The organism is Paracoccus methylovorus, assembly GCF_016919705.1.
GTDB lineage: Bacteria > Pseudomonadota > Alphaproteobacteria > Rhodobacterales > Rhodobacteraceae > Paracoccus > Paracoccus methylovorus.
Genome location: NZ_CP070368.1, coordinates 113,628 through 226,322 on the forward strand (window position 1 = coordinate 113,628; position 112,695 = coordinate 226,322).

A 112,695-nucleotide genomic window follows, 5' to 3' on the forward strand; every position below is an offset into this window, starting at 1 on the left:
GCGGCCTTCCGCTGCGCAGCCGCAAGGACCAGGAATGACGGACAGGCCCTCGCCCGAGCGCAGCAATGCCCCCATGCAACCCGCTGAACCCACCCGCAAACCCGCCGCCCGTGCGGTGCGGGCCGGGTTGCCGCTGATCTGGCTGGTGCCCATCGCGGCGCTGATCGTTACGCTGGGCGTGGGCTGGAATGCCATCACCAGCCGGGGCACGCTGATCTCGGTCGCTTTCAACGACGCCACCGGCATCACGCCCGGCGAAACGGCGCTGAAGTTTCGCGAGATCACCGTCGGCAAGGTCGAATCCGTCCGCTTTACCGAGAATCTGCAGCAAGTGCTGGTGAACATGCGGGTGGACAAGGATCTGGCACCCTATATCGACAGCCAGGCGCAGTTCTGGATCGTGCGCCCGCAGGTGTCGGCGCAAGGCATTTCGCGTCTGGATACGGTCCTGACCGGCGCATTCATCGAAGGGTATTGGGACGACAGCCCTGACGAACCACAGACCCGCTTTCAAGGTCTCGACAAGCCGCCTCTGACCAGTTTCGGCGAAAAGGGCACCTGGATCATGCTTTCGACCGAACGCTCGCGCGGGATGACCGAGGGCGCGCCGGTAATGTTCCGCGGCCTGCCGGTCGGGCGGATGCAGAACCTGCGCCTGTCCGATGATAACGAAAGCGTTCTGGCCGATGTCTTTATCGCCGCGCCTCATGACGGGCGGCTGACCACCAGCACGGTGTTCTGGGACACCTCGGGCTTTTCCGTTTCGTTGGGGGCGCAGGGCCTGTCGCTGAACGTGAATTCGCTGGCCTCGGTGCTGCAGGGCGGGGCAGAGTTCGCCACGCTGACCTCGGGTGGCGCGCCGGTCAGGGACGGGCATGTCTTTGCCTTGCAGCCGGATGAGGCGACGGCGCGGACCAACCTGTTTACCGACGAATCCGAAACCCTGCGGCTGACCATGCGCATCGGTGAATCGGTCAAGGGTCTGGAGACGGGCGCGAACGTCCAGTTCATGGGCCTGACCGTGGGCCGCGTCACCGACCTTGCCGCCCGCATCGTTACCGATGACGAGGGCCACGACCATGTCGAGCAAGAGGTGACATTGGCCCTGACCCCCGCCCGTCTTGGCCTTGCGGGGGACGCCACCTCCGAAGCGGCGCTGGACTTCCTTGAGGGTCAGGTCGATGCCGGATTGCGCGCGCGCGTCGCCAGTGCGGGCTTCTTTGGCACCTCGCTTCAGGTCGAACTGGTCGAAATGCCCAATGCCGAGCCGGCCGAACTGGACCGGACGGGCGAGCCCTATCCGGTGATCCCCTCGGTGCCGGGCGATATTTCCGATTTCAGCGAAACCGCGCAGGGTTTCCTGACCCGCGTCGGCAACCTGCCGATCGAAGAGGCGCTGAAATCCGCCACCGACATGATGAACAGCGTGACCGCCATCGCCAGCAGCGAAGACACCCGCGCCATCCCCGGCGCCCTGCGTGGCACGCTGGAGGATGCGCAGGCCGCCGCCGGTGAAATCCGGCAGGTTACCACCGAATTGCGCGAATCCGGCGCGATGGGGCAGGTGCGGCACATGGTGGACGAGGCTGCAGCCGCCGCCGAGGCGGTCAAGCTGGCCGCCGCCGACGTGCCCGCGATGGTCGATCAGATCGACGCCGCCGCCGCCAAGATCGAAGCGGTGGATTTCGCCGCCATCGGCACCGAGGCCGAAGGTATCCTGCGGGATGTTCGCGCGCTTTTGGGCAGCGAAGATGCCGAGCAATTGCCAAAGAACCTGTCCGACACGCTGAAATCCGCCTCGGGTCTGCTGAATGACCTGCGCGACGGCAATGCGGCGGGCAGTCTGAACCAGGCGCTTGCTTCCGCCAGCACTGCGGCGCAGGACGTCTCGGATGCGGCAAAACGCCTGCCGCAGCTTTCGGCGCGGCTCGAGGCGCTTGCATCGCGGGCTGAAACGGTCATCGCCGCCTATGGCGAGCGGTCCAGCTTCAACAATGAAACCATCAACCTGATGCGCGAGATGCGCCGCGCTGCCAATGCCTTTGGCAGTTTGGCGCGCACCATCGAACGTAATCCGCAAGCCTTCATCCTGGGACGATAAGATGCGCCTGATCCTTGTTTCCGCCGCCTCTCTTGCCCTGCTCGCAGGCTGTTCGAATGGCGAAAAGACTGCCCGCTACCTGATCGACCCGCCCACGTCGGGCGAGCGCGTGGCCAACCGGCTGGGCACGGCCGAGCTGAGGGATGTGTCGCTGCCCGAATACGCCTCGGGCGACGAGGTCAGTTGGCAGAGCGCGGATGGCGCGGTGCGCTCGAACACCCGGCAGCTTTGGGCGGACAATCCCCAGCGCGCCTTTACGCTGACGCTGGCGCGGGCGATTTCGGATCTTTCGGGGGCGACGGTGATCGCCGAGCCCTGGCCGCTGGCGGAACCGCCCCGTCGCCGGGTGGAGGTGCGGGTGGAAAAGGCGCTGGCGCTGGCCGACGGTAACTATCGGCTGACCGGGCGCTATTATGTCTCTGACGAAGGGGCGGGCGGTGCCAATCAGGCGCGGGGCTTTGACATTTCCGTGCCGCTTGCCGATCAGGACCCCGCCACCATCGCGCGGGCGCAATCGCAGGCGATTTCCCAGCTTGCCCGCCAGATCGCCACGCTAAGCGGGCCGGGGCAGTCGATCCGCACATCCTCGACTCCGATGCCGCGCATCGACGACATCTTCTCGCAACCGCTGCCGCCGTTGGAGGATAGCTGAGCGCGGCTGCGACAGTTTGGCGGCTTTGCGGGGCACCGTTCCTGCCTGGACTTCGCGCGTTTCCCACAGCCGAGGCGCGATGCAATGGATCACAGCAAAACGGCGCCGTTGCTGGCACCGCCTGAGCAGTTGGATTTCCTCGACCGCCAGACGGTCCTGTTGCCCGCCCCGATCACGGTGCTTGAAGCCTGGAATCGGATCCGCAGCCAGCCCTTGCCGCTGCTCGATCTGGCCTTCCGTATCCGCGATGCGGTTTCGGCGCGTTTCGGGGTGCGGCGTATCGGCGGTCTTGGCACGGCACCCAGCGACGGCGTGCGCGTGGGCGAACGGCTGGATTTCTTTCTGGTCGAACACGTGGCCCCGGACCTTCTCGTGCTGACCGAGCGTGACCGGCATCTGGACGTGATGACCTGCATTTCGACCCAAGGGGCCGAGTTGACGATTACCTCGTCGGTGGTGACGCATAACCTTTTCGGGCGGGCCTATATGGTGGTCGTGGGGCCGGCGCATCGGCTGATCGTGCGCGCCATGCTGCGCCGGCTGGCTGCCTAACCCGCGGCGGGCGCGAATTGCCCGAAACGGCCTGCGGCAAAGACCAGCGGATGATCGCCGGGACCGGCCACGGTGACGCGCGTCACGCGACCGATCAATACCGAATGGTCGCCCGCCTCGTGCACGGCATGGGCGGTGCAGTCAAAGCGTGCGGCGACGCCGGGAATGACGGGCACGCCCTCGGGGGTGATGACCGGCTCCAACCCCTCGAACTGGCGGCCGCCCTTGGTAAATCGCAGGCAGGTATCAAGCTGTTCAGAGCCCAGGATATGCACCGACCATACCGGGGCCTCGGCGAAAACCGCGTGGCGGGTCGAGGCACGGGCGGGACACCACAGCACCAGCGGCGGCTCCAGCGAGACGCTGGAAAAGCTGTTAACCGTCATGCCCACCGGACCCAGTGATCCGGCGGTGGTCACGACCGTCACGCCGGTGGCGAAACGCCCCAGCGCCTCTCGCAGCAGGCGGGCCTCGGCCGTGGCGGGGTGAAAGGTGATCGCGTCGGCCAGCCGGTCGCGGGTCGCGGGGGGAAGACGGTTCATGTTCGCGCCCTGTCGTCTGCGGGACAAGACCAGAACGGTTCCGGCCTTTTCCCCTTCTTAGCCGCCGCGTGGCGGGCCATCAAGCTGGCTGCCCGGCATGGCCATATGCGGGGTCATGGCGGCAAGCATCTGATCGTGCAGCGCCGGAGGCGCCACCAACAGCCCGTCGATCAGCGGACGCGGCGCGTTGAAACGCATCGGCGCGCCCGAAAGGTCGTGGGCCAGACAGCCGGCGCGGGCGGCAATCAGGCAACCCGCCGCCACGTCCCATTCCCACGCCGGGCGGGTCGAAAGCGCGGCGTCGAACTGCCCGTCCGCGACCAGACACAGCCGCCACGCCAGCGAGGGGCGGAAGCCGCGTTTGATCGGCGGCGTCACGCCGCGCCAATGCACGGGGTCGAGACTGGGCTTGCCGGTCAGCACATGCGCGCCTTCGAAAGCATGGGCCGAGGGGGCGATGGGCCGGCCGTCGCGTAACGCCGGCCCTTCTGCCGAAGCGGTGTAGGTTGTCTGTTGCGCCGGCAGATGCACCACCGCGGCAACCACCTGATTGCCGCGCGTGATGGCCAGAGAATGGGAAAATCCGACCTGCCCATCGATATAGGCGCGGGTGCCGTCGATCGGATCTATGATAAAGCAGTGCTCGGCGTGAAGCCGTGCGGGATCGTCGGGACTTTCCTCGCTGAGCCAGCCGTAATCGGGGCGCGCGCCGCGCAGCAGTTGTTCCAGATGCGCGTTGACGGCCAGATCGGCCTCGGTCACCGGACCGGCGCCATCGCCCTTGTCCCAGACCTGCGGATTGCGGCGCCAATAACGCAACGCGATCTCGCCGGCCTCCTGCGCGGCCTGTTCCAGAAGCGCAAGGTCACTCACCGGCAACGGTCATCCCTTCGACCAGCAGGCTGGGCACACGCATCGCCCGCCAATCCGGCAGGTCATTCGCAGCGGTCATCCGCAGCAGCATGTCGCGCAGGTTGCCGGCAATGGTGCATTCGTTGACCGGAAAGGCGATCTCGCCGTTCTCGACCCAGAAACCGCCTGCGCCGCGCGAATAATCCCCGGTCGTGCTGTTGATCGACGCGCCCAGCATCGAGGTTACGACCAGTCCGCGCCCCATCCCGCGGATCAGCTCGTCCCGGGTCTTGTCGCCGGGCGTCAGTTCCAGATTGGTCACGCCGGGCGAAGGCGGGCTGCCCGCGCCGCGCATGGCGCTGGCGGTCGAGGTCATGCCCAGTTTGCGCGCGGTGGCCAGATCCAGCGTCCAGCCCTGAAGGACGCCATCGGCAACGATCATGCGCGGCGCCGTTGCCAGCCCCTCGCCGTCGAAGAGGCGCGACGACCCATAGCGTGGCCGATGCGGGTCCTCGCGCAGGTCGAAGCCCGTGGGCAGCACCTGTTCCCCCAGCGCGTCCCGCAGCCAGCTTGCGCCGCGTGCAACCGCGACACCGTTCACCGCAGAGACCAGATGACCGATCAATCCCGAGGCGACGCGTTCGTCATAAAGGATGGGAAATGCGCCGGTGGGTGGTTTGCGCGCGCCGCGCCGGGCCACCGTGCGTTCTGCGGCAAGCCGGCCGATTTCCTCGGGCGAAGGCATGTCGTCGGCGTGGGTGCGGCCTTCGCCGGCCCAGTCGCGCTCCATCCCCAAGCCTTCGCCGGTAATGGCAACGGTCGAAAGGCTGTGACCGCTGCGCCCATAGCCCGCGGAAAAACCGTTTGTCGCTGCCAGCCACATGCGCCGCTGCGAATGGCTGGCGCTGGCGGCTTCGACCTGCGAGACGCCCTCGACCGCCAAGGCCGCCGCTTCGGCGCGCAGCGCCAGGTCCTGCAAATGGTCGGGGGTCGGTTCGGGGCCGTGGTCGTAAAGATCAAGGCTGCCGCTGTCGGTGTCGAGGGCCAGTTGTCCCGGCTCGGCCAGTCCCAAGGTGTCGTCAACAGGTGCTTCGCGGGCCATGGCGACGGCGCGGGCGGCCATCTCGTCAATGGTGCGGGTCGAACGGTCCGAGGCCGAAACACAGGCCTGCCGTCCGCCGATCAACACACGCAGCCCGATCTCGACCCCTTCGGCGCGTTCGGCATGTTCCAGATGGCCCGCGCGCACATCGACCGAGACGGCGGCAGCCTCCAGCGCCACGGCATCGGCCTGATCGGCGCCCGCCTTGCGGGCGGCAGTCAGAAGCTGTTGCGTCAGAGCCTCGAGTCGATGGAATTCGGACATGAAGTTCACCTTGAATAAAGCTCGGGGGCCGTGACGCAACGCCCGGCCCCCGCAATGCGATCCGTCAGGGCGCGCACCGGGTGCTGCGCCGGATGTGATTACTTGATCTGCTGGCCGTTGGCAAAGATCGAGCCGTCTTCCTTGAATTCAAGCCGGGTTTCCAGCTTGTCCTCGCCCTCGGTGACGGGTTTGGCGAACATGGCCATCATCATGCGCACGCCCATGATCTGATCCTCGGGGATCAGGCCCATGGCGCCCAGTTTGTCGACCAGCGCGTTCACGCCCTCATAGGTGGCGTGGATTTCGCCGACCGGGGTGGTCATGTCGCCACTCGGGGCCTGCAGCGCGCCTTCGGCATTCACCCGCGCGCCAAGAGCGTTCAGGGCGAACTGGTTGATGGCGATTTCGACCGGCTCGAAGGGCTGGGGCGCAGCTTCGGCCGCATCCATGTCCCCGTCTTCGCCCGTCATGTCCTCATCCGAGGGGGGCGTCATATTGGCCGGATCGAAGATATCCTTGGTCACCTTCATCTGCCCGGTCACGTCCAAATCCAGCGAGGCAGGATCGCGCGGCAACTGGCCTTGCGGGTCGAACAGGTTCCAGATCGCATCGCCCAGCGTCAGGCCGGCCAGCGAATAGGCGAATTTGAAGGGCTGCGCCTCGTCCGACTGCATCACCGGCAACTGCATGTCGAAGCTGCCGCTTTCGATCGCATAGTTGATCGGGAAGGGCATGTCGCTGGTGGTCAGCTCAAAGCTGCCGGCGTCCGAACCCGCCTGATAGCCCATGCCATCCTGCGACAGCGTATAGCTGACATCGAAGCCCTTGCCATCGTATTTGCCGGCGCCGCTGGTCGGCTCGCCGCTTTCATCCGTGCCGGCAAAGTCGAAACTGGCGACCAAAGCGCCCGATTTCAGCGCGCCGCTCATGGCAAGGCCCGCCTTCAGCGCGGCGTTCATGTCCTCGTTGATCTTGGCGGTGCCGGGGACGGTCATGTCGCCGGTGGTTTCCAGATCGCTGAGGCTGCCCTCGAACTTGACCTTGTCGCCTTCCGGGCTGTCGATATCGCCCGAGAAAGCGATCTTGCCCGATTTCATCGCATAGTCGTATTTCGCAGGCGTGCCGCTGACGATGTGGAAGGTGCCGGTCGAATCAGCAACGCCGATCTTGATCGGCAGCGGGGTTTCCTTGTCGCCGCTGGCGATGCTGGTCAGGGTGAAATCCATCACCGGATAGTCGAAATCATGCGTCATGTCCGCGGGCGCGCCCGAGGTGATGATGACATTGCCCGGCAAATCGACCGTCATGGGCAGGCTGAAGGTTTCGCCCTCGGGGTCGGTCCCCTGCACTTCGCCGGTCATCTGGTCGGCAAACACCGTCTCGACCTTGCCGTCACCGGTATCGCGCAGCGTGACCTGAGGGACATTGAAGGTGACTTGGCTGTCCGGCATGTCGACGGCGATGACGACATCGGAAAGCGTCAGCGTGTCACCGGCCTTTGCACGGTTGCCCTCGGTCACGGTATAGCCGAGCGACTGGTAATAATCGACCCAGGACTGCCACACCTGTTCAGAGGTCACGTCGGCAAAGGCCGGGCAGGTCATTGCGGCCAGCGCCAGGGCCGAGCTTGTCAGTCGCAAGTTCATCTCATAACACCTTTCCGGCGAGAATTGGAAAAGAAACACCAATCCGGGTTTTGCCACAGCCCGTGCGCGGGTCCAAGGAGGGAATGATGATCGCAAGGGAATTTGCAGCCGGAATCGGCCGCATCACCATCTCGCGTCCGGCCAGGGCGAATTCGCTGACCGGCGCCATGCTGGCCGATCTGACTGCCGGATTTGACGCCCTTGCAGCCCAGCCCGATCTGCGTGCCGTTATCCTGACCGGCGAGGGTGCGGTGTTTTCCGCCGGCGCCGATCTGGACGAGGCCCGCGCCGGTCTGGCCCTGTCCCCGGAGTGGGAGCGGCTGTCGGCGCGCGTGGCCTCGATGCCCTGCCTGACAATTGCCGCGCTGAACGGGACGGTGGCGGGGGGTGCGCTTGGCATGGTGCTGGCCTGCGACCTGCGGCTGGCTGTCCCCGGGGCGAAATTCTTCTATCCCGTCATGCGCTTGGGCTTTCTGCCGCAGCCCAGCGACCCCCAGCGCATGCGCGCGTTGATCGGGCCTTCGCGGGCGAAAATGATCCTGATGGCCGGCCAGAAGATCACTGCCGACGAGGCGCTGGCCTGGGGCCTTGTGGATCGGCTGGTCGCGCCCGAGGCGCTGCTGGACGAGGCCGCGATGCTGGCCGCTGACGCCTGTGCTGCCAGTGCCGCGCACGCCGAAGCGATCAAGCGGATGCTTGACTGACCGATCCCGCCGCGCACCCGACGGTGCGGGCGAGGTTCAACCCGGGATTGCGGCATTTCGTGACGTTGCGTCACTCAAGGTCAGGCATAGGCCGACTGTTTACCGAAATGCGTGCAGAGCATGTAGTAGACCACCGGGCGGTATTTGTTCCGGTTCGAGCTGCCGTATTTCGCCACCACCTCGTCGATGGCGGATGAAAGCTCGGGTCCGTCGGGCAGGCCCAGCTTTTTCATCAGGTAGTTGGTCTTGATACGCTCCAGCTCGGTCTTGTCCGAGCCGGCCACGGTTTCTGCGTCTGCGTTATAAATCGAGGGTCCGCAGCCGATGACCACCTTGGTCAACAGATCCATGTCGGGCGTGATGCCCAGCTTTTCCTTCATGTCGGCGGCGTATTTGGTGATCAGGTCGTCGCGTTTGCTCATCCTCTGTCCCCTTCGGATGGTTCATCCAAGGGAAAGCCTAGCGCCGGGTTAATAAATATCAACCAAAACCCTGCCGGCAGAGGATCAGCCGGTAAAGGCCCCAGACAGCGTGCCGGCGATCTGCGCACCCTCATCGGTGGGCAGTTGCGGCGGGGCCGAGAAGCCGCCGGTGCCGTCCTGGAGATAGGCCTGGGACGAGACGTCATGCACGTGATGCATCGGCACGACATGCGCATGTGCGTGGGCGACATGGATGCCGGTGTAAAACAGCGCGACCCGTTCGACCGGGTAAAGGGTCTTCATATGCCGGGCAAGGCGCTGCGCGCAGCCGGTGATACGGGTGGCAAGGTCCTCAGGCAGGTCCTCGAACCAAGTATAATGTTGCTTTGGGATGATCAGACAGTGGCCGGGGCGGATGGGATGCAGGTCCAGAAAGGCAAGGATATGCTCATCCTCATACACGCGATGCGCCGGCAATTCGCCACGCGCGATGCGGCAAAACAGGCAGTCGTCGGACATTTGGCAACCCCTCCCGCGGCTTGTGCCCCGATGTGTGGACGCAGCCCGGCAGGCGGGCTGCGTCAATGGCTCAATAGCGGTAGTGTTCGGACTTGAACGGGCCTTCCGGGGTGACGCCGATATATTCGGCCTGCTCGCGCGACAGCTTGGTCAGCTTGACGCCGATCTTGTCCAGATGCAGCCGGGCGACCTTTTCGTCCAGCGCCTTGGGCAGGATATAGACGCCGGGCGCGTATTCGCCGGTCTTGGTCCACAGCTCGATCTGCGCCAGTACCTGATTGGTAAAGCTGGCCGACATCACGAAGCTGGGGTGGCCTGTGGCGTTGCCAAGGTTCAGCAGCCGCCCTTCGGACAGCAGGATGATGCGATTGCCCGAGGGCATCTCGATCATGTCCACCTGCTCTTTGACGTTGGTCCACTTGTGGTTGCGCAGCGCCGCGACCTGGATCTCGTTGTCGAAATGGCCGATGTTGCCGACGATGGCCATGTCCTTCATCTCGCGCATGTGCTCGATGCGGATCACGTCCTTGTTGCCTGTGGTCGAGATGAAGATGTCGGCGCTTGAGACCACGTCCTCCAGCACCACGACCTCGAACCCGTCCATCGCGGCCTGCAGCGCGCAGATTGGATCGACCTCGGTCACCTTCACCCGCGCGCCCGCACCTTGCAGGCTGGCGGCGCAGCCCTTGCCCACGTCGCCATAGCCGCAGACCACGGCGACCTTACCAGCCATCATCACGTCGGTAGCGCGACGGATGCCGTCGACCAGCGATTCCTTGCAGCCGTATTTGTTGTCGAATTTCGACTTGGTGACGCTGTCGTTGACGTTGATCGCCGGAAAGGGCAGCAGCCCTTTCTTGTGCAGGTCGTAAAGGCGATGCACGCCGGTGGTGGTTTCCTCGGACACGCCCCGGATCGCTTCGCGCTGTTTGGTGAACCAGCCCGGCGAGGTCTCCAGCCGCTTGCGGATCTGCGCAAACAGCGCCTCTTCCTCTTCGCTGGTCGGCACGGCGATCAGGTCGGTCTCGCCCGCCTCGACCCGCGCGCCCATCAGCACGTACATGGTCGCGTCGCCGCCATCGTCCAGAATCATGTTCGCCGTGCCCTCGGCAAACTGAAAGATCTGGTCGGTATAGGACCAGTATTCGGGCAGCGTCTCGCCCTTGATGGCAAAAACCGGGACGCCGGTCCGGGCGATCGCCGCCGCCGCGTGGTCCTGGGTCGAGAAGATGTTGCACGATGCCCAGCGGACCTCGGCCCCCAAGGCCACCAGCGTTTCGATCAGCACGGCCGTTTGCACCGTCATGTGCAGGCTGCCGGCGATGCGCGCGCCCTTCAGCGGCTGGGCCTGACCGTATTCGGCACGCAAGGCCATCAGGCCGGGCATCTCGGTTTCGGCGATGTCGAGTTCCTTGCGGCCGTAATCGGCCAGGGCGATGTCTCGGATGATGTAATCGGTCATGGGGCCCTCGCGCCTTTGCTTTGGGCGCGGCCTTACCATTCCCTGTGGCTGGCTGCAAACCGAAGGCATGCAGGGCGGGGCTTTGTGAAAACGCAGGCTGCCGGGGATGGTGGCGCTAGCGGGCCTGTCCCGAATGGCCTAGAACGGCCGGAACCAGATTGCGCGAAGGGAAGGGGAACCATGGCGATCCTGTTGGCGGATGTCGGCGGCACCAATGCCCGCATGGCGCTGGCGCGGCATGATGCGCTGGTGCCCGGGACGATCACCCGTTTTCGCGGCGACGATCACGCCACCTTCGACGAGGTCGTGGCGAAATTCCTGGCCCAGCAGGGCAGCCCGCAGATCGAGGCGGTCTGCGTCGCCGTCGCCGGCCCGGTCTGGGGGGCCGAGGCACGGCTTACCAACCGCGACTGGACCTTTTCCGAGGCGCGGCTGCGTGCGCTGTCGGGGGCATCGCGTGCCCGGCTGATCAACGATCTGATCGCGCTGGGCTATGCCACGCCGGCACTGGATGGCGAGGCGGCGGGCTTTTTGCGTGCGTCGCCCGAGGGCGCGCTGTCGAACGGCCAGCGGCTGGTGGTGAATGCCGGAACCGGCTTCAACGTCTGTGCGGTCAGGGTGCTGCCCGAGGGGGGCATCGCCTGTCTTGAATCCGAGGAAGGCCACACCCGCCTGCCGCTTTCCGTGGCCGCCCCGCTGGCCGAGGCCTTGGGTCAGCCCGGCCGCGCCATTGATTCGGTCGAAGAGCTTTTCGCAGGCCGCGGCCTTGCCCGGCTGCATGCCCTGCGCAGCGGCAAGCCGCAGGACCGCGCCGAAACCGTGGTCGCCGCCGCCGCGCAGGGCGATAGCGAGGCCGAAGAAACCCTGCGCCTCTATGCCCGGCTGCTTGGGTTGTTCTGCCGCGAACTTGCCTTGCGTTTCATGCCGATGGACGGGATGTTTCTGGCCGGAAGCGTGGCGCGTTCCTGCATCGACCGGTTCGGGATCTTTGAGCGCGCCTTCCTGTCCGACCCCTTGATGGCGCGGATTCCGCAGGCTGTGCCGATCGGGGTGATCCGCGACGATATGGCGGCCTTGCATGGCTGTCTGGCCGCAATCCGCTGAAAATCGCCTAAAAATAGCCAGCCGCGCTGGATTTTGTTGACGCGGCCTGCAATGCTTCCTGCAAAACGGCCAGAAGCAGGGCAGTCAGGCAATGAAAAGCTGGATCAAGGCAGGGACCGCTGCCGTAATCGTGCTGGGAAGCGGTGCGGGCATGGTCTGGGCGCAGTCTTCGGGCTCTGGCTCGTCGTCTTCGTCGCCGTTTTCGGGTTGGTTCGGCCGCTCGGGCGGAAACGACACCTCGCCCGTCGATCTGGATTTCCAGATTCTTGGCGGTGAGGACAACTTGCTGCCCGCGATCCGGCGGACCTCGCTTCTCGTCAGCGCGCAGGATGAGGGGCGGGTGACCGGGCAAGACATTCTGGCCGCCGCGCGGGGCGATTACGCCCGCATCCTGGGTCTGCTTTACGATCAGGGCTATTACTCGGTTATCATCAATATCACCCTGGACGGGGTCGAGGCTGCCCAGATTGCGCCGCTGGATGCGCCCCGGGTGGTGCGCAAGGTGGTGGTCGCAGTCCAGCCGGGGCCGCTTTTCCATTATGAACGGGCCGATATCGCGCCCGTGGCGCCGGGAACCGACCTGCCGCGCGACTATCGCCGGGGCGAAATCGCCCGCACCGGGGACATGAAAAGGGCGGCGACCTCGGGGGTCGAGGGTTGGCGCAACGTCGGATACGCCAAGGCCGAGGTGGCCGACACGCAGATCATCGCCGATCATGCCACCAATCTGGTGGACAGTCGTATCCAGCTTGCACCCGGTCCGGCGCTGCGTTTCGGCCAACTGACCATCCGCGGCTATGAGCGCATGGACCCTCGCCGCTTGCGCAAGATCGCGGGCTTTCCCGAGGGGGAACGCTTCGACCCCGAAAAACTGGACGATGTGCGCAAGCGCCTGCGCCGCTCGGGCGTGTTCTCGGCCATTACCCTGACCGAGGCGGATTACGTCAGCCCCGGCAATACGCTGGACGTTGACCTGTTGGTGGCCGAGCAAAAGCTGCGGCGGCTGGGCGCAGGGTTCGAATATTCCAACACCGACGGGTTGTCGCTGACCGGCTATTGGATCAACCGCAACCTGTTTCGGGGTGGTGAGCGGCTGCGCGTCGACGCCGCTATCTCGGATATCGGCGGCGACACGGGGCGCGACTATAGCCTGGGCATGCGCATCGACCGCCCCGCCACCATCACGGCTGATACCACCGGCTATGTGCTGGCCAAGGTCGAAAGCCTTCAGGAAGAGGACTACGATCTTAAATCGGGCACCTTTGGTCTGGGCTTTACCTGGCTTCCCAGCGACGAATTGACCGCCGATATCTCGTTGCAATACCGCGCGCTGCGCGTCGAGGACGACAGCGGCCGCACCGATTTCCGGCTGTTTGCCCTGCCGACGCTGGTGACCTGGGACAAGCGGGACGAACCGACCGACGCCAAGCGCGGTTATTGGCTGTCGGGCGGGATCACGCCTTTCGTGGGATTGCAGGACGAAACCGGCTCGGGCGCGCAAATCCTGGCAGAGGGGCGGGCTTACTACAGTTTCGGCACCGACGACCGCTATACGCTGGCCGGCCGGGCGCGGCTGGGCACGGTTGTCGGCCCCGAGATCGAGGAAACGCCGCGCGACTATCTGTTCTGGTCCGGCGGCGGCGGCACGGTGCGCGGCCATTCCTTTGAATCGCTGGGCGTCGAGGTGATCCCCGGACCCGAAGGCCCGATCAGGACCGGCGGCATGTCCATCGTCACCCTGACTGCCGAAACCCGCATTCAGATCCGCGAGAAAATCGGGCTGGCGCTTTTCGCCGATGCCGGCCGGGTGTGGGAGGACAGCGCGTTTTCGGGGGCCAGCGGGTGGCAGGCGGGTGCGGGTGCGGGCATCCGCTATGCAACCCCCGTGGGGCCGTTGCGTTTCGACATAGCCACTCCGATCGGGGGCGGCGATGGCGATGACGGCGGCGTGCAGGTCTATATCGGTCTGGGGCAGGCGTTCTGATGCGTGATCTGGCTTATCGTATCCTCTTTGCGCTTACTCTGGCGCTGACCGCACCACTGGCTGCGCTGGCGCAGGACAGCGCCGCCGAGATCTCGCAACAGGTCGAGGACGACCGCGGCTTTATCACCCGCTTTCTGGAGGAAAAGCTGTCCGACTCGGGGCGGCAGGTGGTGATCGAGGGGTTCCGCGGCGCGCTGTCATCGCGCGCCACCTTCGACCGCATGACCATCGCCGATGATGACGGGGTGTGGATCACGCTGGAAAATGGCGCGATGCAATGGAGCCGAGCGGCGCTGCTGGCGCGCCGGATCGAGATAAACGAGCTATCGGCCGAGCGTATCATCCTGCCGCGCCTGCCGGGCGGCGCCGACGAAACCGGCCCGCAGGCCGAGGCGCGCGAATTCTCATTGCCGCAATTGCCGGTGGGGGTGAACATCGCCCGTATCAACGTGGGCCGGGTGGAGCTGGGCGAGGCGATCATCGGGCAAGAGGCGGTGCTGTCCATCGACGGTTCGATGAACCTGTCGGGCGGCGAGGGCGAGACCCGGCTGACCATTGACCGGGTCGATGGGCCGCGCGGGCAGTTCGCGCTGGATGCCGGCTTTTCCAATGAAACCCGGGTGCTGCGGCTGGATCTCGAGCTCGACGAGGATCGCGACGGGCTTTTCGTGAATATCGTCAACCTGTACGACCGTCCTGCAGTCCGGGCCGAGATCACAGGCGAAGGGCCGCTTTCCGATTTCACCGGCAATATCCAGTTGGCCACCGACGGCCAGCCGCGTGTGACCGGCACCGTCTCGATCGATGCGGCCGAGCAGGGCGGGGTCGCCGGCACCGCCTTTCGGGCCGAGCTTGGCGGCGACGTGGCGGCCCTTGTCCCGCCCCAGCACCGCGCGTTTTTCGGCACGCAGTCGCAGCTTTTGGCCGAGGGCTGGCGTGGACAGGACGGCCGGCTGGTCATTCCGTCGCTGCATCTGTCGACCGAGGCATTGCAGCTGGAGGGCAACCTGACCACCACCAACCGGGGTGCGCCGGAAAGCGCGCATCTGACGCTGCTTCTGGGCGAAGATGCGGGGGCCACGCAGCTTCCCGTGCTGCTGCCTTGGGCCGACCGGCCGACCACCGTGCGCTCTGGCAACCTGCGGCTGGATTACGATGCGGCAGAGGGGGCGGGTTGGGTTCTCAAGGGCGTGGTGGGCGACATCGTCCGCGACGACATCGCCCTGTCGGAACTGCGCATGGACGGCCGCGGCCGCGTCACGCTGACCCCCGAGCAGGCGCTGGAAGAGATCCGCGGCTGGATCGCCTTTGGCATGGACGACCTTGAGCCGGCGGATCCGGGTCTGGCGCAGGCTTTGGGCCGGACGCTGAACGGCGGGCTTAACTTTGCCTTTACCCCCGGCAATGCGCTGCGGCTTTGGGGGATGAACATCAACGGTGACGATTTCGGCTTCAAGGGCGACATGACCGTTTCGGGCCTGCGCTCGGGCATCACGCTTTCGGGCGATATCACCGCGCAGCACCGTGATGTCGGGCGTTTCTCGACGCTGGCCGGGCGCGAGCTTGGCGGCTCTGCCGATGCCCATATCAAGGGCCACTATGCGCTGCTTGGCAAAGGGTTCGATGTCGAGGCGCAGGTTCTGGGCAATGACATTCGCATCGGCCAGGACCATGCCGACCGCATGCTGGCGGGGCAGTCGCGGATCGAACTCAGCGCCCGGCGCGATACCGCGGGCATCAACCTTCGCAGGCTGACGGTAAATGCCCAGAACCTGACGGCCGAGGCGCAGGGCAGGCTGGACAGTTACTCCAGCACGCTGACCGCGACCATCCAGATGCCGGACCTGTCGGTCGCCGACCCGAATATGTCGGGCAGCGTCAGCACCGAGGCCAGCGTCACCGGCGCCGAAGGGGCGCGCCATATCACCCTGAACGGCACCGCGCAGGATCTGGTCACCGGCATTGCCGAGCTTGACGGCGCGCTGCAGGGCGAAACCGATCTGCTGGTCGAGGCCGTCGAGAAGCAGGGCAATTTCGAGGTGCAGAAATTCCAACTGGTCAACCCGCAGCTTGACGCTCAGGGCAGGGGCAATTTCGCCCAAGGCGCGATGGATGCAGTGCTGAAACTGTCGATGCCGGATCTTGCGGTGTTGGGTCGCGGCCTTTCGGGGGGGCTGACCGCCGAGGCGACGGCGGTGGAACAGGATGGCGCGCGGCGGATCGAACTGACCGGGCGCGGCACCGAACTGCGCTTTGGCCAGCAGGACGTCGATGGCGCGCTGACCGGCGTGACCGACCTGCGGCTTTCGGCCGAGCAGCGCGGCGATGAGATCACGGTGCACGATTTCAACCTGACGAACCAGCAAATGCTGGCCACCGCGCAGGGCCGTATCGCGCCCAGCGGCACCGACATGTCCGGTCGGGTCGAGGTGCGGTCGCTGTCAAGCTTTGGCCGTGGCTGGCGCGGTGCGCTGAACGCACAGGGCAGTTTCAAGGACGACGGCAGCGGCGCGCGGCTTCTGGACGTGACTGGCACCGGGACCGACCTGTCCTTTGGCCAGGCGCAGGTCGACGGCGCGCTGGCGGGGGAAACCCGGCTGGCCCTGCGCGGGGTCGAGCGTGACGGCGTGTTTTCGATCGAAACCGCGACAGTCGATAACCCGCGCCTGAATGTCGGCGCGACGGGCCAGGTCGGTCAGGGCGCGACAGATGTGACAGCGACGTTGCGCGCCGACGATCTGCGCTTTCTTGGCGGAGGATTCCGCGGTGCGCTGAACGCCTCGGGTCAGGTGGTGGATCAGGCGGGCGGTGGACGGCAGATCACCGCCAACGGTTCGGCGCGGGGGCTGGGCATCGGCAACCCGCAGGCAGACGCCGTGCTGGCCGGTGAAACCAGTTTCGATCTGGCGGCCGCGCAACGCCCTGATGGCAGCGTGACCGTCAGCCGGCTGCGCGCGGGCAACGGCCAGTTCAGCATTACCGGCGACGGCAGCCCGACCGAGGGGCTGAACGTGGATGCCCGGCTGAACGATCTGGGGATCGTGGTGCCGGGCTTTCCCGGCCCGGCCACGGTGGCTGGCACCATCCGCAACGCCGGCAGCAACTATGACGTGAACCTGACCGCAACCGGCCCCGGCAATACCCAGGCACGGGTCACCGGCACGGCGGCGACGAATTTCTCGACCGCGAATATCCAGATCAACGGCAGCAGCAATGCGGCCGTGGCCAACCCCTTCCTGCGCACCCGCTCGATCGAGGGGCCGCTGAGTTTCGACATGCGGCTGAACGGTCCGCTGTCGCTGGAATCGCTGTCTGGCCGTGTGGCGCTAAGCAATGGTCGGCTGGCCGAGCCGCGCTTTGGTCTGGCGGTGGGCAACCTGAACGCCAATGCCGATTTCAACTCCGGCCGGATCGCCGTCGATGTTCGCGGCGGGGTCGAGGCCGGCGGCACCATCACCGTGACCGGCCCGGTCAATCTGGTGGGCGACCGGCAGATGAATCTGGACGTGCGACTGTCGGATGTGGTGCTGCGTGACCCCAACCTCTACGAGACGCTGGTGAACGGTGCGATCACCGTCGCCGGCACGGTGGGGCAGGGGCCGCTGGTCTCCGGCCGTATCGATGTCGGCACCACCGAATTGCGCATCCCCTCGACCGGGCTTGGCGGGGCGACGCCGATCCCGGACATCATCCATCTTTCGGAACGCCCACCGCAGCGCCAGACGCGGGCCAAGGCCGGGCTGCTGGAGTTTCCCAGCGATGCCTCGCGCGCGGCCGGGATGGCCGCCCCGCCCGCGACGCCTCCGGCCAATCCGGCCCGTTTCGACCTGCTGATCTCGGCACCGCACGGGGTCTTTGTCCGTGGTCGCGGGGTCGATGCGGAACTGGGCGGCCAATTGCGCCTGACCGGCAATGCCCGCCAGCCTATCCCTGTCGGTCAGCTTGAGCTGATCCGCGGCCGGGTCGATCTGCTTGGCAAGCGCTTCGACATGACCGAGGGGTTGATCGAACTGCAGGGCAGCCTGATCCCCGTCATCCGACTGGTGGCCGAGACGGTGCAGGACGGCGTCACCACCCGCATCATCATCGACGGCGAAGCGCGCGACCCCGATATCACTTTCGAATCCTCGCCCGAGATGCCGCAGGAAGAGGTGCTTTCGCAATTGCTCTTTGGTCGTGGTCTGGACAACATCAGCGCCCTGCAGGCCGCGCAGCTTGCCAGCGCGATAGCGACGCTGGCCGGCCGGGGCGGCGAAGGGATCGTCGGGCGCCTGCGTGCCTCGACCGGGCTGGATGATCTGGATCTGACCACGGACGATCAGGGCCGCGTCTCGGTCCGGGCGGGCAGATACCTGACCGAGAACGTCTATACCGATGTGCAGGTCGGCGGCGATGGCAGGACCAAGCTGAACCTGAACCTTGATATTTCCCAGTCTCTGACCGCGCGCGGCTCGGTGGATAGCGAGGGCGGCAGCACCATCGGCCTGTTCTATGAACGCGACTACTGATCCGGATCACGGGTGACTGTATTGCGACCCCGCCCGCAGACGCGCGGCGGGGTCTTGAATACCTGCGACATGGTTGTTAGCTTGCTAATGAATTTGCGAAGCAGCCGGAAATCATGCCAGACCGTCCCTATACGATCGTGGAAACGCTGATCGAACTGACCCGCGCGTTACGCGCCACCTTTGAGCAGCGTGTCGAGCGATATGGGCTGACCTATGCCCGCGCGCGGTTGCTGACCACCATTGGCCGCCACGAAGGCGCAAGTCAGGCAGAACTGGCCGCCATCCTTGGCATCGAGACCCCCACGCTCAAGCGTTTGCTGGATGCGCTGGAAGAACAGGGTCTGGCCGAGCGCCGCCCCATCCCCGAGGACGGCCGCAAGCATGCCATCCATCTGACCGAATCCGCCCGCATCGAGCCGCTGCTGGGCTTTCGTGCCGAGGTCGATACGGCGCTGGCCCAGGGCATCGCGCCCGAGGAGTTGGCGGTGACGCGGCGAACGCTGGCACGGATGGCACAGAACATCGAGAAACTGAGGCAGGAATGAGCCAGCCCGAGGCCGCCCCGGAGGCTGCACCTTCGGCTGCGGCGCCAGCGCCCTTTGTGCCGATGTCCTGGCTGGCGACGCTGGGCTATATCGGTGCCTCTGTCGTCATCGGATTGACGCAGGGGTTGGCGCAGGGATTCGTCAGCACCAATCTCCCGCAGATCGCGGGCGATCTGGGCGTCACGACCACGCAGGCCAGTTGGTTGATGGCGGCCTTCATGATCCCGCGCGCCTCTATGCCGCTGCTGCTTATCAAGATCCGCACGCAATTCGGCCTGCGCCGCTTTGCCGAGGTGGCGATTCTGATCTATCTGGCGGTCTCTCTGGCGGAATTCGCCATCTCGGATCTGCGCTCGGCGGTGATGGTGCAATTCATCGCCGGCATGACCTCGGCCCCGCTTTCGACGCTGGCTTTCATGTATATGCTCGAGCCGCTGCCACCCAAGTGGAAGATGCGGCTGGGCCTGCCCATGGTGATGGCGACGGTTGCCGCCGGGCCGATGCTGGCGCGGGTGATCTCGCCGGCGCTGATGGGGGATCACGGCTGGGACGGGCTGCATTTCATGGCGCTGGGTCTGGCGGCGATCTCGCTGGGGTTGGTCTATGCCTTGCCGCTGACCTCTGCGCCGCGAGTCAAGGTGATCGCGGTCATGGATCTGGTCAGTTGGCTGCTGATCGCCATCGGGTTCGGCGGACTGACCGTCGGCTTTATCATGGGGTCGATCTATTGGTGGACCGATGTTGCGTGGCTGGGCTGGGTGCTGGCGCTGGCCATCGTGGCGCTGACGCTGGCCGCGGTGATCGAATTGCACCGCAAGACGCCGTTGCTGGATATCCGCTGGCTTGCCAGCCCGGCCATGGTCCATCTGACGATAACGCTGCTAATCTTTCGTCTGGTCCTGTCCGAGCAAAGCTCGGGCGCGCCGCGCATGTTTCAGGTGCTGGGCGTGACGCAAGATCAACTGGTGCCGCTTTTCGCGGTGATCACGGTTGCGACGGTGCTGGGCGGGCTTGCGCTGATCCCCTTTATGAAACCCGAGCGCGTGCCGCTGTTCCACCTGATTGCATTGGCGCTGATCGCCACCGGTGCCTTCATGGACAGCCACTCCACCATCGACACGCGTCCGGCGCAGATGATGCTGAGCCAGGCGCTGATCGCCTTTGCCGGCTCGTTCTTTCTGGCGCCGGCAATGATGCGCGGCCTGATTTCGGCGTTGGCGCGTGGGCCGAATTATATCCTGTCTTTCGTCATCGTGTTTCTGTCCACCCAATCGCTGGGCGGCGCCATGGGATCGGGCCTGTTCTCGACCCTGATCAACCATCGGCAGGCCCTACATCTTCAAGTGCTGAGCGAGGACCTGACCGCTGCCGACCCGCTGACCGTGGCGTCGATCGCGCAGCGCAGTCTGGCGCTGGCGCCGCAGGTCGCCGATGCCGCGCTGCTTCGCGCACAAGCGGTGGCGCTGATCGCCCAGGATGCCAGCGCGCAGGCCTATGTCATGGCTTATAACGACGCCTATTTCCTGACCTTTCTGGTGGCGCTGGCGGCGCTGTGCGCGCTGATCCTGCACCTGTTCCGCGACTGGCTGATGGCGCGCTTTTGGCCGCTGCCCGCCAGTATCCCGACCAATTCCGAGCCTGCGAAATGACCAAAAACCACCTTATCCCGACTCTGATCGCCCTGGCAGCCGGCCTGACCGGGTTGTTGATCGTGCTTTACGCCTGGCACCTGCCGCCCTTTCACGCGGCGCATCCGCAGACCGAGAACGCTTATATCCGCGGTCAGGTGACCACCGTTGCACCGCAGCTTTCGGGCTATGTCGCGGCGGTCGAGGTGCAGGACTTTCAGTCGGTGACCCAGGGCCAGATCATTGCCCGCATCGACGACCGGCAATATCGCCAGAAACTCGCCCAGGCCCAGGCCATGCTGCAAGGGGCCGAGGCGGCGCTGAAGATCCAGCAGCAAAGCGTCCATTCCGCTCAGGCCAGCTTGCAATCGGCCGAGGCCGCGCATTTTGCCGCCAAGGCCGCACAGGATACGGCGAATTCGACCTGGGACCGTGCCAGCGCCCTGCAATCGCGCGGAGTGACGGCGCAAAGCTCGACCGACCAGTCCGAACTGGCACTGCGTCAGGCCGAAGCCGCCGTCACACAGGCCGAAAGCGCCATTGCCGTCGCGCGCGAGAACGTCAACGGTGCCGAGGTGGGGCTGGCCGCGAAACGCGCCGAGATCGCTTCGGCCCGTGCCACGGTGGAACTGGCGCAGATCGACCTTGATAACACTGTGATCCGGGCGCCCTCGGATGGGCGGCTGGGGCAGGTGGGGGTGCGTGTGGGGCAATATGTCACCGCCGGCACCGCGCTTGTCAGCCATGTCGGCCCCGACGTCTGGGTCATCGCCAATTTCCGCGAGACGGAGCTGCACGGCATGCGTATCGGTGACCGGGCCAAGTTTACCGTGGATGCGATGCAGCACCGCACATTCACCGGCCGGGTCGAGGCGTTTTCGCCGGCCACCGCTTCGGAATTCAGCCTGCTGTCATCGTCCAACGCCACCGGCAATTTCACCAAGGTTGCGCAGCGTCTGCCCGTGCGCATCTCGATAGATCCGGGGCAGGAGATGGCCGAGTATCTGCGGCCGGGGCTGTCTGTCGTTGTGACGGTGGACGAAGGCTCGGGCACCAGCGACAAATCCGCCGGTAGCGGGCCGCCGGTCATGCAGCCCGCCGGCTGATCGTGCCGACTGCGGGGTTGCGTGTCCGGGTGTTGGCCGTTACCCCGACGCCTGCAAGGGCCAGCCCGATTTCCGCCAGCCCGCGGATGACCGGAGGCGACCATGCACCACCCCCTTTCACGCCGCAGCGTTCTGGCTGCTTCGCTGATCGCCGTGGCGGGCGGCATGGCCCGGGCACAGGATCGCAGGCCGCGCGGCATGGAACCTGCCGAGCGGATCATACATCCGCGTGCCAGCCATTTCGATCTTGGCCCGGCCGAAGCGCCATGGCGGATCTTCGTCGGTTTGCCGCAGGTTCCGGCCCCATCGGGCGGATATTCTGCCATTCTGGCGCTGGATGGCAATGCGACCTTTCCGATCCTGTGGCACTTGCGCGAACAGTTGGCCCCGCAGGCGCCGGTGGCGCTGATCGGCATCGGCTATCCCGTCGAAACCCGGTTTGAGCCTACCCGGCGCTGGTTCGATCTGACCTCTCCGGGGAAAGAGCCGGTTCCACCGCAACCCGGATTGCGGGGTCCCGGCAGCAATCCGACCGGCGGGCAAGAGGCGTTTCTTGCGGTGATCGCCGACCGGCTGTTGCCTGAACTGTCCCGCCGGTTTCCGCTGGATGCGGGCGATCTGACCTTGTTCGGCCATTCGCTGGGCGGGCTGTTCGTGCTGAACGCGCTGTTCACCCGGCCCGGCCTTTTTGCGCGCTATGCCGCTGCCGATCCGTCGGTCTGGTGGAACGCGGGCGAACCCCTGCGAGAAGCGCGCGCCTTTCGCGGCGGCATCCGGGCGGCGGGGGGTGAACTGAAGCCAGCCGTGTCGCTGCTGATTTCCACCTCTGGGGGCGGGGCGACCACGGCCAAGCCACCGCCGATCCTGGGGCCGCTGTCAGGCATTCCGGGGCTGGAGCTGACCCACCACCCGCATCCCGATGAAAACCACGGTTCGCTTATCCGCCCCGCCGCCCGCGAGGCGCTGGAACTGCATCTGGGTCAGCGCGCCGGCTAAGGGTGCGCGGGCGTTTCGCCCCGCCCCGCATGCAACGAAAAAGGCCGGGCGCGACGGCCCGGCCCTAATCCCCTGTTTTGCGCCGATCAGACCTCTGGCACCAGCACTTCGCGCTTGCCGACGTGGTTTGCCGAAGTGACGATACCCTGCTCTTCCATCTGCTCGACCAGTCGCGCGGCCTTGTTATAGCCGATGGCCAGCTTGCGCTGGATATAGCTGGTCGAGCATTTGCGGTCCTTGGCCACGATCGCCACCGCCAGATCGTAAAGCTCGGCATCGCCGCCCTCGCCGGTGGACAGGCCCAGCACCTGATCGATGCTGTCGGCGCGCTCTTCGTCCGGGCCCTCGACCACGCCGGACATATAGGTCGGCGGGCCAAAGGATTTCAGGTGGTTGACGACCTCTTCGACCTCTTCGTCGGAAACGAAAGGCCCGTGGACGCGGGTGATGCGGGAACCGCCGGCCATGTAGAGCATGTCCCCCTGACCCAAAAGCTGCTCGGCCCCCTGTTCGCCCAGAATGGTGCGCGAATCGATCTTGGAGGTGACCTGAAAGCTGATCCGGGTCGGGAAGTTCGCCTTGATCGTGCCGGTGATGACATCGACCGAGGGCCGCTGCGTCGCCATGATCAGGTGAATCCCCGAGGCCCGCGCCATCTGCGCCAAACGCTGGATGCAGGCCTCGATCTCTTTGCCGGCGACCATCATCAGGTCGGCCATCTCGTCGACGATCACCACGATATAGGGGAAGGTCTCGGGCTGGAATTCCTCGGTCTCGAAGACGGGTTCGCCGGTGTCCTCGTCGAAGCCGGTCTGGACGGTGCGCTTGAACATCTCGCCCTTGTCCAGCGCCTCTCGCACGCGGCCGTTATAGCCCTCGATATTGCGCACGCCCATCTTGGACATGCGGCGATAGCGTTCCTCCATCTCGCCCACGACCCATTTCAGCGCGACGACCGCCTTCTTGGGGTCGGTGACGACCGGGGACAGCAGATGTGGGATGCCGTCATAGACCGACAGCTCCAGCATTTTCGGGTCGATCATGATCAGCCGGCATTCCTCGGGGGAAAGCTTGTAGAGCAGGCTGAGGATCATGGTGTTGATCGCCACCGACTTGCCCGAGCCGGTGGTCCCGGCGATCAGCAGGTGGGGCATCTTCGCAAGGTTCGCGACCACCGGCCCGCCGCCGATATCCTTGCCAAGCGCCAACGGCAGCGGCTGGGTGCCGTCGCCATAAGCCTTGGAGGCGAGGATCTCGCGTAGCACCACCTTTTCGCGACGTGCGTTGGGCAGTTCGATACCGATTACCGTGCGGCCGGGCACCGTGGATACGCGCGCCGCCAGTGCCGACATGCTGCGGGCGATGTCGTCGGCAAGGCCGATCACCCGGCTGGCCTTCAGCCCCGGAGCGGGTTCCAACTCGTAAAGCGTGACCACCGGGCCGGGGCGGACCTCGGTGATCTGGCCCTTGACGCCATAGTCGTCCAGCACCGCCTCCAGCATGCGGGCGTTTTCCATCAGCGCCTCTTGCGAAAGCTGGTGGCGCTCGACGGTCGTGGGGGCAGCCAGCAGAGACAGCGGCGGATGTTCGTAATTGCTGGCCGCCTCGTCAAAGCGCAGCGCGGGCTGTGCCTCGGATTGCGCCTGACGCGAAGGGGCGGGCTTTTTCGGCGGCACCACGACCCGCGGCGTTTCGGCGCCAAACGGCGCGGCGGTGACGGGTTCGGGGAAATAGTCCTCTTCGTCGTCCTCGTCCGAACGCAGCGGCGGTTCGGTCCGGGCGGTCGCCGGGCGCGCGCCGGTCAGGCGGGCGGTCACGGCGGACAGCAGGCCCTTGCCTTCGGATCGGGTGCGGATGGCATCGGTGATGCGCGCGCTGATCGCGGCGTTCGAGGGCGGCTCGTCATCCTCGGCATAATGTGTTTCGGGGTCGATCAACTCGGATTGCGGCGCGAATTCGCGGTCCTCGGCCAAGGGGGCCGGCGCGGGGCGCAGCCCCGGCAGGCCGGTGCGCGGGGTCTGCGGCAGTGCTGTTTCGCCAGTGCGGCCGCGCCGGGCCTCGGCGCGGGTTTTCAGCCCGCTTGCCGCGCCCGACGACAGTCGCGCGCCCCGGTCCACTGCATGCAGCGCCAGGATGCGGGCAGTCGCCAGCCCGTCACGCAGGAATCGGTGAATGGTGGCCAGTTCCTTGCGGTCGAAACCCAGCACGAATGCCATGAAGGCCACGGTGCCGATCGCGGTCAAAAGCGCCAGCAGCTTGATGGCGATCGAGGCCCGCATCGGCATGGCCGAGAGCATGCCGCCCATCAGCATGTCACCCAGATGCCCGCCCAGACCAAAGCTCTGCGTCCAATCCGGCGGCGGCGTCAGCGAGGTGGCATAGATCGACACCAGCACCATGGCGATGGGCAGGAAGATGCCGCGCATCAGCCGTTCCTCGCCCCGGTGCAGCATCAACCGCAGGCCCCATGCGACGGCACCGACCACCAGAACCCAGGTGCCAAAGCCGGTGATCATGAACAGCGCCGAGGCGACATAAGCGCCAAAGCGGCCCAGATAGTTCTGCGCCGGCTGGTCGGTGGCCGACATGAAGCTGGGATCGTCGGGGGAATAGCTGACCAGCATCATCGCGATCAGCACGCCCAGAATGACCAGGCCCGCGCCCAGCAGCTCTTTGCCGCGCCGTTCCAGCGCCGCTTGCGTGCTTTGGTCAAACAGCGGATCGCGGTGTTTCGCCTGCCAGCTCGCCATGCGTCAACCCCCTTGATACAAACAGTTTTTCAGACGGTTCAGCGCCGCCTCGGTCTGGTCCGCCGGCGCCACCAGCGCCACGCGGATGAATTTGCGGCCCGGATTGCCGGCGAGGGTATCGCGCGCCAGATAGGTGCCGGGCAGCACCTGAATTCCGGCTTCGGCCCACAGCTTTCTGGCCGCGTCCTCGCCGTCGCCGACGTTTTCAGGCACCGGCAGCCACAGGAAGAAGCCGCCCTGCACGGGCTGATAGCCCGGCACATTGCCCAGCACCCGGTCGGCGATGGCATATTTCATCTGATACAGCGCGCGGCTGGTGTCCACATGCCCCTCGTCCGCCCAGGCCATGGCGCTGATGCGCTGCACCGGAAGCGGCAGCGGTGCGCCGCCATAGTTGCGAAGACGCCGCATCTGCGCAATCTGCGCCAGTCCGCCCGCCGCAAAGCCCGAGCGCAGCCCCGGCAGGTTCGAGCGTTTCGACAATGAGTTGAACATCACCACCCGGTCGGGCAGGCCCATGCGCGTGGCCACCGCCAGCGCGCCCGGTGGCGGCGTGTCGCGCCAGATCTCGGAATAGCATTCGTCCGAGAAGATCAGGAAATCATGCTGTTCGGCCAGCGCAACCAGCTCTTCCAGATAATCGACCGAGGCGATGCTGCCCTGCGGATTGGCGGGCGAGCACAGATAGGCCACGGTCGCGCGGTCCAGAACCGATGCGGGCAGATCGGCAAAGCGCGGCAGATGGCCGGTTTCGGCCACGGCGGGGACAAAGACCGGCTCGGCGCCCACGGCGGCGGCGGCCACGGCATAGACCTGATAAAACGGGTTCGGAATCAGGATTGTGGGCTGCTGGCCGTTCTTGCGTTCGGGTGCCAGCGCCAGTGCCGCGTTGAACAGCCCCTCGCGCGTGCCGTTCAGCGCCATGATCCGGGCGGGTTCGACATCCAGCCCGTGCCGGCGTCCCAGCCAGCCCGAGATCGCGGCCAGCAATTCGGCCGTGCCCTCGTTCGAGGGGTATTTGCCGAAATCGGCGATGCTTTCGGCCATAACCGGGCCGACGAAATCGGGCAGCGCGTGGCGCGGCTCGCCGATGGTCAGGATAATGGGATCGCCCCCGGGCTCGATGCCCGCGAGCAGCTTCCGCAGGCGCGGAAATGCGTAATCCGGCAGGTTCGCGAACCGCTCGGGAATTGCCATTGCTGCCTCTCAGTCGGGGTCGTTGCGCCCCGTTTTGCGGCAAGATTACCGGCAATCCCCCCAAGCGTCCAGAGTTTCGCAGCCATATTGCACCTCAAGATGCCCGATTTTCCCGGAAAAACCGGGGATCAGCGCAGGGCCGCCTCGGCTGCGGCGGCGGTTGCCAGCAGGGCGCGGTCGTTGCCTGGCCCCCCCATCAGCATGATGCCGCAAGCCGGATGGCCGGTTGGCAGGCTGATCGCGGGCAGGCCCAGCAGGTTGGCGATACGGGTGTTGCGCAGCGTCAGCAGATTTTCGCGGGCAAAGAATTCCGGCTCGGTCAGCAGCCGGTTCACCGCAGGCGGCAGGATCGGGGCCGTGGGCAGGATCACCGCATCGAATCCCGCGACCAGCCGCGCCCAATCGGCGCGCAGCCGGCCGAGTTCCTCCCACGCGGCCACGTAATCGGCCGCCAGTACGAACTGGCCGCCGCGAAAGCGCTCCAAAATCGGCGGATACATCAACTCGGGCGCGGCCTCGATCTGTTCGCGCCAGATGCCATAGGCTTCCGGGGCGAACAGCAGCGGCGCCAGCACCATGGCCTCGGCCACGCAGGGCGGTGCGGCATGGGTGATGCGCGCGCCCGCGCGGGCCAGCCGGTTCACCGTATCTTCGAAAGCTGTAGCGGGTTCCGTGCGTGTCTCGTCAAAGGGCACGCCATCCAGCACCATCAGCCGCAGCCCGCGCGGTTCGGCGCCCGTCAGGTCGGGCGCGGATTCACCACGCAGGACGGCGAAAAGCTCCGCGCAGTCCTCGACCGTGCGGGCGATGGGGCCGGCCACGTCGAAACGGCGGCACAGCGGCACGACGCCGGTGCCGTCGATCGCGCCGGTGGTCGGCTTGAAACCGACCAGCCCGTTCCATGCCGCGGGCACCCGGATCGAGCCGCCCGTGTCCGTGCCGATGGCTGCCGCTGCCAGCCCCAGCGCAACCGACACCGCCGCGCCCGAACTCGAGCCGCCGGGTGCGAGTTCCTGATCTATGCTGTTGGGCGGCGTGGCTGTTGCCGGGTTTACTCCCAGCCCGGAAAAGGCCAGTTCGGTCATATGCGTCTTGCCCAGGCAGACCAACCCATCCAGCGTGGCCCCGGCCAGTATGGCGGCATCGCGCGGGGGGATGCGGCCTTCCAGCAGGCGCGAGCCCGCCTCGGTCGCTGTGCCGGCGCTGTCGATATTGTCCTTCCAACTGATCGCCACCCCGTCCAGCAAGCCACGGCGCAGCCCGGCGCGGGCACGGTCATGAGAGGCAATGGCCTCGGCCCGGGCGCGTTCGGGCGTCAGGCGCGCATAGATGCGGCGGCCATAGGGATGGTGGCTTGCGGCGTCCAGATATCCCTCGGCCTGCTCGACCGGGCTTATCAGCCCGGCAAGGATCGCCCGACCCTGTTCCGCCGCAGACGCCCTGAGCCAATCCATGCACTTCCCCCGATGAATGCCCACATGCCGAGTGGTGCACAGGCTATCGCGGCACAGGCAGGCCCGCAATGCGCTTGGTCGCGGCCCATCACAGATGGACATTGTCCCGCCGAAGGTCATATTGCGCAGCATGACGACCGATTTCGACATCCTGATTGCTGGTGGGGGGCTGAACGGCCCCGCGCTTGCCTTGGCGCTGGCCGATGCGGGCCTTTCGGTGGCCGTGGTCGATGCCCGTCCCGCCGATGCCCGTGCTGGCGAGGCATTCGATGGGCGCGCCTATGCGCTGGCACTGGCCTCGCAGCGGTTGCTGGCGGCGCTGGGGCTGTGGCGCGATCTTGCCCCCCATGCCCAAGAGATCCGCAGGGTCGAGGCGACGCAGGGAACGCCCGGCGAAGGTGCCGGCCCCTTTGGCCTGCATTTCGACGGCGCCGAGATCGAAGAGGGCCGGCTGGGCTATATGCTTGAAGACCGTTTTCTTTATCGTGCGCTTCTGGCCGCGATGCAGGGGCGCGTTGCGCATATGCCCGGGGTCTCGGTGGTCGGGCAAGAGGTGCAGGGCGCGGCGATCCACGCCACCTTGTCGGATGGCCGCTGCCTGTGCACGACGCTGCTGGTCGGCGCGGACGGCCGGCAATCAGGCGTGGCGGCGCGGGCCGGGATCAGGCGCACGGGCCACGACTACGGCCAGATCGCGCTGGTCGCCGCGGTCGATCACGAATTGCCGCATCACGGCACCGCGCATCAATATTTCATGCCGACTGGGCCGCTGGCGATTCTGCCTCTGCCGGGCAATCGCAGTTCCATCGTCTGGTCCGAGACCGCTGCGCAGGCGCGCGCCATCATGGCGCTGCCGGATCACGAGTTTCTGACCGTGCTGCGTCCGCGTTTCGGCGATTTCCTGGGACAGATCAGTCTGGCGGGACCGCGGTTTTCCTATCCGCTGAACCTGACGCTGGCCGAGCGTTATATCGCCCCACGCGTGGCGCTGATCGGGGACGCGGCGCATGGCGTGCATCCCATCGCCGGGCAGGGGCTTAACCTTGGCCTGCGCGATGTGGCGGCACTGGCCGAAGTGCTGGTCACCGCCCGCCGCCGGGGCGAGGATATCGGCAACCCGCTTGTTCTGGCGCGCTATCAGGATTGGCGGCGACCGGATGCCACCGCGCTGGCGCTGGGCATGGATGGGGTGAACGCGCTGTTTTCCAATGCCAATCCGCTGCTGCGGGCCGCGCGTGAAATCGGTATGGGTCTGGTCGATGCCATCCCGCCGCTGCGGCGCGGTTTCATGCGGCAGGCCGCGGGGCTGAAGCTGGAGCCGATGCCCCGCCTTTTGACCGGGCAACGGCTTTAGGGAACGCTCACGCCATCGTCAGCGTTCAGGTGGCGCGCATCCAAGGAACGTGATGTGCAAGTCATTGGAGAATCGGTATCATTCCGCTCATGAAACTGAAAACGCTCGCCCTTGCGCCCGTCCTTTGCCTGGCCCTGGCCTTTCCGGCCTTGGCCGAGAAAATCCCTCTGAACGATATTTCGCGCTATCTCAACAACCTCAAGACCGCCAAGGCGGATTTCACGCAGGTGAATGCGGATGGTTCGATCTCGACCGGGGTGGTCTATATCCAGCGCCCGCAGCGGGTGCGTTTCGAATACAAGGGCGACAACACGCTGGTGATGGCCTCGGCCGGAAACGTCGCGGTTTTCGATGGCAAGACGCGCGGTGAGCCGCAGCAATATCCGTTGTCCAAGACCCCGCTGTCGCTGATCCTGGCCCCGAACGTCGACCTGAGCCGGGCGCGCATGGTGACCGCTCATACTGAGCAGAAGAATACCACCGTGGTGACCGCGCAGGACCCGCAGCACCCGGAATATGGCAATATCCAGATGGTCTTTACCGCCAATCCGACCCAATTGCGGCAATGGGTGGTGACCGACGACACCGGCAAGCGCACCACGGTGATTCTGGGCGACATGCAGACCGGGGTTTCGATTCCCGCCTCGGCCTTTGCCATCCAGAACGAAATCGCCCGGCGCAAATAGCCGGGCGACGCGCTTCACCTGCGTCTACAGCATTTCGGTAAAGCGCAGAAATGCTGTAGATCTTTGTTTCTCATTTCCCGGCGCAAGACGGATATCCGCTTTGCCGGAAATGCTTTAGCGACAAGAGGCGAGCTGGGCGCGATAGGTTTCGGCCCGGGTCTGGACGTTGCCGGCCACGTTCATCAGCCAAGGCTTCGAATTATGCGAGCCTCTGGCAAAGCCCGAGCGTCCTTCGTGATAGGCCAGATACTGCGCGCCGGCATCCCATTTGGAAACACCCAGCACCCGCGCCGTATCGTTCATATACCAGCCCATGAAATCGGTGGCGTCGCGGATATTGTCGCGCCGCGCACCGCGATTGCCGGTCTGTTTGCGGTAATCGTCCCAGGTGCTGTCCAGCGCCTGACTATAGCCATAGGCCGAGCTTTGCCGCCCGATGGGAATGATCCCCAGCGCATATTGATGCGGCGTGCGGGCGTTGCCGATGAATTTCGATTCCTGATGGATGGTCGCCATCTGGACATGGACCGGCACGCCCCATCGCCGCTCGGTCGCCTTCATGGCGCGCATATAAGCCGGACGTTCCGACGCGATGGCGCAGGCGTTTTCCAGATTGCGCGGTGCCTTGTAGTTCCCGCCCCCTCCGCAAGAGGCAACCAGCCCGACGATGGCGAGCTTTAGAAACCTGTTCATACTGCCCTCATGTTTTTGTGGGCAGAATAAGCGAATTTTCCGGGCGCGCGCAAATGACAAAGCCTCGACCCGGCCTAGCTGCGCAGGACCGAGACCGATTTGACGATGGCGTGGCAGGTGCTACCCGGTTGCAATTGCAGCGCCTTGACCGATCGCGGGGTGATTTGTGCAAGCATCCGCTCATGCTGCTGATCGGTCCCCAGCGCCAGTTGCACCAGCCCGTCCTGTACCCGAGTCACCGTGACGGGCAGGATGTTCAGCGCCGACAGGCCCTGCGGGGCTGCACGGGCAAGGATCACCTCATGCGCAAGGATTCGCAGGCGCAGCACCCGTCCGGGGGCAAGGTTCAGGTCGGGCAGCAGCATCGGCCCGCCAGCCGTTGTCACCCGTGTCATGCCGTCCGCCTCGGGGCCTTCGACCGTGGCGTGGATCAGGGCGCCGGCCTCGCGCGCGCCCAGTTGCGGAGCCAGTTCCGGATCGGCAAGAATCGCGGTCAACGGGCCGGAGTGGATCACCCGTCCTTGTCGCATCAGGACAACCGTGGTCGCCAGCCGCAGCACCTCGGGGACCGAGTGGCTGACGTAAAGGATCGGCAGGCGGATTTCGTCCCGCAGCCGCTCCAGCCATGGCATGATCTCGGTCTTGCGGGTCTCGTCCAGGGCGGCCAGCGGCTCGTCCATCACCAGCAGCGCCGGGTCCGACAGCAATGCCCGGCCGATGGCAGTGCGCTGGCGTTCGCCCCCCGACAGTGTGCCGGGGCGGCGCTGCAACAGCGGTCCCAGCGCCAACATCTCGACGATGCGGTCAAAGTCTCGTGCCGCACCCCGCCGCCAGCGCGAGGGATAGCGCAGGTTCGCCGCCACGGTCATATGCGGAAACAGCCGCGCATCCTGGAAAACGCAGCCGATGCGCCGGGCCTGTGGCGGCAGGTTAGTGCGGTCGTCGAACAGCACGTGCCCGTCCAGCGAAATCCGTCCCTGATCGGGGCGCATCAGCCCGGCAATGGCGTTGATCGCGGTGCTTTTGCCGCAGCCCGAGGGGCCGAAAAGCGCCGTCACCCCGCCCGGCGCGTCGAATGCGACATCCAGCGCCAGACCGGGAAACTTGTGGCGAAAGGTGACCTCCAGCATCAGCGCCGTGCCGCCATGCGCCATGCCAGCCATTCGGAAATCAGCACCGCACCCATTGCAATGACCACGGAAACGATAACCAGCCGCATTGCCGCCGCCTCGCCCGAGGGCACTTGCAACAGGGCATAAATGGCCGAGGGCAGGGTCTGGGTCTGGCCCGGAATATTCGAGACAAAGGTGATGGTGGCGCCGAATTCGCCCATAGCCTTGGCAAAGCCTAGCGTGGCGCCGGCCAGAATTGCCGGGATGATAAGCGGCAGGGTGACGGTCAGGAAGATCCAGACCCGCGGGGCGCCCAACGTGGCGGCCGCCTGCTCAAGCTTTGGATCGACGGCTTCAAAGCCCAGCCGGATCGCACGCACCATCAGTGGAAAGCTCATGATGGCGCAGGCCAGTGCCGCGCCGGTCCAGCGAAAGGCAAAGACGATGCCCAAGGGTTTCAGCAGGCTGCCAACCGGCCCCTGGGTGCCAAAGGTGATCAACAGCATGTAGCCGGTCACGACCGGAGGCAGGATCAATGGCAGGTGCACGATGCCACTTACCAGCCCGTGGCCCGGAAAGCGCCGCCGTGCCAGCAGCCATGCCACGGCAATGGCCAGGGGCAGGCTCGCCAGCGTTGCTACGGCGGCGACCCGCAGGGACAGGCGCACAGCCTGCCATTCCTGCGGCCCAAGCCAGTCGGTCAGTATCATTGCGTGACGGTAAAGCCTTGCGTCTCAAAGATCGACTTCGCCGGCCCCTGCGACAGGCTATCAAGGAAAACAGCGGCTTGCGACGTGCCGGCGACCGTGGTGACCGCGGCAGGATAGGTGATTTCCTCATGGCTGTCCGCCGGGAAGGTCGCGACGACGCCCACGCCCGGCTCGGCTACCGCATCGCTGCCATAGACGATGCCCAGTGGCGCTTCGCCCGTGGCGACCAGTTTCAGCGCGGCGCGGACGTTGTCGGCCTGTGCGACCTGCCCTTCGACTTTGTCCCAAAGACCAAGCGAGGTCAGGGCCTCTTTCCCGTATTGCCCGGCGGGCACGGAATCGATCAGCGCCATGGCCAGCTTGCCATCGCCCAGCAGGGTGGGCAGATCGGTCACGGCTGCTTCGGCCGGCGTGCCGGTGCCGACCAGCACCAGCGTGTTGCCCAGAATATCCCTGCGGGTCGCAACGTCGATGTCGCCCGACTCCTGCACCGCATCCATCCATCCCGTCGAGGCCGAGATGAACAGGTCGGCCGGCGCGCCCTTCTGGATCTGCTTGGCCAGCTGCGAGCTGCCGGCATAAGAGATAACCACCGTATCATCGTGGTTTTTCTGCCAATCGGTGGCGATCTCGTCCAGCGCATCCTTAAGGCTGGCGGCGGCGAATATGGTGAACTGATCCGCCTGCGCGGCGGGGGCAAACGCGATCAGGGCGGCGGCGATGAAAGAGAGGCGCATCGGGCAGGTCCATCCGTTGTGTTTTAATGGACATAACCAAATGCTGCCGTGGCTGGCAACCGTTATTTACTTTGAAACAGGCTGCTGCCCTGCCCGAAGCCGGGTCAGTTGCTGATCGCCCTGCTCGCGCAGCAAGGTCTCCAACGCGCGGTAATCGGCCAGCACCTGCCGGCCTTGTTCAGTCAAGACGGCGCCGCCGCCCTTGGCGCCCCCGCGGCTGCTGTCCACCAGAGGTGCGACAAAATGCGCGTTCATCTCTTCCACCAGGGACCAGGCGCGGCGATAGCTCATCCCCATCCGCCGACCGGCGGCCGAGATCGAACCCTCTTCGTCAATGGACTGCAACAGATCGGCCTTGCCGCGTCCAAAGGTCAGGCCGGAATTGAAGTGCAGGCGGAGGCTGATACGGGGATCTTGTGTCATGCCGGCATTTTGCCGTCTTTCCGCAAGGTCGCAAGGGGTCAGGTCTTTCCGATATGCTATCGCGGTTCTACCAGTAACATTATTTCAACGTGAATCGGGGGGAATCATGCCTGACAACGATATCGTCATTCTGTCGGGGGCGCGGACGGCCATCGGCACTTTCGGCGGCAGCCTTGCCGGCGTGCCTCCGATCCAGTTGGCTGCCGCGGTCACTCGCGCCGCAATCGAGCGCGCCGGCATCGGTGCCGACCGCATCGGCAACGTGGTGTTCGGCCATGTGCTCAATACCGAGCCGCGCGACATGTACCTGTCGCGGGTGGCGATGCTGGATGCGGGGGTGCCAGACACCACGCCGGCAATGAACGTAAACCGGCTCTGCGGTTCAGGAGCGCAGGCGATCGTCTCGGTCACGCAGTCGCTTATGCTGGGTGATGCCGATTTCGCGGTGGCGGGCGGGGCCGAATCCATGAGCCGCGCCCCCTATGCCGTACCGTCGGCGCGCTTCGGCGCCAAGATGGGCGATGTGCAGATGCTCGACATGATGGTGGGCGCGCTGACCTGCCCCATGGGCACCGGCCATATGGGCGTAACGGCGGAAAACGTCGCGCGCGAGCATGATATCTCGCGTCAGGCACAGGATGAGTTCGCCCTGGAAAGCCAACGCCGTGCAGCCGCGGCCATCGCCGAGGGGCGTTTCCATGAACAGATTGTTCCCATCGAGGTAAAAACTCGCAAGGGGACGGTGGCCTTTGATACGGACGAACATCCGAAATCGACCGATCTGGAAAAGCTCGCCGGCCTGAAAACCGTATTCCAAAAGGACGGCACGGTGACGGCGGGTAATGCGTCGGGCATCAACGACGGTGCGGGGGCGCTGGTGCTGGCCCGTGCCGATGCCGCAACGGCGGCGGGCGCGCGGCCCCTGTTTCGCATTCTCGGCTATGCGGTCGCTGGCGTGCGGCCCGAGGTCATGGGTATCGGTCCGGTTCCTGCGGTTCAGGAGCTGCTGCGCCGCACCGGCCTGAAGGCAGGTGATTTCGACGTGATCGAATCGAATGAGGCTTTTGCAGCGCAGGCGCTGGCCGTGAACAAGGAACTGGGGCTTGATCCCGCCAAGGTGAATCCGAACGGCGGCGCCATTGCTTTGGGTCACCCGGTTGGCGCTACGGGCGCCATCATTACCGTCAAGACGATGTATGAGTTGATGCGAACTGGCGGGACCAAGGGGCTTGTCACCATGTGCATCGGCGGCGGCCAGGGGATTGCCCTTGCCATCGAGCGCATCTGATCCTGCGTTGATCCGGTCCCTTTCTATCCGGGGCCGGATCCTCCTGTTGTGCTGTTGAATGGGTATTTGGGCAACGAAGAAGTCCAGGGTATTTCTTCGTTGTCTAAATACCCCTGAACCGCCTTGCCGTTGGACTAGACCATGCCAGGCAGAGCCCAAAATGGAACGGGCCGCCCTGTAGCAGAACGGCCCGCGAGATCCACGGAGATGGTCCGGTTAGGGTTGGTGCCCGCCGTCCCAGCCAAGGTTTACGACCCTTGGGATTGCCCTCAGGCCACGGCCCCCCTGACTGTCCCGACACCTCTCTCCAATATCACTCTCGACACTGGACCACCTCCTTTCAATAAGTTGCCGTATGGGTCCAGCCTGCCACAGAACCATGACCAGTCAATGGGTTTGCACCCGGCGTTGGATCAAATTTCCGACGACGATGCGGAAAGGAACCAGTGCAAGGATTGCCTGCGCGAGCTTTACCGCACAGTCGGCCACTGCGAGCGAAACCCAAAGCGGCAAAACCGGACCGTGTCCCAGCAGCGGAACCAGCTCATTCGCCCAAGAAACATCGTCGTTGGGGAAGATAGGCGTCAGTTGCGAGGCAAAGGCGATGGTGAAGAAAACCGTGGTATCGAATATCGAGCCGGCGATGCTTGCCGCCAAGGGGGGCAGCCACCAGTTGTATTTTCGCAACTGATTGAAAACCGAGATATCCATCAACTGTGCTGAAAGGAAAGCAGCGCCCGAGGCGACTGAGATGCGCAGCGTGGTCTTGTCCAGTCCCGCCGCGACCACCGAACACAGCACCCCTGTCACGAAGCCGGCATAGACCACTTTGCGCGCGGCGGTCGGACCGTAGACCCGGTTCATGATGTCGGTGACGAGGAAGGCGACCGGATAGGTCAGCGCGCCCCATGTCAGCCAGGAGCCCAGCAGGTGCTGGACCAGGATGTTCGAGGCCACAACGACGGTGGCCATGGCGATGACGCCGGGAAGAAGACGGGACATATCTGTTTTCCGTTTTGGCAAGGTTGCGGAGACTCGGCCCCATCGGGGCGAGGCTGCATAGGTCTGCGCGCGGCCTATGTCAACGCATATACGCGGCTCATGCAGCCGCCGCCGCGGTAATCTCTGTCGCGAAGGCACCGTTCATGCCCTCGACCGCGGTATTGGTCAGCGCGACGAGGCAACGGTTGCGGGCGGGATCGATGATCCAGCTGTGGCCGTAGATGCCGCCCCAGGCGAGGCTGCCCCGAGGCAGGCCGATACCCGCCCGGTCCGTGTCGGTGATGATCGCCCCGGCCCAGGCATGACCCCAGCCGGGGCCGCGCAGCGGGTGGCGTTGGTTGATACGGTTGTGCTGCGCCTCGGCGCGCAGGCTTTCCCCCAGGAAGCTGCCCGCCCGCAGGGTTTCCAGCAGCGTCAGCGCGGCTTCAGCCGTCCCTGCCATCCCACCGCCACCCGAGGGATAGGCGGAGGGATCGTGGATACGCTCGGGCAGGAAGGCATAGGTTTGCTCGGGCTGCAGCGGCTTTGCCAGCCGGGTCGGGCCGCGCATCCGTTGCGGTTCGGGGCGGGCATCTGCGTAACTCACGGCCAGATCGGCGGTCGCGGGCGCCCGGAACCCGGCCTCGATGCCCAAGGGGGCGGTCACCAGTTGCGCCATGGCCTCGGGCAAGGGCATGTCCGCCGCTGCCTCGATCACCGCACCCAGCACGTCGGTCGCCACCGAATAGCGCCAGCGCGTGCCGGGCATCCGGTCCAGCGGCACCGAGGCAATGCGGCGCAGGTTCTCGGCCAGCGAAATCCCGCTATCACCGATGCCGTCCGAAACGCCGGCCCGTGCATAGGGTCCGTCCGGCGGCTGGTTGAAGCCATAATCGAGCCCCGCCAGATGCGACATCAATTGGTCGACGGTGATTACGGGTCGGTTGCCATCGGGCAGGGCTGGGGTGAAGTCGGGCAGCCATCGCGTCACCGGATCCTGGGGTGACAGCCGGCCCATGCCGATCAGCCGCAGCGCCGCGACGGTGGTGAAGGGTTTGGAAACCGAAGCATAGCGTAGCCAGGTCGCTTGCTGCATCGGCAGCCCGGCCTCGCGATCTGCAAATCCTTCGGCGCGTGCATAGGCAAGGCGACCGTCCTGAGCCAAAAGCACCACGCATCCGACAATCCGCCGCTGGGCCAATGCGCTGTCGATGGCGTTATCCAGCGCGGCGATGGTGACGGATAGGGTCATTCCGTCACTCGGTATTCGACCAGTTCCGTACGCTGGAGCCAGCCAAAATTATCATCCGAAATCAGAGTAATACGGATTCCCTGTCCGTCATGCCAGACCGAGATGCCTTCCAGATTGTCATATTGCAGCGGGCGCGATTCCAGCAGCACCTGCTCATTCGAGACGCCGCTTTCGCCCAGGTCAAAGCGTCGGACGCGAGACCGAAAGCCAAGCAGGCCTTTAAAATCTCGTTCCAGCAGATAGAAGCGCCCGTCGGGGCCGATGTCAGCCCCAACCGCCAGCCAGTCGCCCGAACGCGGGATTGAAAAGGGTTGGTCCCATTCGCCGTTGCGCCAGCGCCAGACGGGAAAGGGCCGGGTCAGCGCGCCAGACCGCTCGGGCAGGGTCAGAAGCGTGCCGTCTGGCGTGATTGCCAGCGCCTCGAGCGAGGAGTTTCGCTGCATCGCCTTGAATTCGGGGGGGCGGGGCAGCGGCTTCGAGGGGCTGTCGGGCGTGTCATGGCGGGCCACGCGGGTCAGCCCCTCGAAACTGACCCAGATCGTGCCGTCCTCGGCGATGGCCAGCCCTTCGCTGTCGCCCTGCCAGCCGGGCTTGAGCGGTTTGCCGTCGCTATCGCGCAAACGCGCCTGACCGGCCAGGTCAAGCCCGCGGATGCGGCCTTGCGCATCACGCTGAACGCTGCCCCAGCGAATCGTGGCACGGTCGGACAGCGCGGTGAAGTGGCGGCCGTCGGCGCTGATCTCGATGCCCGAGAAGCCACCGAAGGTCTCGTCCTCCATCCGCCAGACGTAGGTGGCTACGTATTCCACATTGGGCGCCGGCCAGGACGCGGGTTGCGGTGCAGGATCGGCAGCGCAAGCCGAGGAAACGGACAGCAGTATCAGCGACAGCGACAGCGCAAGGCCCGACAGGCGGCCCCGGATCGCTGTCGTGCTGCTGACCCAGCCGCTGCGTCTTAGCGGGCGGTGCCGACGACCTGGCATTGACGGGGCATCTCGCTCAGCCGATAGCTGCGGGGGTGACGATAGTTCGGATCGGGCGGCACCGGCTTGACGCGGCTGGGGTCGATGCGATTCTTGATCCATTCTGCGGCCTCGGCGCAGCCATCGCCGGGCGGGGGCGGGTCCTGCTGTTGGCAAACCGAGCCCGCGGGGCAGGTCAGCCGGACGTGGAAGTGATAATCATGGCCGTTCAGCGGGCGCACCTTGCGCAGCCATGCGCGGTTGCCGGTCTCCATCTGGCACATGGCCACCTTGGCGACCGGATCGACAAAGATACGCTCGACGCGCGGGTCGCGGGCGGCTGCGCGCATGATCGCCATATGCGTGCCGCTCCACAGTGACGAAGGTGCAGTGCCCGCCTTATTCACCACTGATTGCGACGAGATTTTTTCGCGCTGCGTGGTCGTCAATTTCAGGCTTTGCGGGGGCAGCATCCAGATATCGGCGTCAAGACCCGATTGGTGGCTGGCATGGCCCGAGGTCATGGGGCCGCCGCGTGGCTGGCCCATGTCGCCGACATAAAGCCCCTGCCAGCCGGCCTGACGCGCGGCGCCCGACAGGCCGATCAGAAAGTTGACCAGCTCGGGATGACCCCAGTTGCGATTCCGGGACAGGCGCATGGCCTGCCAGGTCGGGCCGGATTCCGGCAGTTGCGCCGCGCCCGAGACGCAGCCCTTGGAATAAAACCCGATCGAGACTGGATTGCCTGCGGTCGGGCCGGCAACGGCGCCGAAGACACTGCGGGCCAGCGGGTCGGCACTGGCGGGCTGGACAATGCCAACCCCGGTCAACGCCAGCACGGCGGCGGTCAGGAATTTGCGGATCACTGCGCGGCCTCTCCTTTTGCTTTGACCCAGCCTAGCAGAATCAGCGCCAGAAGGAACATCCCGATAAGCGGAGAGATGCCGAGCCGTTGGCTGCCGGTCACATCCGTCACCATGGCGATCAGCAAGGGCGCCAGAAACGCCGTCGCCTTGCCGGAAAGCGCGTAAAGGCCAAAGGCCTCGGTTGCGCGTTCGGGCGTGGTATGACGCACCATCATCGTCCGGCTGGCAGATTGCAGCGCCCCACCCGCCCCGCCGATCAGCGCCCCGCACAGAAAGAACAGCGCATCCGGCAGGCGCGAACCATCCGGCACGGGCAGGCCCAGGACATGCTGGCGGCTCATCCCGGTGACGAGGATGCAGACGAGGATCAGGACCAGCGTGCAGATGATGATGACGGGCTTGGGACCCCAGCGGCGGTCGGCGCGACCGCCGATCCAACTGATTGCCGCTGCCGAAACGGCGCTGACCACGCCAAAGACACCGGCAAGGAACACCGGCCAGCCCAGCACCGTGGCGGCATAGACGCCGCCAAAGGCATAAAGCGCGTTCAGCGCATCGCGCGAGAACATGGACGAGGCAAGCCAGGCAGCCAGCGAATGCCGATGCCGGAGGCTGGCGAGCAGGCGCCAAAGCTGGGCCATCGCCACGCCGATCCGCAGCGGGCGGCGCGGACCCGGTGCCTCGGGCACCCAAAGCGCGAAGGGGATCATGAAGACCAGATACCACAGCGCGGTGAACGGTCCGGCGGCCCGCGTCCCTTCGCGCAGCGTCGGGTCGAGCCCGAACAAGGGGGCAATCCCCAGCATGGTATGTCCGGTTTGCGCATTCTCGGCCAGAAACAGCAGCACCACGGCCAGCGAGATCACTCCGCCCAGGTAACCGAAGGCAAAGCCCGAGCCAGAGATGCGGCCGATTTCCTGATGCGGTGCTAAGCCGGGCAGCAGGGCATTGGTAAAGATGGTGGCGAACTCCATGCCGATCAGCCCGATCCCAAAGGACAGGATCGCCAGATACAGGTTCGGCTGGTCCGGGATGAGGAACCACAGCCCCCAGGAGCCCACGACGTAGAGGGCGGAAAAAATCCAGACCCAGATCAGCCGGCGCCCGGTATTGTCGGCGATGGCACCCAGCACCGGCGCAAGACCAGCGATGATGATCCCGCAAATGCCCAGCCCGTAACCCCATAGCGCCTGCGCCGCGGCCCCCGCCGCTTCGGGCGACAGGCCCTGCGAGACATAATGCTGCCGGGCGATCTGGGCGTAATAGACCGGAAAGATGAAAGTCATCAGCAGGGTCGCAAAGGGTTGACTGGCCCAGTCAAAGAACCACCAGCCCCAGATGCGTCTGCGTTCCATGCTCATGTTCCCTCGCCCACCGGTTGCAGTCATGCGCCGCGCAAACCGCGCGCATAAGGCCCCAGAGGGTTCAGGCTGGCAAGTCTCGATTCCGCTCGGTTGGCACGATGGGCGGTAAAACGGGGGGCCAAGGCCGCTGGGCGTCCGCTGCGATCCAGGCCCGCACCCAATTCGGCAATTCGGGGCTGAGCGTATCGCGCCCGGCCGCCTGCATCAGCCGCTCGGGCGCAACGATGCCCTGGTCCGAGGTGATCGCGCCACGCAGCAGCATATGGTTGCAGCACTCGCCGTCGCGCCACATGCTTTGCTCCATGTACAGAAAACGCGCATCCCAGCCCAAGGTGCGCGAAACCATGGTAAAGCGCTGGAACGCCTTGATCCGCCGGCGATAACGCACGGTGTTGCCGGCCACGGTGATGCCCCAGCGATTTTCCCGCATCGTGTCGATGATGCCGGTCCTGACCGCCATCGGCAAACGGCCAAGGTCGTAAAGCGTCAGCGTGCGGCCGTTGTTCAGCTCGATCCAGGGGTCGAGATCCCAAGGCCAGCAGCGATGGGTCGAGACATGCGCATCCAGCACCCCAAGCCGTGGTGCGCGGCGGTATTTCAGCATCTCCTTGGCAAAGCGGAGCATGGGATACATCGGCGGCCTCTCCTGCCTTGGGCAACGCAGCGGGGCTAGCGGCCGGCAACGGGGCCGTCAATCGGAACGCTGCGACCGGCACGCTGCGACTTGCGCAAGCGGGACGGCTGGCTTACCTGTCCGGGGACAGCCAAAAGGGAATGGAATGGGCACGCTTCACTACGCCTTGATGCTGGTACTCGACGTCGTCTGGTTCGTGATGATCGTCCATATCATCATGTCATGGCTCATCAACTTTCAGGTGCTTAACCTGCGCCAACCGTTGATCTGGCAGATCTGGAGCGGGCTGAACCGGCTGCTGGAACCGATCTATGGGCCGGTGCGCTCGATCCTGCCGAATACCGGCGGGCTGGATCTGGCGCCGTTGGTGGTTTTCATCATCATCATCATCCTGCAACGCGCGCTCGCCAATAACGCCGGCTTCTTTTACGGCTTTTAGGGGTGTCGGCCGCCCCCCTTCTGCGGCAGGTCTTCGGCTTCGACGCCTTTCGGCCGGGGCAGGAAGAGATCGTGGATGCCGTCGCGGCCGGCCGCGACGTGCTGGCGATCATGCCGACCGGCGGCGGCAAGTCGCTGTGCTATCAACTGCCCGCACTGATACGGGACGGGCTGACGGTGGTGATTTCGCCGCTGATCGCCCTGATGCGCGATCAGGTCCGTGCATTGACCGAAGCGGGCGTCGCTGCCGCCGCCCTGACCAGCGGCAATTCCGAGGACGAGAACGCCGAGGTGATGCGGGCGCTGAATGCGCGCGAACTGCGACTGCTTTACATGGCGCCCGAGCGGCTGGTGTCCGGGGCGACCGTGCCGATGCTGCGCCGCGCCGGGGTGCAGGCCATCGCCGTGGACGAGGCGCATTGCGTCAGCCAGTGGGGGCATGACTTCCGCCCCGATTATCTGCGGGTTGGCGAGTTGCGCCGGGCGCTGCGCGTGCCCTTGGCCGCCTTTACCGCCACCGCCGATGCCGAGACCCGCGACGAGATCGTGGCGCGGCTGTTCGACGGCACGCAACCACAGATATTCCTGCGCGGCTTTGATCGGCCGAATATCCATCTGGCCTTCCAGCCCAAGGACGGACCGCGCCGGCAGATCCTCGATTTCGCCGCCGCCCGGCGCGGACAGTCGGGCATCGTCTATTGCGGCACCCGCGCCAAGACCGAGGCATTGGCAGCCGCGCTGAACCAGTCGGGTCTGGCCGCGACCGCCTATCATGGCGGTATGGAGGGTGAGGCCCGCCGCGAGGTCGAGGCGCGGTTCCAGCGCGAGGATGGGCTGATCGTGGTGGCCACGGTCGCTTTTGGCATGGGCATCGACAAGCCCGACATTCGCTGGGTCGCGCATGCGGACCTGCCCAAGTCGATCGAGGCCTATTATCAAGAGATCGGCCGTGGCGGCCGCGATGGTGCCCCTGCCGAGACGCTGACGCTTTACGGCCCCGACGACATCCGCTTGCGTCGGGGGCAGATCGACGAGGGGCTGGCCCCGCCCGAACGCAAGGCCGCTGATCATGCCCGGCTGAATGCGCTGCTGGGGCTGGCCGAGGCGACCGGATGCCGGCGCGTCGCTTTGCTGGGCTATTTCGGGGAAACCGCTGTGCCCTGCGGGAATTGCGACATCTGCGACGCTCCGCCCGAGTGTTTCGACGCGACAGAGGCGGTGCAAAAGGTGCTTTCGGCCATTCTGCGCACCGGCCAGACCTATGGCGCGGGTCATGTGATCGACGTGCTGACCGGCACCATGACCGACCGTATCGGTCAGCGCGGCCATGATCGGCTGCCGACATTTGGTGTCGGTCGCGACCTGTCGAAGCCGCAATGGCAGGCGGTCGTTCGCCAGATGCTGGGCCGCGACCTGATCCGCCCCGACCCCGAGCGCCATGGCGGGTTGGCCATTACCGCCGCCGCCCATCCCGTGCTGCGCGGGGAAGAGCGTATCACGCTGCGCCGTGATCTGGTCAGTCGTGCCCGGCCTGCCGTGGTCGTCCGCGCCTCGGTCGATGAAGAGGACGCGCCGCTGCTTTCGGCCCTTAAGGCCAAGCGCCGGGCGCTGGCCGAGGCGGCGCGCGTGCCGGCCTATGTGATCTTTCCCGACCGCACCCTGATCGAGATGGCCCAGACCCGCCCGGGCACGCTGGACGAGATGGCGCGCGTGAATGGCGTTGGTGCGAAAAAGCTGGAAAGCTATGGCGAGGAATTCCTGCGCGTCATCGCCGGCGAGGTGACGCCCATGCACCCTGCCCGTCGCGCCTTGGCCGGGCGGGCCGCAGGGGACCTGTTCGACCGTCTGGCCGAGGTGCAGAGCCGTCTGGCCCGGGGCGAGGACGGGACCGAGAAGCCGCTTTCCGTCAGCAGTTCAGCCCTGCGCCGTATCGCGCAGGATCGGCCCCGGGACCTGTCACGCTATCTGGATGAGCCTCGGTTTCACCGGTTCGGCGCGGCCTTTACCGCCGAGATCGCAGACGACTCCGAGGCCTGAGGACGGCTGAAACCCCGAGGTGGATCACAGGCCGGTCGCCCGTCCGAAAAGCGGCGATATCTGCGGTTCAGCAGGTGATAAGCCCGATCTTTTCGTGGCGATCCTTTTGCGGCCTTGTGATCCGCGGGTTTGCGCGGGCGATCCTATTCCTGTGCGGCGGCACGAATACGGTCCTCGGCGCTGGGTATGGGATCGCCTTCGGGCGGGCGGACACCGAACACCGCGCAGTAAAGTGCCGGGACGAAGATCAGCGTGACCAGCGTACCGGCGATGATCCCACCCATCATGGCGAAAGCCATCGGTCCCCAGAAAACCTGCCGCGAAATCGGGATCAGCGCAAGGCTGGCCGCTGCCGCGGTCAACAGGATCGGGCGGGCCCGGCTGTCCGAGGCTTCGAAGACGGCGTTCCATTTCGAATGGCCCTTGGCGATCAGCACCTGGATCTCATGCACCAGGATGACCGAGTTGCGGATCAGGATCCCAATCAGTGCCAGAATGCCCAGGATGGCGACAAAGCCCATGGGCACGCCGAACGGCAGAAGTACTGCGACCACGCCGATCAACCCCAAAGGTGCCGCGGCAAAGACGATGAGCGACAGCCGGAAGCTTTGCATCTGCACCATGACCAGCGTTGCCATGATGAGCAGCATGATCGGGACCACGGCTGCTATCGGCTGCTGGCTTTCGGCAGAGGTTTCGACAGTGCCGCCGACAACAACCGTGACGCCGGGCGGCAAGCCGGCCTGAAACTGTGCAACCCTTCCGGCCAACGCCTCGACCAGCGTGGCGGGCTGGTCCTTGCTGGCGATATCGGCCTTGACGGTCACCGTCGGCATGCCGTCCCGCTGCATGATAAGCGGCTGCTCGGTATCGTATTCCAGCTTGGCCAGCGAGGCGAGCGGGATGGGTGTGCCCGTCGGCGTGGCCAATTGCAGGTTCTGGATCGATTCCAGCGATTCCCGATCCGCTTGCGACCCCCGTGCGATGACATCGATCAGAAAGATGCCGTCGCGCAACTGGGTGATAGAGCGGCCGTTGAACGTACCCGCCAGCGCGCCTGAAATGTCCTCATTGGTCAGGCCCAGCCTGCGGGCCTGATCCTGATTGACCTGAAGCCGGACGACGCGCGCGGGTTCGTTCCAGTCCAGAGCGATATCGCGCAACCGCGGCTCGGTCGCCAGCACCGCGGCCAGTTCGCGTGCCGCGTCGCGCGCCTGATCCAGATCGGGGGACGAGACGCGGTATTGCACCGGTTTGCCGACCGGCGGCCCGATTTCAAGGTTCTTGACGTAGATATCGGTGCCGATCAGCTCTTGCCCGGCGAATTCGATCAACCGCGCCTTGAGCCGGTCGCGCGCAGCCAGATCCGGTGTCTGGATCACGATCTGGCCCATATAGGGACCGGGGGTCGGCACATCCATCGACAGAATGAATCGCGGTGCGCCCCGGCCGACATAGGTGGTCCAGAACAGGGCGTCCTGTTCTTCGGCTAGCATTGCTTCGATCCGGGACATGCTGTCATTGGTCTTGGCTATCGAGGCATTGGCACGTTCGGTCACGTCCACGATGATCTCTGTCCGGTCGGATGTCGGGAAGAACTGCTGCTCGACGAAACGCATTCCCAGCACGGAAGCCGCAAAGACTGCCAGCGTGATCGCGATGGTCAGCCATTTATGCCGCATGCCCCATATAAGCAGGCCGTGGAATTGCCGCCTGAGCCAACTTGGTCGTTCGGATTTATGCGCCATCTTCGCGGGCAGCAGGGTGACGCCCAGAAGCGGTGCGAACAACACGGCAACGATCCAGCTGACGATCAGCGAGACGGCGATCACCACGAACAGCGAAAAGGTGAACTCGCCGGCCGCCGAACTGTTCAGCCCGATGGGAATGAAACCTGCCACAGTGACCAGGGTGCCCGTCAGCATCGGGAAGGCGATGGAAGTCCAGGCATAGCTGGCGGCGCGTTCGCGGCTGTCTCCGACCTCGAGACGCGAGATCATCGTCTCGATGGCGATCATGGCGTCATCGACCAGCAGGCCCAGTGCGATAATCAGCGCGCCCAATGAAATCCGCTGTAGCGTGATGCCGTAAATGTCCATGATTACGAAGGTGATCGCCAACACCAGCGGAATGGTCAGAGTGACCACGAAACCGGCCCGCAACCCCAGACTGACAAAGCTGACCAGCAGGACGATCGCCACCGCCTCGGCCAGCGCCTGGACGAAATGACCGACCGCCTCGTCCACGACATGCGGTTGGTCGGCGAACTTGACCATCTCGATCCCGATGGGCAGGCTGAGCGCCACCCCCGACATCAGCGCATTGATCTGCTGGCCGAATTCCAGGATATTTCCGCCCTCGCGCATGCCGATTTGCAGTCCGATGGCTTCCTTGCCGTTATAGCGGAACAATGCGCTTGGTGGGTCCTCATAGCCCCGCTGCACGGTTGCCACATCGCCGATGTTGAAGAATCGGTCGCCGACCCGAAGATTTACCGCAGCGATTGACTCCGCGTCGTCGAACTGTCCTCCCACGCGCACCAGCACCTGTTCAGGCCCGGCCTGCACAATACCCGAGGGTGATATCGCGTTTTGCAACGCCAGCGTCTGGACGACCTGGTTGTGGTTAAGGCCCAATGCCGCCAGTCGCGCCGAGGAAAACTCCAGATAGATCTGCTCTTTGCGGACCCCCAGAAGCATGGTCTTGCCCGCCATGGGCAGCGCCTGGACTTGCTTGCGGATATTTTCGACCCGGTCGCGCAATTCGCGTTGGGTGAAGCCGTCCGAGGTGAAGGCGTAGATGTTGCCGAACACGTCGCCGAAATCGTCGTTGAACTGAAATCCCTGAAATTCCTGCGGAAACTCTGGACGAATGTCGGACATCATGTTTCGGACCCGCTTCCAGACCTCGGGTACATGCGCCCCGCGGATCGTGGGATCCAGTTCCAGATAAACCACGGACTGGCCCGGCATGGTGACCGAGCGGGTAAACTTCAGCTCGTCCAGTTCCTCCAGTTTGGTCTCGATTCGCGTCGTGACCTGATTCAGCGTGTCCTCGATGGTGGCGCCGGGCAGCGAAGCGCTGATCACCATGATCTTGACGGTGAAATTCGGATCCTCTTCCCGGCCAAGGCGCAGGTAACCCAGCGTGCCCGCCACCATCGAGACGATCAACAGGAACCACACCAGGGAACGGTGGTGCAGCGCCCAATCGGAAAGGTTGAAGCGGCCTGGAGTCATGGTGTCACACTTTGCCCCACCGATTGCCCCTCGCTTAGGGATTGAATGCCGCGGATTACCACCTCTTCACCCGGCGACAGGCCCGAGGTGACGGTGACGCGGCCACCGATCGGAGGGCCGAGCGTCTGGACGGGACGCAGGGTGATTATGCCCTGACCGCCCTCGCGGGTGACCACCCAGACATATTCACTGCCGTCCCGATCAAGGATGGCGGCCAAAGGCAGGACCAACCGGGCGGCGGTTGCACCTGCGGGTCGGGCGCGCACCAATGCCCCCAGGCGGAAATCGGCATCTTGGCCAAGCGCAAGATGGACGCGCCGCGTCCGGGTCGCTGCATCCGCCACCGGTTCGATCTGCGAAACCGAGGCCGTCAGGACGCGCCCCGGTTCGTTTTCCGTCCACACCTCATAGGGGTCGCCTTGGTTGATGCGCGCGCGCATCATGTCCGGCAAGTCGATCACCGCTTCGATCCCGTCGCGGGTCGAAAGCTGCAGCACCGGCTCTCCTGCGCTGACAACGGCCCCGGCATTGACGAAAACCGCGCTGATTACGCCATCGAAGGGCGCGCGCATCTCGGCAAAGCCTTCGGCGTCCCGGGCGCGGATCAACTCGGATTGCGCCTGCTGCACGGCGGCCTGTGCCGTGGCATATGCGCGCTCGGCCTGTTCCAATTGTGCGGTCGAGGCCACATTGCGCTGGGTCAGCGCCCGGGTGCGCTCGGCCGTGGCTTGGGCGGTGCTCAGTTCAACCTGCGCCGCCTCGACCGCGGCCTGTGCGGCACGGACATCGCCTTGCAGATCGTCGGGGTTGAGGGCGGCCAGAACCTGGCCTTCCTGGACGACATCGCCGATATCCACGTTGCGCGCCGTCACCCGGCCAAGGGTCTGGAAACCCAGCGCAACCTCGATCCGAGCGGCGATCACGCCGGGGATGGAATGACTGGCCGCCTCGGTATCGGTGACAAGGATGCTGACCACAGGGCGCGGAGGGGGGGCGGCCTGCGATTCGGCTTTCTGCCAGGGCAACGAGAAGCCGGTCGCACCGCCAGCCAGTGCGAACAGGATCAGCAGGGCTGAAACCGAAACCTTGCGTATCATTCCGGCCTCGTCGATACAGATGCGTTCATGACCTGGCGGCCGGGATAGAGCATCTGCGACCCCGCCCCAACCACGGTTTGCCCCGGCTGCAGTCCGGCGCTGAGGATTACGGTACCATTGGTGAACCGCTCGATCTGAACCGGCGCCAGCGAGACACGGTTGTCGTCACCCACCAGCCATACAGCGGGCTTTGTGTCTATCGATGTCAGGGCTGTCCAGGGCACCGCTATACCGCTGCCGGCAGTGAAATGCACCGATCCCCGCACGGCTGCACCCAGCAGGTCGGCGCCGGGTGGAGCGTTGTCGATCTCGGCCCGTACGGTGACTGAGCCGGTGGCAGGATCTACCAAGGGCGCAATTTCCGAAACTTGTGCGCTCATGTGAAGATCTGGAAAGTCTATCCCCGTCAGAGTCACCGGTGCGCCGGTTGCGTCGCGCAGCAGCGGTGTGTCGGGTGTTTGAAATACCGCCTCGCGTCCCGTAGCCGAAGCCAAGGAGATCACCGCCTGCGCCGCCCCGACGATCTGTCCCGGCTCGGCTTTGCGGGCCGTGACTATGGCATCATTAGGCGCGCGAATCACTGTATCCTCCAACGCCCGCTGTGCCTGATCCAAGGATGTGCGTGCCTGCGCAAGCCCGCCGCTGGCGGCCGACAGGGCCTGGCTTGCCGCATCAAGTGCCGCGCGCGTGCCCACGCCGCGCTTGAACATCGAATCAGCCCGTTGAAGTGCCTGACTCGCTTGCGCTTCAGCAGCCTCGCTGGACGCGACACCTGCCTGCGCCACATGCAGCGCTTGCTCTTGCTGCAGCGGGTCGGTTCGCGCGAGCGCTTGTCCTTGGGTGACCCGGTCGCCTTCGCGCACCAGGACTTCGGTGACGCGTCCCCCCAGTCGAAAGCCTATATCGACGCTGTCCTTGGCATGGATGGTTCCGGTTAGGGCAACGTCAAAGGCCAATTCCGTCATTTCGACTTGCACGAACTCTACCCGCAAGGGTGTCTGGGCCCAAGCTGGCGGGACTGTGAAAAGCAGTGCAAGGATTAGCACGATCAGGGCTGGCGTGGGTGTTCCGTCGTCTGACCTGTCACCTGTTTCCGATCGGATGCTCAAATTTGCTGCTCCTGAAAAGACCCTGATCAGTATGACCTTACAGAGGCATCCGGCCCAGTGGCCGTTGGCCTGCACCAAACAAATGCGGCATTCTGTCAAGCGACAGAGCCGCCGCCAATAACGCTTTCGGCGTTTTGGGGCCGAATAGCGCGACGTAACGGCTTGCTATTGATAACTTCGCACCAGCGCGGCGGCAATCATGCCCCAACCGTCAACAACGACAAAGAACGCCAGCTTGAAGGGCAGGGCCACCACAACTGGCGGCAACATCATCATCCCCATGGACATCAATACGGCGGAAACTACCAGATCAATGATAAGGAAGGGGAGTGCGACCAGAAAACCAATTTCGAAGGCACGCTGAATCTCGCTAAGCATGAAGGCCGGAATCAGCACTGACAGCCGGTCCGGCGCAGTGTCTGCAACGGGTGCGACATCGGCAAGAGCTGCTATCATCTGGGGGTCTGTACGATGCTCCATGAAGCCGCGGAAGGGTACGATGCCCAGCTCGAACGCCTGCGTGATCGTGATCCGGCCGTCACGCAGCGGTGCGCCCGCGACATCCCAGGCTTCGGTCAGCACCGGGCTCATCACGAACCAGGTAAGGAACATGGCCAGACTAACGATCAGCATGTTTGGTGGCGATTGCTGTAACCCCAGAGACTGACGTAGGATCGACAGCACGGTCACGATAAAGGGAAAGCAGGTAACCATGATGGCAATGCCTGGTGCCAGTGACAGCGCGGTCATTGCCGCTAGAAGCACAATCGAATGTCGCCCCACTCCCCCGGCGATCACGTCAAGACCTGCCGTGTCAATCAGCGGAAGATCCTGTGCCATCCCCGCCTGAGGCTGGATCAGTATCGCAAGAATAAAGGCCAGCCTGATCACGGCGTGTTGGCCTGGCCAAGGATGCGGACGCAAAGCCGATTATCGGTTTCATCGCCCGAGACGAGTTCACCCCGTGCAATAACTTTGTCGCCGACGCAGATCCCGACACCGTCTGAAATATCCTGATCCAAGGTAAGGATATCGTCGGGGCGCAGACGGGAAAGCTCGGCGACGGTGAGTTGCGTGCCGCCCAGACGGATAGTGATTTCTACCTGAATCTCGTCGGTTGCTATCAGGTTTGCGAGATTGTCCATGATCAGTCCTCGGGATTGATGTCGTTAATGATGGCCTTCAGTTCAGCGTCGACAAGCGAGGGGCGAAAAGTAATCGTACCTTGGTCCGCAACCAGCTCGATCATGTCCAGTTCAGCCGGAAGGTGTTCGATCCGCACATCTGGAAATCGCGCACTGGTGAGGCAATCGGCGATGTCCGGATGCAGGTCTGAAGGGCATCGGACAATCAAGACCTGATTCGGCGCGTGTTCCACGATCCGTGCCGCCTCGTCGGTCAGTGCAGCCCTTAGGCGTTCCTTCTCCGAACATTGACCCAACACGTCGACAATGGCATGTAAAACCGGAGCCAGAGTGCTGAGGATGTGCTTGCGCAGCCTGCTCTCTTTTTCATGGTCGGTGAGCATTTTCTGGCGAAGGTCTGCCAGTGCCTTGGTCAAGGCATCAAGGCTGAGCTCGCGGCCTTCGCCCAAGCCTTTCTCGTAACCGTGCTGAAAGGCCTCTTCGCGCTGGATAGTGACGGCCTGCCGGTGGGTCCCCGTAGAGCCCGAGGAAAATGAGTCGAGGCGAAGCACGGTGGGACTCATACGGCATCCTCACGTTTCTCGATCCAGCCTGACAGGATTTTCAGGCTTTCATCCTTGCGTGATTTCATCAACTCCTTGAGCCGCCCAACCGGGTCTCCGTCGTTTGCGCCGATTGGTGCGAAGTCGATTTCGGGTACGATATCGGTAACGGCTTGTACCGGTGCGCCTTCAGGCTTGAATGCCTCAAGTGCCGGTGGCTGTTCCGATATGTCCAGCATGTCTTGGTTTGGGTTGCCTTTCCATCTTAGCAGCGGCCGTAACAGGAATGCTGCGAGAGCCAGTGCGAAAAAGCCGACCAGAGCGATACGGATCAGCCCGTTCAGGTCCACCCGTGACAGCATGTTCCCGGTGCTTGCCAGTGTTCCGGCCTCGGAAAGCGAAGCGAAGGGTAGCGATTTCACCGTGATTGCGTCGCCGCGCGCCTCGTCGAACCCTACGGCCGAGGCAACCAGTTCGCGGATTGCCTGAAGCTCAGCCTCGTCGCGGGGCATAAGGGTGGTTTCGTCGTTTGCACCCGTTTGGGCGATACCGTTAACCAGCACGGCGACCGTTAGGCGCCGGGTTGCGCCGGGCTGACGCGTCACTTCGCGTGTAACCTTGCTGACCTCAAAATTCGAACGCTGACGGGTTTCCGACCGCGAGGAGCGGCTTTGATCGCCGGTGCTGTCCTGCCCCTCAGGCAGGTTTGAGGCCGCCGTCACGACCCCTTGCTGGGAATTGGTGCTTTGATCGGCGGATTCTTCACTTTCCTGGGAAATCAGCGCGCGTTCCTGGGGGTCGAAACGCTGTTCGGTCAGCAGTTCGGATTCGTTGACCACGTCCAGGTGCAACTCAACGATGGCATTGCCGTGGCCGACATGTGCGGCCAGAATGCGTTCGACATTGCGTTTCATCCCGGCCTCGCGGGTTTCGCCGGAAAATTCCTCACCCGATGAAATAACGCCGCGCTCGCTGTCGATCACCGCCACCCGATCCGCGGACATACCTGATACTCCAGATGAAACTAAAAATTTCAATGCCCTAGCTTGGCTATGATTGATTGGTGTGCCGTCAGTGGTCAGCGTGACCGAGGCAGTTGCCTCGGCTTCTCGTCTGTAGCCCCGGCCATTTGGGACGGCCAGATGTACACGTGCCGCCTTGACGTTCGGCAAGGCCAGGATCGTGCGCGCCAGTTCGCCCTCTTTGGCACGCCAATAGGCGGCATCGAACATTTGTGAGGTCGTACCGAAGCCCGACATGCCGTCGAGAATCTCATAACCCACCCCTGCGGCCGAGGGCAGCCCCTCGCCGGCCAGCGTCATGCGCAATTCGTCCCGGCGGCTTTTTGCAACCCAAATCGAATCACCCCGGATCTCATATGAGACACCGGATTTCTCGACAGCGGCCATGACTGCGCCGGACTGCTGCGGATCAAGGCCGGAATAAAGCAGCGCCATGCCGGGTCGACTGGCCATCAGTGAAAGCCCGGCAATAGCTGCGAATGTGAGCAGAAAAGCAGCTAACAGCATTGCTTTCTGTCTTGCGCTTCGCTCGCGCCAGTAGTCCTGCAGCTTCAGCAAACCTGCCCCCTTCGAATCGCCGTCGTCTTTGTCGAGATCTTCATGGCATGGGGGCGATTAAGAATTGGTTAGCCCGCAGGTGGTATCCAGATCCCGAACGGATGGAGAATCACCATGACCGATATCGCCAATATGAATACGAAAGAGAAATCTGGCGTCGGCCGTATCCTGTTACCGCTGGGACTAGGTCTGATTCTGGGAGTGGGCGGCTTTACCTCAACTTATTTGGGTTTCTGGTCGCCCTTGTCGTTTTTTGTACTACAAGGGGAAAAGATTGGGGACAGTACTGCGTCGGTTATCGATTTTGTGGATGTTCCCCAGATTGTATTGACACTGGCCGGACCAAATCCGCGGATCTTGGTGATGTCGATCAAGATCGAAACCGACCGTAGCCATCGGGCTGCAATCGAGTATCTGACCCCACGTCTGCTTGATAGTTTCAATGGCTTTCTTGCAGATATCGACAGTACGGCTTTTGAGAAACGCGGAATATTGGATATCATTCGGGATGAGTTGGCGACCTGCGCGATCTTCGTCCTTGGTAAGGAGGCATTTACCGATATCCTCATTACGGAGTTCAGAATACAATGACGATGGCGCAGATTTCACAACTTTCTTTGATTGCCTTTACTATTGGGTTGTCGGGGTTTTGCTTCGTGCTCGCGCGGCGTTTGCGCAAGCTCAACGATCTGGAAACCGGCTTGGGTGGTGCCATTGCTGTCATGACCAGTGAGATCGGTCGGCTGGAAAAATCCATCTTGTTTGCCAAATTCGAAGCAATCAGCGCAACGCAGGCGCTTTCCGAGGAGATTGAGCGCGCCAAGCAAGAACGCGCATTTTGGATGCTGCAGCAGAAATTCGCCGAGACGGGGTTGCCGCGACCTACCCGTGTGCAACGCAAGCGGCGGCGTGAAGAAGCGGTGGCCGATGCGTAGGCAGATCCTGTCAGTCCTGGGGGGCGTGATGATCCTGGCAGCTGCGGGTCAGGCGGTGATGCTAGCGGACGGGTTTTCGCGGCTATCGGCCAATGCGGAACCTTCGGCACTGATGGCAGGCTGCACTGACGTTCCGGAAGCAGTGGCTTTGGCCGAGACGCTACGCGAGCGTGCCTTGCGCATTGACCGATATATGCAAGAAGTCGAGCGGCGGAAGGCCGAGATATCATTTGCAGAAAAACAATTAACTGAAAAGTTAATTGAATTACGAAAGTTGAAGCAACAGGTCACGCTGGGGAATCAAGGCCAGAGCCAAGTGCAAAGTGAAGATATAGCACGGTTGATTGCGGTCTACGACCAGATGAAGCCCGAGCAGGCAGCTATGGTTTTGTCAAACTTGCCCCCGGATTTCGCCGCGCAAATTCTAGCTCGCGTTCAACCGGAAACTGGCGCACGGATTATGACGTCGGTAGAACCGGGCCATGCTGCGGTGCTGACCTCATATATGGGTGCCCTCAGGGCTGCCGGGAAATAGGTGGAATACATGTTTGGTGTGATCGGTATTGTTTTGACATTTTTGATGGTCTTTGGCGGATATAGCCTGGCAGGTGGAAATCTGGATATTATTCTATATTCGCTGCCCTTTGAGCTTATGATTATTGGGGGGGCTGCGATAGGTTCGTTTCTGCTTTCGAACGAGATGACTGTGATAAGACAGGCGCTGACGGGGGTGGGTCGCTCGCTGAAAGGGCCCCGCTGGCATGAAACTGATGTGCAGGATGTGCTTTGTCTGCTGTTTCGGTTGTTGCGGATTGTCCGCACCAGTCCTGTCGAATTGGAGGAGCATATAGAAAACCCTGAGGCCTCGCCCATCTTTCAGGTTTATCCAAGGATCTTGGCTGATGAACATGTCGTGGCTTTGATTACTGACACGCTGCGTTCGGCCAGCCTGAACTACGATGACCCTTACCAGGTCGAAGAGATGCTCTCTCAACGCATCGGTCTGATAAACAAAGAAGCGATGCACGCGCCGCATGCTTTGCAGAACATGGCCGATGCGCTGCCCGCACTGGGAATTGTTGCTGCTGTTCTGGGCGTGATCAAGACCATGAGCTCGATCGACCAGCCGCCTGAGGTGCTGGGAAAAATGATTGGCGGCGCCCTTGTCGGCACATTTCTTGGGGTTTTCCTAGCCTATGGGATTGTGGCCCCGTTTGCCCAGCGACTTAACGCGGTGACCAAGCAGGATCAGGCTTTTTACGACGTGATCAAATCCGTGCTGGTTGCGGGCCTGCATCAGCATGCGACCAATCTCTGTGTCGAGGTTGGGCGGCAGTCCGCTCCGGAACATATCCGTCCCGCGTTTGGCGATCTTGAGAGCTCGTTGCGCGAGCTGAAGAGGGCGTCGTGATTGCAGTGCTGATCCTTTCTGCTGCGCTTGCTGCTGAGCCTGCCGGGGATAGCATGCCGTCCCGCGACGGTCTGATCCGCGATGCAACCGATCGGCTGCTTAATGGTGAACCGTTGCCGCCGGATCTCAATGACCGGCTGATCAGGCTTTCACCGTCTGATCGGATAGAGGTTCTGATTTTTCTGAGGCGGTCGGGCATGCTGACCGGTCCAGGTTGGAGTATCGAGCGTCTGCTTGCACCCGCCGCAACTCAAGGAGCCCAGGAATGAGCATTGCCGAGACCACACCTGGATCTGGCTGGGCGATTCGGCCATTGATTATTACTGGGGTTTTGCTGTTGATCGTGCTGTCCATGGTCATTCCGATGCCGGCGCGTGTGCTGGATCTGGGGATTGCGCTTTCCATCGCCAGCGCGGCCCTGATCCTCGTGATGTCCTCATTGGTAGAAAAACCCACGGACTTCCAAGCCTTTCCAGTCCTGTTGCTGGTGTCGCTGCTTATCAGGCTGTCGCTCAATATCTCGTCGACCCGTCTGATCCTGACCGATGGCCAGAACGGCACCGCCGCCGCCGGCCATGTTATCGAGGCTTTTGCGGACTTTGTGGCTGGTGGCTCGCTTTTGGTAGGGCTCACGGTCTTTGCTGTGATCACGGTGGTGAACTTTATGGTTATCACCAAGGGATCGGGCCGCATGGCCGAGGTTTCGGCCCGGTTCGCGCTCGATTCATTGCCGGGCAAGCAGCTTGCTATCGATGGCGACCTGAACTCGGGTGCTATCGATCACGATGAAGCCAAGCGCCGGCGCGCCCGCGAACAGCGTGAGATCAGCTTTTTTGGCTCGCTGGATGGTGCCTCGAAATTTGTCAAAGGCGATGCGATCGCCGGCTTAGTCATCACGTTGATCAACTTGTTCGTAGGCCTGGCTGCAGGCGTAGTGTTGCATGGCATGCCCTTGAGCGAGGCAATGGACACGTATTCTAAATTGACCATCGGCGACGGGCTGGTCAGCCAGATCCCCGCACTTATCACTTCGATGGCGGCGGCGCTGCTTTTATCCCGGGGCGGTGCCACCGAGACGACTGCCGATCTTTTGTCGCAGCAGTTCCTAAGCAATTGGCAGGTACCGTTTATCTGCGCGGTTGGGATGGTGCTTATCGGGCTGGTCCCCGGCATGCCGACATTGGTCTTTTTCAGCTTGGCTGCGGTGCTGGGTGCGTCGGCTTGGTTCATCAGCCTTCGGCAGGGAAAAGCGATCTCGGAGGATGCCGTTCTTCCCGAACCTCAAGCCCCTGCCTCGATGCAAACACGTATTGGCGATGTGCTGGATACCGATGAGATCTGCGTCGAGATTGGCGCGGGCCTGATCCTCAGCGCGCTTGACCCGGTGCGGGGACTGGGCCAGCGCATTACCAATCTGCGGCTGCATATCGCGCGCGCCTACGGGCTGATTCTGCCTGACGTCCGCATCACCGACGGAACCGGTTTCCAAGACGGCGAATATGTCATTCGACTACAGGGGGTCGTACGCGGAAAGGGTATCCTGCGGCCGCAGGGAGTGTTGGCGCTGGGTGCGGAATCCACGCTTGAGGGGCTGGCAGGCGAAAATGTAAGCGAGCCGGTCTACGGTAGCATGGCGCGGTGGATTACACCGGAATCACAAGACGACGCGGCGATTGCCGGTGCGACTGTCGTAACCCCGATGGAGGTGCTGTCCACCCATTTGATGGAGGTGGTCAAGACTAACCTGCCCGCGCTTTTGACTATGTCGTCAATGCAACGCATGATCCGCGAGTTGTGCAATGTTACGGACGAACATCGCGCCCAGCTTAACCAGCGGTTCTTCGACAGCATGGTGCCGGACAAAGTGACGCCGGAATTGCTGCTTGCCGTGCTGCGCGGACTACTGGAAGAGCGGGTCTCGATCCGCAATCTGGTGCTGATTACCGATGCCGTGCACGAAGCCCGCAATGCCGCCAGCCCTGAAGCTGCCTATGAACAGGTGCGCAAGCGGCTTCGCGGGCAGATCACCGAGCAATTCCTGAACCAGGAAGGGTATCTTGAGCTGCTGCAACTGCATCCCCAATGGGAAGCTGAGATCGCCCGCGCCGAAGCGGAAGGCACAAGGATTGGGGCCAATGTTGTCCCACAGATCCAAAAACGGCTGTCTGATGCCATGCAGGCCACTTTGAGCGAATTACCTCCCGCCCTTGAGGTGGTTCTTGCGGTGCCCGATCATCGAAGGCGTCTGGTGCGCATGATGCTGTCTTCGGCGGGGATCGCCACACCGGTTTTAGGACTCGATGAGATAGATCCAGCCGCTCAGGTAAGATTGCGAGGAACGGTCAGCCCATGATGCAGTTGCTCGCGGATCCGCGTACGACAGCTATGCTCGCTACGCTTTTACTGACCTATTGCAGGGTGCAGGCGTGCTTTCTGATGCTGCCGGTATTTTCCGAACGAGCTATGCCCGTCCGGGTCCGCGCCGCACTGGCCACCGCGGTCACGCTTGTTGTGGCTGAATATACGCAATCCGTGGGCGAAATAGGCAGTTTGCTGCACCTTGCTGTTTTGTCGGGATCCGAGATCCTGTCGGGGCTTGCACTGGGCGGGCTTGTACGACTGTTTGTGGCTGCGCTGGACATTGCTGCGACGACTATTGCCGCCACCGCGTCGCTGTCGCAGCTGATCGGTGCTGCCAATGAATATTCTCCGCATCCGATCGGTAACCTTTTGCACCTGGCCGGGTTGGCCGTCCTGATGGCTTTGGGGTTTCCGATTCTCGTCTGTGAACTGTTGCGCGAAAGCTTGGTGCTGCGGCCCATTGGCGCTTGGCCACAGATTTCCGGGGTTTTGCCAAGCGCGGTTTCCTTGGTCCGACAGAGCTTTGTTTTGGCTATGCTGCTGGCGGGTCCGTTCATCTTGGGCGGTTTTCTGTTTCAGGCTTTGTCGGGGATGATCAGCAAGGTCATGCCGACGCTGCCGGTGATCTTTATCGCCGCGCCGGGCGCGATTTTGTTGGCGCTGCTGGCCCTTGTCGTACTGGCACCCTCGATCCTTTCAGTCTGGGCCGATGCGGTTTTCGTCATGACAGGAACACTTCTGCGATGAGCCAGGAAAATAACGACGACAAGCCGTTTGACCCCTCTGAAAGCAAGCTTCGCAAGGCGCGGCAGGAAGGTGACGTTCCGCGCTCTACCGAGCTGCAATCGGCACTGATGTATTTGGGCTTTTGGCTTGCGGCGCTGTTTGGGATGAATTGGGCGGTACCGGCATGGCTTCGTATGGCTTCACGTGCCTTGGGAAGTGAACCTTGGCCCCTTGCTGAAGGGCGTGTGGTTACCGATCTGGCGCGCGCCTTGGCGGGCCATGCCGGGCTGGCTACCGTGGCGGGTGTGGCGATTATGGCATTGCCGATCATCTTGGGCATGGTTGCACAGCGTTCTATCGTGTGGACGCCCAAGAAGCTGCTGCCCGATCCAAAACGCATCAACCCGATCAAGAACGCTGCACAGAAATTCGGCAAAAGTGGGCTGGTCACCTTCGCGATCTCGCTGGTCAAGGCGCTGCTGGTCGGCTTGGGCGGTTGGTTTCTTTACACCTCGCTTTTGTCCTGGCTGATGATTTCGGGCGCCATGCAGGACCTTCAATGGGTCGAGGGGTTGGGGCTAATTTTGCGCCGGGCAGTGCTGTTGGCGATGGGGATTGGGGCAGTTTTCGCCGTGATCGACCTGCTCTGGAAGCGTCTGGAATACCTAAAGCGGCATCGCATGTCGCGGCAAGAGATGCAGGACGAATACAAGGAAAACGAAGGCGATCCGCATCTGAGAGCCGCGCGCAGGCAAAAAGGCGTGGATATCGTCCTCAGTACCATGCTGGCAGATGTGCAAAAAGCAGATGTGATCATCGTTAACCCCACGCATTACGCGGTGGCGCTGGAATGGAAACGCGGCAGCGGCCGGGCTCCGGTTTGTTTGGCAAAAGGGGTGGACGATACCGCCCGCCGCATCCGCGAGCGCGCGCAGGATCATCAGGTGCCCATCTGGTCCGACCCACCCTGCGCACGCGCATTGCATGCCACGGTTGATATCGGGCAAGAGATCAGCGCCGAACACTTCGCCCCGGTTGCCGCTGCCATCCGCTTTGCCGAGGCAATGCGTAAGAAAGTGCGCGAGGGCTGGGGGGCTCCGCCCCGACAGAAGAGGAAGGCATGACCCGCAATCGCGATGCGCTCGCCGGATTGGAACGAATCGCCCGGTTGAAGGCGGATGTGGAAATGCGTCGCCTTGCAGCCTTTCGCGCTCAGGTCGAGGCGGTGCGTCATCGGATCGGTCAGTTGGAAGCCGAGCTTGAGACAACCTATCGCGCGGATCAGCCGTTCTCGATTGCCGAGGCGCGGATGACGAATGCCATGGCGGGCGAACGCAGCCGGGCCTTGCTGGCCGCCGAAGAGGAGCTTGCCCGAATCTTGCCCGGCTATGAACTGGCCCGGCAGGCAGCCGCGCGCGAATTTGGCCGGGGTGAGGCCGTGCATTCGCTGCGAAAGAATCTGGCTGCGCAGATTAGGAAGGACAGGATAAGACGAGGTGACAAATGAGGGTATAAAGTGGCGCAAGATGGTTGTCGATGGATACTGTCCCCGCTAGCGAGTGCCGGACGAAGCAGGGACTGCCTTAGGTCCGGGGCCGTGTTTTAGACGCAGGCATGGGTCGGAACGGCGTAAGTTTCTGCCGGCGATCCGTCGGGTGGGGCCCATGGCTCGGTTCTGTTAGGGGTGCGGCACTCGGTCTGTCGTTACTCTTGGCGTGACGGGCTTTTCCACCCCAATGATGCCCTGCGCCTGGGCCACGCCAATTGTGGCAGAAAGGCGGAAATGCTGCATGGTTTGTTGCCTGAACTGCGGCTGTTTTTCCCGCCACGAAACTAACGCTGGGTCTCTCGAATCGCGAAAGCCGCCCGCAACCGTCCCGGAATTTTCCGGCGTCATTCTGCGTTTTTCCGATGCGGTCGCAGTGTGCGTGGCGGGGGGCCTGTCCGAAAAGCCACCTGTTCTTTTTTTTGCTGCCCGCGTCACAAGGCCGCTATGGGGCTGACGATTCTCTATTGAACCGCCGGGAGTGCTGCGCCAATCAAGTGTAAGAGTTTAGACATATTGGACTTCATCGCGCAGATGCTTTGCAACGAATCTGGTTTCCCTCTATGAATAAAATACCTTTGTTTGCGTCGGCGTTTTGGTGTTTGAGTTCCGCCCCGGTGGTTGAGCGGGGCAAGTTAGGGAGTAATGAGGGGGTTCTCGTGGATGCCTAAGACTCTTCCCATAACGCGTGGCCGCAAGTTCCTACAGGTGCTGGAGGGTGCCCGTACGATCTTTCTGCGCGATGGATTTGAGGGCGCAAGCGTAGACGACATCGCCCGCGAGGCCGGCGTGTCCAAGGCGACCCTCTATAGCTATTTCCCCGACAAGCGCGTCATGTTTATAGAGGTTTTTCGTAACGAGCTTGCCCGCGAGGCCACGGATGCCAGCGCCCTGATCGAGGTCGACCTGCCGGTCGGGCAGGTTCTGCCCTTTATCGTGCAGATCATTTCGGCGCATATGATTTCGGAATTCGGGCTGCGCATCTTCAGGGTCAGCGTGGGCGAGGCCGAGCGTTTCCCCTCGCTGGCGCAAGAATATTACGAATCTGGGCCGGCACTTTTGCGCCAGCAACTGATTGGCTATCTGGAACGCTGTGTCCAGCGCGAGGAATTGAACATTCCCGATCTGGAACTGGCGGCCGATCAACTTATCGAACTGGCCGGGGTCACCATCCGAGACCGCGCGTTGTTTTTGGGCCCGAAATCCGTGGATAAGGATCTTTTGCGCAGGGTGAACCACAGTGCGGTGGCAATGTTCCTGTCTTGTTACGGCACTGGCCAAGCGTCGCTGGCCGATGTGGCTGAAATGGCCGAATAGGGCCAAGCCGGCGCGGTTCCGCTGCAACGCCTTGCCGCATTTCTCAGTGGGCGGCTTCTCATTTTCCTGGCGCACCTTTATGATGCCACGTCGGAAATTCCCTTACTGGATGATTGCCTGATGACCCGAGCCCTGATCGCGTTTCTTGCCCTTGCTCCCCTTGCCGCATGCGCGCCGGCCTATCAGTCCGCGCCTGATCCGGTTCCCGCCGTCGCGCCGCTGCCGCCCACTCCGGTTGCCGGCCTCAGCGGGCTGGAATCGCGCGAACCCGACGCTTGCCATGCCAAGGACTATGTTTCGGCCCTTGGTCAGCCCGGCAGCATCATCCCGGGTCTGGGCGTGTCCCGCGATTTTCGCGTCGTCGAATATCGCGGTATCGAGCCGCAGGAATACGATCCGCTGCGTATCGTCTTCCGGCTGGATGCCGCGGGCAACATCTACAATATCGATTGCGGCTAATGGAGGTGCGAAATGAGACGACTTCTTCTGTGCATGCCCCTTTGCTTGCTGGGCGCCTGTGTCGAGGTGCAACCGCCAGAGCAACCGCAGCCTGACGTTTGTAAGGCCGCCACGTTCAACGGTCTGGTCGGTCAGCCGCGTCAGGTTCTGGAGAAGATGACTTTGCCGCCCGGCACGCGCATCATCGGCCCGCGCGACCCGGTGACGATGGATTTCAACGCCAACCGCATCAACTTTGAGATCGGCGAGGATGGCCGGATCGCCAAGATCGGCTGTTATTGAAACCGTCATTGAAACAGTGACCGGGGTGCGGTATCAGCCGCCCCGGTCAGTTTGCGCGGTCTAAGGCATCCCAACGCTGCCCGGACGAACAGCCAAGGACACATCATGACCCTTCCCGACCGTGCCGCGATCGAGACGATGGATGCACAGGATCCGTTGCGTGCCTTGCGCGACGCCTTCATCCTGTCGCCGGACGAGGTTTATCTGGACGGCAACTCGCTGGGTGTTCCGACCCACGCCGCACAAGAGGAATTGATGCGCGCCGCCCGTGACGAATGGGGTGGTGAGCTGATCCGCAGCTGGAACACGGCGGGATGGTTCGATTTGCCAGTCGAACTGGGGGATCGCATCGGCACGCTTATCGGTGCGGCGCCGGGGCAGGTCGTGGTGGCGGACACCACCTCGGTGAATGTCTACAAGGTGCTGCACTCCGCCATGGGGCTGCGGCCCGGACGCAATGTTATCGTTGCGGAAAGCGGCAGTTTCCCGACCGATCTTTACATTGCCGAAGGGGTGGTCTCGACCTTGCCCGGCGCGCAATTGCGGCTGGAGGGGGTGGACGGCCCGACGATCGAGGACATGCTGACCCCCGATGTCGCCGCCGTGCTGGTCAACCATGTGAACTATAAAACCGGTGAGTTGCGCGATATGGCCGCGTTGACCGCTCGTATCCATGAGGCGGGCGCCATCGCGGTCTGGGACCTTTGCCACTCGGCCGGCGCCTTGCCGGTGGAACTGGATGCCGCCGGGGTCGATTTTGCGGTGGGCTGCACCTACAAATATCTGAACGGCGGGCCGGGCTCGCCTGCGTTCGTTTATGCCGCGCATCGCCATCTGGGACAGGCGCGCCAGCCGCTTAGCGGATGGTGGGGGCATGCCCGGCCCTTTGCCTTCGAGACGGGTTATGAGGGCGACGGCGGCATCCGCCGCTTTCAATGCGGAACCCAGCCCATCCTGTCGATGCGGGCGCTCAAAGGGGCGCTGGCGGTCTGGGACGGGGTGGACATGGGTGAGCTGCGGGCGAAAAGCGTGGCCTTGGCCGATCTGTTCATCCAACTGGTCGAGGCGCGCTGCGCCGGATTCGGGTTGGCGCTGGAAAGCCCGCGCGAGGGTGCGCGGCGCGGCAGTCAGGTGTCCTTTCGTCACGACCATGCCTGGCAGGTGATGCAGGCGCTGATTTCGCGAGGGGTGATCGGCGACTTCCGTGCGCCCTCGACGCTGCGCTTCGGCTTCACGCCGCTTTATCTGCGCTATGTCGATGTGTTGCGCGCGGTCGAGGTGCTGGAGGAGGTTTTGAAAAGCGAAAGCTGGAAGGACCCGCGCTTTGCCGTGCAGGCCGCCGTGACCTGAAGCCTAGCCATCCGCCGGTGGGCAGAGCCGCACGTCGGTGCGCCATTCCGCGCAGCGTTGGGCCAGATCTTCGGGCAGCGGCTGGTCGGTAAAGATGGTGTCCAGTTCGGACAGGCTGGCGATACGGGCCGGGGCAGGGCGGCCGATCTTGGAATGGTCCGTGACCAGAAAGGCGCGGCGTGACTGGCGCAGGATGGCCCGGCTGACCCTCACTTCGGCCAGATCAAAGTCCAGCAGATCGCCGTCATGGTCCAGCGCCGAGGTGCCGATGACCGCGTAATCCACCTTGAATTGTTCAAAGAACTGCGTCGTCAGCTCGCCCACCAACCCGCCGTCCGAACGCCGCAACGCACCGCCCGCCACCATGATCTCGCAGCCGGGGTTGGCCAGCAGGATATTGGCGACATTCATATTGTTGGTGACGACGGTGATGTTGGAATGATGGATCAGCGCCTGAGCCACCGCTTCGGTGGTGGTGCCAAGGTTCAGGATCAGGCTGCAATTGTCCGGGATCTCGGCCGCGCAGGCTGCGCCTATCGCCGCCTTGGCCTCGGCATTCATGCGCCGCCTTGCCTCGTAACCCAGGTTGACCACGCCCGCACGGGGCACCGCGCCGCCATGCACGCGGTCCAGCAGGCCGGCCCCGGCCATCTCGCCCAGATCGCGGCGGATGGTTTGCAACGTCACGTCGAAGCGCTGTGCAAGGTCATCGACCAGCACGCGCCCCTCGGAGCGGGCGAGTTCCAGGATTTCGCTTTGGCGTATGCTGAGGGCCAAGGGCGCTCTCCTTTGGCTTGACCCAATCAATCTAGGCAAACCATCCCTGCGCGCAAGTGTTCCCTTATCGGGCAAGGGATCGTCGCTGATGTTCGGATTACCGCAAGCCTGCTTGGAAACGAAAGCGGCTTGACCGGCTGTTTGCCCCGGTGCAGCCTTCGGATCATCGCAAGACAGCAGGTTGCCATGACCCATATCCTTGCCATCGATCAGGGCACGACGTCGTCCCGCGCCATCATCTTTGATGCGAAGCTGACGCCGCTGGCCTCGGCGCAAAGTGAGTTTGCGCAGCATTTCCCGGCCTCTGGCTGGGTCGAGCACGCCGCCTCGGACCTTTGGGTCAGCGTGGCGGGTGTGGCGCGCGCGGCGATTGAAAAGGCCGGGCTCCATGCCGGCGACATCGCCGCCATCGGCATCACCAACCAGCGCGAGACGACGCTGATCTGGGACCGCAAGACCGGCCAGCCCTTGCATCGCGCCATCGTCTGGCAGGACCGTCGCACCGCCGGGATGTGCGAGCAACTGCGGGCCGAGGGGCATGAGCCGATGATCGCCGCCCGCACCGGGCTGCTGCTGGACCCTTATTTCTCTGGCAGCAAGGTGAAATGGTTGCTCGACAATATCGACAGCGCACGGGATCGCGCCAAGCGCGGCGAACTGGCCTTTGGCACGGTCGATAGCTGGCTGATCTGGAACCTGACGGGCGGCAAGGTGCATGCCACGGACGCCACCAATGCCGCCCGGACGCTGCTTTTCAATATCGCCACGAACCGCTGGGACGAAGATATCTGCGCGCTTCTGGACATCCCCATGGCGCTTTTGCCCGAGGTCAGGGACTGTGCCGACGATTACGGCAAGACCCGCGCCGATCTGTTCGGGCGCGAGATCCCGATCCTGGGGGTGGCGGGCGACCAGCAGGCGGCGACAGTGGGTCAGGCCTGCTTTGTGCCCGGGATGATGAAATCGACCTATGGCACGGGCTGTTTCGCACTGTTGAACACAGGTGGGCAGATGGTGCCTTCGACCAACCGGCTGTTGACGACCATCGCTTATCGGCTGGGCGGGCGGACGACCTATGCCCTTGAGGGTTCGATTTTTATCGCAGGCGCGGTCGTGCAATGGCTGCGCGACGGGCTGCGGCTGATCCGCAACGCGGCCGAGACGCAGGGGCTGGCCGAGGCTGCGGATCGCACGCAAGAGCTGGTTCTGGTGCCGGCGTTTACCGGGCTTGGCGCGCCCTATTGGCGACCCGACTGCCGGGGCGCGGTATTCGGGCTGACGCGGAGCTCGGGTCCGGCGGAGTTTGCCCGTGCGGCGCTGGAAAGTGTGGGTTTTCAGACCCGCGACCTTCTTGAAGCGATGCGGGCGGACTGGCCTGACGCGGCTGCGGGCGTGTTGCGCGTCGATGGCGGCATGGCGGCAAGCGACTGGACGATGCAGTTTCTGGCCGACATCCTTGGCGCGCCTGTGGATCGCCCGCGCGTGACCGAGACGACGGCGCTTGGCGCGGGCTATCTCGCGGGGCTTGGAGCGGGGCTTTGCCCAGAGCCCGAGGAATTCGCCCGCGACTGGGCGCTGGAGCGCCGCTTTGAACCCGCCATGCCGCAGCCTGAACGCGAGGCGCGTTACATCCGCTGGAAAAAAGCTGTGAACGCAACCATGGGGGCGGCATGACCGCGGCGCCGTTTTCCTTTGCCTTACCGGGGCGGGTGATTTTCGGACGCAGTGAGGCGCAGAAGGCGCCGGCCTTGATCTGCGCCCATGGCCGACGCGGCGTCCTGGTGCATGGCGCGACCCCCACCCGTGCCCTCTGGCTGCTTGATGCCCTGCGCGAGCAGGGGGCCGAGGTCACGACCATTGCCTGCGCGACCGAGCCAACCTTGCCCATGCTGGAAGACGCGCTATCGCGTGCCAAGGGGTTCGGCGCCGACTGGGTCGTGGCACTTGGCGGTGGCGCGGCGTTGGATCTGGGCAAGGCTCTGGCGGCACTGATCCCGGCGCCGGGCGGGATCATGGATCATCTTGAGGTTGTGGGCCGCGGCCTGCCGCTGGCTGCGCCGCCCTTGCCCTATATCGCGTTGCCCACCACTGCCGGCACCGGGGCCGAGGCCACGCGCAACGCGGTGATCGGCCTGCCTCGACATGGCCGCAAGGTCTCGATCCGGGATGAACGGATGCTGCCGCGCCTTGCCATTGTCGATCCGGCGCTGACCGATCATTGCCCGCGTGCGGTGACTCTGGCCTCTGGCCTTGATGCGCTGGCGCAGGTGATCGAGCCTTATGTCTCGGCCCGCGCCACGCCCTTTACCGATGCACTCACCCGCCCGGCCATTGGCTTGGGTCTTGGGGCGCTGGTCCGACTAATGCGGGCTGAGGATGAGGGCGCGCGCGATCTGCTGGCATGGGTCAGCCTTTCGGGCGGCATTGCACTGGCCAATGGCGGATTGGGCGCGGTGCATGGGCTTGCCGGCGTGATCGGCGGCGTGACACCGGCCGCGCATGGCGCGATCTGCGGCGCTTTGCTGGGGCCGGTTCTGGCGATGAACCGCGATCATGCCCCTGATACCGGTCGCATCAACGAGGTCTGCCGCGAGATCGCCGGCATCCTTGGCTGCGACGCGGCCGAGGCCCCGCAGGCGCTGGCCCAATGGGCGCGCGAGGCGGGCTTGCCGGGCCTGATCGCGCAGGGGCTGGACCCAGCCCGGCACGAGGCGGTGGCCGAGGCCTCGCTGGCCAGTTCCTCGATGAAGGGCAATCCCTTTGCGGTCACGGTCCCGCAACTGTGCAAGGTCTTGCGCGCGGCAGGCTAATGCCGGCGGTGCGGGACTGCGTTTTTTCAGGGCCGGACTGGTTGCAAACCATCCGTTGGCCGGCGCGGATTGCACAGGCGTCGCAAAACCACGCCGCCTTGTCGCAATAGCGGCTGACCCTGGCGGCAAGCAGTTGGAAAAAGGCATCAACGGGGATAGAGGCAAAGCAGGGACGGACAGGCCCAAAGAATTGGGGCTTGTGCATGCCGGCGCCTGCGCTATCCGCGAGCGGGACGATTGGCCCATGCCGTTCAAGTCACGAATGCGGAATGCGAAGGAGATAGGGCCTATGGGGGCAAGGATCATCGACGGCAAGGCTTTTGCGGGACAGTTGCGTGGTCGTGTTGCGGCTGCGGTTAAGCGGCTGCAGGCAGAGCACGGGGTGACGCCCGGTCTGGCGGTGGTGCTGGTAGGCGAGGATCCGGCATCGCAGGTTTATGTACGTAACAAGGGCATCCAGACCCGTGAGGCTGGCATGAACTCTTGGGAGCATAAGCTGCCGGCAGCGACCTCCGAGGCCGATCTGCTGGCGCTGATCACGCGGCTGAATGCCGATCCGGCCGTGCATGGCATTCTGGTGCAACTGCCGCTGCCCACACATGTGAATGCCGAGGCGGTGCTTAACGCCATTGATCCTGCCAAGGACGTGGATGGGTTCCATATTCTCAACGTCGGTCTTTTGGGTACGGGGCAGAAATCCATGGTGCCCTGCACTCCGCTGGGTTGCCTGATGATGCTGCGGGAGCAGTTGGGCGAGCTTTCCGGTCTGAACGCGGTCGTGGTCGGGCGCAGCAATATCGTCGGCAAGCCGATGGCGCAGCTGCTTCTGAATGAAAGCTGCACCGTGACCATTGCCCATTCGCGTACCCGCGATCTGGCCGGGGTCTGCCGCCGCGCCGATATCCTGGTCGCCGCCGTCGGCCGGCCGCGGATGATCCCCGGCAACTGGATCAAGCCGGGCGCCACGGTGATCGACGTCGGTATCAATCGCATCGAGGAGGGTGGCCGCAACAGACTGGTCGGCGACGTGGATTTCGACAGCGCCGTTCAGGTCGCGGGCGCCATTACGCCGGTGCCGGGCGGGGTCGGGCCGATGACCATCGCCTGCCTTCTGGCCAATACCCTGACTGCCTGTTGCCGGGCCGGTGGGCTGCCCGAGCCAGAGGGGCTGGCTGCCTGACGGGGGCTCTGCCCCCCGCGCCTTGCGCGCCCCTGATGGGGCCCGCAAAACGCTCCCCCCGGGATATTTTGCACACGGAAGAATAACAGGGCCTTGCCCTATCAGTGGAGAGCCAGATGAAGAAATATACGCTGACGGTCGCCTGTCCCTCGACGCGCGGTATCGTCGCTACAGTGGCCGGCTTTCTGGCCGAGCATGGCTGCAACATTACCGACAGCTCGCAGTTCGACGATACCGAGACGGGCCAATTCTTCATGCGCGTCAGCTTTATCTCGGAACAAGGGGTGGGGCTGGAAGAGCTGCGCGAAGGTCTGGCGGGCCCGGCCAAGCCCTTCGATATGCAATACGCCATTCATGACGAATCCTCGAAAATGAAGGTCGTGATCATGGTCAGCCGCTTTGGCCATTGTCTGAACGACCTGCTTTATCGCTGGCGCATTGGCGCCTTGCCGATCGATATCGTGGCGGTGATCTCGAACCACATGGACTACCAGAAGGTGGTGGTGAACCACGACATTCCGTTCCATTGTATCAAGGTCACCAAGGCGAACAAGCCCCAGGCCGAGGCGCAGCTGACGGCAGTGGTCGAGGATTCGGGGGCCGAGTTGGTGGTGCTGGCACGCTATATGCAGGTGCTGTCGGACGAGCTTTGCCGCAAGATGTCTGGGCGGATCATCAATATCCATCATTCATTCCTGCCGTCGTTCAAGGGCGCCAACCCCTACAAGCAGGCCTATGAGCGCGGGGTGAAGCTGATCGGCGCGACCTCGCATTACGTCACCGCCGACTTGGACGAGGGCCCGATCATCGAGCAGGACATCATCCGTGTGACCCATGCCCAATCTCCCGAGGATTATGTCAGCCTTGGCCGCGATGTGGAAAGCCAGGTGCTGGCCCGCGCCATTCACGCCCATATCCATCGCCGGGTGTTTCTGAACGGCAACAAGACCGTCGTCTTTCCAGCATCCCCCGGAAGCTATGCCAGCGAACGCATGGGATAAAAACGGTGCGGGGCGACCATCGGGTCGCCCTTTCACAATGGGTTGAACTCTTCCGTGGCAAAATATCCCCGCCGGAGGCAGGAAAGGGTAAAGTCAACGCAAGGGCGGAGAGTCCAGGCAAAACCCGTCAGGAAACCCGCCGCCGACGCAGCGCCTCGTCCACCGTGGGCGCATAGCGCACCAATGGGCGGCGCAACCCGTGTGCGAGCAATGCGCGGCGTATGTCACGGCTGGAGCCGGTCAGCCACAGTTCCACACCGCGGCGTTGGGCCTTGTGCGCCAGCCCCTCGATCATATGCGCGCCGGTCGAATCCAGAAAGGGCACGGCGCTGAAATCCACCACCAGCACGCGGAACCCGTCCTGAATACGGTCCAGCACCGAGCCGATCGAAGCCGTGGCGCCAAAGAACAGCGCGCCCGAGATGCGATAGACCACGACATCGCGCGGCTGCGGCTGGTCAGGCCGCAGGTGGTCGCTGTCCGCCATATCGGCGCCGACCAGCGGCGTGTTGGCCTCGACCCCGACAGCCTGGCTCATGCGCTGGATGAACAGCACCGAACCGAGCGCCAGTCCCACGACGATGGCTTCGGTCAGGTCGCGGAAGATGGTGAGCAGGAAGGTGACTGTCAGCACCGCCGCCTCTCCCCAGCCTGAGCGCAAGAGGATCGCGATGGCGGGCTTTTCGATCATGTTCCATGATACGACTGCCAGCACCCCGGCCAGCGCGGCCAGCGGAATGTACGAGGCAAGCGGCGCGGCGGCCAGCATGAAGACCAGCAGGAACAGCGCATGCAGCATTCCCGCGACGGGTCCGTGCGCGCCGGATCGCACATTGGTGGCGGTGCGCGCGATGGTGCCGGTGACGCAAATGCCTCCGAACAGCGCCGAGCCTATATTGGCCACGCCCTGCGCCACCAGTTCGCAGTTCGAGCGGTGACGACGGCCGGTCATGCCATCCGCGACCACGGCAGACAGCAGCGATTCGATAGAGCCAAGCAGTGTCAGCGAGATGGCCGCAGGCAAAAGCGTCATCGCCTTCGCGACCGAAAACTCCGGCAGGGCCGGGGCGGGCAGGGTCGAGGGGATGCCGCCGAACCGGCTGCCGATGGTTGCGACATCCGCCCCGGTCGCGGCGATGAAACCTGCGGCCAGTGTCACGGCGATCAACATGCCCGGCCAATGCGGTCGGACGCGCTTTAGCCCCAGGATCACCGCAATGGTCCCCAGCGCGATCCCCAGGGCGGCCGGGGACAGGCTGGCGCGGGCGTGCCAGAGGGCGGGGATCTTTTCGATCAACTCGCCCGGTTCATCCGCCAGTGTCAGGCCGAGGATCTCTTTGATCTGGCTGGTGAAGATGATGACGGCGATGCCGGCGGTAAAGCCGATCGTCACCGGAAACGGGATAAACTTGATGAATGTGCCCAGCCGTAGCAGACCGATGGCGATCATCAGCATACCCGACATGAAGGTTGCCAGGATCAGTCCGGACATGCCGTGTTGTGCGACGATGCCCGCGACCAGCACGATGAACGCCCCCGCCGGCCCGCCGACCTGATAGCGCGAGCCGCCAAGAGCCGAGACGAGGAAGCCGCCGATGATCGCCGTATACAGCCCCTGCGCAGGCGAGGCGCCCGAGGCGATGGCGATAGCCATCGACAGTGGCAAGGCCACGATGGCGACGGTCAGGCCGGCAACCGCATCGGCGCGCAACTGCGCGACGCCATAGCCTTCACGCAGGACGGTAATCAGTTTGGGGGTAAACAGCGGCGCAAATCCGGGCGCTGCGATCGGCTGCTGGTTCATCTGTGGCCGCACCTTCGTGAAAGGGGGCGGCGGGATCGTCGGCTTTCGTCGGCGCTCGCCGTCGCGATTACGTCTTGGGACCGGATTTCAGCCGGACGCCACGTCCGCCCGAGTTGCTGACGACGCCTTCGCCGATCAGCTCGATGCCTGCGGCCTCCAGCGCCTCGACCACGCGGGCCAGGCTTTCGACCACACCGCGGACATTGCCGTCGCTTGCCTCCATGCGCTGGATCGTCGGAACCGACAGGCCGGACATTTCTGCCAGTCGCTTCTGGTCGATGCCAAGCAGCGCACGCGCCGCGCGCATCTGGGCCGAGGTCAGCATGGGTGATTTCCAGTCATTGATAATGCATGGCTATCATAGTGATTATGATACTTCAAATATCATTATTCGGAGTTGAGAATGGACAAAAAGGCCCTGGGAAAGGGCCTTTAAGTTTCAGATGCGGTGGATCAGAAGTCCATCTTGACGCCAAGCGTGACCGTGCGACCCGGAGCCCAAAGAGGGTCCACATCGCGCGGACCGCCCTGAACATAGCTTGAACGTTCGTAATAGGCTTCATCGAAGAGGTTGTTGACGTTCAGCTGAACAGCGATGTTTTTGTAGTTCTGTGGCCGCCATTCGCCGTAAAGGTTGACTACGGTGTAGGAATCGTGGGCTGCGAAACCGGCTTCCTGCATCTCTGCGGTCGAAAGCTTGCCGGCCCATTCGATGGTGCCGCCGACCTTCAGGTTATATTGCGGGATTTCCTGATCGATGAACAGCGTGGCCAGTTCACCGACTGGCATGACGGTCCCACCCTGCGGAAGGACGTTGGTGCCGTTCTGAGTCACGTCCGCCTTGGTGAACGAGCCGCCGATCCGGCCTGTGCCCCAGCTATAGGCAGCCTGCATCGTAAAGCCTTTGCTGCGATAGTCGTCCGCATTCTCAAGATAGCCAACGGTTGTATTGTATTCGCCCAGACCTTTCAGCTTGGTGTCGAAATAGGTCAGGTTGCCGGTCCAGTTGCCTTGGTTCGCGTTCAGGCCGACCTTGATGTTGGATGCCTCGGCAGGCCGGTAATCGGGGTTGGTCGTAAAGCTTTCGTCCCGCGCATGCAGCAAGCCGTATTCCCCGACCTGATAGCCAAGCCAGGTATGCGAGGCCCCTGCAAAAACCTCGTATCCTTCAGAGAATTCATAAGAGGCCGTCCCGTTTACGCTGGCACCTGTGTCGGTAAAGCGATTGTTGTGCCAATCGGTGAAGCGGTGATGATCCACCCGAATGCCCGTGGACAGGTCGATGCCGTTATCGAACTCGAACCGGCCCTGCACGAAGGCGCCGATCTGCATGGTCTCCAGCGTCCAGACGCCCAGCCCCGCGTCGCCGAAATTGTCGACACGATAGTCGTTATATGCCCAGTCCACCCCGGCGGTGATCCGGCCCTGATCCAGTGTGAAGGTGTTCTTCATCACCCCTCCGACGGTCGAGGATTCCAGGTCCATATCGCCATTGGTCAGGCGGGGAGGTATCGCGGCATAGTTCGGGCGCCAGTACCCATTGCGCGCGAAATAGACCATTGCCTCGGGATCCCAGTTATCGGTAGGCGAGACAGCCGTATACTTGAGGCTGACCGAGTTGCGGGTCACATTCAATGGAAATACCTCGTCCGTCTGACCAAGATCCATATTCATCTTGATGACGCGGTCGGTGTTATCCTTGTTGTATTCGTAGGCCAGTTCGATCCGATGACCTTCGAATTCATAACCGAATTTGGTGAGCACCCCCCGGGTCGCGGGCTCGGTGCCGGGCATTTCGCGGCCGTTTCCTGCTTCGTAATTGTCTCCGTTGGCGCCATGGACCATGGCAAACCAGTCGAAGCCCTCATAGACACCGAAACCGGCAAGACTGCCGGAGATGCCGCGACCGTTGCTGCCATAGGACAGGCCGACACGGCCGCCCTGATTGCGGCCGTCGGTCAGCAGGTCGCGCGCGCCGACCGTTTCATAGCGCACAGCACCTGCAGCGGCGCCGAAGCCTGCATCGGCAGCAGCGGCGCCGGCCTCGACCTCGACCGATCTGAGGAAGGCGGGATCGATCACATTCGATCCGGTGTGGTGCCAACTGGTAACGCCCTGCGGCACGCCATCTACTGTTACGGCAAGGTTCGATTGCTCCATGCCGAACACATGGATGCGCTTGGAGGGGCCTGCTCCGCCCGAAACAGTAATGGCCGAATTCCGCGAGAACAGTTCTGACACATCGGCCGGCTGTATCGCTTGAATATCCTCGGGGGTGACGGACACGCCACCTGTCGCCTCGACATTTTCTTGTCCCGAGGACACCAGCGTAATCGGGTCCAGAACCACGGTGTTTTGGTTGTCCTGGGCGTAGAGTGCTGTCGTCAGAGCAAGCGAGGACACCCCCGCCAGAGCGATGATTCCGTATCTTTTCATTGTGATAGCCTTGGGCTGTATAGAGCTGTGATGCGATTTATAGACTTGGAGTCCGAATGCACAAGTATTTTACTCGGGAATAGGTAATTCGATACTGATATTCTCGGAACTGTTGCGTACCCGCGTCACATCGCCTTAGTGACGCGAAGATAGGCCGGCGACTGCCCAGTCTTGCCGCCGGGGCTGGCGCAAACAGGGGTAATGGGGTTACAGCAAAGCCTGACCCGCAGCCCGAGAAGTCATAGATGAGCATCAATCTTTATCAAAACGACCTGCCGGACGATCTGGACCTGGGTCCGGTCGTGGCCATTGATACCGAGACGATGGGGCTCGACCCTCGCCGCGACCGGTTGTGTCTGGTGCAACTCTCCTCGGGCGACGGCAATGCGCATCTGGTGCAGATCGCCCGCGGCCAGCACGAGGCGCCCAACCTGATGCGGATGCTGACCGATCCGGCTGTGCTGAAGCTGTTCCACTTTGGCCGTTTCGATATCGCCGCGCTGGAAGCCGCCTTTGGGGTGGTGACCAAGCCGGTCTGGTGCACCAAGATCGCGTCGAAGATGGTGCGCACCTTTACCGACCGGCACGGACTGAAATACCTGCTTTCGGAAGTTGTCGGCGTCGATATTTCCAAGCAGCAGCAGACCAGCGACTGGGGCGCGGCAGAGCTGTCCGAAGCGCAGCTGGAATATGCCGCCTCGGACGTGCTGTATCTGCATGCGCTGAAAGCCGGGCTGGAAAAACGGCTGGAGCGCGAGGGGCGGCTGGGTCTGGCCCAGGCCTGTTTCGATTTCCTTCCCGCCCGGGCCCATCTGGACCTGCTGGGCTGGGGGGATGAAAACGACATCTTCCATCACTAGGTTGCGGGTCATGAGCGCATATCTCGATACCGCCCGCCGGGTGATCCGCACCGAAGCCGAGGGGCTCGCCGCGTTGGCTGACAGCCTTGGCGACAGTTTTGATCGCGCGGTCGATACCATTCTGGCGGCACGCGGCCGGGTGGTCGTCTCTGGCATGGGCAAGTCCGGCCATGTGGGACGCAAGATCGCAGCCACCCTGGCCTCGACCGGAACCCCGGCGCAGTTCGTCCACCCCGCCGAGGCGAGCCATGGCGATCTGGGTATGGTCACGCAAGGCGACGTGGTGCTGGTGCTGTCCAATTCGGGGGAAACGCCCGAGATTGCCGACATCGTTGCCCATACCCGCCGGTTCCAGATCCCGCTGATCGGCGTTGCCGCGCGTCCGCAATCGACGCTGCTGCGTCAGGCCGATGTGGCGCTGGTCCTGCCCGCGGCCCCCGAGGCTTGCGGCACCGGGATTGTGCCCACCACCTCGACCACCATGACCATGGCGTTGGGTGATGCGCTGGCTGTCGCGCTGATGGAGCACCGCAAATTCACGCCCGAACATTTCCGCACCTTCCACCCCGGCGGCAAGCTGGGCGCGAAACTGTCGCGCGTGGCCGATCTGATGCATCAGGACATGCCGCTGGTCGCCGAAACCGCGCCCATGGCCGATGCGCTGCTGACCATCAGCCAGAAAAGCTTTGGCGTGACTGGCGTGACCGATGCCCAGGGGCGGCTGACCGGCATCATCACCGATGGCGACCTTCGCCGGCATATGCAGGGTCTGCTGGATCATACGGCAGCCGAGGTGATGACCGCGAATCCGCGCACCATCGGCCCCGATGCGCTGGCCGAGGCCGCGCTTGCCGAAATGCAGGCGCGCCGCATCACCAGCCTGTTCGTTGTGACCCCCGACGGGGTGCCGGCGGGTCTGATCCACATCCATGATTTCCTGCGGACGGGGCTTGTGTAGGTGACGACCCGCTCGTGCATAGTTGCCTGGCTACGGGTGCTCCTGCCGCTTTCGGCGCTGGCGCTTTTGTCGGTGTTGTTTCTTTTGGGCCGCAAGCCCGACCCCGAAGCCAATATCCCCTATGTCGATGTGGACCCGCTGGAACTGGCCGAGCGGCAGGCGGTGACCAACCCGACCTTTGCCGGCGTTACCCGGGATGGCGCGCAACTCAGCATCTCGGCTGCAGAGGCGCGTCCCGGTGGGCCAGAGGACGAAGGTCATGCGCAAGCGGTGCGCATGACCCTGCGCGGGCAGGATGGCCGTGCGGCGGACGTCAGCGCCGGCATGGCCACGTTGCAGGGCCAGCAGGTGCGGCTGGGCGAAGGGGTGCGCATGACCACTGCCGACGGCTGGGTGCTGACCGCGCCCGAGGTTCTGGCCTCGACCGTCGAGGGCAGCGTGATTTCCGAAGACGAGGTGAATGTCCGCGCCCCCTTTGGCGAGTTGACGGCGGGACGGATGGAATTACGGCCCTCGGGGCAGGGCAGCGGCAATCATGTTCTTGATTTGAGCGGCGGAGTCCGCTTGATATACCGCCCATGACCCGGCGGCACCCGCCGCGCAAAGGGTCTTCAGGCGCCAGAAAGGAAATCCGATGATCCGGCCCGGACCGCTTTTGCCCGTGATCCTGTCGCTTATGCTGGCGGTGGGCCCGGCGCTGGGGCAGGGAACGGGCTTCGGCAACGCGCAAGACATCAAGGAACCCGTCGAAGTAACGGCCGATTCGCTCACGGTGGATCAAAAGACCGGGCAGGCGACTTTTTCCGGCAATGTGCTGATCGGGCAGGGTGCGATGCGGCTTTCGGCCGAGCGGGTGACGGTCAGCTATGCCGAGGGCGACCAGCGCAGGATCAGCGCACTGCGTGCCGAAGGAAACGTGACGCTGGCCAGCGGCGAGGACGCGGCGGAAGCCCAAGCCGCCGATTACGATGTTTCCTCCGGCACCATCGTGCTGACCGGCGACGTGCTTCTGACGCAGGGGGGCAATGTGCTGGCGGGCGACAAGGTCACGGTGAATCTGGAAAGCGGTACGGCCAACGCCTCGGGGCGGGTGCGCAGTGTGCTGCAGCCGGGGAACTGACGCATGGCCGGGGAACAGGGGCTGCGGGTTCAGGGCCTGCGCAAATCCTATCGCAACCGTCCGGTGATCCGGGACGTGGCGCTGGATCTTGATCGTGGAGAGGTGGTGGCGCTGCTTGGTCCGAACGGCTCGGGCAAGACCACCTGTTTCTACTGCGTGGCCGGGCTTGTCGCACCTGATTCGGGTCAGGTGCTGATCGACGGTCAGGATGCCACGCGGCTGCCGATGTATCGCCGCGCCCAGATGGGCATCGGCTATCTGCCGCAAGAGATGTCGATCTTTCGCGGTCTGACGGTCGAGCAGAACATCATGGCCGTGCTGGAACTGGTCGAGCCGCATGTCCATCAGCGCCGCGAGCGCCTTGAAGAGCTGCTGGGCGATTTCTCGATCGGCCATCTGCGCACCGCCTCGGCCATGGCGCTGTCGGGGGGGGAGCGGCGGCGGGTCGAGATCGCCCGCTGCCTTGCAGCCAATCCCGGCTATCTGCTTCTGGATGAACCTTTTGCCGGCGTCGATCCGATCGCGGTGGGCGAAATTCGTGCCCTTGTGCATGACCTGAAAAGCCGTGGTATCGGGGTGTTGATCACCGATCACAACGTGCGCGAAACGCTGGAAATCGTGGATCGCGCCTATATCCTGCACGACGGCCATGTGTTGAAATCCGGCACTACGGCCGAGATCGTCGCCGATCCGCAGGTCCGCCGCGTCTATCTGGGCGAAACCTTCCGCATGAACTGAAGACAAGGATGGGAAATCCTTTGCGCGCAGCCGTTGACACGGGGGCGGGGCTGTCACCAAATGAGGTTATGGACGGGCAGGACGCCCGGCCTGAGAAACCCGGACGCGGTAGCCTGCGCGAGGCCCGCGAAAGACCAGACCGGGCAACCGAAAGGACGGACCACCATGCGCTATCAGATCAGCGGAAAACAGATCGATGTGGGCGATGCGCTTTCAACTCATGTCAAGACCGAACTTGGTGCTACTGTTGACAAGTATTCGCAGCGCCCGACGGACGCGACGGTCATCTTTTCCCGCAACGCGCATGAATTCATCTGCGACACGGTGGTGCACCTGTCAACCGGGCTGACCGCCCAGGCCAAGGGTGCGGCCACCGACATCTATGCGGCGTTCGAGCAATGCCGCGAGCGGATGGACAAGCAGCTTCGCCGCTATAAGCGCCGGCTCAAGGATCACTACAAGGATCGGACCCAGCCGGTTGAATTCGAGCAGGCGGGGATGTATGTCCTTGCCGCTGATGAGGACGAATGGGAAACGCAGGAAAACGGCCTGCAACCCATCATCATCGCCGAGATGGAAACGCGCGTGCCCACCCTGTCGGTTGGCGACGCGGTGATGCAGATGGAACTGTCCGGCAGCCCGCTGCTGGTCTTCCGCAACGAGAAACATGGGGGCGTGAACGTCGTCCACCGCCGCGAGGACGGCAACGTGGGCTGGATCGACCCCCGCAATCTGGGCTAGACTGACGCAGACGAACAGTCTTATTGAACCAAACGTCCCGGCCGCGCAGCCCGCGGCCGGGACCTGACAATTTTCGGGCGATATGCAGATCAGCGACATTCTCTCCCCCGCCGCCGTGCGGACGATGAGCCAGACCACCAGCAAGAAGCGACTGTTCCAGGAAATTGCCGAACAGGCGCGGACGGTCTATGGCGTGGACGCCGCCCAGACGCTGGACGCGCTTCAGGAACGCGAAAGCCTGGGCCCTACCGGCGTAGGCCATGGCGTGGCGCTGCCCCATGCGCGGCTGCATGGGCTGGACCATGTGGTCGGCCTGTTCCTGCGGCTGGAAAAACCTTTGGATTTCGATGCGGTGGACCGCCAGCCGGTGGACCTGATCTTTGCGCTGCTGGCCCCCAAAAGCTCGGGCGTCGATCACCTGAAGGCGCTGGCGCTGGTTTCGCGCACGCTGCGCGATCAGGATCTGCGGTCCAAGCTGCGTGCCAATGAGGACCCTGTGGCCCTGCACGCGATGCTGTCAGCGGCGCCGGGGATCAAAGCGGCCTAAGGCTATCGGCCCTACCGGGAAAAGAGTGAACTGCGGCCGCATCTGCGCTATACTCGCGCCGGGGGAGGAAAACTGAAATGACCAGACATATTGCAGATCGCAGCCACGAAAGCAGTGCCCGCCGCACGCAATATTACACGCGGCAGGAACGCGAATCGGCCCTTCATCCGGCCATTGCCGCCCTGCGCATGCGGCCACATGCCCGTAGCGAGGCGGCGAATCGCCGCGCCGTCGAATTCGCCCGGATCGAACGCGGTCATCGCATTTGATCCTCGCTTTACCAATGTGAAACCGGCCGGGCATCGCTGCCCGGCCGGTTTTCATTTTTCTTGCGATCAGCTACGGACCAGCTTTTCGTAATCGTCGGAGATCTTGCGGGTGTGGTCGCCAACCTGGAAATGCCAGTCGCCGATCTGCCCGACCGGGGTGACCTCAGCCGCAGTGCCGGTCAGGAAGCATTCCTGAAAGCCGTCCAGTTCTTCGGGCTTGATACGGCGCTCATGAACAGGAACGCCGTTGTCCTTGAGCATCTGGATGACCGTCTGCCGGGTGATGCCGTTCAGGAAACGGTCGGCCAGCGGAGTGTGCACCTCGCCATCCTTGACGAAGAAGATATTGGCGCCGGTGGCCTCGGCGACATAACCTTCCCAGTCCATGAACAGCGCGTCCGAACAGCCTTTTTCCTCAGCCGCATGCTTGGACATGGTGCAGATCATGTAAAGCCCGGCGGCCTTGGCGGCGGTGGGGATGGTCTCGGGGCTGGGGCGCTTCCACTTGGCGATGTCCAGCTTGGCGCCCCGCCATTTCGCATCGCCGTAATAGCTGCCCCATTCCCAGGCGGCGACGGCCATGCGGACCGGGTTACGGCGGGCAGAGACGCCCATGTCCTCGCCCGAGCCGCGCCACATCACGGCGCGGACATAGGCATCCGTAAAGCCGTTGGCATTCAGCACTTCTTCCTTGGCCCGGTCGATTTCGTCGGCGGTGTAGGGCGAGGTCATGTCCAGAAGCCGGGCCGATTCGATCAGCCGTAGCGAATGCTCATGCCCCTTGAAGATCTTGCCGCTATAGCACCGCTCGCCCTCGAATACCGAACTGGCATAGTGCAGCGCGTGGGTCAGAAGATGGACGTTGGCGTCGCGCCACTCCACCAACTTGCCATCCATCCAGATTTTGCCATCACGATCGTCATATGCGCCCGCCATTCTTCCCTCCGGCCGGTTCTGTTTCGGAATGTTGCGCTGTCAGATGGTGTCTGGCAAAGAAAGTTGCGCAACTTGGGGTCCGGGCTATCCATTCATGGTTGGAAAGTCAACAAGTCTGACGTAATAAGAGCCATGCAGTGAAGGGAAGGTCATGCAAAACAAAGTGAGCATCGCGCCGGCGGGCGGGGAAAGCCTGCTGTTTCTGACGGACGACCAGCTTCGCCGCGGGATCGAGGCGATGTTCTTTGCCTACCGCGCCTTCACTGCCGATCCCGACCTGATTCTGGCCGAACTCAACTATGGCCGCGCCCACCACCGGGCGATCCATTTCATCAATCGCGAGCCGGGCCTGACGGTGACGGCGCTGCTGGATGTGCTGGGTGTGACCAAGCAGTCGCTGAACCGGGTGCTGCGCACCCTGATCGAGGACGGGCTGGTTGAAAACCGCATCGGCCGCCGCGACCGGCGCGAGCGGCAGCTTTACCTGACCGACAAGGGCGCCTTGTTGGAACGCCGGCTGTCCGAGGCGCAGCGCGCGCGGATGCGGGCCGCATATCGTGCCGCCGGACCGCAGGCGGTGGCAGGCTTTCGGCAGGTGCTTGAGGCGATGATGGACCGCGACACGCTGCGCCAGTATCGTGCGCTGAAAGAACTGCCGGACGCATCATGACCATGCACGACCCCCAGCCTGCGGCCCATATTCTGGTCGTCGATGACGACGAACGCATCCGCAGCCTGCTGCGGCGTTTTTTGATGCGCAACGATTTCCTTGTGACGACGGCGCGCGATGCCGCCCATGCCCGGCGCCTGCTGGAAGGGTTGGATTTCGACCTGATCGTGCTTGACGTGATGATGCCGGGTGAGGATGGGTTCTCTCTGACCCGCGATCTGCGCAAGCGGATGGGCACGCCGATCCTGCTGTTGACGGCCAGGGGCGAGACGGGCGACCGTATCGAGGGTTTCGAAAGTGGGGCCGACGACTACCTGCCCAAACCTTTCGAGCCGCGCGAGCTTTTGCTGCGCATCGCTGCCATCCTGCGTCGCATCCCCGCAGCCGAAGCGAAGGGACCCAAGTTCCTGTCGCTGGGGCATCTGCGCTATGATGCCGACAAGGGTGAGTTGTGGCAGGGCGATGTGCCGTTGCGCCTGACGGGGACCGAACAGGCGCTGCTGAAACGTCTGGCCGATACGCCGCGCCAGCCGGTCAGCCGCAGCGCACTGATCGACGACGTGGGCCGCAGTCCCCCGGAAGAGGCCGGCGAGAATTCTGAGCGCGCCATAGACGTGCAGATCACCCGTCTGCGCCGTAAGATCGAGCCAGACCCCAAGGAGCCGCGCTATCTGCAAACCGTGCGCGGCACAGGTTACATGCTGGTGCCCGACTGACCTGACCAACATTGCACAGCCTTGGCTGCTGCTGGCGACCCGGCTGCGGCCAGGGGCGCAGCCTCCAAGGAGGGCAGATGAATGCTAGTCGCGGATAGATGCCGGTTCGGACTCGGCGGAGGCGCCTGTGCACTGGCGCGTTCCGCGGGTAAATGTTACATGCTCTGCGATGTTGTGGGCGATCTCATGGATCGGTTCACAGTGAGTCATGCCGATGATGATCCTGCTTTCGATGAAGGCAGCCAATTCGGTCGAGCTTGAGTTGGGGGATAAGAAAGGCATGTCAGTCTCTTCCGTTACTGCGGACTTCTACCTTATCCTTCGATCATGTCAGTTTAATGAACTTCCATTCGGGGGATGACAAAATGAAACGAGTCATTACCTACGGGACCTTTGACACACTGCATTTCGGCCATATCCGCCTGCTGCAACGTGCCCGGGCCTTGGGTGACTATCTGATCGTTGCTTTGTCTACCGATGAATTCAACGCGATAAAGGGCAAGGTTGCCTTTCACAGCTGGGAAGAGCGCAAGGCTCATCTCGAGGCGTTGCGCTATGTTGATCTCGTGATACCGGAAAAGACCTGGGAACAGAAACGGGATGATATTCCGCTGTACCGAGTCGACATTTTTACAATGGGTGACGATTGGCAGGGGAAATTCGATTTCCTTTCCGACCTTTGTGAGGTTCACTATATGCCTCGCACAGAAGGCATTTCTAGCACGATGATCCGTAATGGATTGCGGGCCTGATAAACAATAATAAAAGTTCTTTGGAGTTGGTTAATGCAGGTTAGATAGAACGAGAGCGAAAACGGACAAGGTTTATCACGCTGACTGATGAGTTGTCTTCGGGTTTTTGACTTTATGGCCCGCGCGGCGTTGTGCAAGAACCTGAAAATAGACTGCAAAGTGGATCGCATTGAGCTTTCCATCGATGCCGGTAAAAAGCAGCCCTATGTCCTCCTTAGACCCTGTTATTTTTGGTTCCGATCGGAGGCCCCAAGGCAAACTGGATCTGTTTCCCTGTTGGCGTGAGAGGACAATCTGCAGGTAATGCTGAAGTATCCTATTTATAGTCCCGTCCCTGCCGATGTCACCCTGCCACCGTCACAAGTCTCGCTCTATGATCGCTGCTATCCTGCCCCGCGAAACCAGAGGCATTTCTGACTCACCGCTACGGGAGCACTTGGAAGGTGCCCGCCCTTTATCATGAGTGGTCTTGGCCGTTGAATAATAGCAGCCGGCAACGAGAAATTATTACCGATAAGCTGAAAGGCGCATCTTCTTACAGGGACTTCTGGCCTTAAGTGATCGACGACATGCTCATGGAATGCAACAGAAAACTCCACTTCGGTGAAAATCTTAACAGGGCGCTGAAAAACTCCGGCCTCGACGCGCATCTTGGAGCGTGATTCACCAGCCACCGCTGGTATGACGGAGGTAGCGATGCGCGGATCGGACAAGGTGACGGGATCGCTGTTCAGCTACGTCGATCTTGAGGAGCGCATCCCGGCGCGGCATCCGTTGCGTAAGATCAGGGCGGTCGTCAACGATGCGTTGCGCGCCCTGGATGCCGAGGTCGACCGGCTCTACGCCGGCGAGGGCCGTCCCTCGATCGCACCGGAACAGCTGATACGGGCCAGCCTCTTGCAGATCCTTTCCTCGATCCGTTCCGAGCGGCAGCTCATGGAGCAGATGGACTACAACCTGTTGTTCCGCTGGTTCGTGCGCCTCGGGATTGACGACGCCATCTGGGTCCCGACGGTCTTCACGAAGAACCGCGACCGGCTCCTGACCACGGACATGTCCCGCAAGATCATGGCTGCCATCCTGGCGCATCGCGAGGTGGCGCCGCTGCTGTCGGACGACCACTTCTCGGTCGATGGCACATTGGTAAAGGCCTGGGCATCGATGAAGAGCTTCCAGCCGAAGGACAATCCGTTGCCCGACCGGAACGACGACCCAGGTGATCCGCCAGATACCGTCGCCCATGCCGAACCTTCCGATCAATCCACTACCGAACCCGAACCCATGACCCGCCCCACACGCCGCCACCGCAACGCCGAAGTCGATTTCCGTGGTGAACGGGGCTCCAACGCAACTCATGCTTCGATGACCGATCCTGATGCCCGGTTGTTCAAGAAGTCACCTGGCGCAGGCGCGATGCTGTGCTTCATGGGGCATAGCTTGATGGAGAACCGTGCCGGCCTGATCGTGCAGGCCGACCTGACCCAGGCGGGTGGCCAGGCCGAACGCCGTGCCGCCATCGACATGCTCCATCGCCATTCACCGGGATCCACACGGCGACTGACCCTGGCGGCAGACCGCGGCTACGACAGCGCCGACTTCGTCGCCGAGCTGCGCCAGATGGTAGTCACGCCGCATGTCGCCCAGAAGTCCCGGCATTCCACCATTGATGGCAGAACCACCCGGCATCCCGGCTACGCCAAATCTCAGCGGCGCCGGAAGAAGATCAAGGAACCTTTCGGCTGGGCAAAGACCATCGGCGGCATGGCACAGACCATGTATCGCGGTATAGAGCGTGTGCGAGCCCGCTTCACCATGGCGATAGTGGCCTGCAACTTGGCCAGTTTGCCAAAACTGCTCGCCGCTTGAGGCAGAAGGTTGCCTTTCCCCTGCGCAAAACGCCACCTCAAGCCGGAGGTGCGGGGAAACCGTTCTCCGCAGCGACCTTTTTCAGCGCCTTGCTAGACGCCCTAGTCAGCTGCATCTAAATTTCGGCACATAGATTTTGCTGTGTTTTCTGGCAGAAGCGTTTGACCGACGCGAGGATTTCGTCGGCGGATTTGACCCATCGGTAGGGCTTGGGGTTCTCGTTGTGCGCGTCGATGAATGCGACAATGTCCGCCTCGAGGTCGGCGGTGGAGCGGTGGACGCCCCGTTGCAGTTGCTTGCGCGTCAGTTCTGCGAACCAGCGCTCCACCTGGTTGATCCAACTGGCTGAGGTGGGTGTGAAATGCACATGCCAATGCGGGCGCCGGGCGAGCCAGGCCTTGATCTTGGGTGTCTTGTGGGTGGCGTAGTTGTCCATCACCAGATGCACGTCCCGTCCTTGCGGCAAGGTTGCATCGATCCGCTTCAGGAAGTCGAGGAACGCGGTCGCCCGGTGCCGCTTGTAGCATTTGCCGATCACCGCCCCTGTGGCGATATCGAGTGCTGCAAACAGCGAGGTCGTACCGTGGCGGATATAGCTGTGGGTTCTCCGCTCGGCGACACCCGGCGCCATCGGCAACACCGGCTGTTCCCGATCCAGCGCCTGAATCTGGGATTTTTCGTCCACGCACAGCACGATGGCCCGGTTCGGTGGGGCCATGTAAAGGCCGACGATATCCTGCACCTTGTCGACGAACAGCGGATCGGTCGAGAGCTTGAACGTCTCGCTGCGATGCGGTTGCAGGCCGAAGGCGGCCCAGATCCGGCGGATGGTGGTATGCGACAGGCCCGTCGCCACAGCCATCGAGCGGATCGACCAATGGGTGGCGTCCTTCGGCGTGGTGTTCAGTGTCCGCTCGATCACCTCGGCTACCTGATCGTCCGACACCGTGCGGGGCCGACCAGGACGATATTCGTCGGTCAGCCCCTCGATCCGGTCCCTGACGGACCGTCTGCGCCACTTGCCGACAGTATGCTCATGCACTCCGAGCCGCGCGCCGACCTCCTTGCTTTGCAGCCCTTCCGCACAGAGCAGGATTATCCGGCACCGGTCCGACAGCGAACGCGCCGCCTTGTGCCGTCGAACCTGAGCCTCCAGAAACCCGCGCTCCGCGGCGCTCAGAACCACCTCGTCCGCCACCCGGCCTACCATAGCATCCTCCGAAACCGCTCGGATCAATGATACGGACTACAGTTCCGGGGGAATAGGGTCCAGACTCATTGATGGTTAAAGCCAGAAGATGACGGCGGCTGCCAAAGCGATGGCAGACAGGAAGACCTTGGGGCATCTGTCGTAGCGGGTAGCGATCCGGCGCCAGTCCTTGAGCTTGGCGAACAGGTTCTCAATCCTGTGCCGCTGGCGGTAGAGCAGCTTGTCGTAGGCAAAGGGGACCTTGCGGCTCCTGGATGAGGGAATGCACGGCGCGATACCCTTGGCGGCAAGCGCCTGCCGGAACCCGGCGCTGTCGTAGCCGCGGTCGGCGATAAGCGTCCTGGCCGGCGGCAGGGTGTCGAGCACGAGGCTTGCGCCCTTGTGATCGCTCATCTGGCCCTTCGACAAAGCCATGATGATCGGCCGGCCCTCGCCGTCGCAGACAGTGTGGAGCTTGAGTTCAGGCCATCTTTTGTGCGGCCGATACGACGGGGAACAGCCCCTTTTTGAGCAAGCTCGCCGCCGTACGGTGGGCCTTCAGATGCGTCGCGTCGATCATGATGCGCTCCGGTCTCGGCCCCTCGCGGGAGAGCCCCGCGAAGATGCGGTCGAACACGCCGAGCCGGCTCCAGCGGATGAAGCGGCTGTAAAGCGTCTTGTGCGGCCCATAGTCCTTGGGTGCATCCTTCCACTGCAGGCCGTTGCGGATCACATAGACGATCCCGCCCATCACCCGCCGGTCATCGACCCGTGGCACACCATGCGACAGCGCAAAGTAAGGCTCGATCCGCGCCATCTGCCGCTCGCTCAGCAAAAACAAATCACCCATCACAGCCTCCTCAACGGACACTGTGAATCACACATCATGACTAATTAATAGGTCCCCAGCCTAGCTATGATTGGGCTTCTCCACGATCATGGCCAAGATAGCACCAGGCCAACGTGCGTGGGCGGGTATGTGTGCAAGATGGGTATTGGGGCAACGAAGAAGCCTTCGTTACGCCGCGGTGTCTTCTTTGTTGCATAAATACCCATGCTCCGCGGGCAAGAAGCTGGACATATGAGAAGGGGCCCGAAGGCCCCCTAATCATGCCAATGCGCCGTGGCAGTGCTTGAACTTGTTGCCGGACCCGCAGGGGCAAGGATCGTTGCGCGAGGGATTGCCCCAGGTGGTGGGGTCCGTCTCGTCAAAGCCGGCGACGCGGCCCGAGACTTCACCGCCTTCGGCCTCTTCATGCTCGGGGTGCATTTGCGCCTCGACCGCCTCTTGCTGCTGCTGATATTCGCGCAGCATCTGTTCGCGTTCGGCATCGGTCAGCGGGCGGATACGGGCCAGTTGCTGCGTTACGTCGAAGCGCAGCCCATCCAGCATGGTTTCGAAAAGCTGGAAGCCCTCGGTCTTGTATTCCGACAGCGGATCGCGTTGTGCGTAACCGCGGAAGCCCACGACGGAGCGCAGGTGTTCAAGCGTCACCAGATGTTCGCGCCATTTGGCGTCGATTTGCTGCAGCAGCACCTGTTTTTCAATCTGACGCATGTTCTCGGGACCGAATTGTTCGGCCTTCTGCGTCATATAGGCACTGGTGGCCTGTTGGACGCGTTCGCGGATGGCATCCTGATCCACGCCCTCCTCGGCCGCCCAATCGGCGATGGGAAGGTCCATGTTCAGCCGCTCGACCACTGCGTCATGCAGGCCCGTGATGTTCCATTGCTCGGCATAAGCGCGCGGCGGCAGGTATTGGTCGATCAGGTCGTCGATCACCTGCGCGCGCATGTCGGCCGCAATGTCCCCGACCTCGTCCGTATGCATGATTTCCAGGCGCTGGCTGAAGATGGCCTTGCGCTGGTCGTTCATCACGTCGTCGAACTTCAGCAACTGTTTGCGAATGTCGAAGTTGCGGCCCTCGACCTTGGCCTGGGCGCGTTCCAGCGACTTGTTGACCCAAGGGTGGACGATGGCCTCGCCCGCTTTCATGCCCAGCGACGACAGCACCTTGTCCAGCCGCTCCGAGCCGAAGATGCGCATCAGGTCGTCTTCCAGCGACAGGAAGAACAGCGAACGGCCGGGGTCGCCCTGACGGCCCGAACGCCCACGCAACTGGTTGTCGATACGGCGGCTTTCATGGCGCTCAGTCGCCAAGACGAACAGGCCGCCCGCGTCCAGAACCGCCTGTTTCTCGGCGGCATGCTCGGATTCGATCCGGGCACGCACCTCGTCGGGGTTCGCCTCGGGATCGGCGGCCAGCGCTTCCATTACCTTCATTTCGACGTTGCCGCCCAACTGGATGTCGGTGCCGCGCCCTGCCATGTTGGTGGCGATGGTCACCGCGCCCAGCTTGCCGGCATCGGCGACGATCTTGGCCTCTTGCTCGTGCTGGCGGGCGTTCAGCACATTATGCTCGATACCCTCCTTGCCAAGCATTTGCGACAGCATCTCGGATTTCTCGATTGAGGTGGTGCCGACAAGGATCGGCTGACCCTTGGCATGGGCCTCTTTGATCGCCTCGATCACGGCAGCATATTTCTCGGCCGCGGTGCGATAGACGCGGTCATGCTCGTCGATACGCTGCACGGGGCGGTTGGTCGGCACCTCGACCACGCCGAGCTTGTAGATTTCGGCGAATTCCTCGGCCTCGGTCGCGGCGGTGCCGGTCATGCCCGAAAGCTTGTCGTAAAGCCGGAAATAGTTCTGGAAGGTGACCGAGGCGAGCGTCACGTTTTCCGGCTGAATGGCGACGCCTTCCTTGGCTTCGATGGCCTGGTGCAGACCGTCGGACAGGCGGCGGCCCTTCATCATCCGGCCGGTGAATTCGTCGATCAGCACAATTTCGTCGTCGCGCACGATATAGTGCTGGTCGCGCAAGAACAGCTTGTGAGCACGCATCGCCTGGTTGACGTGGTGGACGATGGTAGTCGATTCCGGGTCGTAGAGCGTCTGCCCCTCGGGCAGGATGCCTGCGGCTTGCAGGCGCTTTTCAAGAAACTCGTTGCCTTCCTCGGTAAAGGTGGCGTTACGGGACTTTTCGTCCAGCTTGTAATGCTCGGGTTGAAGCTCCGGCATGAACTTGTCCAGCGTCATGTAAAGTTCGCTGCGGTCCTGGCTGGGTCCCGAGATGATCAGCGGTGTGCGCGCCTCATCGACAAGGATGCTGTCCACCTCGTCAACGATGGCATAGAAATGCCCGCGCTGGGTCATCTGGTCGATCGACCCTTTCATGTTGTCGCGCAGATAATCGAAGCCCAACTCGTTGTTCGTGGCATAGGTGACGTCGGCCTGATAGGCCTGTCGCTTTTCCGCATCCTCCTGGAAGGGGTAGACGACGCCGGTGGTCATGCCCAGTTGCGCGAACACCTTGCCCATCCATTGCGCGTCGCGTTTCGCCAGGTAGTCGTTGACGGTGACGACGTGGACGCCCTTGCCGGCCAGCGCATTCAGATATGCCGGGAAGGTGGCGACCAAGGTCTTGCCCTCGCCGGTCTTCATTTCGGCGATATTGCCCTGATGCAGGAAGATGCCGCCCATCAACTGCGTGTCAAAAGCGCGCAGGCCGATCGCGCGGCGCGCGCCTTCTCGGCAGTTGGCGAATGCTTCGGGCAGAAGCTTGTCCAGATCCTCGCCCGATTGTGCCCGACCCTGAAGCTCGCGGGTCTTGCCGATCAGGTCGGCGTCCGACAAAGCGCGGAATTTTTCCTCCAGCGCGTTGATCTGGGCCACCAGCGGGCGGACCGATTTTACCTTGCGGTCATTGGGCGTGCCAAAGACCAGTTTCGCCAAGTTTCCGATGCCGAGCATATGAACCTTCAAAATCGCGTATCTGGGGTGCGCGGGACGTTCCGCCCACTTGCCGGCACCATTCGCCTTGCCCTATCACTTGGGCCGGAAAAACGGCGACGGGCGCGCATTTTCGGTTGCGCTGGATGTATGCCCCGGCCGGCCCACTGTCAACGCTTGCGCCCGTTCACCTGTACGTGGACGCGCCGTCCCATAAAGGGGAATAAAATGCTGAAACCGCTTTTCGCCGTCTCTGTGCTGCTTTCGGGGATCGTTCCGGCCCTGCCCGCGCTGGCGCAGGATGCCGACACGGTCGTCGCAACCGTCAATGGCGAGACGATCACGCTGGGCCAGATGGTCGCCATGCGGCAGGGGCTGGACGCGCAGTCGACGCAGGGCTTGCCGGATACGGCTCTGTGGGACCTGATGCTGGACCAGATGATCCGCCAGACCGCCGTGGCGCAGGCGGCCGAGCCGCTGAGCAAACGTGACGCCGTCGCGCTGGAAATCGAAAAACGTGCCTATCTTGCCGGTTCGGTTCTGGAAAAGATCGCCGCCGCCGAGCCGGACGAAGCTGAGCTGAAAGCCGCCTATGCGCAGGCTTTTGGCGATCAGACCCAGCCCGCCACGGAATACAGCGCCGCTCATATCCTGGTGAAGACCAAGGAAGAGGCCGAGGCTATTGCCCAGCAGATCAAGGATGGCGCCGATTTCGGCCAGTTGGCCGAAGAGAAATCGACCGACAATTCCGGCCCCAACAAGGGCGACCTGGGCTGGTTCCAGCCCGAGCAGATGGTCGAGCCCTTTGCCGAGGCGGTCAAGGCGCTGGAAAAAGGCCAGGTCTCAGACCCGGTCGAGACCCAGTTCGGCTGGCATCTGATCAAGCTGAACGACACGCGTGAGGTCACCCCGCCCGCGTTCGAGGAAATCAAGGACCAGCTTGCCGTGCAGGTGCGTCGCGACAAGGTGCAGGCCGAGATCGAAAAACGCATGTCCGAAGCCACGGTCGAAAAGACCGAAGGGCTCAGCCCCGATCTGCTGAACAAAACCGACATCCTGGGAGAGTGAGCGATGGCCAAGACGGGCGAAAAGAGGTCCAGGCTTTCCGATGCTGAAAAGCTGAAGTCCCTGAAGAAGAAGCTGAAAAAGCTGAAAACCGCGGTGAAGGAAACGGTGAACGGCATCGAGTCCCGGGCAGGAGCCGTGGTCGAGGCTGCGGTGAAATCGAAAAACCCGGTTTCGCCGCTGGCGCCGGCGCACTTTCCCGATCTGCCGGTGATCGAGGGTGCCGAGTTCGCCTCGGGCGCGGCCGGGGTGAAATATCAGGGCCGCACCGATGTCATGCTGGTGCGGCTGGCGCCGGGTACGGCCATCGCCGGCGCCTTCACCAAATCCTCGACCCGTGCGGCCAGCGTGCTGGACTGTCAGGCCAAGCTGGCGTTGAAGCAGGACGTTGGCGAAGGCGCTGCGATCATCGTGAACTCGGGTAACGCCAACGCCTTTACCGGCAAGAACGGGCAAGAAGCGGTGGATGCGGTCACGGGCGGCGTCGCCAAGGCGCTTGGCGTGCCGCGCGAGCGGGTTTTCTCGTCCTCCACCGGGGTGATCGGTGAGCCGCTGCCGGCCGACCGCATCACCACCGTCATCGGCGACCTTGCCGCCAATCTGGATGTGGGCGGCGTCGCCGGTGCGGCGCAGGCCATCATGACCACCGACACCTTCCCGAAAGGCGCGGCAGCGAGTTTCGAGGGCGAGGGCGGCACCATCAATATCGTCGGTATCGCCAAAGGGTCGGGCATGATCGCGCCCGATATGGCGACCATGCTGGTCTATATCTTTACCGATGCCCGGATCGAGCCGAAGCTTTTGCAAAAGATGCTGTCCGCCCGGCTGGACCAGACCTTCAACGCCATCACCGTGGACAGCGACACCTCGACTTCGGACGCGCTGATCCTGGCGGCGACCGGCAAGTCGCAGGCCGCGCCCATCACCGATCTGCGCTCGTCCCCTGCCCGGGCCTTTGGCAAGGCGCTGGGGCAGGTGATGCTGGATCTGGCGCAGCAGGTGGTCAAGGACGGCGAGGGCGCGACGAAATTCGTCGAGGTGCAGGTGACGGGCGCGGCCAGCGATGCCGATGCGCACCGCGTGGCCATGGCCATCGCCAACTCGCCCTTGGTCAAAACCGCCATCGCTGGCGAGGATGCGAACTGGGGCCGGGTGGTCATGGCCGTCGGCAAATCCGGGGCCGAGGCTGACCGGGACCGGCTGACCATCCGCTTTGGCGATATGGTGCTGGCCGAAAAGGGCTGGCGCGCCCCCGGCTATGACGAGGCCGCCGCCAGCGCCTATATGAAGCGCGACCATCTGGTGATCGGTGTCGATCTGGGGCTCGGCAAGGGCGGGCGCACCGTCTGGACCTGCGACCTGACCCATCGCTATATCGACATCAACGCCGACTATCGCTCATGAAGACGCTGCTTGTCGCGGCCGTCGCGTTGATCGACGCGGACGGCCGCGTGCTTCTGGCACAGCGCCCCGAGGGCAAGTCCCTCGCGGGTCTGTGGGAGTTTCCGGGCGGCAAGGTCGAACCGGGCGAAACCCCCGAGCGGGCATTGATCCGAGAGCTGCATGAAGAGCTGGGTATCGAGACCTGGGGGTCCTGCCTTGCGCCACTGACTTTCGCCAGCCACAGCTATGACGATTTTCACTTGCTGATGCCCCTGTTCGCTTGCCGGCGCTGGCAAGGCGTACCGATGCCTCAGGAAGGGCAGAATCTGGTTTGGGCGCGTACCCATGAATTAAACAAATATCCCATGCCGCCCGCCGATTTGCCGCTTATTCCCATTCTTCGCGACTGGTTATGAGACATATCGGTCACGTCCAAGAAAGCCGCATCATCATTTTGCCGCAGCTTTGAACATTCCCAGTTAACATTTAACGATTTTGCGACAATTCTGAAATCCTGTAGAGGAGGAGATCGGACATGATTCGCACTATCACGATTGGAAGCTGCATTTCTGTCCAGGGTATCTTTGAAAGGCAGCAAACCAACGGGAATATCGTAGTCCGAGTAGGCAGCAAGACCTATGAGGGTAAGCCCGTCCTGTCCTGATACAACAGAAACGTGCCCATGATAACGGAACGGGGTCCGTCACGGACCCCGTTCTTTTTTACAATTTTGTAAAGTGAAGCGCCGATATGGAAAGGGCGGACCCCAAGGCCCGCCCAATCAGTCTTTCCGCTCGCGGATCACAGCTGACGCTGCACTTCTTCGCGCTCGAAGATCTCGATGACATCGCCCTTGCGAACATCGTCGTAGTTTTCAAAGGCCATGCCGCATTCCTGACCGGACTGGACCTCTTTGACCTCGTCCTTGAAGCGCTTGAGCGTTTTCAGCGTGCCTTCGTGGATCACCACGTTGTCGCGCAGCAGGCGCACGCCGGCGGAACGCCGTGCCACGCCTTCGGTGACGAGACAGCCGGCGACATTGCCCACGCCCGAGACACGGAACACTTCCTTGATCTCGGCATAGCCGATGAAGTTTTCGCGCACTTCGGCCGACAACAGGCCCGAGGCCGCCGCTTTGATGTCATCCACCAGATCGTAGATGATCGAGTAATAGCGGATCTCGACCCCCTTCTGGTTGGCGGAGCTGCGCGCCGGAGCGTTGGCGCGGACGTTGAAGCCGATCACGGGTGCCTGGCTGGCCTCGGCCAATCCGACATCCGATTCGGTGATCGCGCCGACGCCGTAATGCAGCACGCGAACGCGCACCTCGTCGTTACCGATCTTTTCCAACGCCTGGACGATGGCTTCGGCCGAGCCCTGCACGTCGGCCTTGATGACCACCGGCAGTTCGGCGACGCTTTGGTCGGCCTTGGCCTTGGCCAGCATCTGATCCAGCGTGACCGCGGCGCCGGCGGCAGCGCGTTTGTCCTTGGCGGCCTGAATGCGGTAATCCGCAATCTCGCGTGCCTGCGCCTCGGTCTCGACGACGTTCAGCACGTCGCCCGCCTCGGGCGTACCGTTAAGACCCAGCACCTCGACCGGAACCGAGGGGCCGGCCTCGTCGATGCGATCGCCCTTGTCGTTGATCAGCGCGCGCACCTTGCCCCACTGTTCGCCGACGACAAAGATGTCGCCGCGCTTCAGCGTGCCGTTTTGCACCAGAACCGTCGCAACCGGGCCACGGCCAACGTCCAGCTTGGCCTCGATCACCGCGCCTTGGGCGGGGCGTTCGGGATTGGACTTAAGCTCAAGGATCTCGGCCTGCAGCGCAATGGCTTCCAGCAGGTTATCAAGACCTTGGCCGGTCTTGGCCGAAACCTCGATATCCTGAACCTCGCCCGACATCGCCTCGACGACGACCTCGTGCTGCAGCAGGTCGGTGCGGACCTTTTGCGGGTTCGCAGCCGGCTTGTCGACCTTGTTGATCGCGACGATCATCGGCACGTTGGCAGCCTTGGCGTGGTTGATCGCCTCGACCGTCTGCGGCATCACCGCGTCATCCGCGGCCACCACCAACACGACGATATCCGTCACCTGCGCGCCACGGGCCCGCATCGAGGTAAACGCGGCGTGTCCGGGCGTATCGAGGAAGGTCAGCAACGCGCCGTTCGACGCCTTTACCTGATAGGCGCCGATATGCTGCGTAATGCCACCGGCCTCGCCCGAGACGACATTGGCATGACGGATCGCGTCCAGAAGCGAGGTCTTGCCGTGGTCGACGTGCCCCATGATCGTGATCACGGGCGGCCGCGCCTTCAGGTCCTCGGGCCGGTCCTCGACCTGATCGATGACCTGCTCGACGTCCGAATCCGAAACGCGCACCGTGCGATGGCCGAATTCGTCGATCACCAGTTCAGCGGTATCGGCATCGATCGACTGGTTCGCAGTCACCATCATGCCCATGCGCATAAGCGACTTGATGACATCGGGCGTGCGTTCGGCCATGCGGTTGGCCAGTTCCGACACCACGATGCTTTCGGGCAGTTGCACGTCGCGCACCTGCTTTTCGGCGCGCTGGCTGTTGCCCATGGCTTTTTGCCGGGCTTTTTCCTGCTTGCGCTTCATTGCGGCCAAGCTGCGTTGCCGCCCGCCTTCGCCGTTCAGCGCCTGGCTGAGCGACAGCTTGCCCGTGCGGCGACTGTCGTCGCGGCTCTTGTTGCGGCTGTCGCGGTCGTCGGCTCCGCTGCGGCCGTCGCGTTCGCGGTCGGTCTTGCGCGGAGCAGCGGCGGTGACACCCTTGGTCTCGGCACGCGAGGCCGCGGCTTCGGCGGCGGCACGGTCGGCGGGTGTCGTGGGGCGCGCCTCGGTCTTCGGCTTGGTGACCTCGGCCTTTTTCTTTTCGCGCAGTTCGGCTTCGCGGGCGCGGCGTTCATCCTCTTCGGCTTTCAGCCGCAGGGCTTCCTCGCGCTCACGCTCTTCGCGTTCTTTCGCCTCTGCCTCCTGGCGGCGGCGTTCGCGTTCTTCCTCGCGGGCCTTTTCTTCGGCGACGCGTTGCACGGCCTCTTCGGCCTCGCGGGCCTTGGCGGCCCTCAGCGCGGTAAGGCGACGCTCCATCTCGGCATCAGAGATGCCTGCGGGACGCTTCGACGGGTCGCCCGACACAGCCGAAGACGAACCGGGGCGCCCGCCGCCAGCCGCCGCACCGGCCTTGCCCGGAACGACCACACGCTTGCGCTTGGTCTCCACGACCACGTTATGGGTCCGTCCGTGGCTGAAGCTTTGCTTCACATGGCCCGAACGGCCGCCACCAAGACCCAGGGGTTTCTTTCCGTCAGTATCGCTCATCCGATCTTCATTCCTTCCCGGCGGAAGCACCGCCGTCATGCCCGCGCAGACCCGTCAGTCTGCTCGCGTCCCTGATCAATTTTTCGGTCAGGCCCCCCGGCGCAAGCGCGCTGTGTATGACATGATCGCGCCCAAAGGACAAACCCAATTCTGATGCGGTCATGCAGCCGAACCACCGGCCCCCGGGTGGGGTCCAGAGCTTGCCTTTGCCGCGTTCCGATCCGTCGCTGGCCTGCAAAAGCACCTTGGCCTTGCCGGCGGCCAGCCAGTCCTTGACCTTTTCGAAGCCGGCAACCGCCAACCCCGCCTTGCGTGCGAGCGACAGCGTGTCGGTCACCCGTCGCGCCAGCCCGGTCTCGATCATCGCCAGAAGCTCGGGCGGCGCGGTGACGCGCGCTTTTGCGCCGCGTGAAAACAAACCCTTGGCGGCAGCCTTGTCCAGCGCCGGCCGGTCGGCCACCACCCAGAAGCCGCGTCCCGGCAGCTTCTCGGCCAGATCCGGCCACACCTCGCCATCGGGGCCCGCGACAAAGCGGATCAGCCCAGCCTTGGGCTGGACTTCGCCCGTCACGATGCAGCGCCGTTCGGGCGTCTCGCGGTCCTTGATACGGCCCCCGCGTGTCATCTGTTTCCCGGGGCGTTACACCCCGGCCTCCTGTTCGTCGCCCTCGGCTTCGGTCTCGCCGGCCGATTCCATCTCGGTCGGATCAACCCAACCCAGCATGACGCGGGCGGTCATAACCAAATTCTGCGCCTCTTCCAGACTGACATTGAAGGGTTCCAGAAGGCCGTCGTCCTTGACGCGCTGGCCGTCCTGCGTGGTCCAGCCGCCGGCCAGTTCCCAGTCGGCGCAGGTGGCGAATTCCTCCAGCGTCTTGATGTCGTCCTTGGCCAGTGCCTCGACCATCTGCGGGGTCAGCCCCTCGAAGCCGATCAGGCTGTCCTCGGCGCCAAGGGCGCGGGCGTTTTCCAGCGCAGCCTTGTTTGCGGCCTCCAGATGCTCGCGGGCGCGGGTCTGCAATTCCTCGGCAGTCGACTCGTCCACCCCTTCGATCGAGAGCAGCTCGTCCAGATCGACATAGGCCACTTCTTCCAGGTTGGTAAAGCCTTCGGCCACCAGAAGCTGGGCAAAGAACTCGTCCAGATCCAGCGCGTCCATGAACAGCTTGGTGCGGGCGTTGAATTCGGCCTGACGACGCTTGGATTCCTCCTCTTCCGTCAGGATGTCGATGTCGAGACCGGTAAGCTGGCTTGCCAGCCGCACGTTCTGGCCGCGCCGGCCGATGGCCAGCGAAAGCTGTTCGTCCGGCACCACCACCTCGATCCGGGTCGCGTCCTCGTCAAAGACGACTTTCGCGACTTCGGCCGGTTGCAGCGCGTTGACTAGGAAGGTCGCCTGATCGTCCGACCACGGAATGATGTCGATCTTTTCGCCCTGCAATTCGCCCACCACGGCCTGCACGCGCGAACCGCGCATGCCGACGCAGGCGCCGACCGGGTCGATCGAGTTGTCGTAAGAGATCACCGCGATCTTGGCGCGCGAGCCGGGGTCGCGGGCGACAGCCTTGATCTCGATCACGCCGTCATAGATTTCCGGCACTTCCATCTTGAACAGTTCGGCCATGAACTGCGGATCGGTGCGCGAAAGGAAGATCTGCGGGCCACGTGCCTCGCGCCGCACATCCTTGACATAGGTGCGGATGCGGTCGTTGGGGCGATAGCTTTCGCGGCCGATCTTTTCGTTGCGGCGCAGGATCGCCTCTCCCCGGCCCACATCGACGATGATGTTGCCGTATTCCTCGCGCTTGACGACGCCGTTGATGATCGAGCCGATGCGATCCTTGAATTCTTCATACTGCCGGTCGCGTTCGGCCTCGCGCACCCTTTGCAGGATGACCTGCTTGGCCGATTGCGCGGCGATACGGCCCAAGTCGACCGGCGGGACCTGCTCTTCGAACACGTCGCCGGGCTGCGGCTTGCCGCCAAAGTCCTCGACCTTTTGGCCGTCGCGCATCCAATAGGTGCGGCCATCGCGCGAGGGTTCGAAATAGGGCAGGGCTTGGGCGACGGTAAGCTGGGCTTGATAATTTTCCACCGCGTCATCCTCGACCACGGTGCGGGCGCGGGTGAAGCCTGCGTTCCCGGTTTTGCGGTCGATATGGACGCGGATGTCCATTTCCGAGCCATAGCGCGACTTTGCCGCGCGAGCCAGGCTGTCCTCCATCGCCTCGATCACCAGATCGGGGTCGATCATCTTTTCCCGCGCAACGGCCTCGGCAGTTTGCAGCAGTTCAAGCTGGTTGGCAGAGGTGATGGCCATTCCTCACTCCTTCGCAGCGGCGTTGTCTTCGCCGGCTTCCGTTTCGATCTCGTCAAAGGCGGTTTCGTCCAGATTTTCTATCTGCACGCCCGCGTCCTTTTTCTGTCGCAGCATCTCGGCAATCAACTCGTCGGTCAGGACCAGCTTCGCATCGGAAAGCCAGTCGAAATTCAGCCCGATGGTATGCGCCTCGCCGCCCTCTTCGATGTTGAGCAGCACCTCGTCGCCCTCGACACCCGCCAGCATGCCCTTGAACCGCTTGCGTCCGTCGATGGGCTGGTTCGTCTCCAACCGCGCCTCATACCCTTCGAAGGTCTCGAAGTCCTTCAGCCGGGTCAAGGGCCGGTCGATGCCGGGGCTGGAAACCTCCAGATGATAGGCGTCCTCCAGCGGGTCCTCGACGTCCAGAACGGCGCTAACGGCGGTCGAGATATCGGCGCAGTCATCGACGTTGATGCCGCCTTCGGGCCGGTCGGCCATGATCTGCAAGGTGGCGGTCTTGCCGCCTTGCAGGCGAACGCGCACCAGTTCGAACCCCAGATCCTCGATGGCGGGGCCGATGATTTCGGCGAGACGCCGATCTATGGCGGTCTTGGCGATGAGGTCGCTCATGCTGATCCCCCAAATACAAAAAACGGGCCAAGGCGGCCCGTGCGTCTTACCGGTGGGCAGGTTGTGGACGCCTGCGCCGCTGTTGAGCCGCATATAGGGCGGCCTGCGAGCGATTGCAAGGAAAACCGCCGCGAGTCGCCGGAAAGCCCGCCGATCATCGTGCAAAGGTCGGATGCAGGGGGCGGCAAACCGGCCGACCGGGGGTCAGGCGCGCTGTGCCACATCCCGGAACCCATCCATGACTCGCACAAGCTCGGCAGCGATTCGCGGCTCGCTCAGCGCGTGGCCCGAGGCCGGGACCAGCCGCAACTCCGCCCTGTCCCAGCCCTCGGCCAGTTCCCAAGCGGCGCTTGGCGGGCAGACCATGTCATAGCGGCCCTGCACGATCACCGCGGGGATATGCTCGATGCGGTGGCGATCGCGCAAAAGCTGTCCCTCGTCCAGAAAACAGCCATGGGCGAAATAGTGATTCTCCAGCCGCGCGAAGGTGCGGGCATATTCAGGGGGCGCATGGCCCGGCCCGGTGATTTCCAGCCCGGCCAGCGCGTTTTCCCAGATCAGCCAAGGCAGGGCAAAGCGCGTCTCTTGCCCCCGGTCGCCGCTGAACAGCCGCCGGTAATAGGCGGCGATCATGTCGCCACGCTCGGCTTCGGGGATCGGAGCCTGGAATTCGGCCCAGCGGTCGGGAAAGAAACGCGCGACCCCGCCGCCATAAAACCAGTCCAGTTCGGCCCGCCGGCCAAGAAACACCCCGCGCAGCACCATGGCCTCGACCGTTTCGGGATGAGCCTGTGCATAAGCAAGCGCGAGCGTCGCGCCCCAACTGCCGCCGAACAGGATCGCACGCTCGATTCCCAGCGCGTGGCGAATGCATTCGATATCAGCGATCAGGTGCTGCGTGGTGTTGGCAATAACCGCGGCATGAGGCTGCGACCGGCCGCAGCCGCGCTGGTCGAACAGGATCGCCCGATAATGTGCCGGATCAAAGAAGCGCCGCATATAGGGGCTGCAGCCGCCGCCCGGCCCACCATGCAGCACGATGACCGGCACGCCGTCGGGGTTGCCGCTTTGCTCGACGTGCAGCCGATGGCCGTCGCCAACGTCGATCACCCGGCGGTCAAAGGGTTCGACCATCGGATGCAGCCTGCCATGCGACGACGTGCCGCCGATTTGCCCTGCCAATCTATCCATGGCACCACTATATAGCGCCTCGCGTGCGCCCGCCACATGAAGGACGGCCAGATGACCGAAAGACCAGTCCCCAGCAGCATCGACCCGGCCGAGGTCGCCAAGTTCCAGGCCATGGCGCGGGAATGGTGGGACCCGCAGGGCAAGTTCAAGCCGCTGCATATGCTGAACCCGACGCGGCTGGATTATGTCACCACGCAGATTGCGGCGCAGTTCGGCCGCGACCGGGCAGGGGCGCAGCCCTTTGAGGGGCTGACGATTCTCGATATCGGTTGCGGCGGCGGGCTGATGGCCGAACCGATGGCCCGGCTGGGCGCCACCGTCACAGGCGCGGATGCCGCCGAGGGCAATATCGCGGTTGCCCGCCTGCACGCCCAGGAACACGGCCTTGCCATCGACTATCTCGCGACCACGGCCGAGGCCCTTGCCGCCGAAGGCCGCCGCTTCGACGTGGTCATGGCGCTGGAGATTGTCGAACATGTCGCCGATCCCGCACAGTTCATCGCCACCTGCCGCGATCTGCTCGCGCCGGGCGGCATGCTGATCGTCTCGACATTGAATCGTACCGCCCGCAGCTTTGCCGCCGCCATCGTAGGCGCGGAATGGGTCATGCGCTGGCTGCCCAAGGGCACCCATGACTGGCGCCGCTTCATCACGCCCGACGAACTGGCGCAGATGACCCAGGGAACAGGGCTGCGCGTCGTGGATCGCTGCGGCATGGTCTTCAATCCGCTGGGCTGGAGCTGGGCGCTGTCGCATCGTGACCTGTCGGTGAACTACGTCCTGACGGCGCTGCACCAGAACTGACCCGGCCGCCCGCAACTGCCGCCAACCCCTCGGCCTCGGCACGCCACCGGACTTCTTCGTTGCCCAAATACCCATTCGGACGTTGCCACCAGTCACGGCGGGGCTACTTCAGCGCCCGCCTTGGCCGCGGCTTTCGTGGCGTACCGTCTCTTCCAGTTTCTTGCGCAGCATACGCAGGACCGGCAGCGCCGCCCGAACCCGGTCGGCTCCGATATCGCGCACCACATCGGCGATTCGCGGCATGAAGGCGGCCAGCGCGGCGTCGCGCGCCGCGCGTCCGGCCGGGCTGATGGCGATGAACTTGCGGCGTGCGTCGTCCCAGTCCGGGCGGATGTGGATATGGCCGGCCCACTCCAGGCGTGACAGGGTGTTGGTCATGGCGCCGCGGGTGACATGAAACGCCTCGGCCAGTTCGGCGGGCGTGCGTTCGACATTCAGATGCGCAAGCAGGTTCAGCACCGAGAAATGCGAAATCTGCATGCCCTTGGGCAACGCCTTGCCAATGAGGTCGCGCGCCAGTTGGTCGGCGATGAACACCTCGGAAAACATGCTTGCGGCCAAGGCGTCGGCCGAGGCTTCCGCCTGCCCTTCAGGGGTGTCTTGCGTTTTTTGGATCATGGGCCCGCGAAGTTCCGGTCATGCGTCAGCGATGGGATGCGGGACCGTGCCCCGAGAACCGCCGCGGGGTCAAGCGTCACTAAGATCACACCCGGCTCATCCCCTCCATCGGCCAGCACCCGGCCCCAGGGATCGACGGCCAGAGAATGGCCGTAGCTGCGGCGCGGCCGACGTTCAGGCTCGGCATGGCTTGCATGGGTGCCGCATTGCGCCGGGGCGAGCACGAAGCAACCGGTTTCGATGGCGCGGGCGCGCAAAAGCACCTCCCAATGCGCAGCGCCGGTGGTGTCGTTGAAGGCCGCCGGCACGGTCAGAACCTCGGCCCCCGCAATGGCCAGCCGGCGATAAAGCTGGGGAAAGCGCAGATCATAGCAGACGGTCATGCCGATCGGCATCGGGCCTTGGGCCAGCACCGCCCGGTCGCCGGGTCGAAAGGCTGCCGATTCGCGATAGGTTTCGCTGTCGGAAACCGTAACGTCAAACATGTGCAGCTTGTCATAGCGTGCCTTTATGCCGCCGTCCGGTGCGATCAGGAAGCTGCGATTGGCAAAACGCGTCTCGGCCGGATCGCCGGTTTTCAGCGACAGGGAACCGATCAGCAGCCATATGCCCAGATCGCGTGCATCCTGTCGCAGCGCGGCCAGCGTCGGATCCTCGGCCTCGGTGTGCAGGATGCGGTCCTGCAACTCGCGGCTGGCGCCCAGCACATTGGTGGCCTCGGGTGTAAGCACCCAGCTTGCCCCAGCTTGCGCCGCCTCGCGGATCAGCGCCCGCGTGACCGGCAGGTTGCGCCCGGGGTCGTCCGAGACGCTGAGTTGCACCAGCCCGGCCGTAATTGTCTCGCTCATGCCGTCAGGCCCAGAATCCCGTCCAGCTTACCCTTGCCATCCAACGCGTGCAGGTCGTCGCAACCGCCGATATGGCGGCCATCGATAAATATCTGCGGCACCGAGCGGCGGCCGGCGCGCTGGGTCATTGCGGCGCGGATCTGCGGATCGCGGCTGACGTCGGTTTCCTCATAGGCAATGCCTTTGCGCCGCAGCAGGGCTTTTGCGGCGATGCAATAGGGGCAGGTGGGTGTGGTATAGATTTCGACCTTGGACATAAGTGCGTTCCGATATTGCGTGTTCCGTCCCTATCTAGGTATCCTTCACCGCCCGCGCCAGAACCACGACAGAGATCGGTCCCGCCCCCGCCCCCATCAGCGCCTTGGCCGAGGCGCTCAGCGTTGCGCCCGAGGCCATCACGTCATCCACCAGCAATACCGCCCGCCCCTGCACGCGCGGGGCCATGCGCCCGGGCACGGCGATCGCGTCCTTCAGGTTGGCGAAACGGTCGCCGACGCTGCCATGGTCCTGCATCGGCGTGTGCCGCAATCGTCGCAGGGCGCCCGGCAGATGTTGCAACCCATGCACGTGGGCAACCTGGCGCGACAGCATCTCTGCCTGATTGTATTTTCGTTTCAGCAGACGGCGCAGATGCACGGGCACCGGAACCACAACGGTGTCTGGCTGCACCAGCGGCAGGGCTGCCCGGGCCACCCAGTTTCCCAGCGCAGGTACCAGATCCAGCCTGTCGCCATGTTTCAGCATCAGCGCAAGCCGGCGTCCCGTCCCGCGATAGGTCAGTGCTGCCCGCCCCTGCTGCCATGGCCGTGGCAACGCCAGACAATCGTCGCAGACAAGCAGCCCTGCCGCTTCGTCCTCGGCGTCGCCAGAGCCTTCGCAGGGCAGGGGTGCGCCGCAGCGGGTGCAGCAGGTGGCCTGTATGAATTCAGCCTCGGGCCAGCAGACCGGGCAAAGCCCACCCTCTTCGGCCACCGGTGCGCCACAGCACAGGCATTGCGGAGGATAGACCAGCCGCAATGCGCCTTTCATCAGGGCGCGAAGCCCCCTATGTTGCGCCCCCATGATGCCTGACCGCCCCCTTTCTGCTTCCAGCCTGACCGATCGTCGCATGCTCGACCGGAACCGCGCTCGGTCCCTGCGCCTTGGACCGGTCGATTTCCTGCATCGAATCATTGCCGACGAGATCGAGGATAGGCTGGCCGCGGTTAACAGAAAGTTTAGCGACATCGCCGTCGTCACCGGTCACCCGCATTTCTGGCGCGACATATTGCCCGGCGCGAAAATCGTCACCGATATGCCCACGCTGGAACTTGAGCCCGAAGCGCATGATCTGGTGATCCATGCAATGGCCCTGCATTGGGCCGAGGACCCGGTCGGCCAGATCGCACAGGCCGCGCGTGCGCTGCGGCCAGACGGGCTGTTCATCGCAGCCTGTGCCGGGGGGCGCACGCTGCACGAACTGCGCGAATCGCTGACTCAGGCCGAGGTCGAAGTCTCGGGCGGGCTGTCCCCCCGCGTCCTGCCGATGGGCGAGATCCGCGACCTTGGTGGGCTTTTGCAGCGCGCCGGGTTGGCGCTGCCGGTTGCCGACCAGATCACCCAGATCGTCAGCTATCGCAGCCTTTTCCATCTTGCGCATGACCTGCGCGCCATGGGCGAGGGCAACGCGCTGGCGCAGCGGCTGCGTCGCCCGACGCGACGAGATGTCCTGTTGCGCGCCGCCGCGCTTTATTCTGAACATCACCCCGACCCACAGGATGAAACACGCATCCAGGCGACCTTCGATCTGGTTTTCCTGACCGGATGGGCGCCCGACGCCAGTCAGCAAAAACCGCTTCGCCCCGGCTCGGCCAAGATGCCGTTGGCCGAAGCTCTTGCCAGCACGAGAAAGCCTGAATGACCCTGCCCGAGCACGCCCCCGCCAGCCACCCCGAAATTCCCGCCCGCAAGATCGGTGTGTTGATCGCAAATCTGGGCACGCCCGATTCGCCCGATTACTGGCCCATGCGGCGCTATCTGAACGAGTTTCTATCGGACAAGCGCGTCATCGACCTGCCCCGATGGAAATGGCAGCCGATCCTGCAAACCATGGTGCTGACAAAGCGGCCCTTCACCTCGGGTGCCAACTACCGCCTGATCTGGAACAACGAGGCGAATGAAAGCCCGCTGATGACCATCACCAAGGAACAGGTGGCCGGCCTGCGCGAGCGGGCAGCGGCGCTTTGGGGCGACCGGGTCATGGTCGATTACTGCATGCGCTACGGCAATCCCTCGACGCCAGAGGTGGTGAACCGGATGGTCAAGGCAGGCTGCGACCGTATCCTGTTCTTTCCGCTTTATCCGCAATATGCGGGTGCGACGACGGCGACCGCGAACGACCAGTTCTTCCGCGCCTTGATGGAGCAGAAATGGCAGCCGGCCTCGCGCACCGTGCCGGCCTATTTCGACCGGCCCGATTACATCGCGGCGCTGGCGGGGTCGGTCGAACGTGCTTTGCAGGGGCGCCAGCCGCGCAAGCTGGTTGCCAGCTATCACGGCATGCCGAAACGCTATCTGATGGAGGGGGACCCCTATCACTGCCAGTGCCAGAAGACCTCGCGTCTGTTGCGCGAAAAGCTGGGCTGGGACGAGGGGGTGATCGACACCACCTTCCAATCGGTTTTCGGCAACGAGGAATGGCTGCGCCCCTATACGGTCGAGCACGTCGCCGAACTGGCAAAACAGGGCATCACGGAAATCGCGGTGATCTCGCCTGCCTTCTCGGCCGATTGTATCGAGACGCTGGAGGAGATCCAGGGCGAGATCCGAGAGGCCTTCATCCATGCCGGCGGCAAGGAATTCACCTATATCCCCTGCCTGAACGCCGAACCGGCCCATATCGATGTGCTGACCGCGATCATTGGGGAAAACCTGGGCGGCTGGATCTAGGCACAGACAAAAAAGGCCCCCTCGGGGGCCTTTCGATTTCGCTGCCAGGCAGGTGCATGAACGCTCGTCAGATCAGCAGCACCTGGGTGCCGATGTTGGTGAGGTCGTACAACTGCTGGATATGCTCGTTGTAAAGACCGATGCAGCCATTCGAGGACTTGCGCCCGATCTTGCGCGTGTCATGCGTGCCGTGGATGCGGTAATACTGCCAGCTTAGCCAAAGTGCATGGGTGCCCAGCGGGTTGTCGGGTCCCGGAGGCACGAAGTCCGGCCATTCGGGGTTGCGCTTCTTCATCTCTGGGGTGGGTGCCCAGCTTGGGCCGACGACCTTCTTGATGATCTCGGTGCGGCCGGTGCGGGTCAGGTCCGAGCTGACCGGGACCGAGGTCGGGAACAGCTTGTAGACCGTCTGGTCCTCGGACCAGAAGTGCAGAGCGCGCGAGGTCAGGTCGACCAAAACCGCGCCATGGGTCAGATCCTTGAAGTAAGGCTGCCAGTCCTGCATGCGGAAGCTGGAGATGTTCCGGCGCGAATCCTGCGCTGCATCGTATTGCACCACGCCCGCATCCGGGGTGGCGCCACCCGCCGTGCCCTGCAACGGCTGGCCGGTATAGGGGTCGATCGATTGCGCGATAGCCGGGGCCGCCAGTCCTGCCGCCCCCATCGCCACCGATGCAGTCAGAAATTTCCGGCGCGAAACCGGACTTTTCGGCGTGATCATGTGTCGCTCCTGATATTGACGGACCGCTTATTGCGGCCTTCTGTGCCCGAATATGTGTTAGGTCTTGCTGAACGGGGATTTACGCCCCCGGCTGGCACCATGCAATTCAAACAAGCGTCATTGTCGCAACAGAGTCGCAGCCTGTTGCGCTCACGCAATCTTGGGTTTGAAGCGGGTCGTGCGCTTTTGTATGGCTGTCACAAACATCCTCTGGGACAGGACATCATGCTGAAACTCTCTACTCTGGCGCTCGTGTCGGTGCTGGCCCTTGCGGCTTGCCAGCAGCCCCAGCAGCAACTGGGCCCCGATGGCCAGCCGCTGCCGGTTGCCTATCGGATTACCGCTCGCGAAGAGGCGCAAATTCCCGGGCGAGTCCTGGGCCAGATCAATGCGCTGCGTGCCAATGTCGGGGCACCGGCCATGGTGCAGAACCCGATGCTGGATGCCGCGGCCAAGGCCCACGCCAACGATATGGCGGCGCAGAACCGGGCCTGGCATTTCGGCTCGGACAGTTCTTCGCCGCTCGACCGGGTGCGGCGCCAAGGCTATTCGGGCCATCTGATCGGCGAAAACATTTCGGAAACCTACGAGAACGAGATCACGACCCTGAACGCCTGGATGCAGACCCGCGATACGCGCGACGTGATCATGGACCCGCGTGCAACGGACCTGGGCATCGGCTGGTATCAGGAGCCGTCGGGCAAGATCTGGTGGGTGCTGGTCACCGGCGGTGCGGGGGGCATGGCGACGACGATGGCCGGAGGATTTGCGCCGGGTGCCGGCATCTGAATTTTGCGGCGCGGCTTTGCAGGGCCGCGCTTTTCGCCTGAATTATAAGCTGGGTTGCCGGTCGGATTGGGCGGTGATCGCGGCAGTGAGCCTTGCGCTATGTATTTGGAAGTAGCACTGCCTGACGCAAAGAACCCTAAGTGGGCGTTCATCTGCAAGCGGGATTGCCCGGGCCGCACTGTCGGCTGTGCGGCCCGGGCTTGCGTTACCCTTGTTGCTTCAAACCGAATGCGGGGTGATGGATCAGTTCGCCTTGGGGGTCCACGGCATCGAACGGCAGGGCCTGAACGAACTCGGGCGGACAGTCACCCACCCCCAGTCCCGAAAAGGCACTAAAGCCAAACCGGCCATAGTATCGGGGATCTCCGACCAGCGCCGCCCCCTTGCAGGTCGCCCGCAACCGCAAGACTGCCTCGGCCATGAGGGCGCTGCCGATCCCCTCCCCGTGCCTCGACGGCAGGACTGCAAGAGGGCCGATCAGACCCCAGTCGCACTCGACCCCGATCCGCGCCATTGACGCGGCGAGATAGCCGACCACATCGCCCCCGTCTTCGGCCACCAGAGACAGGATAAGGGCGTCCTCTGCCCTCAACCTGTCGACGATATCCGCATCGGTGATATCCGGATTGGTGATATTCGCCTCGGTTCCGCTGGTTTGCGGCAGCATCAGCATGGCCTCGGTCACAATCGCCCGGATCGCGGGGATGTCGCTGTCGATTTCATTTCGAATCAGAATGTTATGCTCCACGATTGTCGAGTTGCGCGCGGACGGAAAGGCGGCCGCGTTTTGAGATGCGATACGGGCTGCCGGATCGGGATTCGATCAGCTGCTTGCGCCGCAATCTGCTGAAGATCGCCATGTCGAAATCGGAAAGGATCATCCCTTCGCGAGTGACGCAGGTGACCGAGATGATCTTGGGACCGTCCTCGCGCTGGTGCAGGATACGGCCGCCAAGAGCCAGAACGTGCAGCGCACGTTGTTCATGTCTTGATATGTTCATGGAAGTCTCGTGTGATAGACGTGAGAAAACACGCGGGCGCAGATGCACCCGGCGGCTTTGGCTTCACGAGGCTCTCTGAGGTTCAGAGAGCTTTATCACACAAGCTCTGACATCCAGTCTCCGTTGTCCGGGAGACGAACTCTGCCGCCACCCGGAGCGCAGGATAGACAATGCTGGCGATGATCTCAACGAGGCGGAATGACGCGCTCACAAATGTCTGAATTGTCCTGTATTGCCGCGGGCCTGCGACCTGCCTGACCCTTTCATCCCCAATAGAAAAAGCCCCGCCGGGATATGCGGGGCTTTTGTCGTTTCCACCGGCTGTGGCGTTTACGGATAGATGAAGATCGGCACGCCCGGCCGCAGCATAGTGAAGATCTCTTCGATCTCTTGATCGGTGACGGCGATGCAACCGGCGGTCCAGTCTGCGCGGTTCAGCGCCCGCCCCTCGGGGCCGAGGCCGTGGATGAAGATGTCGCCACCCGGCCGGGCACCTACGGCCACGGCATTGGCGATATCCTGCGCCGACGGATAAGAGATGCCAACCGACAGGTGATAGCGGCTGCGCGGATTGAAGCGGTCGATGAAATACATTCCCTCAGGCGTACGGCCGTCGCCTTCCAGCTGCTTGGGACCGACCGGCTGGCCGCCAAGCTGGATCTTGTAGCTTTTGATGACTTCTCTGCCGCTGACGAGATACATCTTGCGGTCGGCCTTTTTCACCACGACCTGCGTGATGGGCGGACCCTGATAGGTCTTGCTTGGTTGGAGACTGTCCCCACCGCCGCAACTGGCCAATATGGCCAATGCGGCAACCGCGAAGAATGCGCGAATTGCCCGAATCATCACTGCCCTCTGTGTGCGCTATGCGCTTCGTTTTGTTATGAAATACCACAGAGGTGAAGATTTCGCTAGCGTCGGTGAAATTCCGCGACAGTCTCGACATGCGGCGACCAGCGGAACTGATCGACTACGAAAAGTCGGTCGATCACATAGCCGCCCTCGGCAAGAATCCGCGCATCCCTTGCGAAAGTAACGGGATCGCAGCTGACCCACGCCAGAGTCGGAACCTCCGAGCGGGCGATTTCGCGGGCCTGTGCCTCGGCCCCCGCACGGGGCGGGTCGATCACGATTGCGTTATAGTCCAGCTCGTCAGGCAAAAGCGGGCGTCGCGCCAGATCGCGAATCTCGGTCGTGATTCGGTGCAGCCCCTGTGTGTTTCGGGCAGCGTGATCCAGTGCCTGAAGCGGTGCGGCCAGCCCTTCGACGGCATGCACATCGGCCGTATCGGCCAGTGGCAGCGAAAAAGTGCCGCAGCCCGCGAAAAGGTCCAGCACCCGCCCGGCGTCGCGCAAGATGTTGCGCACGGCGGCGAGCAAAGCCGCCTCACCCTCGGCGGTGGCTTGCAGGAAACTGCCCGGCGGGGGCACCACCCGGGCGCGGCCCATGGGCAGCGCGGGCGGGCGACGGGTGATGGATTGCCCGTCCCAGCTTAGCCGCGCCAGATCGCCCTGATCCGCCAGTGCCGCGAGGGTATGGAACAGCGCCGGATCTGCCGGCTTGCCGCCGGTCACGTTCACGTCCAGCCCTGCCGGCGTATCGGTCACGGTCAGCGACAGTTCGGCCGAACGCGACGCACCGGCAATGACCAACTGACGCAGCAGCGGTAGCGCGGCCTGAATCGCCGGCCGCAGGACATGGCAATCGGCGATGTCTACGATCACGTCCGAGGCGCGGGCGTGAAAGCCCAAAAGCGCGCCCTTTTTCGTCCGCCGCCCCGACAGCACTGCCCGTCGGCGCGAGTGCGGGGGCGAGACATGCACCCCGGCAACAGATGCCGAAAGCCCCTGTGCCCGCAGCGCCTCGGTCACGACACCGACCTTCCAGCCCTTCACGAAATCCTCAGAGCCATGCATCAGCGAGCAACCGCCGCAGGCGCGGTAATGTGGGCAGGTCGGGCGCACACGCTGGGCCGAGGGCAGCACGATCCGGGGGCTGGCAATGCGGCCGTCCGTGGCCTCGCCCTCGATCTGTTCGCCGGGCAGGGTCAGCGCGGCCAACGCACGTCGGTCCCCGGCAACAGCCACGCCATCGCCTTTGCGACCCAGCCGCTCGACAGTCCAAAGCGTCACTCGGCCGCCTCCGCCGGATCGTCGTCGGTGCCCAGAAAGCCACCCGATTGGCGGTTCCAATAGCGCGCATAGGTGCCGTGCAGCGCCAGCAGCTCGGCATGCGTGCCCTGTTCGACGATCCTCCCGGCCTCCAGCACCACGATGCGGTCGAGTTCGGCGATGGTCGAAAGCCGGTGGGCAATGGCCAGCACCGTCTTGCCCTGCATGGCGCGGTGCAGCGCGTCCTGAACCTGTGCCTCGACCTCGCTGTCCAGCGCCGATGTCGCCTCGTCCAGCACCAGAATGGGCGCGTTCTTAAGCAGCGCGCGGGCAAGAGCGATACGCTGGCGCTGCCCGCCGGAAAGCTTGACGCCACGCTCGCCCAGATGCGCCTCATAGCCGGTCCGGCCCATGTGGTCGCGCAAGGTCAGGATAAACTCATGCGCCTCGGCCGCCTTCGCGGCGGCGATGATCTCGTCCTCGCTGGCGTCGGGACGGCCGTAGAGGATGTTGTCATGCGCCGAGCGGTTGAACATGGCGGTTTCCTGCGTGACCATGGCGATATTGCGCCGCAGGCTTTCCTGCGTCACCGCGCGCACGTCATGGCCGTCCACCCGCATCTGGCCATTTTCCACGTCGTAAAGCCGCAAAAGCAGTGAGACCATGGTGGACTTGCCGGCCCCCGAGGCGCCGACGATCCCCAGCTTTTCTCCGGCGCGAATATGCAGGTCGAGGTCGCGGATGCCCCCCGTGGCCTGGCCATAGGCGAAATCGACGTGATCGTAGTCGATCTGTCCCGCGACACGGCCCAGCACGACGGCGTCGGGCGCATCTGTCAGCGCATGGGGCGGGGCCAGGGTCATCATGCCGTCCTCAACCTCGCCGATCGAGCCCCAGACCCCCATCAGCGCCATGCTGACCCAGCCGGTCATCTGTGCCAGCCGCATTGCGATGGCGCCGGCCGCCGCGATGTCGCCCGCCGTAGCCTGCCCTTGCCGCCATAACAGGATCGTGCCGCCGACCAGAATGACCGGCAGCGCGCCGGCAATGGTCATCAACGACAGCCGGAACCAAGTCGAGACGCGGCCGAAATCCAGTGCGCGTTCGCGAAAGCCGGCCATGGCGCCAAGTGCGGCCCGGTCTTCGTGCTCGGCATGGGCGAAAAGCTTGACCGTCTTGATATTGGTGATCGTATCCACGACCTGACCCGTCACCATGGCCCGCGCCGAGGCGCGGCTTGCCGAGCGGGTGCGGATGCGCGGCAGGAAAAAGCGGATCAGCACCACATACGAGCCCAGCCACAGTATCAGCGCCAGCGCACCCCAGCCGTCGACCGAAACCAGAAACGCTGCCGAGCCGATTACCGAGGCCAGCGCGAAGGCCACCACGTTGACGAATTCCGTGGCCACATCCGTCACGGCGCGGGCGGTTTGCATCTGCTTTTGCGCAATGCGGCCGGCGAAGTCATTGTCGAAAAAGGTCACCGAATGGCCCATGGTCCAGCGATGCAGCCGCGACAGTACCAGGGGCAGGATGTTCGGCCCGATGATGACGCTGGAACTGGCGGTGGACAGCCCAAAGATGATCGGGCGGACCAGCAGGAAGAAGATGCCAAAGCCCAGGATCAGCCCGCCCTGTTCGGCCCAGATAAGCTCGGCGGGGGTCGAGACCACCGCATCGATCACCCATCCCAGCAGCACGGCCGAGAATACATCGGCCAGCCCCCCGAGTGCCGAGGTCGCGGCCGCCAGCGTCAGCCCGCGCCACGCACCCGACAGGCACCAACCGAAAAAGGGCAGAAGCCGGCGTGGCGGGGGGCCATCTGCCGGACGAAAGGCGTCGATCATGCGGGCAAAGAAATTATGCATCAGGCCTTGGCCTCTTGTTGCAATGCGATCCGCAGCAGGGCGTCGCGCGGCAGGGTGAAATCGCTTTCGACAAATGCGGCCTCAGCCCGGTGCAGTGCCTCGCCTAATGCGGGACCGGACAGCGCGGGCATCAGGTCGCGGGCAGTCAGCGGGAATTTTGCTGCCGCCCCACGCGCCAGTTCGTGGCACCAGCCAAAGGCGGGCTTTACACCATGGGCGGCGCGGATCAGCACCGATTGCGCGGCAAAGGCGCGGCCCAGCCGATAGGCGGCGACGGGTGCGGGCAGGGTCAGCGCCTGTGCGATGTGGTCCTGTGCGCGGGTCTCGTCCCGCGACAGGCGCAGAGCCTCGGCGGCATGTTGCGGCGCCAGCAGAGCAAGGCGACGGGGCCAGACGGGCAGGGCGCCTGCGCCGTATTCCTGTTCGATCTCGATCAACTCGGCCAGATCGCTTGCATCCGCGCCGGGCAGGACCAGCGGCAGCACGCCCGACTCGGCCATCAAGGCCACTGCGCGCGAGGGATCGGGGGCGTTCAGCAGCTTGCGGATTTCGTGCCCGATACGTTCTTTGGAGATGCTGGAGAGCCCGCCCCGCAATTCGCGGCAGGCCGCAAGCGCGGTAAGATCGGCTTCGCGCCCATACCACGCCAGCAGGCGGAAAAAGCGCAGGATGCGCAGATAGTCCTCGGCGATGCGGGCGTGCGGGTCGCCGACAAAGCGCAGCCGCCGCGCGGCCAGGTCCGGCAGGCCGCCGACGGGGTCCAAAACCTGACCCGACGCGGTCGCGTAAAGCGCGTTCATGGTAAAGTCGCGGCGATGCGCGTCATCCTCGATCCGGTCGGAATAGGCGACCACCGCGCGGCGGCCGAAGGTTTCGACATCGCGGCGAAAGCTGGTGACTTCAAAGCCCCGGCCATCGGCAATGACGGTGACGGTGCCATGTTCGATGCCCGTGGGAACCGTGCGCAGCCCGCCAGCCTCGGCCAGCCGGATCGTCTCGTCAGGTCGGGCCGAGGTCGAGATGTCGACATCGGCCACCGGCTCTCCCAGCAGCGCATTCCTGACCGCGCCGCCCACGATCAGCACCTGCGCGCCCTTGGCCGAAAGTGCGGCCAGAACCTGTTTCAGGGCCGGATCGTCAAGAAAGGGCGCGGTCAGACGGGTCATGCGGAAAGCCTTGTCGCAAGGGAATGCAGCACGCGGGCAGTGGCGCCCCAGATATAATATGGCCCCCAGGGGGCGACGTAATAGTCGCGCCGGGCACCCTGCCACATCCGCCCCTCGATATGATAGCTGGCGGGATCGGAAATATGGGCAAAGGGGACGGTAAAGACCTCTTCGACCTCGCCGGCTTCGGGGACGGGGCGAAAGGGGCCATGCACCAGTGCCAGCACCGGGGTCATGGCAAAGCCGGTAACGGTGCGATGTGGCGGCAGGATACCCAGCACCTCGACTTGCGTGGGGTTCAGGCCGACCTCTTCGTTTGCTTCGCGCAGGGCGGCGGCGATCTCATCGGCATCGCCGGGATCGACCTTGCCGCCGGGCAGGGCGATCTGGCCGGGATGGTGGCGCAGGCTGCTGGCGCGCTTGGTCAGGATCAGCCGGCCATCGACCGCGTCAAAGGCCGCAAGCACGCCGGCGGGGTGCAAGACCACCTCGCCCGGCGGGGTGACGCCAAGATCGAAGTCGGACGAGGGCCCCGTCGGGTGCGACAGGGCCCGCATCAGTTTATCCCGAATGGCCGACATCAAAGTGCAGCCCGGTTTTCCCCGGCCTCGCCCTTGGGCAGCGGGTTGCCCTCGGCGTCGATCACCGCCTCGAAGCCAAGGCTTTTCGGATCGAATTCGTAATGCGCGCCGCAGAACTGGCAATCGGCGGTGACGATGCCGTCTTCGTTCGTCATATGGGCGATGTCCTTGGCCGAATAGATCGACAAAGTGCCGCGCACGCGCTCGGCATCGCAAGAACAGCCAAAGACCAGAGGCTGTGGATTGAAGGCGGTCGGCTCTTCCTCGTGGAACAGGCGGAAAACCAGATTGGGCAGCGGCAGTGCGGCATCCACCAGTTCCATCGCCTCGACCGTGGCCATCAGCATGGTGGCGCGGTTCCAGTCCTCGGATTGCGCGCCTTGCAGGATGTCGGCGGATTGCAGGTCGTCGCCCTGGGGCGCGGCGTGGCTGGTGGCGGGCAAGGTTTGCAGCATGATGCCGCCGGCGCGCCAGTGTTCGTTTTGCTGGCCGGGCTGGCGGGCGCGGCCGACAGTCAGTTCGAACCGGGTCGGAAGCTGCTCGGACCGTTCGAAATAGGTCTGGGCGCAGGTGGCGAGCGAGCCGCCGGCCAGCGGCGTCAGGCCCTGATAGGGGGTCGTCCCCTCGCCCTGGTCGATCAGAACGGCGAAATAGCCTTGGCCAAGCTGGTCAAAACCGGGAAGGCCCTCTTGCAGGCGACCTTCGTCGAAGCTGGCCCAGGCACGCATGCGGGCGGGGCCGCCCTCGGTTTCCGGGGCGTAGTAATCTGTAGCGATGGTGCGAATGGCGCCGTTGCCGCGCACCTGAAGCGATAGTTTCCACCGCAGCTTGACGGTCTGGCCGATCAGCGCGGCCAGTGTGGTGAGCTCTGCCACCATAGCGCTGACCGGGACCGGATAGTCGTGGCGCGACAGGATATGTTCGAGCAACGGCCCGAGGCGGGCGACGCGGCCGCGCATGTCCGAGCGTTCCAACTGAAAGGGCAACATCGTGTCCTCCCAGGAAAAGTCCTTCGTTTCGGTCATCATAAGTCCTTCGGATAGGGATGCGCAGGGGCGGGCGGCGGCCCGGCGCTTTGGCACCAATATAGGTCCTGCGCGGGAAAGCCCAAGGGGGCGCTGCCCCCGCCGCGCGTGCCGCGCGCCTCCCCCGGGGTATTTGGGCAACGAAGAAGACCGGACATTCGTGCGAGTTGACGGCTGCCGGCCTTCGGCGGTAACCGGGAGCGGCTATGTGCAGGGAGCCAGCCATGACATTCGATCGCCGCATCAAGATCGCGCCCTCGATCCTTTCCGCGGATTTCGCAAATTTCGGGCAGGAATGCCGGGCCATCGAGGAGCAGGGAGCCGACTGGGTCCATGTCGATGTGATGGACGGGCATTTCGTGCCGAACCTGACCTTTGGTCCCGCCATGTGCAAGGCGATCCGGCCGCATATCCGGGGCGTGATGGACGT

The 112,695-nt window shown here is 63.6% G+C and carries 107 protein-coding genes and 1 pseudogene (2 of these 108 running past the window's edge); 54 read left to right on the forward strand and 54 right to left on the reverse strand.

Features of this window, described 5'->3' with window-relative positions:
• From JWJ88_RS00560 to JWJ88_RS00575, 4 genes are all read left to right on the forward strand, one after another.
• A protein-coding gene (locus tag JWJ88_RS00560; protein ID WP_205294182.1) for a paraquat-inducible protein A crosses the window boundary here: on the forward strand, positions 1–38 show its end. 622 nt of this gene lie to the left of the window's left edge; only the last 38 of its 660 coding nucleotides appear in the window; its start codon lies off the left edge, out of view; its stop codon occupies positions 36–38.
• Positions 35–2,101 (forward strand): PqiB family protein, encoded by a 2,067-nt coding sequence (locus tag JWJ88_RS00565; RefSeq protein ID WP_205294183.1) that lies wholly within the window; start codon positions 35–37, stop codon positions 2,099–2,101. The genes JWJ88_RS00560 and JWJ88_RS00565 overlap by 4 nt, the downstream gene beginning before the upstream one ends.
• Before the next feature lies 1 nt (position 2,102).
• Positions 2,103–2,753, forward strand: coding sequence for a PqiC family protein (locus JWJ88_RS00570; protein ID WP_205294184.1), 651 nt, complete (start codon positions 2,103–2,105; stop codon positions 2,751–2,753).
• 84 nt (positions 2,754–2,837) lie between these two features.
• Complete coding sequence (locus JWJ88_RS00575; protein WP_205294185.1) at positions 2,838–3,305, forward strand: DUF2867 domain-containing protein; 468 nt, start codon at positions 2,838–2,840, stop codon at positions 3,303–3,305.
• Here JWJ88_RS00575 and JWJ88_RS00580 read toward each other — a convergent pair.
• The 4 genes from JWJ88_RS00580 to JWJ88_RS00595 all read right to left on the reverse strand — a co-directional run bounded on the left by JWJ88_RS00580 (position 3,302) and on the right by JWJ88_RS00595 (position 7,711).
• The gene (locus JWJ88_RS00580; protein ID WP_205294186.1) at positions 3,302–3,847 is read right to left on the reverse strand and encodes a flavin reductase family protein; all 546 of its coding nucleotides are present in this window, start codon (positions 3,845–3,847) and stop codon (positions 3,302–3,304) included. The genes JWJ88_RS00575 and JWJ88_RS00580 overlap by 4 nt on opposite strands.
• A 57-nt stretch (positions 3,848–3,904) precedes the next feature.
• A complete protein-coding gene (locus JWJ88_RS00585) occupies positions 3,905–4,726 on the reverse strand; it encodes a 3'(2'),5'-bisphosphate nucleotidase CysQ (protein ID WP_205294187.1) in 822 nt (273 codons plus the stop codon).
• The gene (locus tag JWJ88_RS00590) at positions 4,713–6,065 is read right to left on the reverse strand and encodes a TldD/PmbA family protein (RefSeq protein WP_205294188.1); all 1,353 of its coding nucleotides are present in this window, start codon (positions 6,063–6,065) and stop codon (positions 4,713–4,715) included. The genes JWJ88_RS00585 and JWJ88_RS00590 overlap by 14 nt, the downstream gene beginning before the upstream one ends.
• Positions 6,066–6,163: 98 nt before the next feature.
• Positions 6,164–7,711: a DUF2125 domain-containing protein gene (locus JWJ88_RS00595; protein WP_205294189.1), complete on the reverse strand. Its 1,548-nt coding sequence runs from the start codon at positions 7,709–7,711 to the stop codon at positions 6,164–6,166.
• 86 nt (positions 7,712–7,797) lie between these two features.
• On the opposite strand from JWJ88_RS00595, the gene JWJ88_RS00600 reads away from it, so the two are divergent.
• A complete protein-coding gene (locus tag JWJ88_RS00600) occupies positions 7,798–8,415 on the forward strand; it encodes an enoyl-CoA hydratase/isomerase family protein (protein ID WP_205294190.1) in 618 nt (205 codons plus the stop codon).
• An 80-nt stretch (positions 8,416–8,495) separates the two neighbouring features.
• Here the strand turns inward: JWJ88_RS00600 and JWJ88_RS00605 are convergent, their stop codons facing one another.
• From JWJ88_RS00605 to ahcY, 3 genes are all read right to left on the reverse strand, one after another.
• Positions 8,496–8,837 (reverse strand): DUF2853 family protein, encoded by a 342-nt coding sequence (locus tag JWJ88_RS00605; protein ID WP_205294191.1) that lies wholly within the window; start codon positions 8,835–8,837, stop codon positions 8,496–8,498.
• Positions 8,838–8,921: 84 nt separating this feature from the next.
• Positions 8,922–9,356: an HIT family protein gene (locus tag JWJ88_RS00610; RefSeq protein ID WP_205294192.1), complete on the reverse strand. Its 435-nt coding sequence runs from the start codon at positions 9,354–9,356 to the stop codon at positions 8,922–8,924.
• 70 nt (positions 9,357–9,426) lie between these two features.
• Positions 9,427–10,818 carry an adenosylhomocysteinase gene (gene ahcY / locus JWJ88_RS00615; protein WP_205294193.1) on the reverse strand — a complete coding sequence of 464 codons (1,392 nt, stop codon included), beginning with the start codon at positions 10,816–10,818 and terminating at the stop codon, positions 9,427–9,429.
• 180 nt (positions 10,819–10,998) lie between these two features.
• On the opposite strand from ahcY, the gene JWJ88_RS00620 reads away from it, so the two are divergent.
• The 7 genes from JWJ88_RS00620 to JWJ88_RS00650 all read left to right on the forward strand — a co-directional run bounded on the left by JWJ88_RS00620 (position 10,999) and on the right by JWJ88_RS00650 (position 22,689).
• Positions 10,999–11,922: a glucokinase gene (locus JWJ88_RS00620; RefSeq protein ID WP_205294194.1), complete on the forward strand. Its 924-nt coding sequence runs from the start codon at positions 10,999–11,001 to the stop codon at positions 11,920–11,922.
• A 91-nt stretch (positions 11,923–12,013) separates the two neighbouring features.
• Entirely contained in the window at positions 12,014–13,906 is a 1,893-nt protein-coding gene (locus JWJ88_RS00625) for an autotransporter assembly complex protein TamA (protein WP_205294195.1), read from the forward strand.
• Positions 13,906–18,414, forward strand: coding sequence for a translocation/assembly module TamB domain-containing protein (locus JWJ88_RS00630; protein ID WP_205294196.1), 4,509 nt, complete (start codon positions 13,906–13,908; stop codon positions 18,412–18,414). Before JWJ88_RS00625 ends, JWJ88_RS00630 begins: the two co-directional genes overlap by 1 nt.
• Before the next feature lie 113 nt (positions 18,415–18,527).
• Positions 18,528–18,959: a MarR family winged helix-turn-helix transcriptional regulator gene (locus JWJ88_RS00635; protein WP_205294197.1), complete on the forward strand. Its 432-nt coding sequence runs from the start codon at positions 18,528–18,530 to the stop codon at positions 18,957–18,959.
• Complete coding sequence (locus JWJ88_RS00640; RefSeq protein WP_205294198.1) at positions 18,956–20,608, forward strand: efflux MFS transporter permease; 1,653 nt, start codon at positions 18,956–18,958, stop codon at positions 20,606–20,608. The genes JWJ88_RS00635 and JWJ88_RS00640 overlap by 4 nt, the downstream gene beginning before the upstream one ends.
• Positions 20,605–21,693: an HlyD family secretion protein gene (locus JWJ88_RS00645; RefSeq protein ID WP_205294199.1), complete on the forward strand. Its 1,089-nt coding sequence runs from the start codon at positions 20,605–20,607 to the stop codon at positions 21,691–21,693. The genes JWJ88_RS00640 and JWJ88_RS00645 overlap by 4 nt, the downstream gene beginning before the upstream one ends.
• 102 nt (positions 21,694–21,795) lie before the next feature.
• Complete coding sequence (locus JWJ88_RS00650; RefSeq protein ID WP_205294200.1) at positions 21,796–22,689, forward strand: alpha/beta hydrolase; 894 nt, start codon at positions 21,796–21,798, stop codon at positions 22,687–22,689.
• 86 nt (positions 22,690–22,775) lie between these two features.
• Here JWJ88_RS00650 and JWJ88_RS00655 read toward each other — a convergent pair whose 3' ends face one another.
• From JWJ88_RS00655 to JWJ88_RS00665, 3 genes are all read right to left on the reverse strand, one after another.
• Positions 22,776–25,439 (reverse strand): DNA translocase FtsK, encoded by a 2,664-nt coding sequence (locus tag JWJ88_RS00655; RefSeq protein ID WP_205294201.1) that lies wholly within the window; start codon positions 25,437–25,439, stop codon positions 22,776–22,778.
• A 3-nt stretch (positions 25,440–25,442) separates the two neighbouring features.
• Positions 25,443–26,636 (reverse strand): aminotransferase class I/II-fold pyridoxal phosphate-dependent enzyme, encoded by a 1,194-nt coding sequence (locus JWJ88_RS00660; RefSeq protein WP_205294202.1) that lies wholly within the window; start codon positions 26,634–26,636, stop codon positions 25,443–25,445.
• A 128-nt stretch (positions 26,637–26,764) separates the two neighbouring features.
• The gene (locus tag JWJ88_RS00665; RefSeq protein ID WP_205294203.1) at positions 26,765–28,090 is read right to left on the reverse strand and encodes an amidase; all 1,326 of its coding nucleotides are present in this window, start codon (positions 28,088–28,090) and stop codon (positions 26,765–26,767) included.
• A gap of 130 nt (positions 28,091–28,220) precedes the next feature.
• On the opposite strand from JWJ88_RS00665, the gene JWJ88_RS00670 reads away from it, so the two are divergent.
• Positions 28,221–29,444 carry a UbiH/UbiF/VisC/COQ6 family ubiquinone biosynthesis hydroxylase gene (locus tag JWJ88_RS00670; protein ID WP_205294204.1) on the forward strand — a complete coding sequence of 408 codons (1,224 nt, stop codon included), beginning with the start codon at positions 28,221–28,223 and terminating at the stop codon, positions 29,442–29,444.
• 89 nt (positions 29,445–29,533) lie between these two features.
• The gene (locus tag JWJ88_RS00675; protein ID WP_205294205.1) at positions 29,534–30,130 is read left to right on the forward strand and encodes a LolA family protein; all 597 of its coding nucleotides are present in this window, start codon (positions 29,534–29,536) and stop codon (positions 30,128–30,130) included.
• A 114-nt stretch (positions 30,131–30,244) separates the two neighbouring features.
• On the opposite strand, the gene JWJ88_RS00680 is transcribed toward JWJ88_RS00675, so the two are convergent.
• The 5 genes from JWJ88_RS00680 to JWJ88_RS00700 all read right to left on the reverse strand — a co-directional run bounded on the left by JWJ88_RS00680 (position 30,245) and on the right by JWJ88_RS00700 (position 33,805).
• The gene (locus JWJ88_RS00680) at positions 30,245–30,823 is read right to left on the reverse strand and encodes a transglycosylase SLT domain-containing protein (protein ID WP_205294206.1); all 579 of its coding nucleotides are present in this window, start codon (positions 30,821–30,823) and stop codon (positions 30,245–30,247) included.
• 74 nt (positions 30,824–30,897) lie between these two features.
• Positions 30,898–31,953, reverse strand: coding sequence for a molybdenum ABC transporter ATP-binding protein (gene modC, locus JWJ88_RS00685; RefSeq protein ID WP_205295083.1), 1,056 nt, complete (start codon positions 31,951–31,953; stop codon positions 30,898–30,900).
• Positions 31,953–32,645, reverse strand: coding sequence for a molybdate ABC transporter permease subunit (modB, locus tag JWJ88_RS00690; RefSeq protein WP_205294207.1), 693 nt, complete (start codon positions 32,643–32,645; stop codon positions 31,953–31,955). The genes modC and modB overlap by 1 nt, the downstream gene beginning before the upstream one ends.
• Entirely contained in the window at positions 32,642–33,382 is a 741-nt protein-coding gene (gene modA, locus JWJ88_RS00695) for a molybdate ABC transporter substrate-binding protein (protein ID WP_205294208.1), read from the reverse strand. Before modA ends, modB begins: the two co-directional genes overlap by 4 nt.
• A gap of 66 nt (positions 33,383–33,448) precedes the next feature.
• Positions 33,449–33,805, reverse strand: coding sequence for a winged helix-turn-helix domain-containing protein (locus JWJ88_RS00700; protein WP_205294209.1), 357 nt, complete (start codon positions 33,803–33,805; stop codon positions 33,449–33,451).
• Between the two features lie 106 nt (positions 33,806–33,911).
• Here JWJ88_RS00700 and JWJ88_RS00705 point away from each other — a divergent pair, with 106 nt between their 5' ends.
• Entirely contained in the window at positions 33,912–35,093 is a 1,182-nt protein-coding gene (locus tag JWJ88_RS00705; RefSeq protein WP_205294210.1) for an acetyl-CoA C-acyltransferase family protein, read from the forward strand.
• Positions 35,094–35,480: 387 nt separating this feature from the next.
• On the opposite strand, the gene JWJ88_RS00710 is transcribed toward JWJ88_RS00705, so the two are convergent.
• From JWJ88_RS00710 to JWJ88_RS00735, 6 genes are all read right to left on the reverse strand, one after another.
• Positions 35,481–36,095: a VUT family protein gene (locus tag JWJ88_RS00710; protein ID WP_205294211.1), complete on the reverse strand. Its 615-nt coding sequence runs from the start codon at positions 36,093–36,095 to the stop codon at positions 35,481–35,483.
• A 97-nt stretch (positions 36,096–36,192) separates the two neighbouring features.
• A complete protein-coding gene (locus tag JWJ88_RS00715) occupies positions 36,193–37,326 on the reverse strand; it encodes a serine hydrolase domain-containing protein (RefSeq protein ID WP_205294212.1) in 1,134 nt (377 codons plus the stop codon).
• Positions 37,323–38,309, reverse strand: a complete 987-nt coding sequence (locus tag JWJ88_RS00720; RefSeq protein WP_205294213.1) for an esterase-like activity of phytase family protein — start codon at positions 38,307–38,309, stop codon at positions 37,323–37,325. The genes JWJ88_RS00715 and JWJ88_RS00720 overlap by 4 nt, the downstream gene beginning before the upstream one ends.
• A complete protein-coding gene (mepA, locus tag JWJ88_RS00725) occupies positions 38,282–39,154 on the reverse strand; it encodes a penicillin-insensitive murein endopeptidase (RefSeq protein ID WP_205294214.1) in 873 nt (290 codons plus the stop codon). Before mepA ends, JWJ88_RS00720 begins: the two co-directional genes overlap by 28 nt.
• A complete protein-coding gene (locus JWJ88_RS00730; protein ID WP_205294215.1) occupies positions 39,151–40,515 on the reverse strand; it encodes an MFS transporter in 1,365 nt (454 codons plus the stop codon). The genes mepA and JWJ88_RS00730 overlap by 4 nt, the downstream gene beginning before the upstream one ends.
• A 64-nt stretch (positions 40,516–40,579) precedes the next feature.
• Positions 40,580–41,152 (reverse strand): acyl-CoA thioesterase, encoded by a 573-nt coding sequence (locus JWJ88_RS00735; RefSeq protein ID WP_205294216.1) that lies wholly within the window; start codon positions 41,150–41,152, stop codon positions 40,580–40,582.
• A gap of 145 nt (positions 41,153–41,297) precedes the next feature.
• On the opposite strand from JWJ88_RS00735, the gene JWJ88_RS00740 reads away from it, so the two are divergent.
• The gene (locus JWJ88_RS00740) at positions 41,298–41,591 is read left to right on the forward strand and encodes a YggT family protein (protein WP_205294217.1); all 294 of its coding nucleotides are present in this window, start codon (positions 41,298–41,300) and stop codon (positions 41,589–41,591) included.
• Between the two features lie 2 nt (positions 41,592–41,593).
• Positions 41,594–43,627 carry a DNA helicase RecQ gene (gene recQ / locus JWJ88_RS00745; RefSeq protein ID WP_205294218.1) on the forward strand — a complete coding sequence of 678 codons (2,034 nt, stop codon included), beginning with the start codon at positions 41,594–41,596 and terminating at the stop codon, positions 43,625–43,627.
• Between the two features lie 143 nt (positions 43,628–43,770).
• On the opposite strand, the gene JWJ88_RS00750 is transcribed toward recQ, so the two are convergent.
• The 7 genes from JWJ88_RS00750 to fliF form a co-directional block, all read right to left on the reverse strand.
• Positions 43,771–46,866, reverse strand: a complete 3,096-nt coding sequence (locus tag JWJ88_RS00750) for an efflux RND transporter permease subunit (RefSeq protein WP_205294219.1) — start codon at positions 46,864–46,866, stop codon at positions 43,771–43,773.
• Positions 46,863–47,963 (reverse strand): efflux RND transporter periplasmic adaptor subunit, encoded by a 1,101-nt coding sequence (locus JWJ88_RS00755; protein WP_205294220.1) that lies wholly within the window; start codon positions 47,961–47,963, stop codon positions 46,863–46,865. The genes JWJ88_RS00750 and JWJ88_RS00755 overlap by 4 nt, the downstream gene beginning before the upstream one ends.
• Entirely contained in the window at positions 47,960–49,171 is a 1,212-nt protein-coding gene (locus JWJ88_RS00760; protein WP_240200166.1) for an efflux RND transporter periplasmic adaptor subunit, read from the reverse strand. Before JWJ88_RS00760 ends, JWJ88_RS00755 begins: the two co-directional genes overlap by 4 nt.
• 66 nt (positions 49,172–49,237) lie before the next feature.
• On the reverse strand, positions 49,238–49,912 hold the full coding sequence (gene fliP / locus JWJ88_RS00765) for a flagellar type III secretion system pore protein FliP (protein ID WP_205295085.1): 675 nt from the start codon (positions 49,910–49,912) through the stop codon (positions 49,238–49,240).
• A gap of 47 nt (positions 49,913–49,959) precedes the next feature.
• Entirely contained in the window at positions 49,960–50,217 is a 258-nt protein-coding gene (locus tag JWJ88_RS00770; RefSeq protein ID WP_205294221.1) for a FliM/FliN family flagellar motor switch protein, read from the reverse strand.
• Positions 50,218–50,219: 2 nt separating this feature from the next.
• A complete protein-coding gene (locus tag JWJ88_RS00775; protein ID WP_205294222.1) occupies positions 50,220–50,780 on the reverse strand; it encodes a hypothetical protein in 561 nt (186 codons plus the stop codon).
• Positions 50,777–52,339 (reverse strand): flagellar basal-body MS-ring/collar protein FliF, encoded by a 1,563-nt coding sequence (fliF, locus tag JWJ88_RS00780; RefSeq protein ID WP_205294223.1) that lies wholly within the window; start codon positions 52,337–52,339, stop codon positions 50,777–50,779. The genes JWJ88_RS00775 and fliF overlap by 4 nt, the downstream gene beginning before the upstream one ends.
• Before the next feature lie 114 nt (positions 52,340–52,453).
• On the opposite strand from fliF, the gene JWJ88_RS00785 reads away from it, so the two are divergent.
• The 13 genes from JWJ88_RS00785 (at position 52,454) to kynU (ending at position 62,726) form a co-directional block, all read left to right on the forward strand.
• Complete coding sequence (locus tag JWJ88_RS00785) at positions 52,454–52,930, forward strand: flagellar basal body-associated FliL family protein (RefSeq protein ID WP_205294224.1); 477 nt, start codon at positions 52,454–52,456, stop codon at positions 52,928–52,930.
• Entirely contained in the window at positions 52,927–53,274 is a 348-nt protein-coding gene (locus tag JWJ88_RS00790; RefSeq protein ID WP_205294225.1) for a hypothetical protein, read from the forward strand. Before JWJ88_RS00785 ends, JWJ88_RS00790 begins: the two co-directional genes overlap by 4 nt.
• A 28-nt stretch (positions 53,275–53,302) precedes the next feature.
• The gene (locus JWJ88_RS00795) at positions 53,303–53,809 is read left to right on the forward strand and encodes a MotE family protein (protein ID WP_240200168.1); all 507 of its coding nucleotides are present in this window, start codon (positions 53,303–53,305) and stop codon (positions 53,807–53,809) included.
• Between the two features lie 9 nt (positions 53,810–53,818).
• Positions 53,819–54,685, forward strand: coding sequence for a flagellar motor stator protein MotA (motA, locus tag JWJ88_RS00800; RefSeq protein ID WP_205294227.1), 867 nt, complete (start codon positions 53,819–53,821; stop codon positions 54,683–54,685).
• Positions 54,682–54,954 carry a hypothetical protein gene (locus JWJ88_RS00805; RefSeq protein WP_205294228.1) on the forward strand — a complete coding sequence of 91 codons (273 nt, stop codon included), beginning with the start codon at positions 54,682–54,684 and terminating at the stop codon, positions 54,952–54,954. Before motA ends, JWJ88_RS00805 begins: the two co-directional genes overlap by 4 nt.
• On the forward strand, positions 54,951–57,038 hold the full coding sequence (locus JWJ88_RS00810; RefSeq protein WP_205294229.1) for a flagellar biosynthesis protein FlhA: 2,088 nt from the start codon (positions 54,951–54,953) through the stop codon (positions 57,036–57,038). Before JWJ88_RS00805 ends, JWJ88_RS00810 begins: the two co-directional genes overlap by 4 nt.
• On the forward strand, positions 57,035–57,793 hold the full coding sequence (locus JWJ88_RS00815) for a flagellar biosynthetic protein FliR (RefSeq protein ID WP_205294230.1): 759 nt from the start codon (positions 57,035–57,037) through the stop codon (positions 57,791–57,793). The genes JWJ88_RS00810 and JWJ88_RS00815 overlap by 4 nt, the downstream gene beginning before the upstream one ends.
• Positions 57,790–58,896: a flagellar type III secretion system protein FlhB gene (gene flhB, locus JWJ88_RS00820; protein WP_205294231.1), complete on the forward strand. Its 1,107-nt coding sequence runs from the start codon at positions 57,790–57,792 to the stop codon at positions 58,894–58,896. Before JWJ88_RS00815 ends, flhB begins: the two co-directional genes overlap by 4 nt.
• Positions 58,893–59,279 carry a hypothetical protein gene (locus JWJ88_RS00825; protein ID WP_205294232.1) on the forward strand — a complete coding sequence of 129 codons (387 nt, stop codon included), beginning with the start codon at positions 58,893–58,895 and terminating at the stop codon, positions 59,277–59,279. The genes flhB and JWJ88_RS00825 overlap by 4 nt, the downstream gene beginning before the upstream one ends.
• Positions 59,280–59,981: 702 nt before the next feature.
• Positions 59,982–60,635: a TetR/AcrR family transcriptional regulator gene (locus JWJ88_RS00830; protein ID WP_205294233.1), complete on the forward strand. Its 654-nt coding sequence runs from the start codon at positions 59,982–59,984 to the stop codon at positions 60,633–60,635.
• A gap of 120 nt (positions 60,636–60,755) precedes the next feature.
• Positions 60,756–61,094 carry a hypothetical protein gene (locus JWJ88_RS00835; protein WP_205294234.1) on the forward strand — a complete coding sequence of 113 codons (339 nt, stop codon included), beginning with the start codon at positions 60,756–60,758 and terminating at the stop codon, positions 61,092–61,094.
• 12 nt (positions 61,095–61,106) lie between these two features.
• Complete coding sequence (locus JWJ88_RS00840) at positions 61,107–61,376, forward strand: I78 family peptidase inhibitor (RefSeq protein ID WP_205294235.1); 270 nt, start codon at positions 61,107–61,109, stop codon at positions 61,374–61,376.
• A 105-nt stretch (positions 61,377–61,481) separates the two neighbouring features.
• Entirely contained in the window at positions 61,482–62,726 is a 1,245-nt protein-coding gene (kynU, locus tag JWJ88_RS00845) for a kynureninase (protein ID WP_205294236.1), read from the forward strand.
• Positions 62,727–62,729: 3 nt separating this feature from the next.
• Here the strand turns inward: kynU and JWJ88_RS00850 are convergent, their stop codons facing one another.
• Positions 62,730–63,503, reverse strand: coding sequence for a DeoR/GlpR family DNA-binding transcription regulator (locus JWJ88_RS00850; protein ID WP_205294237.1), 774 nt, complete (start codon positions 63,501–63,503; stop codon positions 62,730–62,732).
• Positions 63,504–63,689: 186 nt separating this feature from the next.
• Here JWJ88_RS00850 and glpK point away from each other — a divergent pair, with 186 nt between their 5' ends.
• The 4 genes from glpK to purU all read left to right on the forward strand — a co-directional run bounded on the left by glpK (position 63,690) and on the right by purU (position 68,494).
• Positions 63,690–65,177 carry a glycerol kinase GlpK gene (gene glpK / locus JWJ88_RS00855; RefSeq protein ID WP_205294238.1) on the forward strand — a complete coding sequence of 496 codons (1,488 nt, stop codon included), beginning with the start codon at positions 63,690–63,692 and terminating at the stop codon, positions 65,175–65,177.
• Positions 65,174–66,313, forward strand: a complete 1,140-nt coding sequence (locus JWJ88_RS00860) for an iron-containing alcohol dehydrogenase (protein ID WP_205294239.1) — start codon at positions 65,174–65,176, stop codon at positions 66,311–66,313. Before glpK ends, JWJ88_RS00860 begins: the two co-directional genes overlap by 4 nt.
• A 289-nt stretch (positions 66,314–66,602) precedes the next feature.
• Positions 66,603–67,493: a bifunctional methylenetetrahydrofolate dehydrogenase/methenyltetrahydrofolate cyclohydrolase FolD gene (gene folD, locus JWJ88_RS00865; protein WP_205294240.1), complete on the forward strand. Its 891-nt coding sequence runs from the start codon at positions 66,603–66,605 to the stop codon at positions 67,491–67,493.
• A gap of 116 nt (positions 67,494–67,609) precedes the next feature.
• Entirely contained in the window at positions 67,610–68,494 is an 885-nt protein-coding gene (gene purU, locus JWJ88_RS00870; protein WP_205294241.1) for a formyltetrahydrofolate deformylase, read from the forward strand.
• A 127-nt stretch (positions 68,495–68,621) separates the two neighbouring features.
• On the opposite strand, the gene JWJ88_RS00875 is transcribed toward purU, so the two are convergent.
• The 3 genes from JWJ88_RS00875 to JWJ88_RS00885 form a co-directional block, all read right to left on the reverse strand.
• Positions 68,622–70,298, reverse strand: a complete 1,677-nt coding sequence (locus tag JWJ88_RS00875; RefSeq protein ID WP_205294242.1) for a SulP family inorganic anion transporter — start codon at positions 70,296–70,298, stop codon at positions 68,622–68,624.
• 67 nt (positions 70,299–70,365) lie between these two features.
• Complete coding sequence (locus JWJ88_RS00880) at positions 70,366–70,623, reverse strand: helix-turn-helix domain-containing protein (RefSeq protein WP_205294243.1); 258 nt, start codon at positions 70,621–70,623, stop codon at positions 70,366–70,368.
• A gap of 128 nt (positions 70,624–70,751) precedes the next feature.
• Positions 70,752–72,734 carry a TonB-dependent receptor domain-containing protein gene (locus JWJ88_RS00885; protein ID WP_205294244.1) on the reverse strand — a complete coding sequence of 661 codons (1,983 nt, stop codon included), beginning with the start codon at positions 72,732–72,734 and terminating at the stop codon, positions 70,752–70,754.
• A 245-nt stretch (positions 72,735–72,979) separates the two neighbouring features.
• On the opposite strand from JWJ88_RS00885, the gene JWJ88_RS00890 reads away from it, so the two are divergent.
• From JWJ88_RS00890 to JWJ88_RS00925, 8 genes are all read left to right on the forward strand, one after another.
• Positions 72,980–73,594, forward strand: a complete 615-nt coding sequence (locus JWJ88_RS00890; protein WP_205294245.1) for a ribonuclease D — start codon at positions 72,980–72,982, stop codon at positions 73,592–73,594.
• 10 nt (positions 73,595–73,604) lie between these two features.
• Entirely contained in the window at positions 73,605–74,552 is a 948-nt protein-coding gene (locus JWJ88_RS00895) for a KpsF/GutQ family sugar-phosphate isomerase (RefSeq protein WP_205294246.1), read from the forward strand.
• Positions 74,553–75,134 (forward strand): hypothetical protein, encoded by a 582-nt coding sequence (locus JWJ88_RS00900; RefSeq protein WP_205294247.1) that lies wholly within the window; start codon positions 74,553–74,555, stop codon positions 75,132–75,134.
• Between the two features lie 52 nt (positions 75,135–75,186).
• Positions 75,187–75,672 carry a lipopolysaccharide transport periplasmic protein LptA gene (gene lptA / locus JWJ88_RS00905; RefSeq protein WP_205294248.1) on the forward strand — a complete coding sequence of 162 codons (486 nt, stop codon included), beginning with the start codon at positions 75,187–75,189 and terminating at the stop codon, positions 75,670–75,672.
• A gap of 3 nt (positions 75,673–75,675) precedes the next feature.
• Entirely contained in the window at positions 75,676–76,410 is a 735-nt protein-coding gene (gene lptB / locus JWJ88_RS00910; protein ID WP_205294249.1) for an LPS export ABC transporter ATP-binding protein, read from the forward strand.
• Between the two features lie 165 nt (positions 76,411–76,575).
• Positions 76,576–77,151 carry a ribosome hibernation-promoting factor, HPF/YfiA family gene (gene hpf / locus JWJ88_RS00915; RefSeq protein ID WP_205294250.1) on the forward strand — a complete coding sequence of 192 codons (576 nt, stop codon included), beginning with the start codon at positions 76,576–76,578 and terminating at the stop codon, positions 77,149–77,151.
• 82 nt (positions 77,152–77,233) lie between these two features.
• Entirely contained in the window at positions 77,234–77,698 is a 465-nt protein-coding gene (locus JWJ88_RS00920; RefSeq protein ID WP_205294251.1) for a PTS sugar transporter subunit IIA, read from the forward strand.
• A 77-nt stretch (positions 77,699–77,775) separates the two neighbouring features.
• Positions 77,776–77,967: a hypothetical protein gene (locus tag JWJ88_RS00925; protein WP_205294252.1), complete on the forward strand. Its 192-nt coding sequence runs from the start codon at positions 77,776–77,778 to the stop codon at positions 77,965–77,967.
• A gap of 66 nt (positions 77,968–78,033) precedes the next feature.
• Here JWJ88_RS00925 and JWJ88_RS00930 read toward each other — a convergent pair whose 3' ends face one another.
• Positions 78,034–78,903 (reverse strand): branched-chain amino acid aminotransferase, encoded by an 870-nt coding sequence (locus tag JWJ88_RS00930; RefSeq protein WP_205294253.1) that lies wholly within the window; start codon positions 78,901–78,903, stop codon positions 78,034–78,036.
• 151 nt (positions 78,904–79,054) lie between these two features.
• Between JWJ88_RS00930 and JWJ88_RS00935 the strand changes: the two genes are divergently transcribed.
• From JWJ88_RS00935 to JWJ88_RS00950, 4 genes are all read left to right on the forward strand, one after another.
• Positions 79,055–79,573: a MarR family winged helix-turn-helix transcriptional regulator gene (locus JWJ88_RS00935; protein WP_205294254.1), complete on the forward strand. Its 519-nt coding sequence runs from the start codon at positions 79,055–79,057 to the stop codon at positions 79,571–79,573.
• Positions 79,570–80,289, forward strand: coding sequence for a response regulator (locus JWJ88_RS00940; protein ID WP_205294255.1), 720 nt, complete (start codon positions 79,570–79,572; stop codon positions 80,287–80,289). The genes JWJ88_RS00935 and JWJ88_RS00940 overlap by 4 nt, the downstream gene beginning before the upstream one ends.
• A 365-nt stretch (positions 80,290–80,654) precedes the next feature.
• Positions 80,655–81,041, forward strand: a complete 387-nt coding sequence (gene tagD / locus JWJ88_RS00945) for a glycerol-3-phosphate cytidylyltransferase (protein ID WP_205294256.1) — start codon at positions 80,655–80,657, stop codon at positions 81,039–81,041.
• 696 nt (positions 81,042–81,737) lie between these two features.
• A complete protein-coding gene (locus JWJ88_RS00950) occupies positions 81,738–82,907 on the forward strand; it encodes an IS5 family transposase (protein WP_205294257.1) in 1,170 nt (389 codons plus the stop codon).
• Between the two features lie 115 nt (positions 82,908–83,022).
• Here JWJ88_RS00950 and JWJ88_RS00955 read toward each other — a convergent pair whose 3' ends face one another.
• The 3 genes and pseudogenes from JWJ88_RS00955 to secA all read right to left on the reverse strand — a co-directional run bounded on the left by JWJ88_RS00955 (position 83,023) and on the right by secA (position 87,910).
• Positions 83,023–84,117 carry an IS630 family transposase gene (locus JWJ88_RS00955; protein WP_205294258.1) on the reverse strand — a complete coding sequence of 365 codons (1,095 nt, stop codon included), beginning with the start codon at positions 84,115–84,117 and terminating at the stop codon, positions 83,023–83,025.
• A 75-nt stretch (positions 84,118–84,192) separates the two neighbouring features.
• Positions 84,193–84,946: pseudogene (locus tag JWJ88_RS00960) on the reverse strand (IS5 family transposase).
• A 258-nt stretch (positions 84,947–85,204) separates the two neighbouring features.
• Positions 85,205–87,910 (reverse strand): preprotein translocase subunit SecA, encoded by a 2,706-nt coding sequence (secA, locus tag JWJ88_RS00965; RefSeq protein WP_205294259.1) that lies wholly within the window; start codon positions 87,908–87,910, stop codon positions 85,205–85,207.
• Positions 87,911–88,117: 207 nt separating this feature from the next.
• Here secA and JWJ88_RS00970 point away from each other — a divergent pair, with 207 nt between their 5' ends.
• From JWJ88_RS00970 to mutT, 3 genes are read left to right on the forward strand one after another with little or no spacing between them, the layout of a single operon-like run.
• Entirely contained in the window at positions 88,118–88,957 is an 840-nt protein-coding gene (locus tag JWJ88_RS00970; protein ID WP_205294260.1) for a peptidylprolyl isomerase, read from the forward strand.
• Positions 88,958–88,960: 3 nt separating this feature from the next.
• Positions 88,961–90,358, forward strand: coding sequence for a bifunctional glutamate N-acetyltransferase/amino-acid acetyltransferase ArgJ (gene argJ / locus JWJ88_RS00975; RefSeq protein ID WP_205294261.1), 1,398 nt, complete (start codon positions 88,961–88,963; stop codon positions 90,356–90,358).
• Positions 90,355–90,753, forward strand: coding sequence for an 8-oxo-dGTP diphosphatase MutT (gene mutT / locus JWJ88_RS00980; protein ID WP_205294262.1), 399 nt, complete (start codon positions 90,355–90,357; stop codon positions 90,751–90,753). Before argJ ends, mutT begins: the two co-directional genes overlap by 4 nt.
• 385 nt (positions 90,754–91,138) lie before the next feature.
• Here mutT and infB read toward each other — a convergent pair whose 3' ends face one another.
• From infB to pip, 5 genes are all read right to left on the reverse strand, one after another.
• A complete protein-coding gene (gene infB / locus JWJ88_RS00985; RefSeq protein WP_205294263.1) occupies positions 91,139–93,682 on the reverse strand; it encodes a translation initiation factor IF-2 in 2,544 nt (847 codons plus the stop codon).
• Between the two features lie 7 nt (positions 93,683–93,689).
• Positions 93,690–94,307: an RNA-binding protein gene (locus tag JWJ88_RS00990; RefSeq protein WP_205294264.1), complete on the reverse strand. Its 618-nt coding sequence runs from the start codon at positions 94,305–94,307 to the stop codon at positions 93,690–93,692.
• A gap of 15 nt (positions 94,308–94,322) precedes the next feature.
• Positions 94,323–96,002 carry a transcription termination factor NusA gene (gene nusA, locus JWJ88_RS00995; RefSeq protein WP_205294265.1) on the reverse strand — a complete coding sequence of 560 codons (1,680 nt, stop codon included), beginning with the start codon at positions 96,000–96,002 and terminating at the stop codon, positions 94,323–94,325.
• Between the two features lie 3 nt (positions 96,003–96,005).
• Positions 96,006–96,614, reverse strand: coding sequence for a ribosome maturation factor RimP (gene rimP, locus JWJ88_RS01000; protein ID WP_205294266.1), 609 nt, complete (start codon positions 96,612–96,614; stop codon positions 96,006–96,008).
• Positions 96,615–96,818: 204 nt separating this feature from the next.
• Positions 96,819–97,805, reverse strand: coding sequence for a prolyl aminopeptidase (gene pip / locus JWJ88_RS01005; protein WP_205294267.1), 987 nt, complete (start codon positions 97,803–97,805; stop codon positions 96,819–96,821).
• A 51-nt stretch (positions 97,806–97,856) separates the two neighbouring features.
• Between pip and ubiG the strand changes: the two genes are divergently transcribed.
• Positions 97,857–98,609: a bifunctional 2-polyprenyl-6-hydroxyphenol methylase/3-demethylubiquinol 3-O-methyltransferase UbiG gene (gene ubiG, locus JWJ88_RS01010; RefSeq protein WP_205294268.1), complete on the forward strand. Its 753-nt coding sequence runs from the start codon at positions 97,857–97,859 to the stop codon at positions 98,607–98,609.
• A 108-nt stretch (positions 98,610–98,717) separates the two neighbouring features.
• On the opposite strand, the gene JWJ88_RS01015 is transcribed toward ubiG, so the two are convergent.
• From JWJ88_RS01015 to JWJ88_RS01030, 4 genes are read right to left on the reverse strand one after another with little or no spacing between them, the layout of a single operon-like run.
• A complete protein-coding gene (locus JWJ88_RS01015) occupies positions 98,718–99,227 on the reverse strand; it encodes a MarR family winged helix-turn-helix transcriptional regulator (RefSeq protein ID WP_205294269.1) in 510 nt (169 codons plus the stop codon).
• Positions 99,224–100,075, reverse strand: a complete 852-nt coding sequence (locus JWJ88_RS01020; RefSeq protein WP_205294270.1) for a carbon-nitrogen hydrolase family protein — start codon at positions 100,073–100,075, stop codon at positions 99,224–99,226. Before JWJ88_RS01020 ends, JWJ88_RS01015 begins: the two co-directional genes overlap by 4 nt.
• A complete protein-coding gene (gene grxC / locus JWJ88_RS01025; protein WP_205294271.1) occupies positions 100,072–100,332 on the reverse strand; it encodes a glutaredoxin 3 in 261 nt (86 codons plus the stop codon). The genes JWJ88_RS01020 and grxC overlap by 4 nt, the downstream gene beginning before the upstream one ends.
• A 34-nt stretch (positions 100,333–100,366) precedes the next feature.
• The gene (locus tag JWJ88_RS01030) at positions 100,367–101,104 is read right to left on the reverse strand and encodes a ComF family protein (RefSeq protein WP_205294272.1); all 738 of its coding nucleotides are present in this window, start codon (positions 101,102–101,104) and stop codon (positions 100,367–100,369) included.
• Between the two features lie 31 nt (positions 101,105–101,135).
• Here JWJ88_RS01030 and JWJ88_RS01035 point away from each other — a divergent pair, with 31 nt between their 5' ends.
• Together JWJ88_RS01035 and hemH are read left to right on the forward strand one after the other, a co-directional pair.
• Entirely contained in the window at positions 101,136–101,975 is an 840-nt protein-coding gene (locus JWJ88_RS01035; RefSeq protein ID WP_205294273.1) for a methyltransferase domain-containing protein, read from the forward strand.
• Positions 101,972–103,003 (forward strand): ferrochelatase, encoded by a 1,032-nt coding sequence (hemH, locus tag JWJ88_RS01040; protein WP_205294274.1) that lies wholly within the window; start codon positions 101,972–101,974, stop codon positions 103,001–103,003. Before JWJ88_RS01035 ends, hemH begins: the two co-directional genes overlap by 4 nt.
• Before the next feature lie 67 nt (positions 103,004–103,070).
• On the opposite strand, the gene JWJ88_RS01045 is transcribed toward hemH, so the two are convergent.
• Entirely contained in the window at positions 103,071–103,724 is a 654-nt protein-coding gene (locus JWJ88_RS01045; protein ID WP_205294275.1) for a L,D-transpeptidase, read from the reverse strand.
• A gap of 225 nt (positions 103,725–103,949) precedes the next feature.
• Between JWJ88_RS01045 and dalA the strand changes: the two genes are divergently transcribed.
• Complete coding sequence (dalA, locus tag JWJ88_RS01050; RefSeq protein WP_205294276.1) at positions 103,950–104,513, forward strand: divisome-associated lipoprotein DalA; 564 nt, start codon at positions 103,950–103,952, stop codon at positions 104,511–104,513.
• Between the two features lie 205 nt (positions 104,514–104,718).
• Here the strand turns inward: dalA and JWJ88_RS01055 are convergent, their stop codons facing one another.
• The 8 genes from JWJ88_RS01055 to hslO all read right to left on the reverse strand — a co-directional run bounded on the left by JWJ88_RS01055 (position 104,719) and on the right by hslO (position 112,265).
• Positions 104,719–105,261 (reverse strand): GNAT family N-acetyltransferase, encoded by a 543-nt coding sequence (locus JWJ88_RS01055; protein ID WP_240200169.1) that lies wholly within the window; start codon positions 105,259–105,261, stop codon positions 104,719–104,721.
• The gene (locus tag JWJ88_RS01060; RefSeq protein ID WP_205294277.1) at positions 105,251–105,514 is read right to left on the reverse strand and encodes a YjhX family toxin; all 264 of its coding nucleotides are present in this window, start codon (positions 105,512–105,514) and stop codon (positions 105,251–105,253) included. Before JWJ88_RS01060 ends, JWJ88_RS01055 begins: the two co-directional genes overlap by 11 nt.
• Before the next feature lie 330 nt (positions 105,515–105,844).
• Positions 105,845–106,360 (reverse strand): L,D-transpeptidase family protein, encoded by a 516-nt coding sequence (locus JWJ88_RS01065; protein ID WP_205294278.1) that lies wholly within the window; start codon positions 106,358–106,360, stop codon positions 105,845–105,847.
• 65 nt (positions 106,361–106,425) lie between these two features.
• A complete protein-coding gene (locus JWJ88_RS01070; RefSeq protein WP_205294279.1) occupies positions 106,426–107,646 on the reverse strand; it encodes a class I SAM-dependent RNA methyltransferase in 1,221 nt (406 codons plus the stop codon).
• Positions 107,643–109,493 carry an ABC transporter ATP-binding protein gene (locus JWJ88_RS01075; RefSeq protein WP_205294280.1) on the reverse strand — a complete coding sequence of 617 codons (1,851 nt, stop codon included), beginning with the start codon at positions 109,491–109,493 and terminating at the stop codon, positions 107,643–107,645. Before JWJ88_RS01075 ends, JWJ88_RS01070 begins: the two co-directional genes overlap by 4 nt.
• On the reverse strand, positions 109,493–110,659 hold the full coding sequence (locus JWJ88_RS01080; RefSeq protein ID WP_205294281.1) for a CCA tRNA nucleotidyltransferase: 1,167 nt from the start codon (positions 110,657–110,659) through the stop codon (positions 109,493–109,495). Before JWJ88_RS01080 ends, JWJ88_RS01075 begins: the two co-directional genes overlap by 1 nt.
• The gene (locus JWJ88_RS01085; protein WP_205294282.1) at positions 110,656–111,240 is read right to left on the reverse strand and encodes a CoA pyrophosphatase; all 585 of its coding nucleotides are present in this window, start codon (positions 111,238–111,240) and stop codon (positions 110,656–110,658) included. The genes JWJ88_RS01080 and JWJ88_RS01085 overlap by 4 nt, the downstream gene beginning before the upstream one ends.
• Positions 111,240–112,265 carry an Hsp33 family molecular chaperone HslO gene (gene hslO, locus JWJ88_RS01090; protein WP_205294283.1) on the reverse strand — a complete coding sequence of 342 codons (1,026 nt, stop codon included), beginning with the start codon at positions 112,263–112,265 and terminating at the stop codon, positions 111,240–111,242. Before hslO ends, JWJ88_RS01085 begins: the two co-directional genes overlap by 1 nt.
• A 224-nt stretch (positions 112,266–112,489) precedes the next feature.
• Between hslO and rpe the strand changes: the two genes are divergently transcribed.
• Positions 112,490–112,695: the 5' portion of a ribulose-phosphate 3-epimerase gene (gene rpe / locus JWJ88_RS01095; RefSeq protein WP_205294284.1), read on the forward strand. Its footprint extends 487 nt past the window's final position; only the first 206 of its 693 coding nucleotides appear in the window; it begins with the start codon at positions 112,490–112,492; its stop codon lies beyond the right edge, outside the window.

Bases quoted from the DNA above. Each gene is read 5' to 3' on its own strand.
- JWJ88_RS00835 (WP_205294234.1), top strand. From the start codon at position 60,756: ATGACCCGAGCCCTGATCGCGTTTCTTGCCCTTGCTCCCCTTGCCGCA.
- JWJ88_RS01080 (WP_205294281.1), bottom strand. From the start codon at position 110,659: ATGACCCGTCTGACCGCGCCCTTTCTTGACGATCCGGCCCTGAAACAG.
- JWJ88_RS00590 (WP_205294188.1), bottom strand. From the start codon at position 6,065: ATGTCCGAATTCCATCGACTCGAGGCTCTGACGCAACAGCTTCTGACT.
- JWJ88_RS00580 (WP_205294186.1), bottom strand. From the start codon at position 3,847: ATGAACCGTCTTCCCCCCGCGACCCGCGACCGGCTGGCCGACGCGATC.
- ubiG (WP_205294268.1), top strand. From the start codon at position 97,857: ATGACCGAAAGACCAGTCCCCAGCAGCATCGACCCGGCCGAGGTCGCC.
- argJ (WP_205294261.1), top strand. From the start codon at position 88,961: ATGGCCAAGACGGGCGAAAAGAGGTCCAGGCTTTCCGATGCTGAAAAG.
- JWJ88_RS00785 (WP_205294224.1), top strand. From the start codon at position 52,454: ATGACCGATATCGCCAATATGAATACGAAAGAGAAATCTGGCGTCGGC.
- pip (WP_205294267.1), bottom strand. From the start codon at position 97,805: ATGGATAGATTGGCAGGGCAAATCGGCGGCACGTCGTCGCATGGCAGG.
- JWJ88_RS00650 (WP_205294200.1), top strand. From the start codon at position 21,796: ATGCACCACCCCCTTTCACGCCGCAGCGTTCTGGCTGCTTCGCTGATC.
- fliP (WP_205295085.1), bottom strand. From the start codon at position 49,912: ATGGCACAGGATCTTCCGCTGATTGACACGGCAGGTCTTGACGTGATC.
- JWJ88_RS01035 (WP_205294273.1), top strand. From the start codon at position 101,136: ATGATGCCTGACCGCCCCCTTTCTGCTTCCAGCCTGACCGATCGTCGC.
- JWJ88_RS00730 (WP_205294215.1), bottom strand. From the start codon at position 40,515: ATGAGCATGGAACGCAGACGCATCTGGGGCTGGTGGTTCTTTGACTGG.
- JWJ88_RS00925 (WP_205294252.1), top strand. From the start codon at position 77,776: ATGACCAGACATATTGCAGATCGCAGCCACGAAAGCAGTGCCCGCCGC.
- JWJ88_RS00790 (WP_205294225.1), top strand. From the start codon at position 52,927: ATGACGATGGCGCAGATTTCACAACTTTCTTTGATTGCCTTTACTATT.
- JWJ88_RS00755 (WP_205294220.1), bottom strand. From the start codon at position 47,963: ATGATACGCAAGGTTTCGGTTTCAGCCCTGCTGATCCTGTTCGCACTG.
- JWJ88_RS00830 (WP_205294233.1), top strand. From the start codon at position 59,982: ATGCCTAAGACTCTTCCCATAACGCGTGGCCGCAAGTTCCTACAGGTG.
- JWJ88_RS00655 (WP_205294201.1), bottom strand. From the start codon at position 25,439: ATGGCGAGCTGGCAGGCGAAACACCGCGATCCGCTGTTTGACCAAAGC.
- JWJ88_RS00645 (WP_205294199.1), top strand. From the start codon at position 20,605: ATGACCAAAAACCACCTTATCCCGACTCTGATCGCCCTGGCAGCCGGC.
- secA (WP_205294259.1), bottom strand. From the start codon at position 87,910: ATGCTCGGCATCGGAAACTTGGCGAAACTGGTCTTTGGCACGCCCAAT.
- dalA (WP_205294276.1), top strand. From the start codon at position 103,950: ATGCTGAAACTCTCTACTCTGGCGCTCGTGTCGGTGCTGGCCCTTGCG.
- JWJ88_RS00735 (WP_205294216.1), bottom strand. From the start codon at position 41,152: ATGTATCCCATGCTCCGCTTTGCCAAGGAGATGCTGAAATACCGCCGC.
- JWJ88_RS00575 (WP_205294185.1), top strand. From the start codon at position 2,838: ATGGATCACAGCAAAACGGCGCCGTTGCTGGCACCGCCTGAGCAGTTG.
- motA (WP_205294227.1), top strand. From the start codon at position 53,819: ATGTTTGGTGTGATCGGTATTGTTTTGACATTTTTGATGGTCTTTGGC.
- JWJ88_RS01075 (WP_205294280.1), bottom strand. From the start codon at position 109,493: ATGCATAATTTCTTTGCCCGCATGATCGACGCCTTTCGTCCGGCAGAT.
- kynU (WP_205294236.1), top strand. From the start codon at position 61,482: ATGACCCTTCCCGACCGTGCCGCGATCGAGACGATGGATGCACAGGAT.
- JWJ88_RS00595 (WP_205294189.1), bottom strand. From the start codon at position 7,711: ATGAACTTGCGACTGACAAGCTCGGCCCTGGCGCTGGCCGCAATGACC.
- hslO (WP_205294283.1), bottom strand. From the start codon at position 112,265: ATGACCGAAACGAAGGACTTTTCCTGGGAGGACACGATGTTGCCCTTT.
- JWJ88_RS00670 (WP_205294204.1), top strand. From the start codon at position 28,221: ATGACGACCGATTTCGACATCCTGATTGCTGGTGGGGGGCTGAACGGC.
- JWJ88_RS00810 (WP_205294229.1), top strand. From the start codon at position 54,951: ATGAGCATTGCCGAGACCACACCTGGATCTGGCTGGGCGATTCGGCCA.
- mutT (WP_205294262.1), top strand. From the start codon at position 90,355: ATGAAGACGCTGCTTGTCGCGGCCGTCGCGTTGATCGACGCGGACGGC.
- JWJ88_RS00875 (WP_205294242.1), bottom strand. From the start codon at position 70,298: ATGAACCAGCAGCCGATCGCAGCGCCCGGATTTGCGCCGCTGTTTACC.
- hemH (WP_205294274.1), top strand. From the start codon at position 101,972: ATGACCCTGCCCGAGCACGCCCCCGCCAGCCACCCCGAAATTCCCGCC.
- JWJ88_RS00955 (WP_205294258.1), bottom strand. From the start codon at position 84,117: ATGGTAGGCCGGGTGGCGGACGAGGTGGTTCTGAGCGCCGCGGAGCGC.
- JWJ88_RS00860 (WP_205294239.1), top strand. From the start codon at position 65,174: ATGACCGCGGCGCCGTTTTCCTTTGCCTTACCGGGGCGGGTGATTTTC.
- JWJ88_RS00600 (WP_205294190.1), top strand. From the start codon at position 7,798: ATGATCGCAAGGGAATTTGCAGCCGGAATCGGCCGCATCACCATCTCG.
- JWJ88_RS00715 (WP_205294212.1), bottom strand. From the start codon at position 37,326: ATGACCCTATCCGTCACCATCGCCGCGCTGGATAACGCCATCGACAGC.
- JWJ88_RS00940 (WP_205294255.1), top strand. From the start codon at position 79,570: ATGACCATGCACGACCCCCAGCCTGCGGCCCATATTCTGGTCGTCGAT.
- JWJ88_RS00775 (WP_205294222.1), bottom strand. From the start codon at position 50,780: ATGAGTCCCACCGTGCTTCGCCTCGACTCATTTTCCTCGGGCTCTACG.
- hpf (WP_205294250.1), top strand. From the start codon at position 76,576: ATGCGCTATCAGATCAGCGGAAAACAGATCGATGTGGGCGATGCGCTT.
- JWJ88_RS00680 (WP_205294206.1), bottom strand. From the start codon at position 30,823: ATGAACAGGTTTCTAAAGCTCGCCATCGTCGGGCTGGTTGCCTCTTGC.
- JWJ88_RS00840 (WP_205294235.1), top strand. From the start codon at position 61,107: ATGAGACGACTTCTTCTGTGCATGCCCCTTTGCTTGCTGGGCGCCTGT.
- JWJ88_RS00895 (WP_205294246.1), top strand. From the start codon at position 73,605: ATGAGCGCATATCTCGATACCGCCCGCCGGGTGATCCGCACCGAAGCC.
- JWJ88_RS00970 (WP_205294260.1), top strand. From the start codon at position 88,118: ATGCTGAAACCGCTTTTCGCCGTCTCTGTGCTGCTTTCGGGGATCGTT.
- JWJ88_RS00620 (WP_205294194.1), top strand. From the start codon at position 10,999: ATGGCGATCCTGTTGGCGGATGTCGGCGGCACCAATGCCCGCATGGCG.
- JWJ88_RS00770 (WP_205294221.1), bottom strand. From the start codon at position 50,217: ATGGACAATCTCGCAAACCTGATAGCAACCGACGAGATTCAGGTAGAA.
- flhB (WP_205294231.1), top strand. From the start codon at position 57,790: ATGAGCCAGGAAAATAACGACGACAAGCCGTTTGACCCCTCTGAAAGC.
- JWJ88_RS00625 (WP_205294195.1), top strand. From the start codon at position 12,014: ATGAAAAGCTGGATCAAGGCAGGGACCGCTGCCGTAATCGTGCTGGGA.
- JWJ88_RS00630 (WP_205294196.1), top strand. From the start codon at position 13,906: ATGCGTGATCTGGCTTATCGTATCCTCTTTGCGCTTACTCTGGCGCTG.
- JWJ88_RS00740 (WP_205294217.1), top strand. From the start codon at position 41,298: ATGGGCACGCTTCACTACGCCTTGATGCTGGTACTCGACGTCGTCTGG.
- grxC (WP_205294271.1), bottom strand. From the start codon at position 100,332: ATGTCCAAGGTCGAAATCTATACCACACCCACCTGCCCCTATTGCATC.
- JWJ88_RS01060 (WP_205294277.1), bottom strand. From the start codon at position 105,514: ATGAACATATCAAGACATGAACAACGTGCGCTGCACGTTCTGGCTCTT.
- modB (WP_205294207.1), bottom strand. From the start codon at position 32,645: ATGATACTGACCGACTGGCTTGGGCCGCAGGAATGGCAGGCTGTGCGC.
- JWJ88_RS01020 (WP_205294270.1), bottom strand. From the start codon at position 100,075: ATGAGCGAGACAATTACGGCCGGGCTGGTGCAACTCAGCGTCTCGGAC.
- JWJ88_RS00660 (WP_205294202.1), bottom strand. From the start codon at position 26,636: ATGGCAATTCCCGAGCGGTTCGCGAACCTGCCGGATTACGCATTTCCG.
- JWJ88_RS01015 (WP_205294269.1), bottom strand. From the start codon at position 99,227: ATGATCCAAAAAACGCAAGACACCCCTGAAGGGCAGGCGGAAGCCTCG.
- JWJ88_RS00635 (WP_205294197.1), top strand. From the start codon at position 18,528: ATGCCAGACCGTCCCTATACGATCGTGGAAACGCTGATCGAACTGACC.
- JWJ88_RS00720 (WP_205294213.1), bottom strand. From the start codon at position 38,309: ATGCCAGGTCGTCGGCACCGCCCGCTAAGACGCAGCGGCTGGGTCAGC.
- ahcY (WP_205294193.1), bottom strand. From the start codon at position 10,818: ATGACCGATTACATCATCCGAGACATCGCCCTGGCCGATTACGGCCGC.
- JWJ88_RS00705 (WP_205294210.1), top strand. From the start codon at position 33,912: ATGCCTGACAACGATATCGTCATTCTGTCGGGGGCGCGGACGGCCATC.
- JWJ88_RS00880 (WP_205294243.1), bottom strand. From the start codon at position 70,623: ATGCTGACCTCGGCCCAGATGCGCGCGGCGCGTGCGCTGCTTGGCATC.
- JWJ88_RS00890 (WP_205294245.1), top strand. From the start codon at position 72,980: ATGAGCATCAATCTTTATCAAAACGACCTGCCGGACGATCTGGACCTG.
- lptB (WP_205294249.1), top strand. From the start codon at position 75,676: ATGGCCGGGGAACAGGGGCTGCGGGTTCAGGGCCTGCGCAAATCCTAT.
- JWJ88_RS01030 (WP_205294272.1), bottom strand. From the start codon at position 101,104: ATGAAAGGCGCATTGCGGCTGGTCTATCCTCCGCAATGCCTGTGCTGT.
- JWJ88_RS00990 (WP_205294264.1), bottom strand. From the start codon at position 94,307: ATGACACGCGGGGGCCGTATCAAGGACCGCGAGACGCCCGAACGGCGC.
- JWJ88_RS00930 (WP_205294253.1), bottom strand. From the start codon at position 78,903: ATGGCGGGCGCATATGACGATCGTGATGGCAAAATCTGGATGGATGGC.
- JWJ88_RS01045 (WP_205294275.1), bottom strand. From the start codon at position 103,724: ATGATCACGCCGAAAAGTCCGGTTTCGCGCCGGAAATTTCTGACTGCA.
- modA (WP_205294208.1), bottom strand. From the start codon at position 33,382: ATGCGCCTCTCTTTCATCGCCGCCGCCCTGATCGCGTTTGCCCCCGCC.
- JWJ88_RS00710 (WP_205294211.1), bottom strand. From the start codon at position 36,095: ATGTCCCGTCTTCTTCCCGGCGTCATCGCCATGGCCACCGTCGTTGTG.
- JWJ88_RS00565 (WP_205294183.1), top strand. From the start codon at position 35: ATGACGGACAGGCCCTCGCCCGAGCGCAGCAATGCCCCCATGCAACCC.
- modC (WP_205295083.1), bottom strand. From the start codon at position 31,953: ATGCTGGAGGTCACCTTTCGCCACAAGTTTCCCGGTCTGGCGCTGGAT.
- JWJ88_RS00640 (WP_205294198.1), top strand. From the start codon at position 18,956: ATGAGCCAGCCCGAGGCCGCCCCGGAGGCTGCACCTTCGGCTGCGGCG.
- JWJ88_RS00920 (WP_205294251.1), top strand. From the start codon at position 77,234: ATGCAGATCAGCGACATTCTCTCCCCCGCCGCCGTGCGGACGATGAGC.
- JWJ88_RS00825 (WP_205294232.1), top strand. From the start codon at position 58,893: ATGACCCGCAATCGCGATGCGCTCGCCGGATTGGAACGAATCGCCCGG.
- glpK (WP_205294238.1), top strand. From the start codon at position 63,690: ATGACCCATATCCTTGCCATCGATCAGGGCACGACGTCGTCCCGCGCC.
- JWJ88_RS01065 (WP_205294278.1), bottom strand. From the start codon at position 106,360: ATGATTCGGGCAATTCGCGCATTCTTCGCGGTTGCCGCATTGGCCATA.
- tagD (WP_205294256.1), top strand. From the start codon at position 80,655: ATGAAACGAGTCATTACCTACGGGACCTTTGACACACTGCATTTCGGC.
- JWJ88_RS00750 (WP_205294219.1), bottom strand. From the start codon at position 46,866: ATGACTCCAGGCCGCTTCAACCTTTCCGATTGGGCGCTGCACCACCGT.
- JWJ88_RS00795 (WP_240200168.1), top strand. From the start codon at position 53,303: ATGATCCTGGCAGCTGCGGGTCAGGCGGTGATGCTAGCGGACGGGTTT.
- JWJ88_RS00700 (WP_205294209.1), bottom strand. From the start codon at position 33,805: ATGACACAAGATCCCCGTATCAGCCTCCGCCTGCACTTCAATTCCGGC.
- nusA (WP_205294265.1), bottom strand. From the start codon at position 96,002: ATGGCCATCACCTCTGCCAACCAGCTTGAACTGCTGCAAACTGCCGAG.
- JWJ88_RS00935 (WP_205294254.1), top strand. From the start codon at position 79,055: ATGCAAAACAAAGTGAGCATCGCGCCGGCGGGCGGGGAAAGCCTGCTG.
- folD (WP_205294240.1), top strand. From the start codon at position 66,603: ATGGGGGCAAGGATCATCGACGGCAAGGCTTTTGCGGGACAGTTGCGT.
- rimP (WP_205294266.1), bottom strand. From the start codon at position 96,614: ATGAGCGACCTCATCGCCAAGACCGCCATAGATCGGCGTCTCGCCGAA.
- JWJ88_RS00885 (WP_205294244.1), bottom strand. From the start codon at position 72,734: ATGAAAAGATACGGAATCATCGCTCTGGCGGGGGTGTCCTCGCTTGCT.
- lptA (WP_205294248.1), top strand. From the start codon at position 75,187: ATGATCCGGCCCGGACCGCTTTTGCCCGTGATCCTGTCGCTTATGCTG.
- JWJ88_RS00610 (WP_205294192.1), bottom strand. From the start codon at position 9,356: ATGTCCGACGACTGCCTGTTTTGCCGCATCGCGCGTGGCGAATTGCCG.
- purU (WP_205294241.1), top strand. From the start codon at position 67,610: ATGAAGAAATATACGCTGACGGTCGCCTGTCCCTCGACGCGCGGTATC.
- infB (WP_205294263.1), bottom strand. From the start codon at position 93,682: ATGAGCGATACTGACGGAAAGAAACCCCTGGGTCTTGGTGGCGGCCGT.
- JWJ88_RS00605 (WP_205294191.1), bottom strand. From the start codon at position 8,837: ATGAGCAAACGCGACGACCTGATCACCAAATACGCCGCCGACATGAAG.
- JWJ88_RS00950 (WP_205294257.1), top strand. From the start codon at position 81,738: ATGCGCGGATCGGACAAGGTGACGGGATCGCTGTTCAGCTACGTCGAT.
- JWJ88_RS00815 (WP_205294230.1), top strand. From the start codon at position 57,035: ATGATGCAGTTGCTCGCGGATCCGCGTACGACAGCTATGCTCGCTACG.
- JWJ88_RS00570 (WP_205294184.1), top strand. From the start codon at position 2,103: ATGCGCCTGATCCTTGTTTCCGCCGCCTCTCTTGCCCTGCTCGCAGGC.
- JWJ88_RS00675 (WP_205294205.1), top strand. From the start codon at position 29,534: ATGAAACTGAAAACGCTCGCCCTTGCGCCCGTCCTTTGCCTGGCCCTG.
- JWJ88_RS00665 (WP_205294203.1), bottom strand. From the start codon at position 28,090: ATGGATTGGCTCAGGGCGTCTGCGGCGGAACAGGGTCGGGCGATCCTT.
- JWJ88_RS01085 (WP_205294282.1), bottom strand. From the start codon at position 111,240: ATGTCGGCCATTCGGGATAAACTGATGCGGGCCCTGTCGCACCCGACG.